This window comes from Acutalibacter sp. JLR.KK004 (genome assembly GCF_036941085.1).
Classification (GTDB): Bacteria; Bacillota; Clostridia; order Oscillospirales; family Acutalibacteraceae; genus Acutalibacter.
In genome coordinates this window covers 336492-451834 of the sequence record NZ_JAYMNQ010000001.1, presented here as the reverse complement: position 1 = coordinate 451834, position 115343 = coordinate 336492, and the positions used below count along the sequence as shown (strand labels likewise).

Sequence of the window (115343 nt, the reverse complement as noted above, 5' to 3'; positions counted from 1 at the left end):
CTATAATAATCCTTGAAGTACAATTTGGAATTACACCCTGTTCAATGACACTATGTCATTCCATTTTCCTGATGCTTAGGAATAAAGACAGGTCGCCCGTGTTTTTCCGAATTCTATTCCCATTCCACTATTTTAACGATGAGGAGGTGTTATTAAAATTATGCCAAAGCGCCCCAGTTCCTCCGTTACGTCTTCCGAACTGGCTCTCCTGCAAATCCTGTGGAACTCTCCACGTCCTCTTAATAAGCAGGAGATTCTGGAAAAAGCGATGGAGGATGAAGAAAATCCACTGTTTGCAAAAAACTCTTTTCATATCCTTATAAATGAGTTGATTGCAAAAGAGTACCTTGTCCCTGTTGACAACATGGGCATGGGGCGGAAAAACGCGCGACGCTATGCGCCTACCGTGTCCCGCAATGAGTTCCTTGCCCTACAGGTACACACCACGCAAGACTATAAGCTTACGGACATCCCTGAAATTCTCTCTGCCCTGCTTGATCTTTCCAATACCGCTGATGCGGAAACTGTATTTGTCGGTATCGAGAAGCTCATCAAAAAGAGAAGAGAAGAAAACAAGGGGAGTGAGGAAGAGTGAGTTTTTCCATTTACTCTTTTCTTATGGCGGTGCTGTGGAGCAGTGTTTTTGTTTTATTGCTTTGCCTGTGCCGTCGAAGCCGGAACCTGATTGTTTGTCTTGGCGTGTGGCCATTGCTTGGTGTAATTGTCTGCACTCTGGCACGTTGCTTTTTCCCTCTTGAGATGCTGTCATTCACGCACGTTGTTATGGGCAGTGAACTTGTTACCCGCGTGGATGACTTCCTTACATCGCCTGTCCCCGGTCTGGCAGTTACGCCTTTGCAGTTTGGAGGCGTAGTTTGGATTCTCGGCTCGGTGTTCTTCTTCGTCCGATTCCTCTGGTCTTACGGCAAATTCAGAAAACTTCTGTACTCGTTTGTACCACTGGAAGAAGATGACGGTTCTCCGTATGGAGAAGCGCAGGCTCTGGCTGAACAGATGGGCCTGCCCGGGTTCACCATCTACATGACAGGCATTGTCCGTTCACCAACCGTGACTGGCTTTTTTCGTCCCATCGTCTTATTCCCGCTTTACCCTTATTCCAGTGAGGATTATCAGAACGCGCTGGAGCATGAGTTTACGCATTGGATAAACCGTGACATCTGGGTGAAGCTGCTGGTCGAACTGCTCCGCGATATATTCTGGTGGAACCCTCTGGTTTACCTGCTCAAGTATGACTTGAACCAGACACTGGAGTTAAAGTGTGATTTGGCTATTGCGAAGAAACGTGATTTGGACGGGCGGGTTCAATATGTACGGACACTGGAGAGTACAGCTTTCTACGCGAAGAACAAGGAAGGCAATTTCTTTGAAATGTTCGCGATTGCCGAACTTTCACTGGATGGCGGGAAAAGATTGATGCAGCGGGCAGATGCCATACTGAACTATGAGCACCGGCCCAGGCGTATTGCTTTGGCGATGGCTTTTACCTCTCTCATCATGGCTGTGCTGATGATTTTTTCTTATTCTTTTGTTATTCAGCCGTGCTATGAACCGCCGAGAGAGGAAATTGAAGAACCCATTGGTGACGGATTCTATACGGGACTTTCAAACAAAGACTCCTATCTTCAAAAAAATGAAGATGGAAGTTATTCTGTAATACATGAGGGAAACGTTGTGGCTTCTGTTTCCGAAGATTTTGCACAGTTTTTACATGAATATGACTATAAGATAATAGATAACTAAATTTAAGGCAGGTGAATATTTATGGGTATAATGCCATTGGCTGATGTAATTGAGGTGAGAACGCGTGTTTATAACGGGAAAATGCAGTATCGGCGTTGGAACGTCACGCGAAATCGCTGGGAAGACCCCTATTGGATGGATGCATTTTAACATGAAAAAAGTGTGAGCGGCGCAGGAACACAAAGGTTTCTACGCCGCTTTTACATGAATATGACATAATTCTACTTTTTGTGAAGCCGTCTTATAAAGCCTATCAGCATCTCCAAGTCCTCTTCGTCAAGGTCATGCATTTCCTTCAGAGCCTGATGAACTAAGCCCGGATTGCGGTTTTCGGCATCAAAGAACATCATGGGGGTGATGTCAAAATACTCGCAGATATTTATGAAAGCCTCCATAGAGGGCAAGGATTTGCCAGAGGAAATCCCCTGGATATAGTTCCGATTCATGCCAATATCTAGGCTCATCTGATATTCCGACACATCTTTTTTCAGACGCAGTTCTGTAATCCTGTTTCGAATAAAGGTTGCATATTTTTCCATCTAATCACCCATACATAAACATACCCTTATTTTTTACCCGGATATACATAATTAAAACCTTTTTATTCTTGATTTTTACAGTTTACGCATTATTAAAAATGGAACCTGGTTTTTTCGGCTTGAGGTGCCAATATGAAATTTACACTTACTTTTACTCAAAACAGAATTTTACGGGCGTACTGGAGAACGCATCAACCCTTTAATGTAGATACTCTGATGAAGGATAAATTTTTCATCTTCAGATTCACAAGCTGCCTTTGTTTACGTCAAATGGAAAGGAAAGGCCAGATTATCCGGGATCCCATTGATTCCCCGTGGTATGTAGGTACAACAGAATCACGGGATGAATGGAAACATCTCAAGTATATGCGGTCTATCAGTTCTTTCACATGCGATGCACTTTATTTGAATCGTTACGAGCGGAAAGAAGTCAGCAAGGCCATAAGGGAAGCCATAAAGGAGTTAAGCCAAAATAGCCCGGACTCTCAAGAATAATAGAGCGCTGAGATTGCTTCGGCTTTGACAAATGGATTCAGCCAAAAGCGCGAATCCCAGGATGCATCCCGGTTATCCCCCACCACATATAAGCATCCCTCTGGAACAACAATCTCCTTTTCCTTGTGCATAACCATATCACCGCCGACCGCCGCGACTCGTTTTACCAGCAGCTTACCTTCATGCCGGAACACAATGATGTCGCCCACCTTCAACTCGCCAAAAATGCGGCTGCCGATAATTATACTCCCTTTATGCAAGGTGGGTTCCATGGATTCAGTAGGCACATACCCAATAAACAGCACAAATCGGAACAACACAAACACGGCTGTCATTACAGCCACAGGAACAATCCATCTTAACCTTTTTCTCATACCAATTCCTCCAAAACAAAAAAGAGGGATGCTGAAACCTTCCAGTCTCAGCATCCCTCTTGATTTTTACGCCGCGTAAGCCTCCATCACCGCTGCAGATTGCGGCCGGTCCTTCAAGAACTTTCGGGCCTTCGACACCCATGCGGTCACCAGATTATCACTTGCCCCCAGCTTTTCACCAATCTCCTTACAGGTGTAGCCTTCCGCCATCAGCAGCATGGCGTCCAATCCCCGGACAGTAGACGGAGGTGCTGCTTGCCGAGCCCTCCCGATTACGGAGAACATATCCAGCCGCAGTTCAGCCAGCTTGTCCACGGACTCCGCCGGTTTCTCCGCATACGGCTCCTCCTGCACGATTTCCACCCGCCGACAGTTGGCGTAGTTCAGGGCGTCGCAGATCTCATGCCAGATGAGTTTATAAGCATATGTAGAAAATGTGCCGCCTTTGTCAGTAGCCACAGCTTTGCACAGGCCGATACATCCAATCTGAAACAAATCCTCCCGAGTATGGCAGCCCACAGCAGCCTGCCCGCCCAGCTTGTCCCCCAGCACCTTGTAGACCAGGCCCAGGTTCTCTTCAACGCGTGCCTGCTGTTCCTTTGTCAATTTCATGACGCACCCCTCCTCTCCGGCTTCTCTTTGACACGCGTGCCCAAGACCCGCCTGCTCTCCTCGATCACCTGTTTGCAGTAATACTCCCCACAATGCCCAATGTGCGCCTCCGACAGTGGCGTGCGCATCTTATCCGCCAACCAGCGGTAAGCATCCTCGCGGCTCATGCGGCCGGATTTATAAAGCTGGTCGAAGTAATAATGGGCCGTGCGCCGCAGGGTTCGCAGCTCGTGGTTGGCCAGGCTCCCCATGGGGGCACCCGACCCGGGGTGGGCCCGGACGTAAGAATCGCACTCCGGGTACCGGCTGCACACATAGAGCATGGCTCCGCTGCTGTTTTCTTTATAAATACCGTCTGCGCTGCGGAATACCACCGGGCTGCCGCAATAGGGGCAGCGCATCTGCTGTTTCCTTTTATGTTTTTTCATGGCCAAAACTCCTTTATGAAAATAAAAAAGCCGGAAGCCCGCAAAGAACACAGAGCTATCTGGATAGCAAATAACCCATCATGTTCTATGCAGCCTTCCGGCCATGTCTATAAATAGCGGGATACTCCCGCTGCTGCCTACGCTATTGGGGGCCACTCCCTCGGAGGGCCCGTCCCGGTACGCTATCCATCCGGGAGCCTGAACGTAAAGCTATTTATACAAATAGTATAACACGTCAGGTGGGATTTGTCAAGCTAAATAGAAATATAATTTTGTATATCTCATCGACTTTATTTCTATTCGCTGTCTATCTCATCCTCAAAATCAGTCTGAGGGATTCCTCTGCGCTTACGCCGAACCAGCCCCAGTACAGCAAGCCCGGCGATAGCTGCACCCAGAGTAATCAGGGGCAGAAGGACACTGCGGTCATCGCCTGTCTTGGGCACGTCGGGGGTGTCACTGGGCGGGACAATAGTCACAGTCTGGTCTTTATCCTCCAGGTCGGCATGGGTACAGATTTCTTTGTCGCCTAAGTAGAGGGTTTCAAAGACAACCAGTTCGGTTTTCCTGGTGATGGCGCTACCATCAAAGTGGAAAGTGACCGTGACCTCGCCGTCAGCCGTTTCCGGGGTAAAGACGGCTTCTGCCGCAACTTCCTTATCACCTACCAGGAACTTCTCGCCTGTGGCCTTGTTCATCAGGACGCCCTTCACGCTGTATTCCTTACCAGGGGTGAGGCCAGTATAGGCCACCACATCCTCCAACACGATGTCTTTGGAGGGGGCAGCCTCCTTTTTGCCGCCGATAGTCGCGGTAGTCTTGAGTTCCGGCGCGCCAAAGGAGACTGTCTGAGCTTCGTCCTCAATGTCTGCGTGAACTGCCAATTCTATATCCCGGTAGTACAGCGTCTCGAACACCACAATACTCTTGCCCTGCAGGCCGGAGGCGTCAAACTTGAAGGGCACCTGTACAGTGCCAGAGGACTCATCCGGGACGAATTCCGTGGTGGCGGTAATTTCCTTGCCATCCACCAGCAGCTTCTCGCCTGTAGACCTATCCATCAGCACGCCCTTGATCTGATAGGTCTTGCCGGGCGTCAGGCCGGAGTAGGCTACCTCATCAATGAGCGTGATTTCGCCCGTGGGTTCCGCCTGCTTTTCGCCGTCAACAGTAGCCGTGGTACCGATTTCAGGGTCATGAATCTGCACAGTCTGGCCTTCATCGTTGATGTCGGTATGGGAAGCAACTTCCACATCTTCCCGGTACAGAGTTTCAAAGACGACCACGTCTTTCCCACGAAGGGCACTGGCGTCAAAAGAAAAAAGCACCTCAACGGTGCCTTCGGGTTCCGCTGCTACAAACTGTGTTCCGGCAGTGATTTGTTTGTCATCAATAAGAAGGGGCTCGCCTGTGGCCTTGTCCATCAGGACACCCTTCACCGTGTACGCCTTGCCGACGGTCAGCCCCGTATAAGCAACCGCATCGGTCAGGGTGACCTCGCCCAGCGGGTCAACTTCTTTTTTGCCATCCACCGTGGCTGTGGTGCCGATTTCCGGCCCGATGATTTTCACTGTCTGGTCCTCATCGTTGATATCTGCGTGAACAGCCAGCTCCACGCCGTCTTTATACAGCGTTTCAAAAGCCACGATGCTCTTGCCCTTCAGGCCCGTGATGTCAAAGGTGAACTCGATATCCACACTGCCATCAGCGCTCTCCGGGGTGAACTCCGCTTCAGCCGTAACCTCTTTGTCATCTACCAGCAGCTTCTCGTCTGTAGACTTATCCATCAGCACGCCCTTAACCTGATAGGTCTTGCCGGGGGTCAAGCCGGTGTACAGCACGGTGTCGGTCAGCGTGACTTCACCCTGCCAGTCCACCTCTTTTTCGCCGTTGATGGTGGCAGTGGTCTTGAGCTGGGGTTCTTCGATGGTCACGGTCTGACCAATATCCTCGATATTGGCGTGGCCGGTGACAAGCTGGGAATCCAGGTACAATTCTTCAAATACTACCACATCATGGCCGCCAAGCTGCCTGGCATCGAAGGTGAAGGTCATATCCTCCACGCCACCGGACTCTTTGGGTGTGAACTCCTTCTCCGCCGTGACTTCCTTGCCGTCTACCAACAGCTTTTCGCCTGTGGGCTTGTCCATCAGCCAACCCTTGAGGGTGAACTTTTTGCCGGGTGTCAGGCCGGAATAAGAGACAGAATCTATAATAGCAGCCGCCTGCTCTGCACTGACCAGCTTGCCGCCATCAGTCCCAGCAGCGGTAGTGGAGATAGCGGGCTGCTCCTCGTAAGCATCGTCAATGGTGCCCAGATTTATAGTCACCATATTGCGCATGATGGCGATATCCTCGATGTGCACCAACGCATAGTTTTCGTTGGCCGGGCAGCGCAGCTCGTCCAAGGTATAGCTGTCATAGGGAAGCGCGCCCAGTTCATCGTCCACATCCACCATGGTGCCCTCAGTGGTCAAGCCGAACCACACACCTGCCAAATCATCATAAGTGCCGGGCTCGGCAGTATCGTTGTAATTGGTTTTCTCACTATGGGCGTTCCACCCGTTTGCCGTGCTGACCTGTCCGTTCTTGTCTGTCACCAGGATGTGGCTCTCACCGGTGGTCTGGCTGGTGAGCTTAAACGGCACGCCTGCCAGCCGGTGCATATCGTCCTCCGCCACCTTCACAAACTCCAGGTCGCCGCGCTTGACCTGGTTGTACCAGGCATCGCCCTCTTTGTACTCCACCAACTGGCCCTCCTCGGTGATATCAAACTTCCGGGGCTCGCCGTCCGTGAGCAGATAACCTTCGCCAACTTTAACCTCCTGGATGGAGTAGCTGCCAAAGGGCAGGGCATTGGGCTCGCTCTGGGCTGCGCCGTCTTTGATGATAAGTGTCAGCGCCACCTCGCCGGGGGCAAACTCACCTTCGCCTACCTTCACCGGATTGGTGCTCAGGTTGGTGATGGCAAACTCCGTGCCGTCCAGGCTGGCCCCACCCAAAGGTGTCAGCAAGCCAGACTCCAAATCCCGCTTCTCAATGGCAATGCCGCCGCGTTTTACCTGTTCGGTGACGGCCATATCAATGGGGTTGTGTTCCTCTGTGAAGTTATCAGGCTCTGCGGGGATGTGGTGGGGTTCCTCGTCCAGCAGATAACCCTCGGAGGGGTCAATCTCCCGCAGTTCCCAGTTATAGCCGCAGATGTACTCCTTGGTGGTGAACTTGCCCTCTGCGTCGGTCTGGTAGCGGTCTACCAGCTCGCCATCCAGAAAAACGCCGTACCAGGCACCGGCCAGCGTGCCGTTGCCCTGGGGGCCGCCTATCTCGCGGTCATCCTTGTCCACGCTCAACGTAAATTTCTTCAGAATGTTGTGGAAAGACACCTGCGCCGTGCTGCCCTCCGTGAGCGTCACCGTCTGGCTTTCCGGGATCACATAACGGATGGGCGTCTCCACCTCTTCAATGGTATACTCAAACAGCTTCGTACCCGCAATGTCCTCATAGATGGGCAGCTTTTCCGTCAGGATAGTACCGTTGCTGTCGGTGGTGTAGATTTGGGAGTAGCCGTCCGCCAGCCGCGTCACCCTGAACTGCAGGCCCTCTACGATGCCGTCCTCTGAGGTCTTAACGATTTTGAACTGCCCATACTTCATGGGGTTGGTCTTGCTGTAGCTGTAGGTCTCGCCGTCCTCGGTAATCTGCACCTCGAAATCGTCGATGTGCTCCCGGCCCTTGCCGCCGCTGCGCTGATGGACAATATAAGTGCCATAGGGCAGCAGCTTGGTGGTGGCTTTGCCGTCCGTGCCGGAGGTAAGAAGGTCGCGTTCCGCAGCCTTGGCGGCAGCATAGCTGCCGGCAGATTTCAGGTACACTTCAAACACAGCGCCCGTCTCGGGCACATCTGCGGCATTGAGCATTTCCGCCATCTTCTGCAGGCTGATGCGGCCTTTATAGACCTCATCGGTGATATCCGTGGGGGTCAATTCGTAGACCGCCGTGGTGGTCTTATCGCCAGTGACGGTGTAGGTGTGTACGGTCGGATCCAGCTTGTACCCAGGAGGCGGCGTAATTTCCTGCACCGTAACGGTACCCAGCGGGATATGGCTGAACCGCACGATGCCGCTGGCATTGGTGGTGCCACGCTCGGTAATGGTCTGCCCGTTCTTTGTGTAGGTGACTTCATACACAGCCCCAGCCAAAGACGCGTCGCCATCCGGGACGGCATTGCCGCTGCCAGCGCTGCGTTTCTGCACGGTCAGTTGAATACGGCTGGGGTCATCCTGCACGTCCAGGGACGTATCCGCACCGTTTATGGTGAAGGTGTAGACCTTGCTGTCCAGCGCGTAGCCCATGGGAGCTTTGGTCTCCTTCACGGAATAAGTGCCGTTACCCAGGGGCTTTGACAGCTCGGCATGGCCGTTGGCGTCCGTTGTGAAAGTAGCTACAACCGTGCCGCTGGCAGACGTGCCCTTATATACATTATAGGTGGCGCCCGCCAAAGAATAGTTGTTATTACCCGCCACGCACTCCGCGTCTGCCGAGGTCTTGGTCAGGGTGACATTGTAGTCGCTGGGCTCAATCTTGATAACGATATAAATACAGTTTGCGGCTTTGGGCGTAATAGCGCTGATCTGGTTGCCGCTGCCGGGTTCTGTACTGCTGTGCCAGAGGATATCGTCCCCACTGCTCCAATGCCATTAAGTTAAGCGCCCCCAAAGAGCCCCGCTATCGTGCCGGAAGATAAAACCAAGAAATCCGATTACCCGAGGAAACAGGTCTCTGGAAAGCCCGTCCCCGCCTTACCGGAAAGCGTTTTCTGTAAAGCAACCCTTCCAGTTCTCGAAAAGGTTTCCGTAAGAAAGCACAGCAGGCAAAGACAGCGTCGGAAAAATTGAGGCGCTGTTTTTGTTTTGTGTTGTGGCAGGAAAGCTTCACGTTCCAGGCTGCTGCCTGTGCAAAGTTAAAAATCAGGAAAGCAGCAAAAACCTCCTGTAAAATAAGTTCTGGAATTTTGGAGTGGAGATGAATGAGCGCCACTGAATATTTCAGGCTGCGGAAAGATGTTTCGATGCCCCAGCGTTTGGCGTAAAGAGCTTTCAAAGTTTCGGGCGGAAATTGATTTTTATTCAGATTTGTCAGGAAGGTTTCCGTTTTTCCATTGCAGAAATTTACGCGTACGATACGGAAAGAAAGCCGGTAAAAGCCAACGCTTTCTACAGGCAGGAAATCGAAAACACGCTGACTTGTAAGCTTATAATAATCTGCCGGAACAGGGATATTTCTTGTTTCCAGTTTTCGTTTTGTGAGGCGCCCCAAAGTGAGGCTTGCGGGTATATCAAATTCGGGAAAACAAGGAAGTTTTACACCAAAAACCGAATCCCTTTCCTTCAGGCGGATGACATATTTCCATCCCCGGTTTTCCAGATGCGCCAAGTTGTTCAGGGACGCATAGTTCCGGTCAGCTAAAAGGATAACCGGCTCTGAAATCCGCGAACGGTCTGTCATTTCACACAGAGCTTTGCCTTCATTTTTCTCGTGTTCCTTTTGGACAATTAAGTCTGTATAAATGCCGTTTTCCAAGTCAAAAAGAGCGTTTATCAGGTGCTTGTTCCAACCGTGCTGGCGGTCTGTTCCGGGCAGATAAGAAAGCAAATCTGCAGGGTATGCTGATGATTTCAAGGACGTTCCATCCACTGCCAGCAGCCGATATCCCCGGTACTTCTTTTCGGGGGTAAGTGAATTTGAAAAGCTGTGAAATAAGTCCTCCAAGGCTTTAGGCAAAAGCTTTTTCCGCTGCTGCACAAAGGCGGAGGCAGAAGGTGTTTTTTCTTGAAAACGGAAAGCTTTCATGAGATTTTTGCCCACGCTTTCACAGCTCATGGTGAGCAAGAAGAAAATGATATTTTCAAAATCCAGCGCCCTGCGGCGGGTGAAATCCCGTCCCGGCCGGCTGGCGTAAATTTGGGGATTCTTTCCCATTTTCCTTACCTGAGACAGCAGCTTTTTTCGTAAGTTTTTTGCGGTTTGTTTCATTTTATAAGCCCCTTGAAGTTTTTATTTTTCAAGGGGCTTCGCCGCATATTTTTCTCATTTTGTCAAGGGCTTTTTGCCGGTTTCTTTATCTTTTTACAAAATGCTTAACTTAATGGCATTGCCCCACTGCTCTCGCCCCAGTAAAAGCCGATGTGGTTGTCCGCACCATCGTTAAAGGGCTGCAGGCTCCAGTACATGAGGATGATGTCGCCTTTTTCCAGCTTGCCGTCCGCCAGCATTTCGGCTTTTGTGTTGTAGACATAGCAGGTAAGCCCTGCCGCCTTTGCCAGCTGATAATAGTTGGAAGCACCTGCCAACAGGTCATAAGGCTTGCCCGACCCAAACCACAGGTCATCACCAGTGCTTTTGATGAGGTCGATGGCGGCAGAGCAGTTGAGCCCCACCTTGCGCAGCACATACCCCACAAAACCGCCGCAGTTCATGCCAGCGGTGCCGTTGTAGGAGGTGTCGCCGTTGGGGGACTGCACGTCGCCGCCAGCATAGGTGGTTCCCAGATAGTAGTTGTCATGCTCGTGGGCACTCAGCTCGTTGACGATGGCATCCCGGGTCACGCCGTAGTCTGTGAGGTACCGGCTGCCGCCCTCCAGGTCGGCCTTCACGCTGGAGATGGAGTCACGGGCATACAGCTCAATGCCGGTCAGATAGGGGTAGGGATCCACTTTGCCGCTGGGGGTCAGCACTTCAAAATGCAGGTGCGCCCCGGTGGCATTGCCGGTAGAACCCACCCGGCCGATCTGCTGGCCCCGCTGTACGGTCTGGCCCTGTCGAACATTGATTTCAGACAGATGGGCGTACAGGGTAGAATTACCGTCCGGGTGCTGGATCTGCACCATGTGGCCGTAGCTTTGGTTATCGTCGGTAGACTTCGAGCCGTCCCACACCTGCACGGTGGTAACAGTGCCCTCATCTGCCGCCAGGACAGGGGAGCCCTCGGGTGCGGCCATATCCAGCGCCTGGTGTTCTCGGCCGAAGCTAACGGTAACGTCCACTGCTTCCGGGGCGACCATCACATACTGCCCGCCAAACTCTGCGTCCATGACCTCGAAGTATTCTACATAGGGGTCAGGCACCGGGGCTGGGGCGGGTGCGGGTTCCTCCGAGGGCTCAGGCGTTGCCGAGGGCTCCGGGGTGATTTCCGGTTCTGAAGAAGAAATATCTTCCTCCGGGGGCGTGCTTTCCATGCTGCTTTCCACTGCGCTCTCCAACTGGGAAGACATTTCTGCCGCCCAGACTGTAGGGATACAGGAGAAAACCAGCAGCATGGCCAACAGGATCGATAAGGCTTTTTGCGTTGTTTTCATGGCTTTTGTTCCTTTCTGAATAAATTTGTATATGAAAAAAGGCGATGCACGAATGCACCGCCTTGGATTGTCTGTTTGCTTGCAAATGCTTGCAATCTCTGTATAAATGGGATATAATATTCTCCAGTGAAAGGAGGCCGCACTTATGGCAAACACATCTGCAGTTTACGCCCGCATCGACACCGGGCTAAAAGAAAACGCGGAGGGGATTCTGGCGCAGCTGGGCATTACTCCATCCAGTGCAATTCAAATGTTATACAGTCAGATCGTCCTTCAAAGGGGGCTGCCTTTCGACCTTCACCTGCCTCCCATGAAGCCAACCGCCCTGGATGGGCTGACCCGGGAAGAGTTGGACGCTGAACTCATGAAAGGTATGGACTCGCTAAAGGGCGGCATAACGTACAGCGCAGATGAGGTGCATGCTGAACTTGCGAAGGAATTCGGCATATGATGGTTGATTGGGAGCCATGGGCCTCCATGGGGATGCGCAAACTGCCCGTGGACAATTTCCTGGTGTTTTATCTGGTCAATCAGGAAGAATGCCTGGTCACGGTTGTCCGTATTTTTTATGGAGGCCGGGATATTGAAAACATCATCCAAAACGAGGAGCAATAAGTTAGGAACAAAAAAGTGCATCACCAGGTGGACACACCTAATGATGCACTTGCTTTTTGCTCTATTAAATTATGAGGGAATTACCGTTCTTCCCAATGCCCCTGCTCCGGGGTAGTTACCGTTTCATAGTGTCCCTCCACGTCCACTACCCAGACCCGCTCGCTGACCTCATACATAGGCCCGGAGGTCATAGTGTAGCCACCGTGGTCTTCACCGTTATCAAAGGCAGCCCACTGATGGGCGTCCACATCGCCGGTGGTGGGGAATGTCTGGCCGCAGCCGTTGCAGCGGTATACCCAGTCGCTGGTGAGGTAGGGCCGGTCCTCCCAGTGGCCCTGCTCGTCCACCCAAATTTGCTGTGTGGAGGCAGGAACATCCACCACCCACACCTTTTCTTTCGGCTTGGGGGTGACTGTAGGCGCAGGCTGGGGAGTAGATTCCACTACTATAGCAGCAGGTGTTGCCGTAGCTGCAGGAGCTTTACTGCTGGAGGGTGCCGCCTGTTCCGGGCTGCTTTTAGCCGCTAAAACAGGCTCCTGCTCCTCTTTCTCTACAGATTCTGCCAGTTCCACCTTTGGAGTTGATTTCGCTTTCGGGGAAGGAGATGCCTTTGCCGAAGGCTTGGGTGAAGGTGTTGCTTCCGCCTGACTACTCGACAAAACAATCTTCGGCGAAGCACTGGGCAGCGGTTCCTCTGCCACATCCGGCTTGCTGCCAAAACCTACCAGCATCACAAGCACTACTGCCAGAACCAGCCCGACTATTACCGAACCCCCAATTTTCTTACCGTACTCTTTTTTCATCTGGTGCTCCTCTCTGCCCCTACTCAGGGGCACTATTCGTATTCGTCGTCTTCCTCATCCACTTCTTCTCCCCGCCGCCTTTTCAAGACCGACAGGATGATCAGCGCAGCCACGGCCACAATCATCCCGCCGCCAAACACGCACAACTGCCAGATAGGGATGCCCGCCAGTACAGGCTGGGCTTCCGGTTCAGGCTCCGGCTCATGGCTGTGGGATTCAATGACAGGCTCATTCTGGCTTTCGGGTTCCGAATCAACAGGTGTTGGCGCAGAAACTTTAGAACCCAGGCAGGTCAGCGTATAGCTTTTACTGCCGCCAATCTCCAGTCGCAGTACGCCGTCCTCCCCCACGGGAATCGTGCCGGGGTACAGGCCGGAGTCCGTCTTTAACTGGAACTCCACCCCAGCCCATTCCGGGCCCAACTGAATAACAAGCTGTTCCGGGCTGGCGATTTGAAGCTCGGTTCCATCGGTGCCGTCCCTGGCACTGGCGGGGATGAACAGGCAGAACAGGAAAAAGAAACTGGTTGCAAGAGCCACCATGGCTCTGTTTATTTTTGAAAGCATATTGTACCTCCTGGAATTGGGCCGTGGAAGGATTTGCTTTCATCCTTATCACACGGTTGGTTGTCGGAATTTACAACGGATTTTTGAAATTTTTCTTTTCTTTTATCTCCCCATGATGTATACTGAAAAAAATAGAAAGGGGGCCTGCCGGATGGCTATGCACACAAGCGATATTCAAGCGCTGCTATCACCCATTTTTGCTGATTACGGCATCACAAAGGCGGTGCTTTTCGGCTCGTTCGCCAAGGGCACGGCTACCGATAAAAGCGACATTGACCTTTTAGTGGAAAGCGGGCTTCACGGGCTGCGCTTTGTTGGGTTTATGGAAACAATCCGGCAAAAGGTTGACCGGCCTGTGGATGTTTTCGATATATCTCATATTGAAAAAGGTTCTCAACTGGAACGGGAAATCCAGGCTACTGGGGTGACGATTTATGAAGCTTCTCCCCAGAATATAGGACTGCGCGCTATGAAAGCTGCGAGCCAGATTGCTGCGGAAAACGGACTGGCCGATATGACGTTAGAACAAATCAATGCAGAAATCATGGAAGTCAGGAACAGTCAAAAGTAAGGCACCCGCCAGTCATGGCAGGTGCCTTTCTCTTACCTCGCCGCCGCAATATGTGTGATAGCTCCCCAGATGCGGTTGGACTCCCGGTTGATGCCCAGAATCCGCACCGTGACCCGCGCCCCCCTGGGCGGCCTGCCGCGCTTAGGATAACTGCACAGACAATCCACGCCTTCATCCAGCGCCACAAACACGCCGTTGATGTCCACCATGCTCACCGTGCCCACATAGCAGCTCCCCACCGAGTACCGCCATAAAGCCTTTTCATAGGGGTTCTCTCCGGCCTGCTTCACAGAAGCCGTCACCCGGACATTCTCCCGGTCGGCACGGTCAACCTCCAGCACCTTCACCAGCACCCGCTGGCCAGCCTGGAAGTAGAGCCCCGCGTCCATCCACCGCTGGTAACTCAGCTCCCGCAGGGGGATGTACGTCTCCAGGCCGAATAAATCCACGAAAATGCCTGCCCGGATGACCGACACGATGCGCGCCTCCGCGCACACGCCCTCATGGATAGGCGGGTTCCCGGCTCTCCCAGAACCGAAATAGTATTCACGACGCTTAGTGGCCATGGCTTCCAACCGGCTGCCTGCCGCCAGACTGGTCTGCGGCTCCACACCTTTTATGATGTAATCCACCTCTGCACCCAGACGCTTGGTGAGCATATAATTGTAAAGCTCCGCTTCCGAACGGCCCCGGCGATCCTGCGGCAACTCTACCGCTTCTTCTGCAGGGATAATGATTTTGAACGCCCCATGGTAGATGACTGCCAGGGATGTTTCGGGCTTGGGACGCTCCACCCCCTGGATAGTTCCCGTGAGGATGCGGCCCGTCTTTTGCGACTCCACCAGGTCGAGCAGGTCACTGCGGGCTTTGTCTGCGTCGGTTTCAACGGTGGGCCCATCGCCAATGGCCAGGACGGGACTGAGTCTGGCAGCGCGCCGGCGGCGGGGGAAGATTCTGTCAGACTGGTTTTGATCGTGCACCGGAACTGCAGATCCACGGTCCTCCTCTGCGATTTCTGTCCCAGTCTGGGGAAACAGCGCATCATGAGGCGCCTTTAGGTCCACGTCCGCCCGATTTCCTTCCATTTCAGAACCGGTCTGGGGCGGCTGGCCTTCCTGCAATAATACATCATCCATAAACATAAATTTTACCTCCTAAAAATCTGTGGGTGGTTTGGCTGAGCTGTACAAGCCTGGCTTTGCTTTCTTTTTATCCGGGTCTGGGGGCGGCGGTGGAACTGCTATTGGAGTAACCACCTGTGCAGGCCGGTAATCCATAATGGAGCAATTTTTCAACTCCCTTGCCATGGGGTGCAGCGTGTAATCCAACTTTTTGAGTTTCAGCACATTGCACCCCCGGATAACGCACAGCAGTTCCTCATTGGGCAAGCGCAGCACCTCATCGGGAGTAAGCAACTTACGGCGGCCCTGGCCCTCGGTCTGGCGGTACTGGGGGATGAACTGGGCCACCGCCATGGTCTGGCGCGTGGTCGAGGTGGAGTCTACCCGGATGCTCATATCGCCGCTGCGGGAAGAAAAGTATTGGGCGGTCATGTCATCGGTGCAGCCCAGCATCAACTGGATGTCCGCATTGCCGATAATTTCTGACCACAGGTTGTTGGGGTAGCGGTTCTGTAGCTGCCCCAAACTCTGCACCGCCAGCATGACCCGGATATCCCGGGAACGAATGACGGAAAGCGAACGGGCAAAGTCCGAGCCATCTGCCGCGCCGCCGATTCGGCCAACATTATTGAATTCGTCGAGTATCAAGTTGACTGGCACCGGACATCTCCTCCCCGGCTGGCTGTCCGCAAACCGGGTCAGGCGGATGAACAGGAACGAGAAAAACAGCGATGACAGAAACGCCATGGTGGCATCTTGGTCACTGAGGATAATAAAATAGGCGCACTTCTTCCGGGCCGGGGCTGTCAGGCTGATATCCGACCGGCTAATGATTTTTGCCACCGCCTGGTTCTGCAAGACCTGCAGCCTCGTACCCAAGCCCAGTATGATTCCAGACCGCACCGTGTCGCTGGACTGGGAGAACAGATTAAAGGGCGCTCTCGCCGGGTGTCCCAGAGGCAGCTTCTCAAAAAGAGTCATCAACTGGCGCTCGCTGTTCTGGGTCAAAAGCCGGTATACGGCAGGCAGGTGCTTTTCCGTTTTGTCTAAGCTGGCATCCTGGTCGATGAACAGAATCAGTGCTTTCAAGAGGTTTCCCTCGCCGCTGTCCCAGAACTTGTCGCCCTTCCCGGCACTGGTATTGCCGATGATGACATCTGTTAACACCTGGGCCATGAGGGTATCACCGTCCAGGTCTGCCATGCAGTTCCAGGAGTCCCCATGGGCCGGGTCTACCAGATTGAACACTTTCACTTCGTAGCCATACTTCTTGAAAAGCCCGACGGTATCGCTGTAGAGCTCGGCCTTGGGGTCTGTGATGACCACTGACTCCTCACGCTTGATGCACTGGAACAGCGCATTGCGTATGACGGCCCGGGATTTCATGGTACCGGACGCTCCAAAAATGGCAATATGGCGGTTCAGCCGGGTATCTTCGGGCATACAAACAGCCTTGCCGTGGTACTCGCCCAGAACCGTACCCTTTGCCCTGCTGATGGGCGCGGTCTCCAGCATCTGCTGCATCTCCTTCTCGGTCATCCAACTGGCTGTGCCGTAGGTGCCGGATTTGCTAAGGCCGAAACCCCGAGGGTCAGTGCCGCCAGACCGGCCTTGAACTTTCCAGTAGACCAACAAACCGCCGATGACCAGGAGAACCAAGCCTACCCCCTGCAATCCGCTGAAAGTAAAGGCGCTGGAGAAACAGGTGATTGGGTTCCAGTCTACCGGGGGCAACCGCGCATTACCAGTTAATCCATCCTGGGCCAGCCATTCCCGGTAATCTGCCAATAGCTGCCCCATCAGGCCGCCTATGTACAGCAAGGCTGCCAATCCCAGAATGGCGGCAACCATGATGACAGTTTTCCGTTTACTCAAAGGCATCCCTCTTTTCTATTCCCAGCGCAGCTTCCACTGCATCCATCTCAATGGTTTTTATGACTGCCCGGCCTGCAAGGTATTCCCGGAGGAAGTCCACCTGGTGAGGGAAACACAAAACCTCAAAGGGCCCGGTTCGCCCCTCTATCCCCTCTTTGAAACGGATGAGCCGGGCCAGGTCGCCGTCCAAGTGGGAAAGGACAAACGTACCGTCCACCTGCGCATCGTACTCAAAGGAACTACGGTTAAAAGAACGGGTCTCCGGGTCAAAGAGTAGGCTTAACAGGCGCTCTTTCCAGTCCGGGATCGTGAAAAACTGAAGCTGGCGGACGCCATTCTCATCCAAGGGGACAAAGTGTATATGGCTGAATACTACATCTGGCCGCAGATCTTTCTTTTGTTCCTTGCTTTTCTCTGAGAAGGACTGCAAGGCAACTCCCTCAGAAGCCCCAAACAGAATTGCAGAGTCCACATTGCCAATACCTGCGTTTAGCCGGCTGATTTCTGCCAGGCTGTGGACGGTCTTGAACTCGCCCATGCCGTTCCATTTCATAGCCGCCTTGCGGGTGTTGTACACCGCATAGCAGTTTCCGGCACAGTAGGCAGCCCCTACCATGCGCGTAAACGATGTCTTGTTCAACTCGGCATCGGAAATACGTTTGATATCCCTGGAGAGATACAAGGACGGCTCTTCGGGAACCAAAGGGAGAATTCTTTCCCTTTGCAGCCCTGGAAGCGCATACGGCCTTACTTCCCATCCTGCCCGCCAGCACATCGCAGCAGCCTCAGCTATTCGGTGATGCCGGTCAAGATGCAGGCCGTCCCCAGGGAAATGATGGTTCCAGAAAGAATGCATATAATATGGATAAGCACCGGGATGCACCCATTTCAAGATAGGTAAGGCTTGCTTATATAGGCGGACCGTTTTTGTCCTTCCGCCGCCATTGAGGGTGAACAGCCTGCAGGCCATCTCCTCACCTGTCTGGGAATTGCGGAATTGCTCTGAATCTGTCAGCTTAACGATAAGAGCCTTATACACCCGCTTACTCCCAAGCAGGTCTAAATGCTGAAAAGGGAACTCTCCTACAAAAGACAGCAATGTGACCAGTTCTGACACATGACTGCCGGGACGAAACTGAATCATTTTCACACCTCTCGATTGGAAGCATTTCTCGACCTGGCTACCTCTCCCTCGGTCGAAAGGCGGCCCATATTCAAGAGAAGGAACCCGCATAAACACGGGGTTCCCTCCCTTTTTCGAGTTATGTAATTTTTGAAACCTCAAAAAACGGCTTTTCTTACATACCGTTTTCAAGTGTGTTTGGGGAGATTATCATATAACCCCACCCCCTCATCCGGCATGGATTTCTCGACCTCCAGCCAGTAAGGGAAATCTTCCCGGGGGACAACATATATTTCTGTACGGTCATCCTCTGACGCAGCCGTACAATAGTGATGGTCGCATATGGCAGGACTATCATCCGGCATGGTGTAAAGGGCCACAATATCTGTGACAATATTCGCTTCGATGTTATCGTGGTCCCTGTGCTGGCGTTCCGGGCGGCTGCGGCTGTAGACGTGTCGAAAAATCAACACGCAGTCGGTATATTGCACCGGCTCCTTATCACGAAAGAAGTCCTGCATAGCCGGATACAGGAAGTCCCGTATATAATCTACCGAACCGTGCTTTTTCCTCGGCAGGAGTGCCGGGATCCGAAGCCCAAACCATCCCTGCTCCGTAAAACCAATCTCTACAGGGATTCTCTTTGCAAGGATCCTCCTTATATCGTCTCTTGCAGACGGCCTGCCCGTATAAGCCGGCAGCACCCGAGTCAGCAATGTGGCTCTCTCTGCCGTATCCTCCAACTGAAAAGCGTGCTCAAAAGCCGCCTCAAAGTGGCCCGCGTTCCAAAGCCAGCGGGCCATTTCCACCTGCTCGGTCATGCGTTTGAGCTTGCGGTCTATCTTGTCAAGCACTTCCAGAAATACGCTCATGGATGTTCTCCTCCGAGTAAAATAGTATTTGAGGCTCCTCGCCGCCCTGAAAATCCACCGTGGCAAACAGGCAGGGGACATTGGGCAGCCGCAAGTTCTCTGCCATGGAGATATGGGGCAGCACGATGATGTACTTCAAGTCGTCCTGGGGCTGCAAAAGGCGCAGCTGGCTCTGCTCGCCCTCGTACAGCACCACGATTTCATAGCCGACATTTTCCTTCAAAAAGAAGATCTGTGAAGGGTACACCGCTGGGTAATGGGCCATGGGCTCTACTTGCTTGATAAATTTCAGCAGCACCCACACAGCCAGAATCGTCCGCTGGTCGGGCTTGCACATGGCGTCCAGCCCCACATAGTACCCGCCGGATATGTCCTCTATCTTCCCCTGGCGGAGCAGGTTCCGCAAAATCTTCTCCGCTGTCCTTACGGGCTTTTGCAGCATCCGCACCACCTGGGCGCGGGGCAGCGCCCCGTACTGGGACAGCCAGTTTACCACATACTGTTCTTCCTGCAGCAGCATGGGCAGCACCTCCTTTGTGCGCATAACGCGCTGAATACTTATTTCCTGTAAAATACGCATATACCCTACTCATTCGCCGATTTATACGCATTTTGATGTTTTTCCTTCTGCATGGCTTTTTTTGTACGCATAAAAAGCACGGAATACGTTTTACTCATTTGCAGGTTTATGCGTATTCCGCTGCTTTTCTTTCAAAATCGCCTCCAGTTCGGCCCGGTCGGTGGTGATCATCTCCTGCTCCTCCCGGGATGCCTTGATGACCACCGGCACCTTATTGTTGTTGGAGTACACCAGTGCCTCCCCCCGCTCGAAACGAGTGATGGAACGGGTCTCCGTCTTGGTAAGCTTCAGAACCTCCTGCACATACCGGGCCTCGTCCGGCTCCAGATTCAAAATAATCTTGTTCTTGGAGTTGTTAATGATGGCCCGACCATACTTCCCATCCTCCAGGCCGAAGAAATCCGAAAGGTCTTGGGTGGCCGAGATAGCCGCGCCGCCAAATCCACGGATGGTCTTGAAGATGGTCAGGCAGAAGTCAGCGGCCTGCTTGTTGGAGGACGCGCCCACCAACTGCCATATCTCGTCTATCATGATGGCTTTCTTCTTGGTACGGTCGGCCTTCACGTTGTCCCAAACGTAATCCAGGGCGATCATCATGCCCACGGGAAGCAGCTTGCCTTTCAGTTCCGAAAGGTCAAGGACGATATATTTGTTGTTGAGGTCCACATTGGTCTGCTGGTTAAAGGATTGGGCCGAGCCCGTGACAAACCGGCTGACGATAATTGCCACCCTCTTAGTCATGGGGTTCTCCAGCAAATTCTTGTGAAGGTCACCCAGAATCGGCATTTTCTTCATCCTGGGCGGGTTAGATCTGGCATCCAGATAGAGCGAATCGTTATCGTGCGTGATACCAAAATCCGCATAGGTCTTAATGAGCGTTTCATCCAGCATCTGCTCCTCTTCGTTGGTCATGTCGGGGATGAGCAGGGAGAAGAAAATCATCAGCTGCTGGATTTTCCGGGCCAGCATGGAATCCTCCTCGCCGCTGTCACCGTCGATCAGCTCCATCTCCGGGGATACCGTGTGCCGGATCTCCATGACATTGATGCAGTGGGGCGAACCCGGCGCTATCTTCACATACTGCCCGCCGATACGGTTGCAGGCCCGGCGGAACTCATGTCCCTTGATAGGGGCCAAAATGTAGCACTGGATGCCCCGCATCCTCATGCGCAGGGCCAGGAGTTGAAGTGTGAAGGTCTTGCCCGCACCGCTGGTGCCCAGCAGGTTCAGGTTTGCGTTCTTGTTCTTCCGGGTATCGAATAAGTCTACGATGCACAGGGAATTATTGTGCCGGTTGACTCCCAGCAGCACCCCCGTATCATCGGACATCTCAAAGCTGGTGAACATATAAGTGGATGCCGCCCCGCTGGTCAGCACATTCCGCTGGGACTTGCGTTCCAGGGAGGTGTCCAGATGCAGGAAGGGCATTACAGATTTCAGCGCGGCTTCCTGCTGGAAACGGCAGTCTGAAACCTGCATATCCATGGACTTGAGCATATCCACCATCTGCTGCTTGCGCCAGACCAGCTCCTCGTACCCACGGGCCGAGATGGTGATGAACACGGACATATAAAACAAATCCTCGTTGTTGTTGGCAATGCCCTGCTTGATGAAATAGCCCGCCTGGATGGAGTTGGTCAGCTCCTCGTAGTCCGTACTGGTGTCCTGCATACTCTTGAGCTTGGTACGGTTGAGACGGATACGTTGAGCCACCTTGTCAATGGTACGGCTGCGGTTTTCTCGCCGCAGATGCACGTCCACATCGATACCCTCACCCGCGTTTATCAGGGCAGACATCCACCCGGCCCGCACCATGCTGGGGTAACCATCGGCTTTTATATAAAGGAAAGCGTAGTACAGACCGTCCATGACGGTGTAGTTAAAGTGGGTTAGATCAATGCCTCTAGGCGCTAAGAAGTTTGTCATATTGATTTTAGGCACCGGGTCTACACCAATGACTTTCCCCTTCGCCGCCATGGTGTCCAGCACCACGCGGTCTACCCGGTCTGCAAAAGGCTCGTCCACGCAGGACTGTCGGTTAAAGAACATATAGAGCACCTCAGCTGTAGCCTCGTCCGGGTCGCGGGGCTGCAAAATGGAATTGCCGCACTGGAGGAAATACGCCCGGGCGTTCTGCTCCGCTGTCTGCAAGGCACTGTAGACCTGCCCCGCGTCTGCGCTGTCCCCCCGGCGCTGCTCCTCGTACTGAAAGATGAGAAAGAAACGGCGGGTCAGGGCCTCCCGGCTGCCTACGTCCTTGATGAGCCGGATGTACCCCTCCCCCAGAGACTTGCACTGGTCGTTTTCTTCCTTTTCCAACTCCCTGCGAACCATTGCGACATGCTTGTCCGAGTCTGCCTTTCGCGTGATACTCTTGAACTGCAGCCGCATGGGCGAAATCTTCAGCCAGCTTGCGAAGGAGGAAATAATGTTGAACTGCTCCTCGTCTGACCGCAGCATGAAGTTGATGGGCTCAATCTCCAGTATCTTCAGGAATCGCCCGTCCGTGGTTTCCACCACGCCGTGCTGAATCCTTCTCACCGGCAGGAACCCCTGCGCGGTTTGCTTTTTTCCTTTTTTCTTTTTTCGGGTCATATTGATAACCAACTCTTCTCATATGTATTTTCCGCCGGTTTCCGGCAAAGGCCAGCACATGGCACAGGCACTGGAACAGGGAATCCCCGTCAATACCCATAACCGCCAGCACACCCAGGGGCAGCAGCGTCACCGTCATGATGACGATTTTGATGGTGCCCGACACGGGCAGCCACATGAGCTCCGGATAGCCTGCCAGAATGAGCAGGAGCCCCGCTTCAATAGCATTGCGAAGCTCCAGCATCCCGCCCAGTATCTTGCCCGAATCCGTATAGTTCGCCGGAATGGCGTACACATTGTTATAGCTTTTCTCATCCATAATTATCGCCCCATCCTGTAGATTTGCGCCGTGGTCTGATATCTCCCCAACCGCAACGCTTCGTTATGGTCAGGAATAAAAATATCAACCCGGCTCCTGTTGTTTTCTATCCCCGAGCCGCCCCGGTCCTCCACAGTGTACATGGTGCCGTTTATCATAATCTGCGTACCGAACGGATAGTAACTGGACATAGCCACCATACCCCGGGCCGCTCTTTTCCCACTGGCCGTGAAGCCATCGGCGTTGCTGCCACAGCAGAGGGAACAGGCGCAATAATGGGTCACGTCCACCTGTATGGTTTCAATGGGCATGCCCTGCTGCACGTTGTTGGGCGGGGCGGCATCGAAGTCCACATATTTGGGCCTGCGAAGATTGAGCGTCCCCTCGTAGCTGGGCGTATTGAAAATAACGCCCTCGCCGCCAGAGGAATGCACCCACATCCGCTGGCCACCCTCACCGTAACCAGCAAACACCAGGACGTGCGTCCAGTCTGCCCGGCCGCCAAGGAATCCCAAATCGCCGGGCTGCAGTTCTGCCGCCGTGACCGTCTCGGAATTGTCCCACTGGCTCCAGTTTGTGCCGTACAGGCTCACGCCCACCGCTGTCTTATAGACCCAATCGCTGAACCCGGAGCAGTCCAGTCCATAAGGTTGAATCGTGCCGCTGGTGGGCGACCCTGCCGCCGTCACCAGACGGGGCGTATTCCACTCGTCATTCCATCCTGGGGCGGATTTGCCGCCCCAAAAGTAAGGCACCTTGCCCACCAGGGACAGCGCCGTGGAGAGGATGTATTTCCTCATGGCGCTGCAATTCTGGCGGTTCACAAAGGCAATAAGCTCTGCATCCGTCAGGGGCACAGCCTGCCCGTTTGCCACCGAGCCATACAACGTGCGCTTGAGCGCCGCCGCCATCTTCTCGATGGCTTCCTTATAAGTGATTTTGAACAGGCCATACTCCGCGTCCAGATCAATGCCAAAGGCCGTGGCAATGACCGAATCGTCAAAGGGGTGGATGGTGCATTTTACAAACTCGACAGTCTCCGTGGTAGGCTCCTCATCGTCCTCACCTTCTACTTCCACTTCGGTTTCTCCCGTGCCGTCCTGGGTCACCGGGAACATGAAGCCGACCACGTTATTCAGCTTAGCGGTCAGGTCGGCCTTGCTGGTATTTTTCTGCTCCAGCGAGGCCGAGTATGCCGCCAATATGTAGCAGACATCGTACCCGGCAGAACTGTAAGCGTAATTTGCCAGGGCATCCATGGATAGGCGGTAATCGTAGCCGCCGCCCGTAATGATACCCTCGACCTGCGTCAGTGCCTGGTCATATCCGCTTTCCACGGCCTGATCGACTATTTCAGCTAATTCTGTGTATGTGCTGAGAAGCGTAGCGTCATCTGCTGGTTTGTTCCCATCCAAACCCAACACCGGGTTGGTAACGATAGTGGGCAGGGACACGATAAGCACAATGAAAAACAGCAGGCACAGGCACATGGTCACCAGCACCTTAAAAAGTGTGTGGCGCATGGCCCATGCTGCTGCCAGCACGGCTCCCCAGGGGCCAGCCGCCGAACCTGCCGCAACCTCTGCCGCCGCGCCACCGGAGCCTGCCTGCACCGTAGCCGCAGCGGCGTGGGCGGTCTGGCTGGCAGCGGCTTCACTGGCCTGCTTTGCCGCCTGAGCCAGCTTCCCAGCCGCCTGCCCGAAATTATCCTGCCCATCCCCTACCTGTTGCTTGACCGGTTCCATGGGCTCACCTCTTTCTCCTGGGCGCTTTGATTTCCAGCGATGTGCGTGCTTTCGGCTCGGCGTACCGCGCGGGCTGGCTCTTATAGCGCACGCTCTCCACCGAGACAGTTTTCACGCTGTTGCCGTCATAGACGGGCTTGCCATTTTCATACACCGGTTTGCGCTCCACAGCGGCTTCCCCACGGATAGCAAACCACTGTCCGCCCTTGGAATCCTCATAGACCTGATAATCCCCACGGGGCGGGGCGTACTGGGCTGTGTCAAAGAACATGGTGCCGCTGCCGTCCTGGTGCCGGACTTCCACCCGGCCTTCCTCCCTGGCGGAGCCGTCCACGCCGAACACCTTCTGCCCATAGCCGGGCATGAACGCCTGGAACTGCGCCTGATTGTAAGCCTGGGCAGGCTCGCCTTCCTCGAAATCCGGGGCAACGCTGTGGGCCTGCATGGCATACCAGTCCACGCCATTTCCCGCCTGCATGATGGAGTGAGGCGCGTCCGGCTCGTCAAAGTAGGCGCTGTTGTACCACATGGTGTTGCCGCTGTCGGTGCTGGCTTCCATGACGCCATCCGACACCGTGCGAAGGGACGTGCCCTCTGCCGCGCTGGGGAACGCTTCCGCCACCTGTGCGGCTTCGCTTGCGCTGCCGCTGAACAGGGGCGAATCGTAGAAACTACCTGCCCCGGCCCCAGACGCCATCTGATACCACTGGCTGCCGTCTGAAGCTGTCACCACACCGTGAGGGCTACTGGGCCGTTCATACTGGGCGGCGCTGAACATGGCCACCTCGGCCGACTGCCCGTCTGCCCTCACCGCCGTGGTACTAATCTGTCCACCCGAAATGCTGGTGCCTTGAAGCTGGTATCCGCCCAGCTGCGGCATATAATTGCCCAGGCTGCGGTCGGCAATCTCGCCGCCGATGGATCCGGACACCGAAGGCTGGCGTGTGGCAACCGAAGCGATAGATTCTCCCGTAAGGGTCGCGCCATTCCGGGCTGCCATGCCGCCAAAGGCACGCCCTACAAAGCCCAGGCCGCCTCCTGCGCCCATAGGGGTGCCGCCTGCTACAACAGAATCCCGCACATAAGAATTCCCCTTGAACTTGCTGGCGAACCCGGCAAATCCCCCAGACGCACCGGAAGCCGCCGCACCGCTACCCTTGAATACAGACCCGGCACTCTTGGGGGCACCCGCTATACCGCTGATGACCTTTGCCGCCATCATCATTTCCATAGCCATGCTGGAGCCGGTCTGGGCCACGTTCAGACCCAGGCTGGCAAGGTAGCTGTCAAACCGCTGGGCGGTCTTGAGGAACGCAAGCGCACAGAACAGCCACAAGAACACGCTGCCCTGTCCGTTGGACAAGGCCCCGCCGCTGCCGATGTACTGCCCCATGGCCGAGCTGAAGCCCCGCAAAAACCACACGTTCATCACAAGCAAAAGAAGCTGGGAACCGACCATGCGGCACCAGCTTCTGAATACTTGCGAGGTGGCTTTGGAGGCCCCCATAGAGAAGGCCAGCGGCGAGGTGTAGCAGAGCACGCCCACCACGATATACCGCTCCACGGTTTCCAGCAGGAGTTTGAAATAATTCCAGCCCAGGGCAATTTCCAGAATCACTATGAGCAACAGCCCAATGATGGACGTGACTGCCACAAACGTAGTCAGCCCGTTTGACAGCGCCTGCTCCACCCCGGCAAAGGTGAAGTCCTCCGCCGACATGGTGATGTCCATCAGGGCCGTGTAAGGCGCCCGGGCAATGTCCAGGGTGAGTTCAAAGATGGGCTTTGCGTACCCAATGAGCGCCGCGAACAGGGCGCTTCTGGCTACCAGTGTCCACGGGTTCTCCGCGTCCGTGATGGGCCCGCCGAACACCCGGAAAAGCTGCCACACAGTGATGAGGAACAGCACCGCCCAGGCCGTGTATTGTAGCACGGTGAAAGCACTGCTGACGAAGGGGAAGTATTCCTCCATGGCGGTCATGTCGGTGCCCAGGGCATCTAAAAACAGGCCGGACACTGTGTCCATCAGCTCGGCCACAATGCTGCTCACCCAGTTGACTATGCCCTCGAAAATCCAATCAAGCATAAGCCGTCAACCTCCTTACCCGGCGTAGTTGCCTCCGGCAATCAGCGGCTGCAGGTACGCCACGATGAACCCCAGGGAGTTCAGGGTGATCCACGTCACCACGATGCGTTTGAGCCAGCTTGTCGCTTCGTCCACAGCACGCTGGTTCCGGGAAATCATGCGCACCAGCAGGGCAATGGCTGCGGCCGTGACCGCCACGATGGTGCTGATGGCCACCAGTTGTCCGTACACGTCCTTCATGATGTTGGAGAAACGATTCCAGATGGTGTCAGCGAACACAGGCTGCAAGGACACTATCACTGCCGCTCCGGCCCCTACCAGTGACCAGTAGGTCGTTGCCAGCCGCTGGCCTTTCTTCTTTTTTGGGTTTGTCATAAATTGCCTCCTTGTTAAATTTGGGCAGCAAAAAAGCCACTTTAAGCAATCTCGCTCAAAGTGGCTTTAGGGCTACCCCCAATTTGGTACGATATCATCTTACCATATTTCCATTTTCGTGTCAACCACTTGGGGTCGGCAAAATATCATCCCATTATAGGCAAAATGTTTTCACTGAATACTTTCTAAAAAAGTCAGCATATCAAGCCAGAAATCAACGTCTGTAGCAGGGGCTGACCACAATCGAAGGGAAAGAATCGTAATGGCCTGCTCACGATAACGGTAATACTGCCGGGATGACAGCGAGAGCCGGTAAAGCAGCTCCTTGTGAGTCAGCATATCCGGGCCTATGTAGGTAAGATAGATCAGTTTGTAGAGCACGGCCCCATTCCCAGGCTTTTGGCGCAGGACCGTGAGGGCTTCATTTACCCGGTCCAGCAGCAACCGGGATTTTTTCGTCCCTTCCATCCTGCTTTCCAGTTTCCGGTTCCCCATGGCCAGTTGAAGGTCCATCTGCTCCAGCAGAACGTCCACGTCCTCAAACGGCACATCTAGTTCCTCCGCCACCGTCTCCGGGAAACATTCCATCACCCAGACCAGTGTGCGGTAGTTCTGAAGGAGCTGCATGGTGTTGTGATAGCTGTTGCGGTCCTTCTGCTGCCTGATCGCCCGGATTCTCTCGTTGGTAATACTTTGGTTGGCCAAAATCCCTCTCTTTGTCAAAATGTCGATGAATGCCTGGGATTTTTCGGCCATATTTGCTTCTTCCTTGCTGTATGTCAAATTTTCGTCCTGGTTCTTCATAGTCAAAGAGCTCCTTTCCAATCTGCGTAAGGTCAATCGGGGTAGAGCTATAGCATCTACCCTTGCAGTCATCAATACCATTCTTCCAACTCTTAGGAGGAGAAATATACGCGCGTATTATGGGGGTCAAAAGTGCAACGCGGCTTATTTTTCGGCTGAACCACGCCACTAATTTCCCGAACCGGGTTTTTCCCACGTTTCCCTTGAGCGTATTTGCTCCCAGAAAACGTATTTCCTTAAAAATACGCACGACGTCCTCCTGAGCCGGCAGTGAAACCTCTGCACCTGTTGGGTACAGCTTATTAAAAATGAGACATCCGTAAGAGCCGGGCAGGCGGTACAGAGCGAAGGCATCCCCATGCTTCTTCAGAAATCTCCATACCTTTGTCTTTTCCCAGCCCCAGCGTTGCCCCAGGGTTTCCAAGGTTAAATTTGCCCCGTACTTGCCATACTGGATAACAGGCGCAAAAAAAGAGAACCCGTTGTCCGGGTCCTCCCATACTGTGTGACACCATAAGTCCAGCCAGGCGTCCGCTTCTTCAAATTTGTAGTGCTGCTGTGCCAATCGTTCTGTAATGCTCCGGGGTAGGCACAGGAAGCCGTAGCCATCTGTGGTGTAGACTGCGCCTTTCGTGCAGGCCGCGCCAGAGCATTTTACCACCCAATCGGTGATTTGATAGGTCAGTTTTTTCGTTTCTTTATCTAAGTCATATTCCAGATATCCGAGTGTAGAGAGCTTTTCCAGCGTCCCCAGAGCCTTGGATCGGCTCTTAACGCCCAGGATACTCTTCAGCCCTACAATTCCTCCGGCCCACATACCGGGCTCAACGGGGTTCTTATAGCCACAATAAGAGGAGAGTCCTTTGCGAAACGCCGCACGGCTGGCCAGTTTCATCCACGCACCCATGATGCCTTTGGCATCGGGTAGGTCTTTCCTGGGCAGCTTGACCCATTGGTATTTTTGCAGACATTTCATGTGAAATTTCTCCCTATTATTGGCGGTTAAATTCTTTATTTGCAGGCGTTCAACAAAAGTATCCTATTTCCAGCCACGAAAAAAAGCCTAACAGAGATTCCCTCTCCATCAGACCTTCATTCAGATAGTCGTGTTATATCATTTCCCATTATCAAGATAAGCTCATTTCAAGGTACAAAAGAGCATACAAAAAGCAAAAGCAAACTCTATGCAAAAAAGATTAAATGGTTAAATACGCATATCAGTTATTTGTCTGACTTTTCCTCGCATATAAATCGTCTCCTTTCAGAATAATTGTCCTCTTCGTCTTTGAAGAGATTTTTTTGGATACTTTTCGCCCCCTAATATAATAATTTTTTTACTGTGATTTTGGAAGCAGTGCCAAAACCCATGTTTTTTTTTATGATTCATTATAGCGCTTATTCCTTTTACTGTCAATGTCCACAGAAGAGAATGTCGATTTTTGTAGAAATATGCAGACGAAGAGATGACTTTGTATTCATTTTTTCTAGCCGTATAACATTTAGAATCAGCTTTAAACATGTATTTATTTTGCGATTTTTGAATTATGGCCCACCGCACAAAAAACTTGCAGCGGAATAATAGAAGGAATAAAATAAGCACATGAACAAACAACTGAGCCTTTCAGGCCTGATGGACGAACTGTCACAGGCGCGGACGAAGAAAAAAAGAATTTTTACAGCAGATGGATCGGCTGATTCCGTGGGATAAATGTGTGGAAGAAATCAGACCGTGCTACTACAAAGGAGAGCGCGGGAACAAGCCCTATGGGATCGAGCTGATGCTGCGTCCGTATGTGCTGCAGAACCTGTATAGTTTGTCGGATGAAGGAACCGTAGCAGAAGCAATCGACAGCCGCGCGGCTTCTAATTTTTGCGGGGTGGATTTCAGCAATCAGGTGCCGGATGGGGACACGCTGGGGCGGTTCCGGAATCTGCTGACCCGAAACGGCCTGCAGGAAAAACTTTTCAACCAGGTTGTGGAAATGCTGGAAGAACGCGGGCTGATTCTGAAGAAGGGGACGATTGTGGATTCTACCATCATTTCCGCGCCGTCAAGCACCAAAAACGCAGAGAAGAAGCGGGATCCGGAGGCGCATTCCACGAAAAAGGGGAAGAATTATTACTTCGGTTATAAGGCGCACATCGGCGTGGACAAGGACACCGGGCTGGTACACACCCTGAAGGCCACCGCCGCAAACGTCCATGACGTGACCATGATGGCGGAACTGCTTACCGGCGAAGAAACTGCCGTCTATGGGGACAGCGGGTATCTTGGCGCGGAGAAGCGAAAAAATGCGGTACTACGAAACAAAAATGGCAAGAAAATTCGGTATAAAATCAATCGTCGGCCCTCTCAATCCAAAAATTCTCCCACCCGTTCCAAAGCACAGATAAAGCGCCGTGAGCACGAAAAATCATCTGTCAGAGCAAAAGTAGAGCACGTTTTCGCCGTAGTCAAAAACAGATTCCGGTACCGAAAAACCCGGTACCGAGGTCTGTTGAAGCAGACTGCAAAATTGAATATGGTGTTTGCACTGGCAAACCTGATTCTGGCTGACAGGCCCTGCCTGGCGGTTTGATTCAGTGTGCCTTGCGACATCTTCCGCTGCATTGCTTCTACCTCTGGCCGCCCTTGATGGGTCCTATTGGGTTTTGTGTGGTGTGCCTTATGCATCTGAAAAAGGTGATTTTTTCTATTCTCAGAGCTTGTGTTTATGAAGAAATTCATAGTTTGTTGTACATAATTGACTCTTCTTTTTCTGCTTTGAAGATAACCGCAGTCTCATAAACAGGTTTCCTCTTTCTTCAATTTTATCCCTTTCCATTCCTTCCAAAATGATTGTAAACCTACTCAGGCTGCTAGCCTACTCTTTCAAAAAATTAGATTCTTGCCCTTTCGGTTTTATAATCCTAATTCTTGAAAAGGTTTTCAATTTACACGGTCATATTCTATTGTGAAAAATAAGCAAAGGCCGTTCGACAAAAAATTGTCAAACAGCCTACTGAGTAATTTTTTACTTGTCGCCAATTATCCCCTTCCTTCTTCACCTTTTGGATTCGATGTCAAACCCCATGTATCTAGGCATTCCCAATTCGGACAAAATCAGCGCAACCCCAGTATTCATGCGGGTTTTCGGGTTTTGTCCTATTATAACACAAGCGTCTATCCTTCTAACAATGCCAGTTGCTTTCATATCAATAGCTCCCTTTCGCGCAAATTTATCAGGCCTGGCAGGGCGGCGCTTCCCATTCCAAAATGCCCGCCGCCCTGTCGGCTTTTTCCGTCTTAGTATTTGCCGGATTTTGCGCGTTATCCTTTTTTTTGGATGGGAAGATTAGGGCTTGCCCATTCCCCAAAGCCGCAGAAACAGATGCGGTTTTCAGGGCGTGTTCACATAAGATGAGCATGTGGATTTTTGAGCAGGTTTTTGGCAGAATCAAGTCAAAAATTCGCAGATGTACTTTGCGTACCTCAAGAATTTTTGGCAAAGAAGATGGCAAAAAACCGCCAAAAAGACGCTTGCAAGCGCTTATGTGAACAGGCCCTAGGAAAAAGCCCTTGACTTTAGTATGAAATCGTACTATACTGGCATAGTACGATTTCATACTCAGAGAATCCAGGACGCCGGATTTTGCAAAGGAGGCCAGGAATCTATGGACGGGATGCGGGAGCAGGTAAGGCGCTTTAACCTGCTGGCTACAGAAATCGACGCGGCCTACCACGAGGCCACTTTAAAGCTGGGCCTTTCCGACAGCGCCATGATTATTTTATACACCATCTGCCTTTTTGAGGGGGCCTGCCCCTTAGGGGACATTGTGGCATTGTCCGGCCTGCCCAAGCAGACAGTAAACTCCGCTCTGCGCAAGCTGGAGGGGGAGGATGTGGTATACCTGGAGGCAGAAGGCCGGAAAAAGCGGGTATGCCTGACAGAGAAGGGCAGGGGGCTGGCAGAAAAAACAGCCCTGCGGATTATGGAAATAGAGAACGGGATATTCGCCTCCTGGACGCCGGAGGAGCGGGAAACCTATCTCCGGCTGACCCGGCGGTATCTTGCCATGCTGCGGGAAGAGATACAGGCTCTGAAATAGGAGGAAATATGCAAATTCAGCTTTCAGACCATTTCGATTTTAAAAAATTATTCCGGTTTACCCTGCCCTCTGTGGTGATGATGGTGTTCACCTCTATATACGGGGTGGTAGACGGGTTTTTCGTGTCCAACTTTGTAGGGAAAACGCCTTTTGCGGCAGTGAACTTCATCATGCCCTTCCTGATGATCCTGGGGGCTGTGGGCTTTATGTTCGGCACAGGAGGCAGCGCCCTCATCGCCAAAACCCTGGGAGAGGGGGACGAGGGGAAGGCGCGGCAGATGTTTTCCCTTTTCATATACGCGGGCGCGGGGGCCGGCGTGGCAATAGGGGCGCTGGGGTTTGTGCTTGTCCGGCCTGTGGCGGCCTGGCTGGGCGCGGAAGGATCCATGCTGGAGGACTGCGTGCTGTATGGCAGGATTACCCTGCTGGCCCTGCCTGCCCTGATGCTGCAATATGAGTTTCAAAGCTTCTTTATCACAGCCGCAAAGCCCGGCCTGGGGCTGGCTGTCACCGTGGCGGCAGGCTGCACCAACATGGTGCTGGACTCGCTTTTTACCGCCATATTCCCCTGGGGGCTGGCAGGCGCGGCAGCGGCCACGGCGGTAAGCCAGTTGGTGGGCGGCATTGTGCCTTTGTTCTACTTTGGGCGGAAAAACAAAAGCCTCCTGCGGCTGTGCGGGACAGGGTTTGACGGCAAGGTCCTTTTAAAGGCCTGCGCCAACGGATCTTCCGAGCTGATGAGCAATATTTCCATGTCCATTGTCAGTATGCTCTACAATGCCCAGCTTATCCGCTATGCCGGGGAAGACGGCATAGCGGCCTACGGCGTGCTGATGTATGTGAGCTTCGTGTTTTCAGCTATATTTATAGGCTATTCTACAGGCGTGGCCCCTGTGGTGGGATTCCACTATGGGGCAGGCAGCCATACAGAGCTGCGCAGCCTGTACCGCAAGAGCCTGGCAATCACCCTCACGGCTTCCGCTGTCATGCTGGCCCTGGCGGAAGCCCTGGCCCGGCCTTTTTCCGCCGTTTTCGTCAGCTATGATCCCGGCCTTTTCCAAATGACTGTACATGCCTTTGCCGTCTATTCCTTCTCCTTCCTTTTTTCCGGGCTGGCCATTTTCGGCTCCGCTTTTTTCACAGCCCTCAACGACGGCCTGACCTCCGCCCTTATCTCCTTCCTGCGCACATTGGTGTTCCAGGTGGGCGCTGTGCTGGCGCTCCCCCTGATTTGGGGCATAGACGGCGTCTGGCTGTCCATTGTGGCGGCTGAGGTTATGGCGGCCCTCACCACTGGGGCGTTCCTTCTGGGGAAGCGGAAAAAGTTCCATTACTAGGGCTTGTTTGAAAAATTGCAAACACCGTCTTTTTGCCCCAAACGGGCGGCTTCTGCGTCAAAAACCCTCGTCAACCGGCAGGTTGGCCTGCGGTTTTTCCTGGAATCTGACCACTTCTGACCCCAAATTCGTCATTTCCTCTATTTTCCAACAAGCCCTAAAAATTGCACGAAAACCCATCCCCGGTTCTGCCGGGGATTTTGCTTTGTGCATAGGCAGGCAGGGCCTCACAAAAAGAGCCTTTCCGGTTCTCTATATCTATTTGACGGCGGGACGCAAATTTGCTATAATAGTTGCCAGGTTTTAAGGCCGATACCAGCGCAAGCTGTACACATAATAATTGAGAGACAAGGAAAGGAATGTGAAGGAATTAAAATGGGAAGCATCAGCGAGAGAGAAAATCTGCGGAACGTGGCGATTATCGCCCATGTAGACCATGGCAAAACCACCCTGGTGGATCAGCTTCTGCGGCAAAGCGGTATTTTCCGGCAAAATGAAGCGGTGGCAGAGCGGGTGATGGACTCCGGCGACCTGGAGCGGGAGCGGGGCATCACCATTCTCAGCAAAAACACGGCAGTGCTGTATAACGATGTTAAAATCAATATTGTAGACACCCCCGGCCACGCGGACTTCGGCGGGGAGGTGGAGCGGGTGCTGCTGATGGTGGACGGCGTGCTGCTTTTGGTGGACGCCTTTGAGGGCTGTATGCCCCAAACCCGCTTTGTGCTGAAAAAGGCGCTGGCTTTGGGGAAAAAGCCTGTGGTGGTTTTGAACAAGGTAGACCGCCCTGGCGCCCGGCCCGCCCAGGTAGTGGACGAGGTGCTGGATCTGTTCATCGAGCTGGGGGCCAATGACGACCAGCTTGATTTCCCCGTAGTATACGCCTCTGCCCGGGACGGCTATGCCAGCCTGGATCCTTCAGCGCCCGGCACAGACATGACCCCCCTGTTTGAGATGATTATCAATGAAGTGCCCGCGCCCAGGGGAGATTTGGACGGTCCCACCCAGGTGCTGTTTTCCAACATCGACTATGATGACTACGTAGGCCGCATTGGCATAGGCCGGGTGGAACGAGGCTCCCTGCGGGTGGGCCAGACTGTCACCATCTGCGGCGGCGGGGAAGAAACCCGGAAAAACGCCCGGGTGACAAAGCTCTACCAGTTCGAGGGCTTAAAGCGGGTGGAGGCGGAAGCGGCAGGGCTGGGGGACATTATCGCTGTGTCCGGTATTGCGGATCTGAACATCGGCCAGACCGCCTGCGATACCGAGCATGTGGAGCCTCTGCCCTTTGTGAAAATCGACGAGCCTACTGTGTCCATGATGTTCATGGCCAACAATTCCCCCTTTGCCGGGCGGGAAGGCAAATATGTCACCTCCCGGAACCTGCGGGACAGGCTTTTTAAAGAAGTGGAGACAAATGTGGCCATGAAGGTGGAGGAGACAGATTCCACAGACACCTTCAAGGTGTCCGGGCGGGGGGAGCTGCACCTGTCCATCCTTATCGAACAGATGCGCCGCCAGGGGTACGAGTTCCAGGTATCGCCCCCCAGCGTAATATATAAGGAAAAGGACGGCAAGCGCCTGGAGCCAATGGAGCTTTTGATGATCGAGGTGCCGGACAACTATGTGGGGGCGGTGATGGAGAAAATCGGCGCCCGCAAGGCAGAGCTGCTCAACATGGGTTCCCGGGAAACCGGCTCCACCCACATGGAGTTTAAAATCCCTGCCCGGGGCCTTATGGGCTACCGCTCGGAATTTTTAACCGACACCAATGGCAATGGCATTATGAACCATGTTTTTGACGGCTATGAGCCTTATAAAGGGGACATCCAGCAGCGGCAGCAGGGATCCATCATTGCCCATGAGACAGGGGCTTCCACAGCCTACGGCCTGTTCTATGCCCAGGACAGGGGCAGGCTCTTTATCGGCCCGGGGGTAGAGGTATACGAGGGCATGGTAGTGGGGGCAAACCCCAAAAACGAGGACATTGTGGTAAACGTGTGCAAGAAAAAGCACGCCACCAACACCCGTTCCTCTGGGGCAGACGAGGCCCTGAAGCTGACGCCCCATTCGGTTTTAAGCCTGGAGCAGTGCCTGGAGTTTATTGCCCCCGACGAGCTGGTGGAAGTGACCCCCCAGAGCATCCGGATGCGCAAAACCATCCTCTCCAAGGAGCTGCGGATGAAGAAGGCCAGCAAGAGCAAGGGGTGAGATCCGGCCGGCAGGTTTTGCGGGAAAGGAGGTGGAAGCCCTGTGGATACCGTCATATTGGATCTGGAGTGGAACGCGGCCTACAGCCGCAGGCTCCGGGGGTATATCAACGAAATTATCGAGTTTGGCGCTGTGAAATGCGGGCCGGATCTAAAGGCCCGGTCTGTGTTTTCCTGCTTTGTGAAGCCCCAGGTGGGCAAACACATCAGCAGCACCATTTCCAGCCTCACCAGCATCACAGACGAAAACCTGAAGGAGGGCCTTTCCTTCATGCAGGCAGCGGCCCGCTTTAAGCGCTGGGCTGGAGACTGCGTGCTGATGACCTGGGGCACCTCGGACATCCTCACCCTCATTGAAAACTGCCGCTATTTCAGCGGCAGGGAGGAAGTGCCCTTTTTGTCCCGCTATGTGGATCTGCAGCGGTATGCGCAGGTGCAAATGGGCTGGGGCGCCAGCACCCAGGTGGGGCTTTCCAGGGCGGCAGAGCTTTTAGAGCTGGATGTAAGCGGCATGGAGCACCACAGGGCAAAGGACGACAGCCTGATGACCCTGGAAATTTTAAAGCAGGTGTATGACGAAAAAGCCATAGCGCCTTTTGTGGACATATGCGACCGGGAGTTCTACCGGCGCATGACCTTTAAAACCAGCTATGTCTGCGACCTGGGCAGCCCGCTGATTGAGGCCGGGCACCTGCGCTTTTCCTGCCCCAAATGCGGCGGGGAGGCAAAGCGGGTTACCCGCTGGAACCTGAAAAACAAAAGCTTCCGGGCGGAGTTTGCCTGCAAAAGCTGCGGGCATCCCTTTGGGGGCAGGCTGATTATCAAACAGAAATATGAGGGTTTATCTGTGAATAAGAAAACATTTCCCCTGCCAGAGATACAGGAGCCTAGAAAGGCTGTCCCCGGCCTTTTGGGCAATATGCGGCTGGAAATGCCGGAGGGCGTGGGCCTTCTGCGCTTCCCCGCCTTTGACAGCCTTCCTATGGTAAACCACTGTTTTTCCACCCGGGTGGGCGGGGTGAGCAAGGGGGAGTTTGCCTCTATGAACCTGGGCACCAACCGGGGCGACCCGAATGAAAACGTAGCGGAAAATTTCCGGATTTTCTGCCGCGCCGCCGGGTTTGAGGCCGAGTCACTCGTTGCCGGGGCGCAGGATCACCATGTGAACATCCGGCAGGTGGGGCTTCCCGAGCGGGGCATCGGCATCTGGCGGGAAAAGGATATGGAAAGCATAGACGGCCTGTGTACAGACGTGCCTGGGGTTACCCTGGTGATTTACACAGCAGACTGCGTGCCCCTCTATTTTGTGGATCCGGAGCACCATGCCATCGGCCTGGCCCACGCCGGGTGGCGGGGTACGGCGGCAGGCATGGCAAAGGTAATGGCGGAGCGGATGCAGGCGGCCTTTGGCACGGATCCCCGGAAGCTGATAACCGCCATCGGCCCATCTATCTGCAAGGCCTGCTTTGAGGTGGACGAACCAGTGGCAGCGGAATTTCTCAAGCTGGAGAATGCGGAGAAGTTTGTCTCCCTGCCCACAGAGGCAGACGTAAAATACCATGTGGACTTGTGGGAATGCAACCGCCAGTTCCTGCTGCAGGCAGGGGTGCGGGAGGAAAACATCACCGTAGGCGGCATCTGTACCATGTGCGAAAGCGACCTCATCTTCTCCCACCGCCGCACCCGGGGGCACAGGGGATCAAACTGCGCCATGCTGGCTCTGCAATAAGCTGGGAGCAAGGGGCAGGGCCGGCCCCGCCTCCCTTTGGGGAGGCGGGCGCGGCCTTTCAGGCCGCGCAAAAGGGGAGCGCCGCTCCCCTTGGCCGGGGCGCCCTGCCGCCGGCATCCAGCGGAGAAAAGGGAGGAAACCTATGGAAACAGGCTGCACCCTGTGCCCCCGGGCCTGCGGGGTAGATCGCGGCAGGCAAACGGGCCGCTGCAAAAGCGGCAGCGCCATGCGCATTGCCCGGGCAGCCCTGCACCACTGGGAAGAGCCGCCTCTCAGCGGGGAAAGGGGTTCCGGCGCCATCTTCTTCACAGGATGCCCTTTGGGCTGCGCTTATTGCCAGAACGGGGAGATAAGCCGCCTGGAAAATCCTGGCAGGGAAATAAGCCCAAAGGCGCTTTGCGGTATCATGCAGGCCCTTGTGGAGCAGGGGGCGCACAACATAAACCTGGTAACCCCCACCCACTTTGTCCCGCAAATCCGGGAGGCCCTCATGCTGTACAAGCCCCCGGTGCCTGTGGTTTACAACTCCTCCGGCTATGAGCGGGTGGAAACCCTGCGCAGCCTTTCCGGCTTAGTGGATATCTACCTGCCAGATTTCAAATATGCGGAAAGCGCCCTTGCCAAGGTTCTTTCCCGTGCAGAGGATTATCCGCAGGCCGCCCTTGCCGCCATCAAAGAGATGGTGGAGCAGGCAGGCGCCCCTGTCTGCGACGAAAAAGGCATCATGCAGAAGGGCGTGCTCATCCGCCACCTGATTCTGCCGGGCCACACAAAAAATTCCCTGGAAGCATTAAAGCTTATCAAGGAAAACTTCCCCGGCATCCCTGTAAGCCTCATGGCCCAGTACACCCCCCAGCGCCCCGTGCCCGGCTGCCCGGAGCTTTCCCGGCCCATCACCCGCCGGGAGCTGCAAAAGGTGCAGGATTTCCTGTTCAGCCTGGATCTTCCAGGCTTTGTGCAGTCCCGAAGCGCCAAGGGGGAAGCATACATCCCGGACTTCCACCAGTTTGAAACAGAAGGCCCAGCCCTTCTATAACGAAAATCCAAAAGGAGGCGTTTTGGCGTGATACACATCCATAGCAGATCGGCCCTGGAAAAAATCTTCCCGGACGCGGAGGATTTCCGCACGGAGTATGGCAGGGGGAGCAGCCTCAGAGGGGAAAGCTTTGCCTGGCAGGCTGCCATCAAATGGGACGGCTGGGGCACAAAACCCCTGCGCGTCCAGGTGGATTCCCCTTTAAAGGAGCATATCCGGCTCTACCGGGTGGGGAATGTCCCCTGCGAGCTGCCTGCCTATCCCGCCCGCCACGACAGCGATTACCTTTCCGTAAAGCCCGGCCTGTTCCCGGATCCCCTGTTCCCTCTTTCCGGGGCGCTGGAGGCAAACGGCTTCACCCAAACTGTGGTGTGGGTGGACATCCTGGTGCCGGAGGACTGCTCCCCAGGGGAATACCCTGTCACCCTGCTGGCAGAAGGCGAGGGGGAAAGCGCCCAGTGTACCTTTACCCTGGAGGTTATAGGGGCTTCCCTGCCCAAGCAAAAGCTGATCTATACCCAATGGCTTCATGGGGACTGCCTGGCCCAGTGGTACGGGGTGCCTGTATATAGCGAGGAATACTGGTCTTTGCTTGGCCGCTATCTGCGGGCCGCGGCAGAGGAGGGCATGAACATGGTGCTCACCCCTGTGCTCACCCCTGCCCTGGACACAGAGGTGGGGGCCGAGCGGCCCCGCACCCAGCTTGCAAACATCCGGAAAACGAAAAATACCTATACCTTTGATTTTTCCAATCTGGGCCGTTTCATCCGTGTGGCCCAGGAGGCAGGCATGGAATACTTTGAGGTTTCCCACCTGTTCACCCAGTGGGGCGCGGGCTTTGCCCCCGCCATTTATGTGGTGGAAAACGGGTCCACCCTCCGGCTGTTCGGCTGGGATACCCCGGCATCCTCCCCGGCCTACCGGGAATTCCTTGCCCAGTTCCTTCCTGCCCTCACAGGATATTTCCGCCGGACAGGCTTAGAGGGCAAGGTGGTTTTCCACATCTCCGACGAACCGGAGGAAAAAGACCTGGAGGCTTACAAAAAGGCCCGGGAATCGGTTCTGCCTTACTTGGACGGCTTCCCTCTGTATGACGCACTTTCCGACACAGCCTTCTTTGACAAAGGTTTGGTCAGCAACCCCATTGCCGCCACCAATCACATAGAGGGCTTCCTCCAGCGGGAGGCGCCGGGGCTGTGGGCCTACACCTGCTGTTCCCAGAACGTAGACGTGGCGAACCGCTTCCTGGCTATGCCTTCCTACCGGAACCGCATTTTAGGCTGGCAGCTTTATAAATTCAAAATCGCGGGATTCCTCCACTGGGGCTTGAACTTCTGGAACAGCCAGAACTCCCGCAGCCGGATAGATCCTTATACTGTAACAGACGCAGGCCGGGCCTTCCCCGGGGGCGACCCCTTCTCTGTGTATCCCGGCCCCGACGGCCCCATTAAATCCCTGCGGATGAAGGTGTTCCACCACGCCCTCCAGGATATGCGGGCCTTAGAGCTGCTGGAATCCCTCCGAGGCCCGGAGGCCGTGCAGGCCCTTCCCGGCTTTAGCGGCATGACCTTCTCCACCTATCCCCGATCCCCCGGAAGCCTTCTGGCCTGGCGGGAGACGGTGAACGGGGAAATTGCCAAGCACATGGCGGAAAAGGAGCAGGCAGATGGATAAGGTAATCCTTAGGGGCCTGGAGATTTTTGCCTATCATGGGGTGAACCCGGAGGAAAAGCGGGACGGGCAGCTTTTTGTGCTGGACATCACCCTTTTTGCCGACCTCTCCCAAGCCCGGAAAAGCGACAGCCTGGAAGATACGGTAAACTATGCCGCTGTGCGCAAAACCGTACAGCGGGCCTTCACCGAAACGAAATACAACCTGATAGAGCGGGCGGCCCAGGCTGTGTGCGACGCGGTGTTCGCAGGCTTCCCCCAGGTGGAGGAAATCACCCTCCGGCTTAAAAAGCCGGAGGCCCCCATGAACGCCGTATTTGACTATGCGGCAGTGGAAATCACCCAAAAGAGGGAGGAAAATCCATGAAAACCGTACTGGGCCTGGGCGGCAACCTGGGGAACCGGGAGGAAAACCTGGCAATGGCTGTGGAAGAACTGGAAAAGCTGCCCCGCACGCGGCTTCTTGCCATGTCAAACCTTTATGAGACGGCTCCCTTTGACGTGGCGTCAGAGCAGCCGGACTATCTCAACTGCTGCGTGCTGGCGGAGACAAGGCTTTCCCCGGAAGAGCTTTTAGAGCAGTGCCTTGCCATTGAGAACAGGCTCGGCCGGGTGCGCACAGAATACCATGGCGCCCGCACTGTGGACATTGATTTGCTGCTGTTTGAGGGCTGCCGGAAGGACACAGAGCGCCTCACCCTGCCCCACCCCCGGATGCTGGAGCGGGCCTTCGTGCTGGCGCCCCTGTCCGATTTGTTCCCCGGGCGCATTGCCCCGCCTTTTCAATTCGATTTTTCCGAAGCGTACCAAGCGGTGGACAAAACCGGGGTGCGGCTATATAAATAGGGGCCATATGGCTCCAGCCCGTCGAAAAGGGTCCTGTCTGGGGAAGTTCCAAACAGGACCCAAAACAGGAAGATAGAAACGGCGGAAATACCGTCTATCTTTCCATCTGACGCATCCACCTGCCGCAATAGATGTCCGGACGGCACCAGGCTTTCCGTGTCCACCATTTCTATGCCCCCGCACATTTTCCCTCGTTCTAACATCTTGCTTACCACCCTATCCTGTTTTACTGCATTTATTTGAAAAAGTCTGCCCGGAGGCAGACTTTTTCGACAAGCTGTGGAACGCCAGCCCTTAAAAAGCTGGCGTTCCTTTTCTTTTACAGGCGCGAAAACAGCAGTTCAAAAAAGCTGCTGCTTCTTTGAACTGCGTTCGCTATAAGCAGGCAGGGAGGGCAGTCAGGCCGTTAGCCCAGCCGGTAGATTTTCACCCCGTAAGGCGGCAGCTCAATGCAGCCGTTTAAGTCCCGCTTCTCCCCGCTCAGCAGCTCCACAGCCGGGCCATGATAGCCGCAGTTCACATTGAATCCGCTGCCCTCGGCATTGACGGCCACCAGCACTGTCTCCTCCTGGCAGGAGCGCCGGATGACCCACTGCTTGTTGAGAAGCGTCTCGTTCTTAAAATCCCCATAGCACAAAGCAGGGCTTTCCGCCTTCACTCTGCCCAGCTTGGATAAAAATTCCGTCAGGTCATTTTCCACCGGGGCGTCGAAGCAGGGCCGCAGGGCAGGATCCCCGTCCTTTTTGTCCCCTTCCGCGCCCCACTCGCTGCCATAATACAGGCAGGGGATGCCCGGCATCCCGTACAAAGCGGCGTACAGGGGCTTAATCTGGTTTTTGTCCGTCAAAATGCTGTGAATACGGCTCACATCGTGGTTATCCGCAAAGCACACCAGGTGCTCCCCCTTGTAGAGCGTCCAGCCCTCAGGGCCAAACTGCCGGTTCAGGGAATGGGCAATCTCAAACATATTCAGGGAGTTGAAGGCAGAGTAAAGGCCCTTATAGCACTCGTAATTTGTCACGCTGTCCAGCATCTCCGGGTTCATAATCCGCCGGTAGTCCCCGTGGATCATCTCCCCCAGCAGGAAGAAATCGGGCCGCCTTTCCCGGCAGTATCCATGGAGCCTGCGCATGAAGTTCTGGTCCACCATATAGGCCACGTCCAGCCGCAGGCCGTCAATGCCAAATTCCTCCATCCAGCCCCCCACGCAGGACAGCAGGTGCTCCACCACCTGGGGGTTCTGCAGGTTCAGCTTCACCAGTTCAAAGTGCCCTTCCCAGCCCTCATACCACAGGCCGTCGTTATAGCCAGAGTTCCCGCCAAAATTGATGTGGAACCAGTCTTTATAAGGGGAACGCTCCCGGTTTTTCAGCACGTCCTGGAAGGCCCAGAAGCCCCGGCCCACGTGGTTGAACACCCCGTCCAGCACCACCCGGATGCCCGCTTCATGGAGGGCCTGGCACACCTCTTTGAAATCCTCGTTTGTGCCCAGGCGGCAGTCGATTTTCCGGTAATCCCGGGTGTCATAGCCATGGGAGTCCGATTCAAACACCGGGGAGAAATACACCGCCCCCACGTTCAGCTTCTGCAAATGGGGCACCCAGTCCTTCACCTTACCAATGCGGCTCACCGGTTTGCCGTCGTTCTCATAGGGCGCGCCGCAGAAGCCCATGGGGTAAATCTGGTAAAACACGGTTTCATTCTGCCATCCGGGCTTGTTCTCGATTTTCTTGTGTACCACCGGCTTTATGTCCATCTTCTTTTCCTCCTGTACGCGGGCGCTGGGCGCAGGAGAGCCTTGCCTTGCAGAAGGCGAACCCGCGCTTTCCTCCGCTTTCTCGGCATCCCGCCCAGGCTCGCCTGTTTTAAGGGCAGGCTCGCCTGGGCCTCTGCCCTCCTCCGGCGCGGAAGCCTTTTCAGGCTCTTTTACAGCCTCTTCCTCTGGCTCTGCCGGTGCTTCCTCCGCAGGCCGCAGGGTGTACAGGCCGTCCCCTCCGCAGATAATGGCGCTGCTGAAAAACACCTCCATAGCCTTCACCATGTGGGCCAGATCCTCTGCCCCTGCTGTCTCACAGGGGGAATGCATGGCAAGCTGCGCCAGGCCTATGTCCACTGTGGGCACAGATATGTGGGAGCCGGAAATGTTCCCCAGGGTTCCTCCGGCAGGGATGGAGGAGTGGTTGTAATATTCCTGCACAGGCACCTGCGCGTCCACGCACAGCTTTTTAAACACCCCGGCGGAAACAGGATCTGTGGCATAGCGCACCCCATGCTTTACCACCACGCCGCCGTTTAAATAGCACCGGTTGGTGGGGTCGGACTTCTCCGGGCTGCCAGGGTGCACGGCGTGGGCGTTGTCTGCGGAAACCATAAAGCTGGAGGACAGGGCTAGAAGCTTTTCCTCCTCCGTTTTTCCCGCCGCCAGGCAGATGCGGCTGATAAGCCCGGAAAGCAGGTCAGAGTCTGCCCCCTGGCGGGTCTGGCTGCCTGTCTCCTCGTTGTCGAAAATGGCGCACACCAGGCAGTTTTCCCCGTTTTCCGCCTGCAAAAAGCCCTGCAGGGAGGAGAAGGCGCACTCTAAATCGTCCAGCCGGGGGGCGCAGATAAACTCTCCCCCTGCCCCAAAAACAGTCCCGCCGGCCCGGTTGTACAGATACAGATCATGGGACAGGATATCCTCTTTCTGCACCCCTGCCGCTTCCGCCGCCAGGGCCAGCACATCTGCCTCCCTGCCTCCTAAAAGGGGCAGAGTGTCCTTCTGGGCATCCAGCTTCTGGCCCTTATTCACCTCCCGGTTCAGGTGGATGGCCAGGCTGGGAATCAGCAGCAGCGCCCGGGGAATATCGGTCAGGACGGTTTTCACCCCGCCTTCTGTGCGCACTGTCAGCCGCCCCGCCACAGAGAGGGTCCTGTCGGCCCACAGGTGCAGGGTGGTGACGCCGTAAACCTCGGTGTTCAGCTTGGTATAGCGGCCTTCCACCTCCATTTCCGGGGCGGCTTTCACCCGGAAGCAGGGGGAATCGCTGTGGGAGGCGGCAATGGAAAAGCCCCGAAAGCCCCTGCCGGGATACCGGAAGGCCAGCAGGGAGGTAAGCCCCCTGGTGACGTAATACTTCCCGCCGGGGGACAAGGCCCAGGGCTGGGATTCCCGCAGCTCTGCGAACCCTGCTTCCTCCAGCATGGCCCGGGCAGCCTGCACGGCGTGGGCGGAGGTGGGGCTTTTGCCGATAAAGCTGAAAAGTTCAGGGATATAGGTTTTCATAGCGAATTACCATGCGATACAGGATGCGATAAAAACTCTAAATTTTTATCTTGTACCGCTCCTTTCTTTATCTATTTTCTACAAAAATAAATTGTGAACAAACTGTTAAAAGTGGTAAAACAGAGGGGGTTTTGGGTAAAAAACGGCGTTCTGTAACCCATTTGTTACCAGAAAAGCGGCGGAAAATTTCCTGCCCGCGCACATTTGCCGGGGCGGGGCTGATGGGGCTGGTGAAAATTTTATGCGGTTCCCGCTTCCGGGCGCACAGGGTTTTACCGCTCCAGTTCCCGCCCCTCCCAAGCGCCCCGCAAGGCCGCCGCCATCTGCGCCGCCTGGAGGGAGGGGGCCACGTCGTGTACCCGGATGAAATCCGCGCCCCCTAAAAGGGCGGCGGTGTGTGCCGCCAGGGTTGCGGGCAGGCGCTTTTCAAAGGGCGGGCTGCCGCAGGGCTGGCCTGTCACCCGCTTGCGGGAGGCCGCCATCAGGCAGGCCGCCCCAGGGACGCGGGTTTTGCCCACCTGGGCGATGAGGCTGAGGTTTTCCTCATAGGTTTTCCCAAAGCCAACGCCGGGGTCAAAGCACAGGCGCTCTTTCGGGACGCCCAGGCGCTCTGCCGCCCTGAGGCGTTCCAGGAAAAAGCCCTTTACATGGGCGAGGATGTCCGGCACGCCGCCTGTGGGGCACATGACCACGCAGCCGCAGCCGGAATCTGCCACAGCCCGGAGCATTTCCTCCGGGAAGCCGGAAACATCGTTAATGATATGCGCCCCCAGGGCCAGGGCCTTTTTTGCCACCCAGGGATAAAAGGTGTCGATGGACAGGGGCACATGGGTTTTTTCCAGAATGGCGGGCAGCACCGCTTCCAGCCGCTCCCACTCCTCCTCCTGGGAGATGGGGGTGTATCCCGGCCGGGTGGACTGGCCCCCAATATCCAGCACGTCCGCCCCCTCCGCCTCCATTTCCATGGCCCGGGTTAGGGCGGCGGCAGGGTCAAGATAGCGCCCGCCGTCGGAGAAGGAATCGGGGGTTATATTGAGGATGCCCATAATATAGGGCCGGGTGAGGGGGAAGCTGTGGCCCCGGGCTGTGAAAACACCTGTCATAAGCCCCTCCCAATCCGCATTTCCTGCCGCCAAAGGGGCGGCGGGCCGTCATCCCCCCAGTATTCATCCAGTTGGAGGATTTTTCCATTTTGCATTTTAAAAAAAGACACCGCGTGGAAGGAAAGGGATTTGTCCCGGGCATACACGCGGGTGGCTGTTACCAGCGTGTCCCCCAGCTCCTCCGCGCGCTCTACCTGGCATACCCACTCCCCGGGATATTCGCAGTTGGCCTGCAAAAACTCCTGTACGGAAAAGCTTTCGTTTGTGCAGTGCCAGTTGATCCGGGCGCTTTCCCAGAACCAGGCGGCAAGGGCCTTCCTGTCCTGGCTGGCAATGTCCTGCCAGTATCTTTCTATGTCAAAGCCGCGCATTTCCATGCCAGCCCTCCTTTTACTTCCCGCCCAGCAGAGACATGACTTCGGCCCGGGTTTTGGCGTCTGACCGCATACAGCCCCTAAGGGCGGAGGTCTGGGTCATGGCCCCGGCGGCCCGGGCGCCCCGCATGGTCATGCATAAGTGCTCGGCCCGGATGAACACTGCCACCCCCAGCGGCTCCATATGCGCATAGAGGAAATCGGCTATCTGCCCGGTGAGCCGCTCCTGCACCTGGGGCCTGCGGGCAAAGCAGTCCACTATCCGGGCGAATTTGGAAAGGCCGATAATCTTCCCGTCCTTGGGGATATAGGCGATGTCCGCCCGCCCGATAAAGGGCAGCAGGTGGTGCTCGCATACGGAATACAGGGGGATGTCCTGCACCAGCACCAGCTCCCCATGCCGCCCGCCTTCGTGGAACAGCTTCAAATGCGCCGCGGGATCCGCCCCCAGGCCGGAGAAAATCTCCTCGTACATCCGGGCCACCCTGGCGGGAGTTTCCCGCAGGCCTTCCCGCTGGGGGTCTTCCCCCACTGCCTCCAGGATTTCCCGCACAGCCCGTTCGATCCGTTCCCTGTCCATTGGCACGCCCCCTTTTCTATCTTCTTTTATTATAGAGCAAACCACTCTCCAGGTCAAGGCGGGGCGTGGGGAGTAATCCATTGCAAAGAGTTTATGCCGACAGTGTAAGGTCGTGGGGTTCCACCCCACACCCCGCAAACCCTTTTGAGAAAAGGGTTTGATCCTAAAACTAATTTCCTGTATTTTGATTTTCTTTATTAAACTTTGCGTTTTAGACATTCTCGGGGTGTGGAGATGGGCAGATAAGGGGGAAACGGCACAGCCCCACGCCATGCCGTTTCCCAGAATTGCTATAAAATTGTGTTTGGTTCTAAGAAGTTGTACCGATAGGAGTGGCCCTATTGGTACGGCTTCTAAATCCCCAGAAGGCCGGGCACTGCGTCCTTCATCTTCTGGATGACTGCCTCGCTGCCCTCGCGGGTTGCGCCCTTGCCGGAAAGGTAAATCTTGATTTTCGGCTCGGTGCCGGAGGGGCGCACAATCAGCTTGCAGCCGTCCTCCAGGCGGTATTCCAGGACGTTGGACTTGGGCAGGTCGATGGCGCCTTCCTTGTCCCCATAGGACTGGGAGGCCTGGTAATCGCTGCGGCCCGCAACCTTTGTGCCGGCGATTTCGGCGGGGGGCGCGCTGCGCAGGCGGTCCATAATGCCGTTCATGGTCTTCATGCCGTCCTCGCCCTCAAAGCCGAAGTTCATCAGGTCGTTCTTATAATAACCGTATTTTTCATACAGGGCGTTCATGGCGTCTACCAGGGTCATGCCCTTGCCCTTATAATAGGAGGCCATTTCGCAGATGAGCATGCTGCCGTCTACGGCGTCCTTATCCCGGACATAGCCGCCGGACAGGTAGCCATAGCTTTCCTCAAAGCCTAAGAGGTAGCTGTCGGCATTGCCTTCCTTCTCCTCCAGCTCGGCAATGATGTCGCCGATATACTTAAAGCCTGTGAGGCACCGGCGCAGCTCTATGCCGTACTCTTTGGCGATGGGGTCTACCATGTCGGTGCTGACGATGGTGGTGACAGCCACAGGATGGGCGGGAAGCTTCCCCTGCTCCTTCTTTACCCGGGCGATGAAGTCTAAAAGCATAATGCCCACTTCGTTGCCCGTCATCAGCACATACTGGCCTTTCTGGTTTACGGCAATGCCTACCCGGTCGCAGTCCGGGTCTGTGGCCAGGAGCAGGTCGGGCTGCACCTTTTCGCACAGCTCCAGGCCCTTTTGCAGGGCTTCCCGGATTTCGGGGTTGGGATAGGGGCAGGTGGGGAAGTTGCCGTCAGGCTCGCTTTGCTCGGGCACAATGGTGATATCCTTTACGCCGATTTTGTCCAGGATGCGGGTGACGCACATTTTGCCCGAGCCGTTTAAGGGGGTGTAAACCAGCTTCAGGTTGCTGGCGTCCCCGATAAGGCTTTCCTTATACACGTCGTTGATAAAGGCTTCCACTGTCTCCTCGCCGATATACTCGATGAGGCCCTTATTAAGGCCCTCCTGGAAATCCATCTTCTTTACGCCTGCGAAGATGTCCAGGGAATTGATTTCATTCATAATGCCGTCTGCCATGTCTGCTGTGACCTGGCAGCCGTCAGAGCCATATGCCTTGTAGCCGTTATACTTGGCGGGGTTATGGCTGGCGGTGACGCAGATGCCCGCGTCGCACTTCAAGTGCCGCACCGCATAGGAAAGGGCGGGGGTGGGCATAAGCTGGGGATAGAGATATGCCTTAATGCCGTTTGCCGCCAGCACTGCCGCGGACTGCTGGGCAAAAGCCACGCCTTTGTTGCGGCTGTCGTGGGCGATGGCCACGCTTTGGGGCTTGCCGTCAGCGTGCTTTAAAAGGTAATTTGCCATGCCCTGGGTGGCCTTGCGCACAGTGTACACGTTCATGCGGTTGGTGCCCGCGCCTAAAACGCCCCGCAGGCCCCCTGTGCCGAACTCCAGATCCCGGTAGAACCGGTCGTTGATTTCCTCGGGCTTATCCTTCACGGACAAAAGCTCTTCCGCAAGGTCTTTGTCGTCCAGCTCCTGCTGGAGCCATCTCTCATATTCAGACATGTTTTCTCGTCCCTTTCTTGCCTTTGCAGCCGCCCGGATGCGCAGGGCAATCTGCTAAAGTTTCTACTATTAAGATTACCATTTTTTGTATTGCTTGTCAACTCGAAATACAGGGCTTGTTGGAAAAAAACCAGGCGCGCGCTTTGGCCTGCCAGGCCTTTTCCCTGCAAAAGAGGCATGGTTCTGCCGGAAGCGGGGAAATGTTCAGGAAAGTGTCTGCCCGCCGTCACATGATTTTCACAAAGGCGGGGGATAATAGAACCACAGCAAGAGGAAAGCCAAAAACATGCATCTGCAAACAGCGTCCATAATACAATTCTTTGAAAGGAGCATTGGTTTATGTATTCCCCTTATGACGATCAAAATAAAAACAATCTTTCGGAAGCCGCCTCTGAGGCAGGGCAGGAAAAGGGCCAGGGCGCTTCCCCGCCCGCTGCCGGCTATGGCACAGGCAGCTATCCCTATACAGCCCAGACAGGGGGCCAGGGGTATTACTCCCAGCCTTCCCAGCAGCCCCGGCCCGCCCAGTATACCTGGGGGACAGCCCAGCAGCCCGGCGGCTTTTATCAGGGAGGCGGGCAGCCCCCCAAGCCCCCTAAAGAGAAAAAGCGGGGCGGGAAATTCGGCCTGAAGCTTTTAGCGGCAGTGCTGTGCTGCGCGGTGGTTTCCCTTGGCTCTGTAGGCGTTTTCGCGGCCCTGATCCAAAACGGGGTGGTGGCGGTGCAAAGCCCGGAGGGGGCGGAGTCTACAGCGGCTTTTACCTTATATAAGCTGGAGGGCGCGGGCAAAAACACCACCCCAACTGCCACAGCAGGGGAAATGACCTCCCAGAAGGTGGCCCAGAAGCTGATCCCCTCTGTGGTGTGCGTGCAGAACTACCAGATAAGCCAGCAGAGCATTATGTTCGGCGGCATTGAGTATGCCCCTGCCGAGGGCGGGGAGGTTTCCCCCGCCGGGGAAGGCTCTGGCATTATCTTCTCCAAAGATGGGTACATTGTCACAAACCAGCATGTGATAGACGGGGCTACCAAAATCAAGGTGGTTACCCATGACGGCATGTCTTATGAGGCAGAACTTATCGGCGAGGACACCCAGACCGACCTGGCTGTGCTGAAGATTGAGGCGGATCAGGAGCTGACCCCGGCGGAGTTTGGCTCTTCCGAGGACTTGCAGGTGACGGACACAGTGATGGCTATCGGCAACCCCGGAGGCATCCAGTTTAATTCCAGCGTGACCATGGGCTATGTGTCCGCTTTGAACCGGCAGATTACAAACGGCGACACAGGCTTTACCCTGAACTGCATCCAGACCGACGCGGCTATCAACCCCGGCAACTCCGGCGGCGCGCTGGTGGACATGATGGGCCATGTGGTGGGTATCAATTCCTCTAAGATTGTGGCGACAGGCTATGAAGGGCTTGGGTTTGCCATTCCTTCCGACACAGTGCAGCCTATTGTGTCCGACCTGATTGAATATGGTTATGTGAAGGACAGGGCGGCTTTGGGCATTTCTGTCCGCTATATAGACAAGATGAACGCCATGTGGTACGGCCTGACTCCCGGCTGCCATGTATACGAACTCCTTACGGAAAACGCCAGCAAGTCCGGCTTGCAGCAGGGGGACGTGATTACTGCCATTGACGACACCCAGATTACCTCCGGCACTACGGTTTCTGCTTTCCTGGCCACCAAGAAGCCCGGGGAAACGGTGACCCTGACAGTGGACAGGGCTATGACGGGGGAGTCCGGGCTGCAGATTGAGCTGGTTTTGTCAGAAAACTCCGGCGTGTCCGCCAAGCGCCAGGAAAATTAAGCGTACAAGTTTCTTTTTCATAAATCTCCTTTTTCAAGCAGGACGCCCCATGCAGAGATGCATGGGGCGTTTTGCTATGGCTCTCCTGCCGGGAAGCGCGTCAAAATATGACAAATTTCGTGACGAAGTTTCACGAAAAGGCAGTGTTTTCCAAAACCGGAGGTGCCCCTCCTGGAATTTTGCCTCCATAAAAGATAATATTCTCCTACAACAATTATCTATTCAGGAGGTTCAAATGCATACAAACACATTATTTACGAGAAAATTTTTAAGTGGCCAGATACGCAGCCTGCGCCTTGCCCGCCGGGCCACCAAGCAGGCTATGTCGGAGATACTCCACATGGACGTCCGGTCTTACTCTGATTTGGAAAAGGGGAAATACTGCCCCTCCGGCCCGTCCCTGCTGCTGTTTTTGAAGTATGCGGGCGGCCCCGCGGCTTTAGATCTCATCCACACCTTTTACGAGGCTGTGCAGCCGGAAAAGCCGGCCCGCAGGCAGGCCCTCAGCCTGCCGGAGCTGCGGAACCGGATAAAGGACTGGCTGGACGGCGGGAATGTCCCGGAAAGCCTGTTTGAGCATCCCCTGGCAAATTTTGACATAGCGGAGACAAGGGGGAAGGTGATAAACCGGGTTTACTATGCTGTCCCCCGGTATTCCCCTGTCCGCCGCCATCTGGACTGCTTCGTTTTCTATGAGGAGAACACCTTCCAAAAGGACGACGCGGGGGACTTGGTGCTTTCCAGCTCCCGGTTCTATTCCCAGAAGGGGTGATGGGCGGGCCGGGCAACCAGGAAGGCCCCGCCTCCTTTCCCAGAGGCGGGGCCTTCTGCGCGGGGGTATGCCTGTTTTACCGGGCGTTCATCCACACCAGCATTTCCCCCGCGCCCCGGTTGTTCCACAGGAAATAGGGCACCAGGGTGAGGGAGGCGGGACGGGTGGGGGCCGGCGCCGGGGCGTACAGGGCGTTTGCGGGCCACTTTTCCCAATCTATCTGGGAGCCTGCCGCTTTTACCACTGTGACGCCGCCGAAAAGGGGGCTTGTTTCTAAAACGGGGGGCTGGGAGAGATCAGCGGTGAAGCTGTTTAACAGGGGGCCGTTGTCCGCCTCCTCGGCGCAGTATACCAGCGGCCCCCGCTGGACGCAGGCTTTGCCGCAGTCTTCCAGCACCTGGGGGTTGGCCTGGAGGTATTGGGCCTTCATGTCAAAGGACAGGGTGTATGCGTCCCCGTCCTGGGGGCACAGCCGGGCATACCCCTGGGAGAGGGTGAAGCTTACGGGAGCGCCTGCCTTTGTGATGCGGAAATTTTCCCCATAGCCGGGCACGCGGAGGTACACCTCCACCCCGGCGGGGCCGCTGTAGGCTATCTCCGCTTTGCCCTCCCAGGGCATGGAGGAAACGCACCGCAGCCGGGCCTTGCCCTTTTCCGTTTCAAATTCCCCTGTGTTGCCAATATACAGGTGCTGGTAAATGGCGTCCCCTTTCCGGGTGTAGATATAGCCCCCCAGGCCGCAGAGGGTGCGGGTGATGTTGGGCGGGCAGCAGGCGCAGCCAAACCACTTTACCCTGTCCGGCTCTACGTCCTGGTGATCCCGGCGGAACCGGGCCACCTCCGGCTTTACCAGCAGGGGGTTCACGTAGAAATAGTGCTCCCCGTCCTGGGAGATGCCGCTGAGCACGTTGTTGTAAAGGGCGCGCTCCATAATGGCGGCATACTCCTCCTTTGGCTCCAGCCGCAGCATCCGCAGCGCCCACATGGCAAGGCCGATGGCGGCGCAGGTTTCCGTATAGCAGGTGTCGTTGGGCAGGTCGTAGTCGATGGTGAAGCACTCCCCCTCCCCCTGGGAGCCTACGCCGCCGGTGACGTACATCCGCCGCCTTGTCACGTTTTCCCACAGCTTTTCCAGGGCGGCCTTCAGGGTGGGATCCCCTGTTTCCAGGGCCGCGTCCGCCGCCCCTGTGAAGAAATACATGGCACGCACCGCGTGGCCCTCGGCGGTTTCCTGCTCCCGGATCCTGGCGTGGGCCTGGTGGTAGGACGCCTGGAACCACCTGTTTTTGCTGGCGTTTTGGAAGCCTGGCTCCTCTAAGAAGCCGGGCTTTGCGCCCCGGTTTTCAATAAAATACAGGGCCAATTCCTTATACGCCTCCTGGCCTGTGGCCCGGTATGCCTTCATCAGGGCCAGCTCGATTTCCTCGTGGCCGGGGCAGGAGGAAATCTGCCCCTCCCCTTCCCCGAACACCTGGCGGATAAGGTTCACCGTTTTTTCCATCACCGTTAAAAGCCTGCTGCTGCCCGTCACCTGGAACAGGGCCACAGCGGCTTCCAGCATGTGGCCCGCGCAGTACAGCTCATGGCCATGGGCAATGTCCCGCCAGCGCTCCTCCGGCTTTTCCAGGATGAAATAGGTGTCCAGATACCCGTCCGGCTGCTGGGCCTTTTCAATGACGCTTACAGCCTCCTCCAAGGCGGCCCGGATTTCCGGGCTGTCTTTATACAGCAGGCTGTAGGCCGCCGCCTCTATCCACTTGGCAAGGTCGCTGTCCTGGAACCGGAAGCCCCCGAATTCCCCTTCCGCCAGCCCCGCGCAGATTTTGAAATTCATTACCGCGTGGCTGGGCACTGCCCCAGGCTCCTGGTCGTTGAGCACCCGCCACTGGTAGGGCACCGCCTTTTCCACGGCGTTGCCTATCCGCCCGTTCCAGAAGCTGTCGTCCACCTTTACGTCTTTTATGCTGATTTCCCGCTTTGGCGCCATGCTCTTGTCCTCCTTTGTTTTTTTGATGTTCTGCTCTTTTCGCCTGTTACACGGCCGAGGCCCCGGAAAATGCCCGGAGGGTCCGGCTATAGTTGCGGATCAGCACCTCTTCTACGGCGCCGCGCTTGCGGGCGTTGGCGTTGATGGCGCGCTTGGCCTTGACAACGGTGACGTCATATGCCTGGTACAGCTCCCGGATGAAATCTGTGGCGGAATTGGAAAGCATGAACTTGACGCCGCGCTTTGTCAGCCCGTCGCAGGCCTCCTTCAGCCGGATCTGCTCCGCCCTGCCAAAGCCGCCCTGGTTATACCCGGTGAAATTGGCTGTGCCGGAAAGGGGATCGTAAGGGGGATCCAGGTAAACAAAGGCGCCTTTCCCTACCCGCTCCAGGGTTTGGGAAAAGTCTTCGCTGCAAAAGGTGATGCTGCTGGCGGAAAAATACTGGCTTACGGCCCGCAGGACAGGCTCGTTTACAATATTGGGGTTTTTATAGTGCCCAAAGGGGGTGTTGAACTCCCCGGAGGAGTTTACCCGGAACAGGCCGTTGAAGCAGGTTTTGTTTAAATAAAGCAGGCGGGAGGCCTTCTCCACCCGGGACAGGGCGCTGTATGCCTTCTTGTCCCTGTCCATGTCCCGCATCATGTAATAGTAGTCCGCTGTGTTTTCATGGGTTTGCAGGGACGAAATTAAAGCGTCCACGTCGTCCCGGATGGTTTCATACACCAGCATTAAATCCTGGTTTAAATCATTTACAACCGCCTTTTTGGGCTGGATGGAGAAAAAGACCGCCCCGCCGCCTAAAAAAGGCTCGCAGTAAGAGGAAATCCGCTTGGGAAGCAGCGGCGTGATGGACTCCATTAGCTGGCGCTTGCCGCCTGCCCATTTTACAAAAGGAACTGCCCGTTTATCTTTAGCCATTGCGCGCACCACCTCTTTTATGCAGAATACTATACCATAATTTGCCCGGACATGCAAGCCGGGGGGGGGATGGGGAGTGTCCAAGCGAGTCGTGGTTTTCTGCTCACCATTGTCATGATATGGATGTTTTCCCGGATCGGGGTGCGAGGCTTGCGGTTAATAAACCAGTACAGCTCGTCAAGCTCTGCCGTCTCCTGGCAGCCAGAGGTCCTCGCCTTTTAAGATCCATGCTGTTCGTCAGGAAAGCAGCAGACGAGTAAAGAAAGGATATATTTGTACGCTCCAACGGGCAAAGCCTTTGCCGCCTGCAGTGCGTTCACATGGGAGGCAGCGCCACAAGGGGCGGCGCGGGAGAAGCCCCGCTTCCCTGCATTTGCTCGCGCTTTTTAGGCAGAAGCTGAAAAAAAGCACCTGGAAGGCCTTCCCAGGTGCTTTGCACGCGTTCATCCCTGCTGGGATTTTGTCTGCCCAGTGGTTTTAGTGAGGAGGGCCAGCAGGGTGGCTTTTTCCTCCTCCTGCAGGCTGGCAGTAATTTCCTTGCCCCACTGGCCCAGATAGGAACGGATTTCCGGGGCCAGGGCTTTGCCTTTTTCGGTGAGGTACAGGTTGTTCTGGCGGCGGTCCGCCTGATCCGTTTCCCGGCGCAAATATCCTAAAAGCTCCAGCTTTTTTGTGTGGCGGGCTACATTGCATTTATTGATGTACATATGGTTGGCAATGCAGTCCTGGCTGGCGCCAGGATGCCGGTCTACATGAAGCAAAATCATGTACATGGCCCCGGAAAAGCCATAGTCCCGCAGGCGCTCCCCCATGAACTTGCTGCGGCTGCGCTGCAAAAAGGTAAGGGCACGGCCGAATTCCCGGACAAATGTATCCTGGCGTGCCGTTCTTTTCCCTGCTTCGTCCATGCCACCCCTCCTCAGCACTTGATAAACTCATATGTACATTATAATCCCCCCAGAATGAAAAAGTCAAAGAATTTTCTGTAAAGATTTTATGACGCAAAGCCAGAAAAAGAAGCGCTATTCGCTCACCAGCTCCTTGACAGACACCTTGCCAATGGGTTTTATAACCGCGGCGCCTCCAAAAACATACAGGCCGGCAGCAAAACAAGGCAGAACGCCATTCCGGCAGGCGGATGCCCGTTTCCCATTTAAGCCGATGTACATACGGTTGGCGCGGATGTTGCAAACTGTCACACGCATGCGACCCGCCGTCACGCATTTGCTGGTATAATTTCTACTAAACAGCAAGGTGGTACTGAACATGATATTTCTTTTCCCTTCCAGGCTCAAAGAGCTTCGCCAGTCCATGAATCTCCACCAGGAAGCGCTGGCCAGTTTGTTAAGCGTAGACAGAAGCACCATCTCCTCTTACGAAAGCGATATGCGGCAGCCTCCGTTAGGCACGCTTATGCGGATCGCAGACGTATTTGGCGTAAGTACAGATTATCTGCTGGGAAGGACAAAGCAGCTTTCCTTTGATGAATTTGACCTGGACGGGGAAGACATTGCGGCTCTCCGCAGGATGGCCTTCGCGCTTTCCGAAAAAAACAAGCGGATTCATCAGATGCAGGAACACTAAGGAGGTTATATAATGCCCCAGGATAACAGGGAACCATTCGGAAAGATGTATCAAAGCGCGGAAGATGGCGGGACGGTATTCATCCCGGCCAGGCCGAGGGCCGGCTTGGGCGATCAGGCCAGGATATTAAGGGTATGTGCTTATTGCCGCGTATCTACAGGCAACGACGAGCAGCTTTCTTCCTTTGAGCTCCAGCAGGCGCACTATAAGCAGCTAGCCAAGGACAAGCCTAACTGGGATTTAAAGCATATTTATGCAGACGCGGGCATTTCGGGCACTTCCCTGAAAAACCGCGACGCCTTCAACGCCATGATTGCCGCCTGCGAAAACGGGGAATATGATCTGATTGTGACAAAGCAGGTTTCCCGCTTTGCCAGGAACCTGGTAGACTGCATCTCCCTCATCCGGAAGCTCAAGAACCTTGAACCGCCTGTTGGCGTGCTTTTTGAAACAGACAACCTGAACACGCTGGACAAAGACTCAGAATTCATACTGGCCTTTCTCGCCTCTTTCGCACAGGAAGAATCGATTAAAAAGCGGGAAGCCATGATCTGGTCGCTGGCACAGCGCTTCAAGGACCGCAGGCTGCTGACGCCCCCCTTGCTTGGATATGACCGGCAAAGGGATGCTGCCGGCAGCTATATCAAATACGCCCCCCTGATAGTCAATGAGGACGAGGCCAGGGTCGTCCGCTTTATTTTCGATGCGTATTTATACGGCTGGACGCAGGCAGATATCGCGGCCTTCCTGACAGGCATTGACTGCCGGACAAAAACCGGAAGCACGAAATGGAACAGCAGCTCCATCGGGTATATCCTTTCAAATGCTTCTGCTAAAATAGGACTAAGACAGAAATCCTTACAGCAAGAGGGCACTGGCTTAGTCCTGTTTGATTTTAGTGCAAGGAGACTTCAGATGAAAAAAACAACAAAAGTCATTGCGGTCTGCAACCAAAAGGGCGGCGTGGGCAAGACCGTCACAACCGTGAATTTAGGCATTGGCCTGGCCCGCCAGGGCAAGCGCGTCCTGCTGGTAGACGTTGACCCGCAAGGCTCTTTAACTGCCAGCTTGGGCTATCACCAGCCCGACCGCATAGAAACCACCCTTTCCACTGTGCTGGGGAAAATTGTCCAGCAAAAGCCCTTTGACCCCGCCGGGTACATCCTGCATCAAGAGGAAGGGGTTGACCTGCTGCCTGCCAACATCGACCTTGCCATGGTGGAAATGAACCTGGTTGGCGTCATGGGCCGGGAAACGGTTTTGCGGGAATTTCTGGAAACCGTCCGCAGACAGTATGACTACATCCTGCTGGACTGCTGCCCGTCCCTGGGAACCCTAACAGCCAACGCACTGACAGCCGCTGACGAGGTAATCATCCCCATGCTGGCCCACTATCTGTCCATTAAGGGCCTGGAGCAGCTTCTAGCCACCATCGGGCTGGTGCGGCGCAAATTCAACCCCAGCCTGCAAATCTCCGGTATCCTCATCACCATGGCGAATATGCGCACAGCCTACTCGCGGGACATTGTGGCCCTGCTGCGAGGGAATTACGGAAACAAGCTGCGCATTTTCGACACTATCATTCCCGAATCCATCCGGGCCGCTGAAACCAGCGCAGAGGGTAAGAGTATATATTTGCACGATCCCAGCGGTAAAGTATCTACAGCCTACAATGCGTTTACTCTGGAGGTAGCGTCATGAGGGGCAGCGCGGGGAAAATTCAGCTTGCCAGCCTGGACGATTTCTTTGGGGTCAGCCAGGGCCAGACCGCCGGGGAACCATTTCAAGAAATCCCGCTGTCAGACCTGCACCCGTTCAAAAACCACCCCTTCCACGTTACGGACGATGAGAAGATGCAGGAATTAGCCGATAGCGTGGCCCAACACGGAGTGCTTGTCCCTGGCATCGTGCGGCCCAGGCCGGAGGGCGGCTATGAGCTGGTTTCCGGACACCGGCGTAAAAGGGCCTGCGAACTGGCGGGGCTTGCCACCATGCCCGTGCTTGTGCGAGAGTTGGACGATGACGAAGCCGTACTAATCATGGTGGACAGCAATCTCCAGCGGGAGAAGATTTTGCCCAGTGAGAAAGCATTTGCGTACAGGATGAAGTTGGGAGCTATGAAGCGTAAGGCTGGCAGGCCGAGCAAGAAAAATTGTGTGCCAGTGGCACACAATTTTAGCGGGCAAAAATCACGGAGTATCCTGGCCCAACAGGTAGGCGAAAGCCAAGACCAGATACGCCGATATATCCGTCTGACCTACCTTCTACCTGCCCTGCTCCAGATGGTAGACGAAAACAAACTGGTGTTGCGGCCTGCCGTGGAAATTTCCTATCTAACATTGGAGGAGCAAGGTTTGCTGCTTGCCATAATGGGCAGGCTGGATGTTGTTCCCACTTTGGAGCAGGCCCAGCAGCTAAAAATGTACAGCCAGGATAGGCAGTTGACCGAAACAAAAATGAAGGTCGTGCTGGCGCGCAAAAAGCCTGCGGCGATGCAAGTCACGCTGAAAAAAGACCGCTTGAAGCAGTATTTCCCGCAAACCTACACACAAAAGCAGATGGAGGATGTTATTTTCTCCCTTTTGAAAGGTTGGAAATCCCAACAGGAAGGAGTGGGCGCAGGTGACGAAAATGAGTGAGAAAACCGCCGCTATAAAAGGCTCGCCTTTGGGCCAGGACTTGCTGGACGCCCTTTGCGCAAGGCAGCTTTTCAGCGCTTTGGATGTTTCCCAATCTATTATAACCCTGAAAGAGTATCTTGTCAAAGACCTTTCCCCCACTGATTTGAAATACTTCTACCCCGTCTACTTTGACGCGGCCCGTGTGCTGCTGGCAGAGTGCGCAGCCGAGTTTTTCCAAACTGGACGTATTTGTATCACGGCCCTTGACCCTGTGCGCATGAGGTATGGGTCGCACGAAATCAGGCAGATAATCATAATGCCGAAGGACGTTTCCCGGCTTCTGCGGGTACTGCGCCGGGTGAAAGAACCAGCACACGGATTGTGCCACAAGCATGGAGGGAATGGCTGGGCGGAACACATAGAAACGCTTTGTCAAACCCTTGCAAAATTACAATAGAATAGCACTGTTTTGCCCCGATTACTTCGTGTGATTGGGGCTTTCTTTATACCAAAAAACAGGAGTGATGAAGAATGTCAGAGCATAACAACGAAATTTGCAACTGCCCGGACTGCCCGTTTTTCAGCGTCCACTATCCCCATTACTGCGGCCTGCCAGGGAGGCGGCGCATTACGAAGGGCAACGTGCGGGCGGCTGTCAAGGAGTGCCATTGCACCCGGCCCAGGCTGCTGGAGCTGTATGTCAAGCTGGGGGTGGGCGCATGAACGGGCATATTGGACCCCTGGATTTTACCGCCATGGGCCGGGAATACCTGGCCCAAGCGGATACCATAGGCGGGAAGGTTGCCCAGCTAAGGCGGGAGTATAGGGAAAGCCATGACAGGATGCTGAAAGAGCAAATAGAAAACTGGAAAGAAATAGAAGCCAGCCTGCGCCATCAAGGGCTGGATTTCCTGCGGCGCGGGGAAAGAAGAAAAAATCAGATGGAGGTGCTTTAGCTATGAGTATAAGGATAAACGCGGGTTATATCCTTACAGATTCTGTCCACGTTGGTGAGATGGAATTTGTAATGGGGGTACACAGCAAGGCCCCCTCACAGTTTGTGACCTGGGCCTGCAAAAACGGCACCGACTATTTCTGGGGGCACTATTTCTCCGATCCGCTTTTAGCTATGAAGGACTTGCTAAGCCGGGCAAATCAAGAACTGGTATTTTGCATGAAGAAGCAGGAAAATGCCCGGAGAAGGAGGGAAAAACCAGATGACCCCTGCTTGTAATGAAAACATATGCGGCTTCGAGGTACTCCCCTTCCCGGAGAAGCCGGGCTACCTGCCCATATCGGATGAGGAATTCCGGCGGGATACCCTTGCCGCCTGGTGCCGGGGTGGGTACAGGGAGAAAATAGCCGCCGCCCTTTACGGCGGGGAGCGGGAGTGGGCCGCGCTCTATAAGGACAGGGATATGTCTGTCCGGGTGGCAGTTGCCTGCCGGGCCAATGAAGCCACACAGTTAAAAATGCTTACAGACCCGGAGCCAGTGGTGCGCAAATTCCTGGCCCGGTATGGCACGGACAAGGTCCGCACAGCCGCTGTAAAGAGCTGGGAAACGGACACAGATGTGCTTATGGAGATTGCGAAATGGGGCGGCGCAGCCACAAAAAGGAAGGTGATGGAGCTTGCGTGGCATTTGCCGGAAACGCTGAAACAAGTAATCCCTTATCTCAGCCCCGGCTGCATAAAAAAACTGGAAATATACCCGGACAGGGAGGTGCAGTTTCAAGCCGCCATGCACGGGGGCATGGCACAGTGCCAGCGGTTTTTGGACGCTATCAGAAAGGACAGGGACGCGGGCAGTTGGCTCATGAGTTGGAATATACAAGCCAGGGTCGAGGAATTGAGCCAGGTAAAAAAGACCCTGCTTGGCGGGCTGTCCCGGTCAAGAAAACATACGGAAATGGAGCGTTAAAAATGGAGATGAAAAAACTTGACCTGACCCCCCTCCAGCCCCAGGCGGCGCGGGGGTTCCGGTACTTGGAGGTGCCCAAGCTGCTGCTGGAAAACAGCAGTTATGCCCCTCTGGATGAGGGGGCGAAACTCCTTTACTGCTTTATGCTGGAGCGGGCGGGCTTGTCGGCCCGGAACGCCGATAAATTCACAGACCAAAATGGACGGTTCTTCATCATCTACACTGTGGAGCAGATGCAGAAGCAGATGCAGCGTTCGCGCCCCACCATCATCAAATGGACGAAGCAGTTGGAAGAAATCGGGCTTATCAAAAAGGTGCGGCAGGGCCAGGGCAAGCCGTCAAAAATCTACATAAACGATTTTGCCTCGGTGAAGTGTCCACAGGGGCCGGACAGCCAGGGGGGCAAGACCCATGAGGTTAAAAAAGTTGATTTCCAGAAAACAAAAAATTTGACTTCTGGAAGTCAAGGGCCTTTACCTCTTGAGGTTAAAAATGTTGACCCTATAGAACTTGAACATAAAGACCTTGAAAATATTGACCTTCCTTCCCTCCGGGAAGAAGCGGAGGACGTGGAAGAAGCAGCCGCCAATGTGCGTGACCAGGTGGAGTACCCCATCCTGCGGCAAGAGTATGGGCAGGATTTGGCCGATGAGGTGGCGTCCCTCATCACGGAGGTGCTTTGCCGCAGCGGGCCGGTTGTCCGCATAGGGCAGGACAGTTACCCGGCAGGCTTTGCCAAGGCCCGTATGCGGTCGGTGGGGTATGAACACGCCGCCTACGCCCTGGACAGCCTGGGGCGGGCAGGACCAGTCCGCAACGCCCACAACTACCTGCTGGCGCTGCTGTTCAACGCCCCTGCCGGATACAATGCCGCCGTAAAGGCGCAGTATTGCGCCGATTTTGCAAATTAACACAAGGAGAATGTCTATGAAAAACAAGTATGCTGCCCTGGAAAAAGAGTACCTGGATACCATCGCGCGTTTGTCGAAAATTACCGGCTGGCCTGCTGAACAGGCGGAATCTGTAGTGGAGCTGGTGGTGCGGGCCGCTGAGAAAAAGGCCCATGCTGTGACGGAAAAGAAATATCAGGATATGAAAAACGCTAAATACCTTGCCACCAAAAGGCTGCTGCAAAACTACCGCCGCCTGCGGGAAGCCATCAACCTGGGCACGGAACATGCGTTGAAGCTGCTGGAGGATACGGAGTACCAGCGGCTGATGGAAGGGGAGGAAAGCCTGCAAAACCAGAGGGTGCAGTCTGTGGCATTCGCTGCTGCTGGGAACCGTGTGATATGGTCATGGGTAAACACGGCGCTGGACTGCCTCAAGGGGATAAGTGACAATGCGAAAACCGACAGGGAAAAACGGCAGTACAGCTTGATCTACAAGCGCTATATCGCCCCCCACGAGTACCCCGTGGGAGAGATAGCCGCGTCCCTGCGCATTGAACAGGCGGAATATTATAGGGGCATCAACAGTGCCTTGGAAAACCTCAGTATTCTGCTTTTTGGGTTGGGAAATGCAGAGGAATTTATACTTTGTCGCGAGAAAGGATGATGTGATTGATCAGTAAAGTCCAGACATTAACACAGTTAGCCACCGACACCACCAGCCGCCTGACAGCCAGTTTTGCAGAGTGGACGGCCTTTTTGCAGACGGCGGCCCGTCTTTACAAATATCCCTACAGCGAGCAGGTTTTCATCTACGCCCAGCGGCCCGAAGCCACCGCCTGCGCCGGGTTTGACGTGTGGAACCAGCGCATGGGCCGCGCCGTGCGCCGGGGTTCAAAGGGCATTGCCATCGTGGACACCAGCCGGGGCACGCCCCAGGTTCGCTATGTGTTTGATATCGCAGATACTGTGGAGCGGCAGAACGCCAGAAAGCCCTATCTTTGGGAATTGACCGGGGATAATCAAGAGGCTGTTATGGAATCGTTGGCCGATCATTATGACGTTTCCGCCGACATCGGCCTAGCGTGGCAGTTGGAAGAAGCCGCCCGCCAGTTGGCGGAGGAAAGCTGGCAGGAAAACCGGGCCGACATTTTAGCCAGCGCGGAGGGTTCCTTTTTAGAGGAGCTGGACGAGGAAAACATTCACGCCAGCTTCTGCGACGCCTGCACCACCAGCACCCTCTACGTGCTTTTAGCCCGCTGCGGACTTGACCCGGACAGCCACTTACAGCACGAGGATTTTTTGAGTGTGTTCGATTTCAACACCCCTATCGCCGCCACGGCCCTGGGTACGGCGGTCAGCCGGAGCAGCGAGAAAGTGCTGCGGCAAATTGAAGTCACCATCAAGAATTTTGAGCGCGAAAGGAGAAAAGAGCATGGCAGAATTGGCATACCGGCAGGAGGGGGAATTTCTCTTGCCGGAATTGGAGGTGGAGAAACCCGTGAATCTGGGCAAGTACGGCTTGCTGCGGCTGGCATACCTGAAGGAGCATCGTCCGATATTTTACAACCGGCTGATTCTGGAGGGGACATTGGGCCGTCATCTGGCAGAGATAGACCAGGCGGCGAACCAGCGTCTGGCGCTTTTGATGCCACAGATGCAGAAATCTATGGGAATCACGGAGAGCATGAAAGCCCGCGATCCCATGAAGTGGGCGGGCTTGATGAACAACGCGAAGCACCAAGTGGAGGAGACGATATTGGTGGAGTTAGTGTACAGCTAGAGGACGGGTTTGGGCAGTTTTCGCTTTTTGGCGGGGCAGACTTTACGCCGCTGGTGAACACGCCCCAGGCTGGCGGCAGCAGTTTGGCCCAGGCAGTTATTGATGAGGCCCTACGCATCGGCGCGAATGACCCCAGCAGCAGGCTGCGCATTATCGCAGAGTTTATGAAGGATAAGCCCTTGGAGGAAAACGCCCGCTTTTTGCAGGCCCATTACAAGGAGAACGGCGCGGGCTTCTATGTGGGCGAGCGCAAATATGCCCTTTGGTATGACGATGCTGGGATGCTGATTGCCCCCGGCGAAAGCGTCCACAGGGATTTCGCCACAGCCCTTTCCTGGGAGCAGGCGGCTGGGCGTATCCGGGAGCTGCTGGAAGCGGGGGAATATGCCAGCCAGCTTATGCTTTACCGGGCCTGGCCCTTTGAGCGGGGCCGGGTGGCGGAAGCCCTGATTTATCTGCAACAGGATATTGCGGACGAGGCTCGTGACAGATATTTTCCCACGCTTCGTACTGCGTTTCAAGATATTTTCGGACATCCAGACCGGCTGAACAAGGTGAAGGAATTAACGCAGGAACCGGAAAGCCTGCAAAAGCTGGTGGACGAGTGCGGCACTTTTTTGGCGGATTATACCCACGACCGGGACTTGCTACGGTTCCGCTATCACAGGACAGATAAAATTTTGCAGGGCTTAAAAGATTTACAGCTTACACCAGTAAAATTTACCGCCGCCGAGGATTTCACCCCCCAGCGGCGGCTTTTTATCTCCCAGGATGAGATTGACAAACTGCTGCGGGAAGATGCCGACCGGCACGATTACAGGCTGGGTATTGTCCAATTCTTTGAAACCCACCCGGACAAGAAGGAGCGGGAAAAGTATCTGCGGGATTTGCATGGGGTATATTCCGGCTTTCATGGCGGTAATGACAATATTGTCTATACATCTAAGGGGATAGATTTCAGCCATGGTGGCGTCATGGAGCCATACGCCACAGTTGAATTAAAGTGGAACGCGGTGCGAAAACGTATAGAGGAACTGATTGCGAAAGATGCTTTTCTCTCTGCGGAGGATAAGGAAATCTTGGAGAGCCGGTATTTGGAGCAACCAGCAGATGAGCTGGAGGTTGCTCCTACTGTCCAGGATTTGTACGGGCAGTACAAGTCCATGGTAGTGACCGCTGCCATGCAGGATGAAGCCTACTGCAACGCCTGCCGCAATTCGGATGAGGGAAGCGCCCACCTGGAGTGCGACGCCGCCATAAAACGGTTTGCGGCAACGGCCAGCGATTTGCAGTTTACAAAGCTCTACTATGACATAGCAGAGTTTCATACCCGCCTGCACCGGGAGGTGTGGGAGGAAACGTACCCCGCGCTTTATGCTCGCGAACAGGAAGCACAGCCCCGCTATCAGGTGGTAGTCTATCACCATCTTGAAAATGGATTTGACGAAAAATTGGAGTACCCTACCATGGCGGAAGCTGAGAGCGTGGCGCAAGCCTACATCAACGGCAAACTGGATGATGGGTTCCAGTACGATGGCGCTGCTGTCTATGACCTCCGGGAGAAAACATGGCTGCGGGCTTTTGGGGATTTCCCTGATGAAGGTGCGCAGAAACAGGCCGGGCAGGCACTCTATGCAGAGGAAATTACACCGCCTGTCCAGATGGAAATAGGGGCAGGAGCTGTGCAAGAACCTTTGCATAAGGAACCGGGCTTTATTCCAGACTACCCGGATGAAGCCCCGCCCTGGGGTGCACAGGAGGGGGAGCACTCCCCCTGGGGCGAGGTGCAGGCTAGCAGGGAATTGACGGGTGGGGTATATAAAATCAGCACAGCAGGCCATGGGGGCATCCTGATAAGGGAACAGGATGCCGCCGGTTTGCTTTCCCCGGAAACCCTTGCCCGTGGCGGGTGTGACTTTGGTTGGTACTACTTTGAGGAAGATGAGCTGGCGCCCATTGTCACACGAGAATTAGAGGAGAAAGGGGTTATCACCTACCCTTCGTCTCGTGACCCGCAGACCCCCGCCTATAAGACGGGCGACACCGTTTACCTGGATGATACCGCCTTTGTCATTGAAGATGTCGGCCTATTTGATGTGCACCTGCAAGACCCCGCGCTGGCCTACCCCATCCTACGGGCTGAACCCAAGGAACGCTTTTTGCAGCTATTGTGCCGGGACGAGCGCAACACCTTCATCACAGACTACCTCCCCTCTGCGGATATGGCCGACATGGACGATCTGCGGGACGCGCTTGCAGGCCAGGAGGGGATGCTGTCTCCACAGAATAAAGATGCCCTCTCCGGCTGGTTCCAGTCTGGGCAGGGCAACAAGAAAATTGCGGAAAACCTTGCCGGTATCTATGCTGGCTCGGCAGAGACGGTTACCCTGGCTACTGGGGAGGAAGCCGATTATTTCGCTGCTAAAGATGGCTTTGAAATCAACATCCATGACAAATTTGACACAAAGCATACCTATAGCTGGGAGACAGTTACATCCGTACTCCGGGGCCTGTGGCAGCGGGGGTTAGATGGTTTTGGGCAGGAGGCCGCTGCCCGGGAAACTGCCCTGCCCAATCCCATTGTTCTAGAAACTGCCCCTCCGGCAAAGGAGCCACCGAAATATACCAGCACTATCGCAGCGGTTTACCCGGCAGAAAAGAACAACATGCCCTATGAAATTATCTTGGAAAAGCTGCACATCCCAGGGCAGGAGAAGCCCATCCCCGCACCCAATTTCCGCATTACAGACGATGCCCTAGGCGTGGGCGGCGCAAAGGCGCATTATAAAATGAATATAGATGCCATCCGTCTATTGCGCCAGTTGCAAACTGAAAACCGGCAGGCCACGCCGGCGGAGCAGGGCATACTATCTAAATATGTGGGCTGGGGTGGCCTCTCCGATGCCTTTGACGAAAACAAGCCCGCCTGGGCAGGCGAATATAAGGAACTGCAAGAGCTGCTGACACCAGAGGAATATGCTTCGGCCCGTGGCTCAACACTGAATGCCCACTACACCATCCCCACCGTGATCCGCGCCATGTATCAGGCGCTGGAAAACATGGGCTTTCAGGGCGGCAACATCCTGGAACCCTCCATGGGCGTGGGCAATTTCTTCGGCTGTCTGCCAGAGGACATGTCCAAAAGCAGGCTTTATGGCGTGGAGCTGGACAGCATCACCGGGCAGATAGCAAAGCAGCTTTACCCCCAGGCCGACATCACCGTGGCTGGTTTTGAGACTACAAACCGCCACAATTTCTACGACTTAGCCATCGGCAACGTGCCCTTCGGCAACTATAAGGTTCATGACCCGGCTTACAACAAGCTGGGTTTTTCCATCCACAATTACTTTTTCGCCAAGGCTTTAGACCAGGTGCGGCCCGGCGGTATTGTCGCATTTTTGACCTCCCGCTACACCCTGGACAGCCGGGATACCAAAGTCAGGGAATACCTGGCCCAGCGAGCCGATCTGCTGGGGGCTGTCCGCCTGCCAAACAATACCTTCCAGGCCAACGCAGGCACGGAAGTCATAGAAGATATCCTTTTCCTGCAAAAGCGGGAGGCCCCCGCCATAGAAACCCCGTCCTGGGTGGATACCGGGGAGACCCCGCTGGGCTTTCGTATCAACCAATATTTTCTCGATAACCCCCACATGGTGCTGGGCACGGAGCAGGCCACAAGCAGCCAGTACGGCGGGCAGGAATACTCTGTGGTGCCCTTCCCCGAGGGTGATTTGGCTCAGCAGCTTGCCACCGCCATCACCCATGTTCAAGGTAAATATAAAGAGGCAGAGCCGCCTGATTTGGACTTGGAGGATGGCGAAGCAACAACAGAAACCCTGCCCGCGGACCCTGACGTGAAGAACTTTTCCTATACCATTAAAAATGGGGACATCTACTACCGGCAGGATTCCATCATGGTAAAGCAGGTGCTGGGCAAGACCGCCGCCCAGCGCGTCAAGGGGCTGTTGGGCCTGCGGGACTGTGTGCAAAAGCTCATTGGCCAGCAGTTAGACGGCTTTATTTCTGATGGAGGCATCCGGGAAACACAGGCTGAACTTGACCGCCTTTACAATGATTTCTCCAGGAAATTCGGCCTGATCAATGAACGTGGCAACCGCCTGGCTTTCTCCCAGGATTCCAGCTATTACCTGCTCTGCGCCCTGGAAGTGCTGGACGATGAGGGGCATTTCCTGCGAAAAGCGGATATGTTTACAAAGCGCACTATCCAGCCACATATTGAAATCACCCACGTTGATACCGCCACCGAGGCCCTGGCTGTATCTATCGGCGAGCGGGCCAAGGTGGATTTGCCTTTCATGGCGCAGCTTACGGGCAAGGCAAAGGAGGAAATTATCCGGGAATTGCAGGGGCAGATTTTCCGTGTGCCGCTGCTTGAACCACCCCAATATGTAACGGCGGATGAATATTTGTCTGGCAATGTGCGGGTGAAATTAGCAAAAGCCCAGGCGGCGGCTGTTGCCCATCCAGAATACCACGCCAACGTGGATGCCCTTGCCGCTGCCCAGCCCCGAGACTTGGACGCCTCCGAAATCGACGTGCGATTAGGCGCTACCTGGATCGGCCCGGAATACTATGAGCAATTCATGCTGGAACTGCTGGATACGCCTCAATATGTACGGGAGTATATCCACGTCAGGCATTCACACACAGCAGAAACGTGGAATATCAGCGGGAAAACCAGTGTCCCGTTGACAGATATCCCGGCCTATGTCACTTATGGCACCAGCCGCGCCAACGCCTATAGGCTTCTGGAGGATGCCTTGAACCTGCGCACCACCCGTATTTTTGACACCGTGGAGGACGCAGGCGGCAAGGAAAAACGGGTACTCAACGCCAAGGAAACCATGCTGGCCCAGGAAAAGCAGCAGATGATTAAACTAGCGTTTGGGGATTGGATTTTCCGTGACCAAGACCGCCGCCAGACGCTGGTGCGCAAATATAACGAAGAAATGAACAGCATCCGGCCCCGTGAGTATAACGGGGACTATCTGGTTTTGGCGGGTATGAACCCGGCAATAACCTTGGAAAAGCACCAGAAAGATGCCATTGCAAGGGCGGTTTACGGCGGAAATACCCTCTTTGCCCACTGTGTGGGGGCTGGGAAAACCTTTGAAATGACCGCCTCCGCTATGGAGATGAAGCGCCTGGGGCTGTGCCATAAATCCATGATTGTGGTGCCCAACCATCTGACCCAGCAATGGGCCAGTGAGTTTCTGTCCCTCTACCCCAACGCCAACATTTTGGTGACCACCAAGCGCGACTTTGAAACCAGCAGGCGCAAAAAATTCTGCGCCCGCATCGCCACAGGAGACTATGACGCCGTGATCATCGGCTACTCCCAATTTGAGAAAATACCCATCAGCACAGAACGGCAAGAAGCGCTCATAAGGAGGGAGATCAGGGGAATCGTAAACAGCATTGAGGAGTTAAAAGCCAATAATGGCGAAAAATTTTCCGTGAAAGCAAAGGAGCGCGCCCGGAAAAGCCTGGAAGTGAAGCTGGAAAAGCTGCGGGCAAATAAGCGCAAAGACAGCGTGATATCCTTTGAGGAATTGGGCGTGGACAGGCTGTTTGTAGACGAAAGTGATACCTTTAAGAACCTGTTTTTTGTAACGAAAATGCAGAATGTGGCGGGGCTTTCCGCCTCTGAGTCCCAGCGGGCCAGCGATATGTTTGCCAAGACCCGCTACCTGGACGAGCTTACGGGGAGCAAGGGCGTTATCTTTGCCACGGGCACGCCCATCTCCAATTCCATCGCGGAAATGTACACCGTGCAGCGGTATTTGCAGTACGAAACCCTCAAGAAAATGGGCATGGCCCACTTCGATTCCTGGGCCAGCCGGTTCGGGGAGACAGTCACCAGTATGGAACTTGCCCCGGAGGGCACAGGCTACCGCCAACGCACACGGTTTGCAAAATTCTACAACCTGCCGGAGCTGATGAAACTTTTCCATGAAGTGGCGGACATCAAGACGGCTGACCAGTTAAACCTTCCTACTCCAGAGGCAGTCTACCATAACGAAGTGGCAAAACCCACGGAATTTCAGCTTGCCTACCTGCAAAAGCTGTCAGAGCGGGCTGCCGCTATACACAATCATTTGGTGGACGCCGACAAGGACAACATGCTTGTAGTCACAAATGACGGTAGGAAATTGGGCTTAGACCAGCGGCTCATTGACCCCGCCGCCGGGGACGCGGCAGGCTCTAAACTCAATATGTGCGTGGAAAATATCGTGAAAATCTGGCAAGACGGTATGGAAAATCGACTTACACAAATGGTGTTCTGTGATTCCTCCACGCCAAAAAAGGGCGGTGGTTTTAACGTTTACGACGATATAAAGGCCAAGCTGGTAGCCCGTGGGATACCCGAAAATGAGATTGCTTTTATCCATGATGCTAACTCTGACGTGCAGAAAAAAGCCCTCTTTGCCAAGGTGAGGAGCGGTACAATCCGAATATTATTAGGGAGTACAGAGAAGATGGGGGCCGGGACGAATTGCCAGGATAGACTCATCGCATTACACAACTTGGATTGTCCATGGCGTCCCCGTGATGTAGGACGGATTTTGCGGACATTCAAAATAAAAAAGAATGTGGAGGTAACAGACAATGGCAAAATCATTATTTGAGGAACTGGGCGGCAAATATGAAAGGCAAGGTGATTACTTAATACCATGCTTAACTGTACCCGCCGAAGAAGAACAGCCAATAGGCATATGGGGACAGCGACATCTGGACTATCTGAAGCAGTACCGCAAGGTTACATACACCAATCTTCTTACAAGCGGCAAGCTGAATACATACCTTGCCGACATTGACAGACAGGCGCAGGAACGCTTTGAAAGGCTCATAGAGGGCATGAAACAGGCGCAGGGCATAACGGAACGCCTAAAGGAAGAAAACGCCTTAGAATGGACAGGGCGGCTCAATAACATAAGGGCGTATGCGAGAGAGATTGTGAATAGGGAAATTATCTACGCATAATAGAATGGCGATGGAGTATAAGAAGCTCTATCGCCTTTTTATAACAAGGTTATAGTAAATGGTGTAGCATGAGATAGTCCTTGACTTAACTAATCTAATTTGTTAAAATATAAATCTGATTAAGTATGTGGGAGGTGCTATTTTGCCTAAAACAAAAATAGATAAAGAATTGGTTATCAAAGAAGCTGCATATATAGCGAATAAAATGGGCATAGAAAATCTTTCGTTGAAAACACTCGCAGCACAATTAGGTGTTAAGTCACCATCACTTTATAATCATGTTGATGGACTTGATGACCTAAAACAGCAGATTATGCTTTATGGGTGGAAGGAAATGGAAGATAGAATTATCCAAGCTGTAATAGGACTTACTGGATATGATGCAATTAGAGCTATGTGCCATGCTTTTCATAAGTATGCAACAGAAAACCAAGGAGTTTTCAGTGCTATGCTTTGGTACAACCAATTTGAAAATGAACAGACCAGAGAAGTAACTTCAAAGATGTTTTCGGTATTCTTCAAAATAACTAAATCACTGAATATTTCGCAAGATAATTGCTCTCACTTAGTTAGAATGTTTAGAGGGTTTTTAGAGGGATTTGCATTACTTGAAAATCATCGTGCCTTTGGAAATGTACAGTCAATAGAAGATAGTTTTAATTTGTCAATAGATATTTTGATTGAAGGGATGAAAAAAATAGAGGAGAAATGGTAGCATAATGGCATATCAGCAAAAAATATGAAAAGAAAAATTAAAAAAGCTATTTGCGTAATGATATTATTGGCTTATGCCATCACATTTGGAAATAATACAGCTTTGGCAAACACAAATGTAAAATATGATAATATTGACAACCAATTAAAGAGGGAACTGGATGAATTACATATCCCGGGAATGGCAGTTGCCATTGTAGATTCAAAAGAAGTTCTGCTTGCTGAAACTTATGGAAATTGTAAAAGCATAGATACACCTTTTATTATAGGGTCTGTAAGCAAATCATTTACTGCGTTAGCCATTATGCGGCTTGTGGAAGAAGATAAAATTGATTTAGACGAAAAAATTTCGGCTTATATTGCCCCCTCAGCTTATTTTATAAATGAATCAGATGGAAATAAAATCACGGTAAGACAGCTTTTGAACCAGACAGGCGGCTTAGGCACATATCAGCGTTTTGGCAATGCAAAAATAACAGAGAGTTACGGTCAGCACCAATATGCAAATATCAATTATGGCTTGTTGGGTGAGATTATAGAAGCAGTCAGTGGAGTTAGTTATTCTGAGTATATGAATAAAAAAATTTTTCTGCCGCTACATATGGAACACACGGCGGCGACATTTGAACAAAGTAAAGAAAATGGATTAATCAGAGGGTATCGAAATTATTTTGGGTTTCCGATTGCAGGGGAGCCAGACTATCCCGATGAACATTCGTGGTCTACCGTTCCAGCAGGTTATTTGAGTTCCAGCGTATCAGATATGGCAAAGTATTTGCAGATGTATCTAAACGGGGGAATGGGGATTATCAGTCAAGACAGCTTAAACACTATGTTTTATGAGAATGTATATGTAGATGATAATACGCCCTATTATTACGGAATGGGATGGACTTTGACAGAAGAATATACAGAGCCTGTATTGGGGCATTCTGGATTGGTTGAGAATTATATTTCAAATATGTTGTTGCTACCAGAAAGCGGATTAGGAATCGTCATTCTTATTAATATGAATGACTATCTGGTTACCAATCAGTTAGCAGATATTATAAGCAAAAATGTGATATTTGCTATTTTGGGTAAAGAGCAATATAAAATATCTGGCAACCCATATATTGTAAGGCATTTGTTGCTGAATGTGGCATATTTTGCGTTATTAACAACAGCAGTATATCCAATAGCAACAATAAAAAAATGGAAGAAAAAGAAACGGACAAAACCGTTGACCGCTTTTGATATTATAAGACATGGTATATTACCGCTACTTTTACTTTGCTTGCCCGAAATGATTGGTGTTCCAATATGGGTGATATGGTATTTTGTAAAAGACGTATGTGTTGTTTTGTTGGTAAGTTCAAGTTTGCTTTTTTCAGTAGGATTATACAAGATATTTTATAGGATACATTGGAGGATGAAAATGGAAAAATTTGAATGGATACGTTGTCCCGTATGTGGAAATAAAACTCGAAACAGGATAAAAGAAGATACAGAACTGAAGAATTTCCCCCTTTACTGCCCGAAATGTAAACATGAAAGTTTGATAGAAGTAAAGGATTTGCAAATAACCGTTATCAAGTAATTGGATACTAAGTGAAGCTGAAGAATGAAATCAAAAACAGAAAGGTTAGAAAATGATATGGAAAGTAATATTCTTGAATTTGAATGTGTAGGGTTAAATGATGGTGGAAAATTCCCTATTGAGAATACAGGCAGAGGGCAAGATATTTCACCAGAATTTATCATTCGGAATCTAAATACAAATGCAGTTACTTTGATGATTACGCTTGAGGACTTGAGCCATCCGATAAAAGGATTTACGCATTGGATTATTTGGAATATTCCTGCAACAGATAAAATTATAAAAGCAATTCCGTCAGGGAAATCAATATCTTCATTACAAGGTGCGATACAAGGAATTGGGTATGGCTTTCATTGTTATGCAGGACCGAAACCGCCTAAAGGAAAATCTCACAAGTATTGCTTTACTGTTTATGTATTAGATTGTAAACTTGATTTGTCCCCCTTTTCTTTCAAACGAAAAGTTTTGAGTAAGGCTAATCGCCATATTATTCAGAAAGGAAGAATTTATGGGTATTTTGAATAAATAAGCATGGAATACGTTGATAAAAGAGCCAGACGCAAAGACGCAGAGCCGATGAACAAGTGAGTAGTCACAGTTCATTGGCTCTACTTTATTTCATAAGGTTTTAAGGCAAACGCCCACCATATAAAAAAACGGCGTGTGGTGGGCGGTATTGCTATGCCCGAAAAGACTTAACAGACACTCTCCAAACCTGTTTTAAAGTTTGGAGGTTTTTTTATGTCCTTTTTTCGGGCAGTAATCTATCTGCTTATGAAAGGCAGAGTTGACTTATACATAGCATGTCGGGAAATGGCAGGAAGCCAGTTAAAAAAATCCCTGCCCATGCAACGCTACTTCTCACCATGAAACCAGAAGTAGAATCTCCACTTAACAGAATATGTATCTCCTATAACCGTAGAGGTCACAGAACCTTTGCGGTTTTTCTTTTGTCGTTTTTTATCGGAATATGCCGCAGGGCTGTTTCCGCTGTTAGCTGTCGTTCGCCACCTCTCCATCTGGATTTTACATTTTCAAAATTCAGATTGGAGGAAATAAGAAATGGCATATAACCACGGACGAGAGGACAGGAAGTGGCGTATCTGGAAAGAAGCCGAGGAAAAGGTGCTGCGGGAGTGCGGCGTTGATGAAGCGGTCATTGAGCAAATCCGCATTGCGGACAGGGCAGATTTTAATTCTAACAGGCGGTTTTACCGATGGACGAGCGACTTCGGGGAATACCTTGAGGGAATGGCAGATACAGAACCGCAGGCAGAGCCAGATACCGTTGCGGACTTACTGGACGAGATTGAGGACGAGAAACTGTATCAGGTATTGCTTACGGTGGACAAGCATACCCTGCTCATTCTCCTGCTGAAAATGCAGGGGTATTCCACAAGGGAGATTGCGGCGGTGGCAGGGCTTACCGAAAGAGCGGTCTATAAACGCCTTGAAAGGCTCCGTAAAAAATTAAAGCCTATTTTATATCCTTTCGGGGAAATTTAAGCGTCCCCACGGGCTATTGGGTGAGAGGGCAATCCTCTCACTCAATTTTTTTTTCGGGAGGAAAGGAAATGGCATACGGGGCAAAGACATATACGCTAAAAGAAGAAGCCGCCGAGGGCGGCACAAGGTATTCTATCAGCTTTAAGGACGGGCAGGGGGAATCTCACGAGTTGGAAGTATCAGAACAGCTCTTTCTTGAATTTCGGCAGATGGAACGGAGGAACAGGAATCTTCAGCAATGGAATCAGCGGCACAGGGAGTTTAACGAGGTATGGGACGAAACGCTTTACAGACGTGCTTTGCGGGTGCCTAAGACACTTGATGAAAGAATGATTGAAAAAGAGAGGAATGAAATATTTGCTAAAGCGGTTGCCCGACTGCCAGAGATACAGAGGCGGCGTTTCCTGCTGTACTACGAGTATGATTTCAACTTTTACCAAATCGCCGAGATGGAGCATTGCACCGCTTCCGCCATCCAGAAGTCCGTTTCAGTTGCAAGGGAGAAAGTTAAGTCAGAAATGAGGAAGTATCTCCAACCTTAACTGTTACTGCCCGAAAAAGAAATCCGCTTTTTATCGGCGTGGACTGGCGGCATTACATACTCTCACTTCTTTTTGTGGGAGTAAATCTATTTTAAGGAGGTCATGCCTATGTGCAACAAAACCAAAGACACCGCCCGAAAGGAGAAATCTCATGCAGAAGTTACAGACAGTCAACGCCGACACGCTCCTTTATGAGCCGCTTGAAAAACCGTCCTTTGTGGTGGACGGTCTGATACCCACAGGCTTAATCCTGTTTTGCGGTTCACAGAAAATCGGCAAGAGCTGGCTCATGTTAAAACTCTGCCTCTGCGTGTCGCAGGGAATCCCCTTATGGGATATGCCGACACGGGAGGGCGATGTGCTTTACCTTTGTCTGGAGGACACGTTCTGCCGCATACAAGACAGGCTGTTCCGTTTGACGGACGAAGCAAGCGGGCGGCTTCACTTTGCGGTGGCAAGCGATAAGCTGTCAGACGGTCTTATCGTGCAGCTAGAGGATTATTTAAAAGAATATCCAGACAGCAGTCTCATTGTCATTGACACCTTGCAGAAAGTCCGCACCGCTTCCAAAGACAACGCCTATGCAAGCGATTACGGGGACATCTCCCTTATCAAAGACTTTGCAGACAGGCATTCTCTGGCGGTGGTAGTTGTCCACCACATCCGAAAGCAGAATGACAGCGACGTGTTCAACAAGGTGTCTGGCACGACGGGATTGACGGGGAGTGCGGACGCAACCTTTGTCCTGGAACAGGAAAGCCGTGCGTCCAATGCCGCCAAGCTGTATGTGACGGGCAGGGACACGCCCTATCAGGAGTTTAAGCTCCGTTTCCGTGATTGCAGTTGGGAACTGGTGGAACGTAAGGAGCAGGAACAGCTTGCCAAAGAAACGATACCAGATATTCTTTTTCGGTTAGTGGATTTCATGCAGGGCAGGGAGGAATGGACTGGCACAGCTACCGAGTTACTGGACGCTCTGGGGGAAACAGGGACAGCGGCGAATGTTTTGACAAAGTGGATGAACGAGTACCGCCTTGATTTCCTGCTTGAAAACCATATCCGCTATGATTTCAGCCGCAGGAGCAGCGGGCGGATGATTTTCCTTGCTGTTATCAACGACATTTAGACTTAAGCAGAACCGGCGGCTCTGCCCACTGCGTGACGGTCATGACGATGATGACGGTGTTTTTGGGATACCCCCGCCGCTGTCATCCCTACGGGAGAACACCCCGTAAACGCAAAATGCAGGCGTGGGCATTACTCGCCCTTTTCGGCTCGTAATGCCACCCCTGCGGTCAGAAAAATCTTCTGATTTTTCCGACTGCGTTTACAGGGTGTAACACACTACACTTTGCCCTGCAAAGTCGTGTGCCAGACGTTCCCTCTGGACTCCCTTATGGCAGGGCTTTGCCCTGCTTATCCTACGCTTTCCGCTTCGGATAAAAGAATGTCGGCGTGACGGTTACGGCTCTTATGAGGGGGTATCCCAAAATCACCGTCATCATCGTCATGACCGTCACGCATACAGATTACCCGCCGAAAGAAAGGAGGAATCCTGCCATGCCTTATGCAATCCTGCGTTTCCAGAAACGCAAGGCAGGCGGCGTTGCGGCTTGCGAACGCCACAACGAGCGGAAGAAAGAAGCCTATAAAAGCAACCCAGATATTGATATGGAACGCTCCAAAGATAACTACCATCTTGTGAAGCCGCCCCGTTACACCTACAAAAAAGAGATAAACCGAATGGTAGCCGAAGCAGGGTGCAGGACGAGGAAAGACAGCGTGATGATGGTGGAAACGCTCATCACCGCTTCGCCCGAATTTATGAACAGCCTGCCGCCCGAAGAACAAAAAGCGTATTTCCAGACGGCTCTTGACTTCATTTCGGAGCGTGTGGGGAAGAAAAATATCCTCTCCGCAGTTGTCCACATGGATGAGAGGACACCCCATATGCACCTATGCTTTGTGCCGCTTACGCCCGACAACAAGCTGTCAGCAAAGTCAATTTTAGGCAACCAAAAGAGCCTTTCCGAGTGGCAGACCGCCTACCATGAGCGGATGTCCGCACGGTGGAATCAGCTTGAACGGGGGCAATCCTCAATGGAAACGAAGCGCAAGCATATTCCCACATGGCTCTATAAACTGGGCGGCAGACTGGATAAACAGTATGAAGAAATCGTATCTGCCCTCTCCGACATCAACGCTTTTAACGCTGGCAAGAAAAGGGATAAGGCGTTAGAACTGCTCTCCGCATGGCTTCCAGACGTGGAGAAATTCTCTAAGGAAATCGGCAAACAGCAGGCGTATATCGACAGCTTGAAAGAGAGAATCGGGCAGGAATCCGATTATGCGGGGCGTATGCGTGATGAAAAGTACGAGCAGGAACTAAAGGTACAGAAAGCCAACCAGAGGATATTTGAGTTGCAGAGAACCAACGAGCAGATGGGGCGGCTGCTCTCCAAAATCCCGCCAGAGGTATTGGAAGAATTGCAGAAAAGTAATCGGAACAGAGCGAAAGAAAGGTAGGAATGTGAATGAAGAAACAGGATTTTAAGGTATTAAAGACCGCAGATTTATACCCATTTCCCGACAACCCTTTCCATGTGGTGGAGGATGAAATGCTGTCAGAGTTAGCGGAAAGCATTAAGGAATTTGGAATCGTAACGCCAATCATCACACGCCCGAAAGAGGACGGGAACGGTTATGAGGTCATTGCAGGACAGCGGCGTGTGCGTGCTTCGGAGCTTGCAGGGTTAAACACAATCCCCACTTTTGTCCTGCCCTTAGACCGTGACCGAGCCATCATCACCCTTGTGGACAGCAATTTGCAACGAGAAAATATCCTGCCGAGCGAGCGGGCGTTTGCCTACAAGATGAAATCCGAAGCCATGAAGCGGCAGGGATTCCGCACGGATTTAACCTCGTCACAAGTTGGGACGAAGTTGCGGACGGACGATAAGGTGGCGCAGGGCTTCGGCGTTGGCAGGATGACCGTACAGCGTTTTATCAGATTGACGGAGCTGATACCGCCGATTTTGCAGATGGTGGACGAGGGGAAAATCGCCCTCACGCCTGCGGTGGAGCTGTCTTTTTTGAAGAAAGACGAGCAGGAAAATTTATTCGCCACAATGGAGAGCGAGGAAGCAACACCCTCACTCTCACAGGCACAGCGGATGAAAACCTTAAGCCAGAGCGGGCGGCTTGACATGGATATGATATTTTCCATTATGACCGAGGAAAAGGGAAACCAGAAAGAAACCGTGAAAATCGGCATGGAGAGGTTAAAGAAATACTTCCCGAAAGGCACAACGCCGAAGCAGATGGAGGACACCATCATCAAACTTTTGGAGCGTGAATTGCAGAGGAAACGGAACAGGGACAGCCGCTAACCTTCTCTTTTCGGGAGGTAAATACAGAAAGTTGAGGTAGGGAATGAAAGAAATCCAGTATGAGATTGTAAAGGAAATCGCCGTGCTGTCGGCAAGCGACAGCGGCTACACAAAGGAAATCAATTTGATTTCATGGAATGGGAAAGAGCCGAAGTATGACATCCGCAGCTTTTCCCCCAACCGTGAGAAGTGCGGAAAGGGAATCACGTTGACCGCCGATGAAGCGGCGGCACTCCTTAAAGCATTGCAGAAAGAATTGAACAGCGGCGATTGATGGTGTCTGATTGGCAGAGCAGGGGGATTTTATATACTCCCTCTGCCCTGTCTGGAAAGGGAGATTTGAATATGGGCGAGGATAAGACAGCGAACAAAAAGAGGAAACGTATTGTACCAAAAGCAAAAGTGCAGGTAATTATCAGTCGGGAATATGTCGGCACACAGACCGTTGCCGAAGCATTTATCCCGATTATCTCCGAGGATATACGGAGGGGGATTGCCAAAGATGACACCTTCGACAATGACGGGTTATCCGCTTAGAATGTACGCAATGGAAGATGAAATTGAGTAGAGCAAAGACGGAGGTTTAACAGTATGGCAGGGATAAGAACGGGAAATATGATTTATAATGTCGGCGATTATTGCCGCTTGTCAAAGGACGATGGCACGGAGAACGAGAGCGCGAGCATTGCCACACAGAAATCTATTCTTGCTGATTATGTGAAAAAGCAGGGATGGAATCTGGTAAAAACGTATGTGGACGACGGTTATTCTGGTACAAATTTCCAAAGACCAGCCTTTCAGGAAATGCTTAAAGACATTGAAAACGGGCTGATAAACTGCGTGATTACAAAAGATTTATCAAGATTGGGGAGGAATTACCTTGACTGCGGCTTATATCTGGAAGTCTTTTTCCCAGAGCATAACGTGAGGTATATAGCGGTCAATGACGGCGTGGACACGCTCAATAAATCGGCGATGGACATTACCCCATTCCGCAATATCCTAAACGAAATGTATTCCGCCGATGTGTCGGTCAAGATAAAATCGGCGTACCGTGCGAGGTTTCAGCAGGGGAAATTCATGGGGACGTATGCACCTTACGGATATGTCAAAGACCCCGCCGACCACAACCATCTGCTGATTGATGATAAGGTTGCTCATGTGGTAAGGGAGATATTTGACCTTGCACTTGCAGGAAACGGAATCTCTAAAATCCGTAAGCACATCAATAAACAGCACATCCTACGCCCTGCCGCTTATGCAGCGGAGCAGGGGGCAACAGGTTATGAACGGTACTTTGAGGATAAGGAAGAAAACCGTTATATCTGGAGCGAGAACAGCGTAAGGGGCATTTTAAGAAGCCCTATCTATGCGGGAAACCTTGCAGGCTATAAGCGGATTGCCGCCAACATGAAAAGCAAGAAACGCCCCTCTAAGCTGCCCGAAGAATGGGAAGTGATACCCGACACCCATGAGGGGATAGTCACGCAGGAGGAATTTGATACCGTCCAACAGCTTATGACGAGCCGCAGGCGGGAACAGAACGCAGGGGGATTTGAGAATATCTTTGCAGGCGTAATCAAATGTGCAGACTGCGGCTATGCGTTGCGAGCGATGAACGCCAACAGGAGGAAACGCCCAGATGTCATTGACTGCGTACAATATTCCTGTAATAATTACGCCAGATACGGCAATACGATGTGTACCGCACACTCCATTGAAGCGAGGGACTTATTCAACGCTGTCCTTGCCGACATCAACCGTTTTGCGGATATGGCGGTAAATGACGAACGGGCGGTAAGGGCGATTGAGAAGCGGCTCACGGAAACAGACCAGAGCAAGGCAAAGGCAATGGAGAAAGAACAAAAGAAGCTGAACAAACGCCTTGCGGAGCTTGACAGGCTGTTTTCCTCTCTCTATGAGGATAAGGTCATGGAGCGAATCACCGAACGGAATTTTGAGATGATGTCGGGAAAATACCAGAAAGAACAGCTTGAAATCGAAGCACGGTTGAGGGAAGTAACGGAAACGCTCAACGAAAGCTATGAGAAATCGCAGGGAATCCGTGACTTCCTCTCCCTTATCCGTAATTATCAAGGCTTAAAAGAACTGGACGCAACAGTCATAAATGCACTGATAGACAAGATACTTGTTTCGGAGCGTGAGAAGTCAGCAGACGGAACAGTGAAGCAGGAAATCAAGATTTACTATAAATTCATCGGCTTTGTCGGTGAATTACATATCACACCCACAAAACGGTGGACAGTATTAAAGCCTAAGAATTGTACAGTGTGCGGTGTTGAATACGTCCCCCGCTCCGCAATATCGAAGTATTGTCCAGAGTGCAGGGAAAAGATAAGAAAGGCTCAAGGGACAGAAACGAAACGTAGGAGCAGAGAACGAAGCAGACAGGATTGTATTGAACTGTCCGCAAAAAATGACCGACTGACCTGACCCAAAGGGAGGGCCGCATCAAAAGAAGGGGCAACCAGAACCCCACAGTACACATATATCGCTATGTTACAGAAAATACGTTCGACTCTTACCTCTGGCAAACTGTACAGAAAAAGCAGGAATTTATTGGGCAGATCATGACCTCCAAATCCCCTGTGCGCTCCTGCGAGGACGTGGACAGTACGGCTCTGGACTTCGCGGAAGTCAAGGCTTTGTGCGCGGGAGACCCCCGTATCAAGGAACGCATGGAGCTGGACGTGGACGTGGCAAAGCTGAAAATTTTGCAGGCCAGCCACCGCAGCCAGCAGTACCGTTTGGAGGACAGGGTGCGGCTGTCTCTGCCCAAGGAGCAGTCGGACGCCGAGTGGCGCATAGAATGTTTGCAGGAGGACATGGCCACAGCGGATGCCCATCCCCAGCCTGCGGAGGGCTTTGTGGGCATGGAAATCTGCGGCAAAACCTATACAGAGCGCAAGGATGCCGGGGCCGCGCTGATGGAAGCCGCTGCCGGGTTTGAGATAGGTTCGGCGGAAAAAATCGGCCAATACCGGGGCTTTTCGCTGTGCATCCGCAGGCGTACTTTCCTTGATGAAAAGGAATTTCTGTTAAAGGGCAAGCTCACCTATGTCATAGAACCGGGTGATTCTGGCATGGGGAATATCATGAAAATCGAAAATGCACTGACGCGGTTGCCCACTGAATTGGAAAAAGCCCGGGGCGAACTCGCTAATATCAAGCAGCAAATCATCCTTGCCCAAGCGGAATTAGGCAAGCCTTTCACCCAAGAGCAGGAGCTGAAAGACAAGCTGGCCCGCATGGCGGAGCTTGACCGGGTGCTGCAGTTGGAAGAAAAGATCAGGAAGGAATCAACTGTTTCCCCGCAAAAAAGCGAACGGGAGGAAGTGATTGTCCTGTAGTTTTTTGCGAGAAAAAAGCCAAAGGATAATTTTCCAAGTAATAAAAAATGAAAAATGGCTCTGGAAAGCCATTTGTGGCACTTATACACCTCTGAAAAGAGGATAAGACAAGGATAACTTTTTCTGCTATAATAGGTACTGTAGAAAAGTGTAGAGGGAGCAGGGCCATATTTGAGTCCTGCTTTTTCTATGCGTATTTTAGAAAGGAGTGATGCTGTGGAAGAACAGATTCGGAAAGAACTGTACGAGGAAATGAAAGCGGAACAGGATGTCTATCAGGCCGAACTGCTGGCCATTGAGGAAGCCGCAAAGCTCTACATGGAGCCGCCCATCTACCGCCAGAGCGCCCAATATGCCATAGAACATGGCGAGAGGGACGCTTATTTCGCGTCCCGGCAATCCTTTGAAGCTTGCGGTAGGGCCATTGATGAGAGCATTGGCAAGCACTTTGACGGGATGCACTTGCCGCAGGAGGCTGTGCGGGAGGTGCTGGAAGAATTCAGCACGGAGCGGGTAAAGCTGGTACTGGCCTGCACTGTCAAGCACAAGGAATGGGACTTGCGGTTTTCGCCCCGTAACCGGGAGTGGGCAAGGACGGTTGACACGTCCTGCATAGGAAAAGAGCCTTACTATTGCATGGCAACCGCCCACCCTGCCATACTGGACGGGTTTATTTCCCTTTTCCGCAAACAGGTTTTGGAGAAGGATAAAGCCCCCCAAGCCCATAAAAAGCCTGCCAAGCATCCACAGGAAAGGGGGGATGGTTTTGAACTTTGAACACATCCTACCCCTTGTACGGCCACCCCCTGGGTGGTTTTTTTCATGCCAATTTTGAGGGGGGAGGTGAATTTTATAGCAAAACGGGAAAATATCTTGAACCTTGCCCTGCCCTTCCCAGATGAAAAATCCCAGGCCCTTACTCTCTATCTGGAGCAAAACGGCGAGGATTTGGAGCGCTGTATGGTGGAATCTGTAGAGCAGTTATACCGCAAAACAGTCCCCATTGCCATACGGAAATACATTGACGCTACGCTGAGAAAGCAACAGCCGGAGCCGGGAAAAGCGCCCCTTGAGGACGAAAGCAGGCCCGAAGGGCCGACAGGTCTTTGATACCGGGGGCCCCCCGGTTCAAAGACGAGCCAGCATCGCATTTGTATACACGCTCGTATACACAAACGTCTACACAAATGCAGTTGGTTAGGGGCGCTGCCCCTAAGACCCTGGGAAGGAGGATTAAATGTGGTTTAATTTCCGTTTGACGGAAAAGGAGCACCGGCGGTTACAGAAGCGGGCGAAATCCTGCGGGCTTACCATGTCGGCCTATGTCCGGCAAATCATCAATGGGTATAAGCCCAGAGAATCACCCCCAGCCGATTACCATTCCATGACGCGGGAGATAAAAGCAATCGGCAACAACTTGAACCAGCTTGCTTTTGTGGCAAACGCTACCGGGCTGATTGACGAGGCGGCTTACTTTGAGAACGCGGCACAGCTGCGGGATGCGCTGAAGCGCATTGAGAACGCCGTTGTGGGGACAGCGGATGGCACAGACGAAGATATGGCCGGTGACTGACCATCTGGCCCGCTGCGTCCGTTATGTGATGAACCCGGACAAGACCCAGGGTGGCAGGCTGGTTTCGGGGGTGAACCTGTTTATACCCTTCTGCGATTGGCAGTCTCCCACCAGCCAAATGCGCAAGACCAAAGAGCGTTTTGGTAAACCGGGTGGGCGGCTGGCGTATCACCTAGAACAGAGTTTCAAAGAGGGGGAGGTCACGCCGGAATTGGCGCACAAAATCGGCGTGGAACTGGCGCGGGAATTGTTTGGGGGCAGGTATGAGGTTGTGGTTGCCACCCACGTTGACAAAGTACACATCCACAACCACATACTATTAAATTCTGTTTCCTTTGCGGATGGTAAGAAATTCCACCAGCCTAACAGTTTCTATGAAAACCATATCCGCAAAGTGTCTGATGCCCTCTGCCAGAAGTACGGCCTTTCTATTATAAAGGAGGCAGAGCCGTCCCGCTATGAAAGTTATCCGGCCCAGCACCACCGGGAACCGCAGGCGTCCCCCACCGTCCACTCTGCCATGTATGAGGACATCGACCGGGCCGTGGGCGCTGCCCGTGACATGGAGGGTTTTTATCATATCTTAACGGAAATGGGGTACCGTGTCAAGCGGGACACAGCCCACCCAGCTATTGCACCAGAGGGGCACGGCTTTTTCCGGCTCTACAAATTTAAGAGGGGGTACACAGAGGAAGATATCCGGCGCAGGATAGAGGAAAAGAGCAAGGCTCACGCACCCAGCAAAGTTTATGGTGCATGGAACAATCAAAAAGAATTTCACTTTTATCAGGTGCGGTTCACCCGGTACTTTGCCCGTAGGCTCACCATGCGGAGCCTACGGGCTACTTATCTCCACTACCGCTATCTTTTGCGGAGCGTCCAGCGGCAGACGTACCCACGCTATCCAAGTATTGATTTGCGCAAAGAGGCTGCCAAACTGAACCGCTACTCGGCGCAGGCGAGGCTGCTGGCGCGGGAGAAAATCGACACCCAGGAAGATTTGCAGTCCTTTCAAAAATTACTGGATGAGAAAATCCATACGCTCAATAAAAAGAAATGGTATTTGAAACGGACGCTAAAAAAGGATATCACAGATGAAGAAAGGCAGGCGTTGAAAAAGCAAATTGAAGAATTGGAAAAACAGGTGCGGCCCCTGTACCGTGAACGCTTCCTCTGCGCGGATATCAGGAAGCGCAGCGGTGTGGTGGATGCGGAAACCCGCCGGGAAAAAGTGGCGGCGCGGGAGCGGCTGGCACAGGAAAGGGGGCACACATGGACACAACGGCAGAAGCAGTAGATGAATTATTCCGGGTGACGTACAAGGGCATCACCTACACCTTCCGTCTGGCAGAGGAACTGCTGGCGGGCGGCGGCAAGCTGGTGGCGGGCGCGGCCCACGGCGGCGCGGCGCTGGCAGGTATCTTCGCCGCGCTCAAGCACCAGGAGTACCGCACAAAGGGCGCTGTGAAATTTGAAAATTTGTTGCAGCGGGGCAAGGGCTTCGCGCAGTTTGACATCATGGAAAAGGACTACGGCAAATTTCAACAGGCTGCTAAGGATTGCGGCGTTCTATACGCCTGCGTGACTATGGACAAAGTGAACGCCCCCGGCGAGAGGGTGTTCACTATTTTTTGCGGGCGCGACCAGGCGGAAATCGTCAACCACATTATAGAGGTAAACCATCTGACCGTGGTGCAGTCAAAGGACTACAGGCAGGAATCGGCCAGGGAGGCCACGCCCCAGGAGATACACAGCATGACAGAGGATGAGATACGCAGCCGCAACCGCGCCGGGAACGCTGATTTTATGGCTGAATTTATGGACAGGCAGCAGGGCCGGGAGGAAGCTGTAAACCCTACTGTGCTGCCCGTGAACGTCGTTCCGTCCGTGAGCGTGTCAGCGAATACCGATGGCAGGCGGGAATCCGTGCGGGCGCGGATCAAGCGGATTAGGCTCCAGCAGGGGCATGTCGCCCTGCCTTTGCCGGAACACGCCAGCCCCACGAAGGACGATATGCTGCTCACTTTCCGGCCCCAGACTGTCACCATCAGCGAAAACAAAAAGGTGTACCCCGCGACCGCCGAGGATGACGTGGTGCGGGGCGGCTTATCTGTGGAAAAGCGGGACACCATCACAGGCGCAACCCCACAGGGCGACGCGGATTTTTCCGGCATACAGTTTGAAATCATCAATAAGAGCCGCAACCCCGTCATAGTAAATGACAAGAGCTTTGCGCCTGACGAGGTAGTGCTCACCTTGACTACCGACAGCCAGGGAAAGGCCAGCACGGCCAACGATGCCCTGCCCTTCGGCGAATACCTTCTGCATGAATCCGCCACCAATGAATCCATGCTGAACACGGCCCCCGACCAGCCGGTGATTGTTTCTGAACACCATGAAGTCTATAGCTTTGTAGCGGAGAATGAGGTAGTCCGGGGCGGCGTCCTCATTGAAAAGCGTGACCTGGAATCCGGGCTGTTGACGCCTTTGGGCGGCGCGTCCTTGGACGGCACCCTGTTTGAAATCACCAACAAGAGCCGTAACGCCGTCTATGTGGACGGCGCTTTGTATGAGCCGGAGTCTGTGTGTTTGACTATCGAGGTCAAGGACGGTATTGCGCAGAGTGACGCACGGGCGCTGCCCTATGGGACATACACGTTAGTGGAATCCAAGCCGGGAACCGGCTACCTCTGGACGGACAAAAAGGTGCGTGATTTTACCGTCCGCAAAGATGGTGAAGTTACCGAGTTCCGGGAGGGCGACGCCGCTTACAACCAGGTCAAGCGCGGCGACCTGCGCTTTGTGAAGGTGGGCGAGGACAATATGCACAGGTTCGCAAATGTGCTGTTCAAGCTCACCAGCCAGACCACCGGCGAGAGCCATATTCTTGTCACCGACGAAAATGGAGAGGTCAGGACAGAGACGGCCTGGAACCCCCACAGCCAGAATACCAACGGAAACGATGATACCGAGGAAACCGATAACCTGGCAGGCACCTGGTTCGGCCTCACCACCGAGGACTGGATGGTGGAGACGCAAGACGGCCTTTGCGCCCTGCCCTTTGACCACTATACGCTTGAAGAACTCCGCTGCCCCGGCAACGAGGGGTATGAACTGGTGACTGTGCCCGATATCTCCATCACCCGCGACAGCACCGTAATCGAGCTGGGCACTATTGACGATAAGTTTGAGGGCAATCCGGAGATTGGCACGACTGCTACCATCGGCGGCGAGAAAGTGGCTGACCCGCTGGCCGAAGTGACGTTGGTGGATACTGTGTCTTACACTGGCTTGACTGTGGGCAAAACCTACAAATTATCCGGCGTACTTATAGACAAATCGACAGGTGAACCGCTGGAAATCGGCGGGCAGCAGGTGACGGCAGAAAAAGAGTTTACGCCGAAATCTGAAGCTGGCACTGTCGATTTGGAATACACTTTCGATGCCAGCGCCTTGGCAGGCCGGGCTGTGGTGGTGTTCGAGACGCTGTATCAGGACGGCAGCGAGGTTGCCAGCCATGCCGACATAGAGGACGAGGGGCAGACCATCACTTTCCGTAACCCCAAAATCGGCACTACTGCTACAGTCGATGGTGAAAAGACCGCCGACCCGCTGGGCAAAGTCACCATCGTGGACATAGTAACGTACACTGGCCTTACCCCTGGCAAAACCTACAAATTGTCCGGCACCCTCATGGACAAATCCACCAAGGAAAAACTGTTGGTAGATGGGAAGGAGATCACCGCCGAAGCCACCTTCACAGCGTCCAAGGCAGAGGGCAGCATCGACATCCCCTTTACCTTCGACGCCTCCAGTCTGGCCGGGAAATCCGTGGTGGTGTTTGAAACGCTTTACCGGGATGATATGGAACTGGCTGTTCACGCCGATATTGACGATGAAGGCCAGACTGTTGATTTTGGCAAGCCCGACATCAAGACTACCGCCACCATCGACGGGAACAAGGTCACAGACCCGCTGGGCGAAGTGACCATCATAGACACTGTGGAGTACACAGGTTTAACCGTTGGCAAAACCTACAATGTCACGGGCGTTTTGATGGACAAGTCTACCAATGAGAAACTGCTGGTGGACGGTAAGGAAATCACCTCCTCCGCAGAGTTTACGGCAGAAAAAGAAAATGGTACTGTTGAAGTATCGTTTACTTTTGACTGTTCCGGGCTGGCGGGCAAGAGCATCGTGGTCTTTGAGACGCTATACCAAGATGGCCTTGAATTGGCTGTTCATGCGGATATCGAGGACGAGGCACAGACTGTCACCGTCAACGCAAAGGGCGGGCTTCTCATCAAGAAAACCGCCGAGGACAACATGGTGGAGGGCATTTCCTTCCTGGTGACGGGCAAAGATTATGCGGAAACCTTCAAAACGGACGCCCAGGGCGAAATCTACATTCAGGATTTGCCCCTCGGTGAGTACACCATCACAGAAGTGGAAAACGATACCACCTCCCGCTATGTGATAGAGAACGGCAAGACTGTCACCGTAGAAAACGGCAGCGAACCCGCCGTGGTTGAGTTTCACAACAAGCTCAAGCGCGGCTCCCTGCGCATTGTCAAGGTGGAAACCGGGACGGACACCCGCCTGGAAGGGGCCTCCTTCTGCCTGAAGGACGCAGACGGTCAGGTGGTAGCAGACGGCAAAACCGACAAGAACGGCGAACTGGTTTTTGACAATCTGCCCTGGGGCAAGTACTTTTTGGAGGAAATCTATGCCCCGGAGGGGTATATCCTGGATAATAAAGAAACAGAAATCGAAATCGGGGAGGATAGCATCGAGGCAAAAATCACCGTGGAGAACAAGAAGAAAACTCCGGATATCCCCACCACCAGCGTCCCCAAGACTGGTGATACCCGCGCAAACCCCTGGTTCGTGGGCCTTGCCATGGCGGGTATGCTGGCAGGAGCGGGCGGTTTGACTGCCTACCTTGTCAAAAAGCGCAGAAAGTAAGCAGGAGGTTAAATTCAATATGAATAAAAGAAAACTGGCCTCTGCCCTTTTGGCAGGGGCCTTGCTTTTTACCAGTACCATCCCGGCCAGCGCCGCGAAAGCTACAGGTACGCCCACACCCCACCAGGTTTTCTACAGGGAAGAAGCGGGCCAGACCTTCGCAGGTAAAATTGACATGGAAAAGGATGTTACAGAAGTGGAGGCGGGGCAACCCGCCTTTTCCCTTTCCGTCCAGGACGGGGCGGTTTTGTTTGATTCCCTCTATACCAGCACCCGCCAGTCAATCCGGGCCACCTGTGACGGGGAAAGCGTCAGCCAGGAGGTAAACCTGGCAGTCTATGACACGCTGGACATAGCCCCGGCCACCGGCAGCGCCGTCCTGGCCGTAAAGGATGCCCGCACCTTGAAGCCGGTCCCTGGCGCAAAGTATACGCTGTACTGCGGCGGGCGTATTGTAAACCCCAGCGTGGAAAGCAACGCAAAGGGTATGGTTTCCCTTGATTCGCTTACCCCCGGCTCCTACGAATTGCGCCAAACGGCTGTTCCCAAAGGCTTCCGGCCTGCCAGCGCCAGTGTGAAATTCACGGTTACGGGCCTTACTGTTTCCGGCGGCGATAAGGAGATACGCACCAGCGGGGGCAGGGAAATCGCGGCAAGGGAAAACGGGGCTTTGATTGCCGGCCCTTTTTCCCCCGGCATTGTGCTGGCCGCTGAAAATGAAAAGCAGATTGCGGGCGTTACCGTAACCTATGAGAATTTTGGGGCTTCCCTGGGTAAACCGGGCACGGAAAAATCCTTCGATTATGTGACCCTGCGGGCCGCGCAGGAAGAAATCAACCACCTAAAAGACGAAGAGGAAATCTGCGGCGCGGTACATATCGCCTACACTTTGAAAGAGCCTGCCTGTAACCTCACGCAGTATCTGGCAGAGAAGCCCGTGCCGAAACCCACGCCCACTCCCCCGGCCCCCAGCCAGGGCGGGGCTTCCGGCAGCGCGGGCACAACAGCGGCCCCCGCCGCCACGCCTGCTCCCACGCCAGCGGCTACACAAGCCCCTCCCAGCGTGAACCCCATTGCCACCCCGGCCCCTACAGTCGAACCCAGCGCAGAACCCGAAGAAGTCAAAGCTGATAAGCGGAATTTGGCTATTATTGTACTGGACACGGACGGCAAGCCTGTACCCGGCGTGACCGTAGGCCTGTTTGAGCCTATGGAGGATATGCCCGTGCCTGCAAGCACAGCCGACCCCGCCGACATCAGCCAGTCGCTCTCTAACCTCCATAATCAGCGGGAGACAGAGAAAATCAGCCAGGACCCCTATAAGAGAAGCGCCGCTTTGCAGGCCGCACGGACGGATGAACAGGGGCGGGCCAGCTTCCCAAAAGCGCCTGCCACCGAGCTTATAGCTGTACCTGTCAAAGTGCCGGACGGCTACTCTACAGAAAAAATACCCACCGAAATCCCGGCGGGCATGGAGGAGGATTTCACCGTCACCTGCCCGTATATTGCCGTGGATTTGTCCGTCTACAGCAACGCCACAGACAGCCCCGTTGCAGGTGCCGATGCGGTTCTTTGCAGCGAGGACGGGGACGAATTAGCAAGCTGGGTTACAGCGGAAAGCCCCCGCCGCTTTATCCGGGTTCCCAAAGGGGAATATACTTTACGGATAAAATCAAAGGACGGGGAGGACAAAATATCTTTTTCTGTGGGCGGCGATACGCCGTTGCAGAAGGTGCGGGCGGAAACCTATCTGCCTGGAATCCGGGAGGAAAGCGGCACAAAACTTGACTTTACCGGGACACTACCTCTACTGCCCTATGTGGGCGGGGCCGCGCTGGTACTGGCTGGCGCGGCTGCGGGCATCGCTGCTTTCCTCCGTAAGCGCAAGCGCGGCAGGGGGCTGAAATGAGAAAGGCCCTGGCGGCAATTTTTGCCGTGGCCTTATTGGGGGGTTCCGTTTGTGCGGGGTTGTGGCTGGCAGGGTTCTACTGGCAGGGGCAGGAACAGGATTTGAAAATGGATGCCCTGCGCAGGCTGGCGGCAAGCCCCATTGTTACGGATATGGGGCAAGGGCCGCAGGAAACCTCTTTGCCGGAAAACCATATAGAAGCGCAGGAGCCGCCAGCCGTATTACGCGATTTCACAGCGTTGCAGGAAGAAAACCCGGACTGCATCGGCTGGGTGTCTATCCCCGGTACGCCTATAGATTTCCCCGTTATGCAGAGCCAGGATAAACCCGAATTCTACTTAGACCATGACTTTTCCCGCGAGTATGACATTTATGGCCTGCCTTTCCTGGATACCAGGTGCAGCCTGGACAGCGGCAATCTGCTGGTATACGGCCACCACATGAACGACGGCAGTATGTTTTCCTGCCTGCATAAGTACCAGGACAAGGCGTATTGGCAGGCCCACAAGGAAGTGGTTTTTGAAACTCCGTCAGGGGTGGAAAGCTACCGCATAGCGGCTGTGCTGCGCGTGAAGGGCAGCTACAGGGCTGGTGAGTGGAGTATCTTTCAGCCTATGGACGTTGACAGCCAGACCGTGGAGGAAATAACGACGCATCGGCTCTACGACACAGCCGTGGGAATCGGGCCGGGGGATAAGCTGCTTACGCTGGTGACGTGCGAATATTCACAGAAAAACGGAAGGTTGGCGGTGATAGCAGTTAAAGAATAGCTTTAGGGCTGTGGGAAACCGCAGCCCTTCCCTGTGCCCCCAGGGTTGGGGGTAGAGGGAAGGGCTTGGCTCTCCAAATTCTTACAGGAAAGAGGATGATTTTATCGAGGACTTTTTTGATATGTGCAGGAAGATCTGGGAATGGGAAAACCGGCACAATATCCCTTATGCAAAACGCTTGACCGAATGGTACGGCGACCTGGGTATGCATGTACCGCTGCCGGGTATTACAGATGAGCAGATACGGCGGCGGTACAAAAATATATCCATGGAGGCAACGGCACGGACCAGCCCTGTGCGGGGGGTGGAACCCTCTTTGTAGCTATGGAACCGCCTAACCGGGGTTGTGCAGGCCTGCTTCAATCAATTCATCCCACTCGGGCAGGATAGCGTTTATCATAGGCTCGCCATAGGCCACACGGTATTTCTTTTTTGTAAGCCATCCCCTGTCCAGCATTTCACCCAGAGCCATTTCCACCTGCTCCCTGGGGATTCTGTTGCTGGCCGATACGCGGGAAACCAGGCTTTGATAGGTGGCAAAGGCATTGCCATGGTTTTGTGCGATCCTGTCAAAATCCGCCACAATGTACCGGAAACAGGCCGTAAGCTGATCGTCTTCGCTGGGAATTTCAAAGGAAGCGGACGCGGCGTCCCGCAGGGCGCGGCTCATGGTGGTGCGCACACCATAGACCTCCACATTCTTCCGCAAGTCCTGCACCAGATAGCGCACAACAGGCTGGAAATGCCCGTCCCCTGTGAACAGAATGAAATTAGGTGGGGATTTCTTTTTTGCCGCCAGCCTGTATATGGCGTCCAGCATGATAACGTCGGACATGTCTTTGACCGCCTGCCCGTGGCTTTCCCATTTTGTTTCAATGATGTCATTGCTGACCGCACGGATACGGGCTACCTCGCCGGAAAAGCTGGGATGCTGGAAATCACCAAAAAAGGAAAGGCGCTCCACCTGGTACTTTTCCCGTATCTGCCGGCACCAGCTATCCAAGTCGGGCCTTACCCTATAGCGGTCTTTCATGGACACATACCAATATTCGTAATCAATAAAAACGGCTGCCCGGTTGTCGGCGCGAAAAAACATCTATATTCCCCCTATAAAGGGATTATACAACAAAATTCACGGGCCGTAAAGCCCGCGAGATTGGAGTGATAGCAGACGAAACTTGAGATTATCCCCATGACGTTAAAAGAAGCCAATGCCTTTGTGGCAGAGCGCCATCGCCACCACGGCCCGGTCACGGGCCACAAATTTTCCATCGGACTGTCCAACGGCGAGAAGGTGGTGGGAGTGGTGATTGTAGGCCGTCCCGTATCCCGCTATCTGGACGATGGCTGGACGCTGGAAGTGAACCGCCTTTGCACGGACGGCACCCGTAACGCCTGTTCCATGTTATACGCGGCAGCATGGAGGGCCGCACGGGCCATGGGCTATAAGCGGCTTATCACTTATACTTTGGAAACCGAAAGCGGCGGGAGCCTGCGGGCGGCTGGATGGAAGTGCGTTGGGCAGGCAGGTGGTCTGCGCTGGACGGGCCGACGCAGGCCGCAGGTGGATTTGTACCCGGCGCAGATGAAGGTGCGGTATCAGGTGGAGGCTGCACCATGAACAGCCTTAAAATCGGCCTGCATGACGCAGAAATGGAGCATTTTAAAGGCAAAAAGCACTTCCCAAATTATGCCTTGATGAAAATCTCTGCATGGCATAAGGCCCAGGGCGACCTTGTAGAATGGTGGGAGCCTTTAAACTCTTACGACAAGGTATACAGCAGCAAGGTATTTGACTTTACACCGGAAAACCCGTATCTGCCTCCGGATGCTGTCAAGGGCGGCACAGGATATGGGCTGTTTACGGAGCTGGCCCCAGAAGTGGAAGCCACGTTCCCGGACTACAGCATTTACCCCTCGTGCGATTACGCTATCGGCTGCATAACACGGGGATGTCCCAATCATTGCCGCTGGTGCATCGTGCCGAAGAAGGAGGGGGATATCCGCCCCTACTGCACATGGCGGCAGCTAGTGCGGCCCGATACGGACAGGCTGGTACTTATGGACAATAACATTTTAGCTTGTGACTATGGCATAGAACAGTTGGCGGGCATGATTGAAAGCGGGTATAAAATCGACTTGAACCAGGGCATGGACGCCCGGCTGGTAACGCCGGAAATTGCGGACATTTTGGCGCGGCTCACCTGGATACGGTATCTGCGCTTCTCCTGCGACCAGGAAAGCCAGATTGAACATATCCTGCGTACCTGCCAGCTTTTAGAGGAGCGTGGCGTGAAGCCGTACCGGGTGTTCGTGTACCTCCTGGTTACAAAGGACATAGGCAGCGCGTCCCGCCGGGTGGAAGCCTTGAAAAAGCAGCGGGGCATAAGCCTTTACGCCCAGGCAGAGCACAACGAGGGCATGGGCATAACGCCCAATAAAATGCAGTTGGAGTTTGCCCATCGGTATGTGTACAGCGGGTGTTTCCGCAAAGAGACATGGAAGGAATATTGCAAAAGGAAAGGATTTGATGCCGATGGATTTACAAGATAAGATTACGGCCCCATTGGGTTTAGCCACGCTGGATAAATCCAGCGCAGAAGCCCAAAGCCCGGAGCAGTATGCCATTAACACAATAGGCGGCAGGGCGCTGCAAACAGCAAATACGATTGCCCAGAAAAGCGGGCAGGCCATCAAGGCTGCTTTGGCAGAACCGGTTGCGCCCAGGGCTGTGCCGGTTGGAGATTGGCCCACGTACAGGAAAGCATCAGGGGCACCACCCTATACTCCCGTAACAGGGGATAGTTTTTCTGAACCTGTCCCCGCGCAAAACCCGCCCATGCAGGCAGATGGCCCCCCAGCGCGGGGCATAGATATGCCCTGCCCCTTGCCGGACAGGCCGCAGGCCCCGTCGGCAAAACAGGGCAAGCGTACCACCCGGAGCATGGAACGCAGGCGCATCCCCACAGAGGAAAGGGGGAAGCCCCCTGCCCATGCAGCCCCTCCAACTGCTAAGGAGGGCAGTAATGAACCCAGCCGCTTACAGCTTTACGAAAGGCCCGCCCTTGCTACATACCAAAACACCCCGCTTGTTTCCGGCCTGCAAAACCAGGGTCCAGGGCTGGCGCTGGCTGGGGAATCCAGCGCAGGCTTGCAAAGCGTCCAGGCGGCAGGGCAGGCCGCAGAGGGGGGCGCGTCTGCGGCTGCATCTTCCAGCGCGGGGCCGGTTGCCATTGCCTATCAGGTGACGGAAAAGGCTGTCACGAAAATGAAAGAAACGGTAGAAAATATCGCCGTCAGGGCACAATCCAGCAAGCAGACGCTGGGTGCCCTGGCGGCGCTTTTCCTTGTTCCGCTCCTAATTATGTTCGGTATTGCTGGGGTGCTGCGGGGCGGCGGGTTTGCCAGCAATGTCAACCTTTCTGCGGATGTACTGGCCCTTATGCCCCAGATAAATACCGCTTGCCAAACCCATGGCATCCCCGAATACGCACCTCTGGCAGCGGCTGTGATGATGCAGGAATCCGGCGGCAACGTGGCCCTTACGAATGGGGACGTAATGCAATGCGCGGAATCGCTGGGCTACCCTGCGGGTACGCCTGTGCCGGTAGAGGAATCCATCAACCATGGCGTGGGGGTGCTGGCCCACAAGCTGGCACGGGCTGGCTCCACTGGGCCAACGGATATTCCCGCTATCAGCCTTGCCCTGCAAGCCTATAACTACGGCGACGGCTACTTTGATTGGGCCGCGTCCCACGGCGGGGGCTACAGCAAGGAAAATGCCCTGAGTTTCCAGCAGTACCAGATGAGCCACGGCTACCCCGGCGGCTACGGCGACGCCAGCTATGTTGAGCACGTCCTACGCTATTACCAAACCGGCGGGGGCGGCATGGGCGCGGCAAGCGCCATCGCAAACGGGGCTTTCGCATACCCCTGCGAGGGCCACGGCTGGAACACCTACCCCGGCCATGAGGGCATAGACATCCCCTTGGAGACGGGCACCCCTGTTTACGCCTGTGCCGCTGGTACTGTCACCTATGCGCAAGCTGGCTGGCACAGCGGCATGGGGGTTGACGGCATTGCCTCCTATGGCAACTGCGTTTTCGTTGACCATGGAAGCGGCTGGCAATCCCGGTACGCCCATATGTCCTCTATCGTGGTGGCTTCGGGGACAACAGTACAGCAAGGCCAGCTTATCGGCTATGTGGGCAGTACAGGCAACAGCAGCGGGCCGCACTTGCATTTGGCGCTCTACTATAATGGCAGCCCATCTTCGGGCGGGGTGATCTACGCCGAACAGGCGTGGCCGCAGTATAAGAATTAACAGGCGAAAATGTGAAAAACTACAGAACAGGCAGCAGCTTTTAAGAGGGCTGCTGCCTGTTCTAATTGTTAGGAGGGATGTATATTGACATATGGCTATATCCGCGTTTCCAGCACAGACCAGAACGAGGACAGGCAGAAAATCGCAATGGACACTAAAAATGTCCCAAGGAAAAACATTTTTATGGACAAGCAGTCCGGCAAGGACTTTGAGCGCCCCCAGTACAGGCGGCTGGTCAGAAAGCTGAAACGGGGTGACCTTCTCTACCTGTTGAGCATCGACCGCCTGGGCCGCAACTACAAGGAGGTACAGGAGCAATGGAGAATCCTAACAAAAGATAAGGGCGTGGATATCTGCGTCATTGATATGCCGCTACTGGATACCCGTACCGCAAAAGACCTCATGGGCACCTTTATTGCCGACTTGGTGCTGCAAATCCTCTCTTTTGTAGCAGAAAACGAGAGGGCCAACATCAAGAAGCGGCAGGCCCAGGGCATAGCGGCGGCAAAGGCCCGGGGTGTCCGCTTTGGCAGACCGGAAAAGCCTGTCCCAAAAAACTTTGTGGATATCGTGCGGCAATGGGAACGGCATGAAATCTCCACACCGGAAGCCCTGCGGCTTTGTGATATGAGCAGGCCCACATTCTACCGGAAAATCCGCGAAAACGAAGAAACAAAGCTTATACGGTGTAAGATTATATCGTCTTAAAAGGTAAACTTTTAGATACAAAATCACTTTCGTATAATTTTACCATACTCCTTCCCTGATTGCAAGATAGTACATATAATTTTGTTTAACCTTACAAAAAAAGAAACCCATAATGTGGCAAAAAGAGGGGTTTATCAATTAGTTTGCTTTATTTCTTTTACGGGGGGAGGAATGTGATAGTAATTGCTTTTATAGACAGCCGCAACGGCGTGGCATTCAATCACCGCAGGCAGTCCCAGGATAGGGAGGCGTTGCAGAAAATCATTGGCATGACGGCTGGCTCTGTGCTTTGGGTAAACGCGTATACGGCACAGCTTTTTGCAGGCTATGACGCGCCGCAGGTGCAGGAGGACGAACATTTCCTCGATAAAGCTGGGCCTGGGGAGTTCTGCTTGGTGGAGGGGGCCGACATCCTGCCATTCAGCTTTTTCATTGAGGAAATCATCCTTTTCAACTGGAACCGGGCATACCCAGCCGACCGGCATTTCCCTATCGACATCCATAATGGGAAGTGGCGCTGTGTTTCCCAGGAGGATTTCACTGGCAGTTCCCATGAAAAAATTACCATGGAGGTTTACGGAAGATGAAAAAGCAGGCTAAGGTTTTCTCTTTGATTCTGGCCCTGGCGCTGGTTTTCAGCGGCTGTTCCCTGGATGCTCTGGACACAGGTCCCACCTCCAACAGCACACCCACCAGCACGGTTGAGACAGCGACGCCCAGCCCCGTCCCAACAGCAACGCCCACGCCGTCGCCTTCCCCAACTGCCACGCCTACCCCTACACCTTCGCCCACGCCCGTCCCCACGCCTGCCCCTGTTTCCGTTGACTTGGCAGGCATACCCGCCTATGATGGCGCGGCCTATGTAGAGGTAAACGGCAATGCGCCTTACTTCACGGAGGACAACTATACAGAGGTTTCCTTTGAAAGCTACTCCGAGCTGGACAGCCTGGGCCGCTGCGGCACAGCCTTTGCCTGTATTGGCGAGGACATTATGCCAACGGAAGAACGGGGGGAAATCGGCCAGGTAAAGCCCAGCGGCTGGCATACTGTGCGCTATGACAGCATAGTGGACGGCAACTACCTTTACAACCGCTGCCACCTGATAGGCTACCAGCTTTCCGGCGAAAACGCCAACACGCAGAACCTTATCACCGGCACCCGGTATCTCAATATAGAAGGTATGCTTCCCTTTGAGAATATGGTAGCCGACTATGTAAAAGAGACGAAAAACCATGTGCTGTACCGGGTTACGCCTGTCTTTGACGGGGATAACCTGCTGGCAAACGGCGTGTTGCTGGAGGGCCGCTCCATGGAGGACGGGGGCGCGGGCATATCCTTCTGCGTGTTCGCCTATAACGTGCAACCCAGCATCCGCATTGATTACACAGATGGGGAAAGCACCTACATCGAACCGGCACCTGCCCCGGAACCCGAGCAGGCCCAGCCTGTCGGTATGGACTATATCCTAAACACCAACACAGGCAAATTCCACCGCCCCGGCTGTTCCAGTGTGGATAAAATGAAAGAAGCCAATAAGCAGCATTTCACGGGAACACGCGACGAAGTGGCTGGCATGGGGTATGAACCTTGTAAGAGATGCAATCCATAAGAGCCTTATAAATAAAGCATTTACTTGATTTCCTGTTCCAGCCCATCAAACTCTGGGGTTGAAAAAAATACACCCAGCGTAATGTTTAACCCATCGCACAATTTCTTGATTGTGACTGTACCGGGGTTCTGGCTCTCCCCATTCAAAATACTCTTGATGGTGGCCTGTGGGACAGCCGATATGTTAGCCAGCCCATTTGGTGTGATTTCCCTTTCCTGGCATAGCTGCCGTATCCTTTTGGCTATCGCCTCCTGTGTGTTCATGTAAAAACGCCCCCTCTCGTATCAAATAAATGATACGGGATAGGAATTTCTTATGTTAGTGATATTTCACTATTTCGGGATATATGCTATGCTTTTTTTGAGGGGCAAGATTAACCCCCCGCTATTTCACCCCTCAAATGGGATGAAAAGGCTGCTTACAACAATTTTACCTAGAGAATGGAGGGACTGCCATGCCCGCATTCAGAGAAAACTTTGGCACGATGCTGCACAGCAGGCGCTTAAAACGGAAGTTAAGCCAGCAACAGGCAGCGGAAGCCCTGGGGATACGCATGTCCACGTATGCCTATTTTGAGGCAGGGAAATTCATGCCGGAAATGAAAATGCTTCCTGCCCTTAAAAAACTCCTGCGCATACCAGCAAAGGCTTTCCTTCACCCCGAGCGGTATATCTGCAAAAAAGCCCTTCGGAAATGGGAAAAGAAAAACAAAAAAGAAGAAGGATAGAATAATATCCAGGGAGGCACTACATGGCTACTTGCTGCTTTTTATGCCAAGACCCCGTGTATGATAACGATATAGAAGAACGGCTGGACAACGCTATCGCCAAGGTCGCACAGGAAAACGATACAGTCAGGTTCCTGCTATACGGTTGTTGGGATATTTCCTCCAGGCGCTTCCATGACCTGTTTGCCACCGCCGCCTACCGGGCCAAGCTGGCAAACCCGCACAAGGAAATTAGTTTATCCCTTGTTGTCCATGATACGGAAAAGGGGCAGGTACTAAGCGCCCTGCAAGAATGGCGGTATCCCCTGCCGGCCTTTATGCTTGATGAAATCCTCTCGCCGCCTGCGCCCCAGGGCATTAAGGATGGCGTGGCCATAGAAAAACGGATGCAGCGTTGGATGACAGGGCAGGCGGACTATGTTTTTACCTATCTCTATGACTGCCTGCATGAAGCCGACAGCCATGCCCTGGATTATGCGCTTAAAATCGGGAAGGCCATTGTGGACTTGACCTCCCCCGCAACCTATGCCCTTATCCGGGAAAAGTATTCCATCCTTCCGGAAAGGAAAAGAGAGGCGATGGAACTCCGGCTGGAGGGGAAAACGGCCTTGGAGATAGCGGATGCGCTGGGGACGGGAAAGAGCAGGCCCCAGCAGTTAATATACGAAGGGGCGAGGGCCATACGCGAAAAATTGCGGGGCAGGGAATACCGGCCAGTTGAAGAGGCTTGTACGGTTTTCATGCTAGGCCCCGCTACCTATAAATCCTTAAACGCTTTTGATAAAACGGTCAATTATCTTGTCCGCGAAAAAAATGTCCAAACCTTTTTTGTCGCCCCCAATTTTTCCATGTCCCCCTTTAGGTTCGTTTTAGAAAAACACATACCCGCAAGCAATGTGCAGATGTTATGTCTCGGGGATTGCCCCGGCTCCTTGGATACAGGGCATTTTGACCTTGAAACTTTTCTCACAGAAGAAGCCGCGCCTTGTTTGCTGGATGAAGCCGCCCTTGCTCAAGTTGCTGCCCCTTACCGTATTAGCAATCTGCGCTTCTGCCCACCAGAGCTTGCCAAACAAATCCGGGAGGCATTCATGGCAACAGGGCAGGTGCCGTTTTTCTGTGACTTAGGGAAACCGTTTCCTGAAAGCCTTGTTTAGTTGGTTGTTGCCTAAAACCCAGGTGAAGATTATAATAAAAATATAGAGCTTGTAGAGCAACATAGCGGCTTTTGTTTTTATCCTTTTGAGTTGGGGGCAGCTACATGAAAATCGTAAGCTGGAACGTTAACGGCCTGCTGGCCTGCATGGGGAAAGGCGACTTTTTCCCCATTGCCCGTATACAGCCGGATGTCGTATGTTGCCAAGAGGTCAAGACGCACCAGCAGCCGGAGGTGCTGCCCGGATACCGCCATATGAAAATATGAAAGGGGAAGCTACTTTGCGGCGATTTACAACCCCCACCCAGTGGAAGATTTTAAAATACTTTTGGAGAAGGCAGTCCGCTTTTTCAGTGGACGATTTGATAGATGCAGGAATCATCCATTTCCCAGCCCTGGGCAGGTTTACCTTGCGCATAATGGAAGCGCGAGGCCAGGTGATCTCACTTCTTACGAGAAAGAGCGGTACGTTATATTTTGCTACAACAAGGACGATAGAAGAATGGAAAAGAATATGGGCCCCCAGGACCTTTCTGGAAAAGTGGGGTGATCCCGGCTTCAATATGCGTGGTGTAAACAGATATGAAAAAGAAGAAATAATTGCAGAAATAGACAAAATGCTGGCGGATTTTTGTGGAGGGATTGAAACAGAGGGTCAGCCGGGCTGCGAAAATAGTTTGGCATCCAAAAATTGACTTGACGGCATCTTTCCTATGAGATAAAATTAAAACAAAAAAGAAAGGCGGGTTATGTATGGCAGCCAAAACAGTAGAAGAACGCATACAGTCAATTGATGCCAAAATTGAGAAAAAGAGGGCCGAAATTGAAGCTTTGGAAGCGCAAAAGCAAAAACTTTTGCACCCTGTGACCATGCGGTCAGTTATGTCAAAACTTAAAGAGCAGGGGATTACCCCCGAAGAAGTTGCAAAAAAGATGGGCATTGAAATCTAGCAGAGTAACCGAAAGGGCCGTTGCGGGAATACCGCAGCGGCCCTCTTTCTATTTAGCTTTTCATCAGCACAAACCATCTGCCGCTGTCCTCGAATAAATGCGTCTCCTTGCCTTTTACCACAACCGTGTACTGCTTGGCGATTTCATGGGTTGTATGGTCTTTTGTCAGCCCTACCCGCTTTACTTCCTCAATGTCGAATTCGCCCACCAAGGGGATGTGGATTGACCGGGGCCGCACTTCCCCGTCCACATAATGGGTGGCTAAAACCTCAACATACTGTTTCCGTCTGCTCTCCGTCAGCATGGCTGAAATCCCCCTGCAAATCGTAAATGTCCGTAAAAGGGATGAACGTGCCCGACAGCACCAGGGCCTGGGCCAGCTCGTCCACTTCCTCTACTATGTCCGTTTCCGTCACATACTCGCCTATCTCATAGTCCCCGATGGCTTTCCGCAGGCAGAAGTAGGTGACTGTCACCCTGTCCCCCGCGCTGATCTGGCACAGCCTGCGTTCCAAGACCTCCTGCATATCCTCCGACAGCCACGCCCTCTCTATGAGGGCGTTTTCTTTTTGCTTCGTCAGCACGGCTATGTCGAAACCTCGCAGGGCTGAAAATGGGCTGAACAATTTCGCCCGATTGGTCAAGTCCATCTTTGGATGCTTGGAGGCGGGCCGCTCCATATGCAAAATATCATCATATTTACCCATTTGCTTTGTGTCCCCCGATCTGCTCGTTCCGCTTCAATGTTGTAGCCCCGTCCAGCAAATCATAGCATTTGAAAACCGCGCTTTTGCCGAACCGGTCCTGCACCCGGAGCATGGCTTTCACCAGCGCAATTTCCCTGTCCTCTGCCGACGTGTCCACGAAAAAGCCAAGCTGGGGCGGTACATCCTCCCGGTTGGACAGCCGGATGGCCGTGACGTACAGCTTGCGGCTGGACAACTTCGGGTCAATGATTTTCTCAAAAAGCTCCAGGGTGGCCTTCATAATGCGCGACGGGCAGGCAGTCGGCCCGCCCAGCTTGGTGGTGCCCCGCGCCGATACGGGCGCTTTCCTGCCATAATAATTGACCTGCGTCGGCCCGGAGTAGGTGCCGTCCGCCGTGCTTTTCCAGTCATAGCTGATATGCAGGTGGATGCCCTCGGCCACCATGTCCGTGGCGATTAGGCGGCGGATAACCTCCTCCGTCATTTCCTTAATCACAATTTTCGTTTTATCATAATCATACCCGCACTTGAGGGCTTGCCCGCTGCTGAAGGATTTTGTGTCGCTTTTGTAGTTTTTAATGTGCTCCATCCGGCAAGGCTCATGGCCCCATGCATGATCCACAAGTATTTCCGCATCCACGCCAAACTCATGGAAAAGCAAGTCCTCATGGGTGAGGCTCAGTTTGGCAAGGTCGCCCATGGTGTGTACGCCGAATTTCTCCAGCCGTTTTGTGGTGCCCTCCGCTATCATCCAAAAATCTGTAAGGGGCTTATGCCCCCATAGCTTTTCCCGGAAAGACATCTCGTCCAGTTCCGCGATACGCACACCGTCCTTGTCGGCGGGGACGTGCTTCGCTTCAATATCCATAGCGATTTTTGCCAGGTACAAATTGGTGCCGATGCCTGCCGTAGCCGTAATGCCGGTAGTGGCAAGCACGTCCCTTACAATAGCTATAGCCAGCTCATGGGCGGTCATTTCGTATAATGATAGGTATTCTGCTACATCAATAAAAATTTCATCTATCGAGTAGACATGGCAGCTTTCCGGCGCAACGTATTTCAGATACACGCCGTAAATGTCCGCAGACACATCCAAGTACCGCTGCATCCGGGGCGGCGCGATAATATACTGGATTTCTTTGCCTGTACTCTCCTTAATGCCCTGCACCCTTTGTTTGACCTCAAACAACCGGGCGCGGCCGGAGATGCCATAGGCTTTCATGGAAGGGGACACGGCAAGGCAGATGGTGCCGTCCGAGCGTGTTTCGTCCGCCACGACCAAGTTTGTGGTGAGGGGGTCTAGGCCCCTATCCACACACTCTACGCTGGCGTAGAAGCTATTTCAGGTCAATGCAGATGTATTGACCCATGAGTACCGCCCCCTTCAGTCGAACGCAGGTTCTTATTTGCTTTAATTATAGAACAGTTGTTCCCAAAAGTCAACTGAGATTTTATGGAAAGGCAGGCCGGGGCCTGCCTTAGCAGGGCTGTACTTTTCCCTCCCGCCATGCTATACTTTCAGCGGGATGGCCGTTTCGTTGATTAAATTGCTGCTATGGGCTATTTTTATGAAAGGAGGGGTAAAGCGTGACCAACAAACAACGGATTGTCCGCATGCTGCGGCTTTTCCAAACCCAGACGGACGAGGAGCATCCTATTTCCACTTTTGAAATCATCGAATATTTTAAAGGGCTGGGGACTGTCATAGACCGGAATACGATCCGGGACGACGTGGATACTCTGAATGCTTGCGGGATAGAAATTATTATACTAGAGGGCAGGCCCAACCGGTACTACTTTACTGACAGCAAATTTCAACTCCCAGAGCTGAAGCTGCTGGTTGACGCTGTAGAGGGTTCTAAATTTATTACCGCGAAAAAAAGCGGGGAGCTGGTGGCAAAAATCATATCCATGGCCAGCACAGGCTATGCGGACCAGTTAAACCGCCACTTGTACACAGTTGGCCGTATCAAACCCGAAAATGAAAACATCTATTATGTGATAGACGCTATCTTCCGCGCCATCCAGACAGGGCAGAGGATTTCCTTCCAGTATTTCCGCTATGACGCCAACCGCGAGCGCGTCCCCCGGCACGGCGGGGACCCGTTCGTCCTCTCGCCCTATGCTATGCTCTACAACGAGGACAAATATTATGTCCTGGGGTACTATAGCCTTTTTGATAAAATCACCACGTTCCGTGTAGACCGCATGGGCATCCCGGAGATACTGGCCGAGCCAGCCCATCCGAAACCGGAAGGATTTGATCCTGTTGATTATACAGTAGATGTTTTCAGTATGTATGAGGGCAGTCTGGAAACCGTGGAGCTGCTATGTGAAAATGACATGATGGATTCTATTGTTGACCGTTTTGGGGAAGAAGCGGACACCCAGACAGCGGACACCGGGCATTTTCTGGTAAGGGCGCAGGTTTCTGTCAGCCGGACTTTCTTTGCCTGGGTATTCCAGTTTGCCGGAAAAATACAAATCATGGGGCCTGCTTCCGTAAAGATGCAATATCAGGAAATGTTGGGGAAGGCCCTTGGGGCAGATGCTGAACAAGAAGCCTAAACGGCGGGAGCAGTAATTTTCTTAATATTTTACAAATAGTGCGGCAAAATTGCCGCACTATAATTTTACCCTATTGACTCCACTTCTTCCATATGCTACAATACCCCTATCAAGAGCAGTCGCTCGTGATAGGAGGAATAAAATGCGAAGCAAAAGCCCTGAGTTGATGGAAAAGATAAAAGAATTTGCAGAGGGCTATTTCCGGGAGAACGGGGAAACACCCTCCAATAAAACCATTGCCGGCGCAATGGGCATGGGCAGGTCAACCGTGTATTACTATCTGGTGGACATGGCACAGCGGGGCATGATTTCCTACGAAAACGGCGTAATCTCCACAGAGAAGATACGCAAGCTGATGCCGGAGGTCAACCAGGCGGCGCTGGTGGGTTCTATCCCTTGCGGCGAGCCGGACGAGCGGGAAGCCATGGTGGAAGAATATATCCCCCTCCCGGTTTCGGTATTTGGCAGCGGGGATTTCTATGTCCTGCGCGCTTCCGGCGATTCCATGGTGGATGCGCAGATCAACTCCGGCGACCTGGTTGTGATTGAAAAAACAAGCATCGCAAATGTGGGGGATATCGTTGTAGCCTTGACAGACGACCGCCTGAGTACCTTAAAACGCCTTTGCTTTGACGGACAGAAGGGCCGTTATTACCTCCACCCTGAGAATGCGGGTTATGAGGATATTTATGTAAGCAGCCTTGTTGTCCAGGGCGTAGCCCGCCACATTATTAAGGCGCTGTAATGACGGGCGGCAGTATAACAGAGGGAATTTCGCAGGGCACACAAAACGGCTCGTGCGGTTATTATCATATGCAGGAACCGGTTTTGCCTATGTGCAGGGCTGGCCCCGCAGGAGGTGTATAACTTGAATTCTTGTTTTACAGACATGGAAATCGAGGAATTGGCAGAGGGGATGATACGCCAGTATCTCGGAAACCTGGAAAATGCCCCGTTAAAGGTGGACATAGAGGGCTTCCTTACCAGGTATCTGAAACTCCCCCTGAAATTCCGCAGCTTTGCGGAGGAAGATTCCGGCAAAATCGGGTTTATATCCGATGGGATTACCCCTCTCCGGGTTTTCGCGGGTCGCCGGCCCATACGGGAGGTCTTTCCAAAGGGGACGGTAGTATTGGAAAAGGGCCTGCAGCGCCGGGGCGAGGAGGGCCGGAGACGGTTCACCCTGGCCCATGAAGCGGGGCACTACATCATGGACAGGACGGTAACACGGGCCTGCTTCCATCGTGAGTATGACAAAGGACGCGCCTACAGCCCCCGGGAATTGAAAGAACTGCTGAATATCCAGGAAACCAGGGTGGACAGGCTGGCGGCTGCTCTGCTCATGCCCCGGTTTATGGTGAGAGAGGTGCTGGGGAGGTTTGGCGTTTCCTGGCTAATCCCAATCTATGGGGATAATCTTTTGCGCCTGGGGGACAAGCTGCTGGTGCAGAAGATGGCCCGTGCCATGGGCGTTTCTTACACGGCTTTCCTCATCCGGTTAAAAGAGCTGTCCCTTATGGAAAGGCATGATATTTCCGAGTACATTACCGGTGAAATTGGGCTTGGGGATGGGGTGATGGCCCTGTGAATACCGTGAAAATGCACCGCCAGACCTCCGTGAGCAAGGATAATTTGTATAAGCTCCGGCTTTCCCGCCACGAAACGGAAGGGCTTTCCCTGCGGGATATCCGCTGCCCCTATTGCGGCTATCTTGTAGAACGGGTGTTTTCCGATGTTACCGGCCACAAGATGGTGCATTGCAGGAAATGCAAGGAGGAATACCCGGTCAACCTGGGTTATTTCCGGCGGGCCAGCTATCAGAAAAAGTACGATGGATTTCACTTCCATCGTCAGCACAGATAAACAAATAGAGAAACCTACAACTTATAATCGAGCAAGCGGAGAGAAACCGGCGTGAGCCGGTGGAGACTGCCAAGCGCCGTACAAGGTTGGAGTGGTTATGGATAATAGTAAATACGTTTACTATATCATAACCGCCCTGATTTGTACGGCGCTTTTTGCTTGCCCGATTTTGCCTTGTGCGGTGTTATAAGTCCTTCCCGCTGTGTTCGGGGAAGGACTTTTTATGTACTATGACGTTATTGAAACAGGAAGAAGGATTCAGAAACTGCGGAAGGGAAAAGGTTTGACGCAAGAACAACTGGCAAGCCTGCTTAAAGTTACAGACAGGCATATTCGGAGTGTTGAGTCTGGAGAGCGGAACGCTTCTATAGATTTGCTGGTGTCACTTTCAGACATTTTTAATGTTTCGTTGGATTATCTCATTTTAGGCAAGCAAACCTGGAAACAGATGAAAGAAGAAATTCACGCCATGCTTGAAAACCTTTCCGCTATGGTGGAAAGGTTATAACCGGAACTAATTGCTCCGGTTATCCGCATGAAAGCGGAACTGCAAGAGCCTAAAAAAAATCAAGTTATCATGTTAAAATTACCTTGTCAGAAAAAACATTTCTTGGACATTGAAAACTGAACAGGCACCCATCAGGCACGTTCCTGTGTGTACGCCAGAAGCAAAGCCGGACAGCTTGGAGCGCCATGACCCCAAAACGGGCGAGCGAAAAATCCATCTGCAAAAGGCAGGCTGCTCCTGCCTGGGCGACGACAGCGCACAGGGATAATGATACTTCCGTAACTCGCGGCCCGGCCACAAAGAAGGCGGGGAGGTTCAATTCCTATGGAGCGGCTTCGCAAGCCGCCGCCTGATGGTTTCCGCAGATTCCCGGGTGCCGATAGGAATCGACAAACCATAAAAAGGAGCAAGCAAAATGGAACAGAAATATCTTGAGTTTTATCGCGGCGAAATTTACTATGCCGATATGAACACTGTTTTTTCGCAGAGGATGACAAGTTTGCAGCCCGTCCTTGTCCTGTTGACCGACCAGGGCCTTTACAGTTGTCCGACCGTCCTTGTTGCAGAAGCGCGGCACACCGCTCATAAACCTTCTCAGGCAACCCATGTTATGGTGGAAGATGCTGGGGGATTGCCTGGAAATGTGGTATTCCGGTTGGAGAAGCCCTATCCCATTGACAAGCGCCGCCTGCGGGGAAGGGCCGGAAAGCTCACCCCCCGGCAGATGGAGGAGGTCGATGCCGCGCTGCGGTCACACTTTTACCTGGAGGATGGAGGCTGCCTCCCCATGGAGGTGGAAGCGCCGTGACAAGCGTATCGCGCAGTTGTAGGCTGTGTCCTATAAACCTTGGAAGGAGTGGAACCGATGCTTATCCCCATCAAAGATATCAAACTGAACCCCGGCAGGCGGGACGCCGAACCGGAGGACATAAAAAAATTAGCTGACAGTATAGCCGAGTTGGGCCTGCTAAATCCCATCACCATCGACCAGGGCCACACCTTGATAGCGGGCCGTCACCGCCTTGAAGCCGCCAAGCTGCTAGGCTGGACGGAGATAGAATGTACTGTCACGGATTTACAGGGCTTGCAGGCAGAGCTTGCCGAGATTGATGAGAATTTTGTACGCAAAAATCTGTCTATTATTGATTTTGGCAACTTGCTCCTGCGCCGCAAGGAGATTTACGAAATGCTTCATCCAGAGACAAAAGCCACATACGAGGGTGGCGCATATCGAGGAAATCAGCACAGCGAGGTGGGCGAAAAAATTTCGCCCACCTCAAAAGGCTTCGTTCAAGATACCGCTGAAAAATTAGGTGTATCACCAAGAACGGTGGAAACACAGATACAGACAGCTAAAAATCTTACCCCCGCTGCAAAAGAAATCATTCGTGGTTCAGATGCAAAAGTCACCAAAACAAACGCTCTCAAATTGTCCCGCCTGGAGCCAGAGCAGCAGGAGGATGCCGCCACTCAGCTAGTGGCAGGCGAGATAGATTCAGTGGACGATTACAAGCCCTATTCTGTTGGAAACAAGGTATATGCGACCTTTGAGGAATCCGTTGCCGACCTCAAAAACCCCGACAAAGATGGCACCTGCACCCCGGATATGTTTTTGATTGCCCTGGACGGCCTGATTGACAATTTTCATAGGGATTTCGCTTGGTACGGCGACCCGGAATGTGTGGCGGTTTTTCCGCAAATTTCGCAAGAACAATTTGAATTTGTGAAAAAAAGAGTTGCCACCGTGACCACCGCATTGGAGGGCCTGGTGGCCGAAATGGAAAGGAGCAAGCAGTATGAAGCATAATGAAAAATTAGTGCAGTATTCCAACCCCGGTGAGAAAAAGCAGCTTTCCACCGCCGTTTTGACCTCGGGCCTTCCCTACCAGCGGCCTGTGAAGCAGACGGTAGTAAACCGGCTCATAAAATGCTGGAACAACAAATACCTCACACCCATCGTGGTGAGCTGCCGCGACGGGAAATACTATCTGCTGGACGGGCAGCACCGTGTCAGCGCCATGCGCAGGATGAACGGCGGCAAGGACGTAATTGTACCCTGCCTGGTTTACACTGGCCTTACATATGCCCAGGAGGCTGAAATGTATGTAAGGCTGGATAAATCCAAAGGCCACTTGAAGCTGCCCCACGAGATCAAGGCCAGCCTGGAATCCGGCGCGGATGCCGTAGTGCTGGATATTGACAAGCGCATTTCGGAGGGCGGCTTTACCTGGGCGCTGGACAGGCCCACCGGCGCGGCCTACGAAATTCAGCCCGCCAGGGCCATTAAGAGCGCCTACAAGCTGTTGGGCGGGCCTGCCTTTTCCCGTATGCTGGAGCTGCTGGCCGGGGCGTGGCATGGCTCCCCATCTTCCTTAAAATCCTGCATGATTGCAGGTATGGCGTTGTTCCTCAAGACTTACGAAACAGAAATCGACGATTACACCTTTGTGGCCCGGTTGTCCCAGGTTGACCCCTTTGACATCGCCCAGCTTGCAAAAGTTGACTTCACCACAGACAGGCGCAATCTGCGATATGCTCGTGTACTCCGTAAAAAGTACAACGCGTACCCCGGCGGGAAGAAGCTGCGGTATCGGTTCAAGGACTAATTTCCAGAACACAGACTTACACAAGGGAGAAAAATAAATGGAACATATCACACAAGAAACTCTGGAAGCCATGCAAAATGTGGATGTGCGCACCGTTGACCCCGCCACCCTGCGGGATATCCGGGACGTGAAGATCAACACAGACTTGCCCAAAGCGGAGCGGATGCTGGATTATCTTGAGCAGATAGGCAACCCGTACTGCTACAGGCACGGCAAATATGTGGTGAAAATTTCCCACGCAGACACGGGTTTGACATTGGAAGAATGCCTGGTGCATTACATTCAGTCAAAATGCCAATGAAAATTTATGAAAACCCTGGACAAAGCAAAGAAGTTATGTTAAGATGGCCTTAACAGGACAGCCAGTGCTCTCCGCTGTTAAGGTTTTTTGCTGACTTTTAGCCTTAACAGATTGGAGAGAATATCATGAAAAACCTTAAAACACAGGTATGGAACGCCTGTGGTTACGTTCGCCTGTCCCGGGAGGACGGCGACAAGGAGGAAAGCAACAGCGTCACGGGGCAAAAGGACTTGATCCGTGACTATTTGTCGCGCCACGAGGACTTGCATGAGCGCGGCATGAAAGTGGACGACGGTTTTACGGGTTCCAATTTCCAGCGCCCCGCCTTTCAGGAGATGATGGGCGAGGTCAAGGCCGGGAAAATCAACTGCATAGTGGTGAAAGACCTTTCCCGCTTCGGGCGCAACCACCTGGAAGCGGGGGAGTACATCGAGCGCATTTTCCCCTTTTTGGGGGTACGCTTTATCGCCATCAATGACCACTATGACAGCCTGCACAGCCAAGCGGAATCCGATGAAATACTTGTCCCCTTCAAGAATCTAATAAACGAGGCTTACTGCCGGGACACCTCTATTAAAATTCGGAGCCAGCTTGAAATCAAACGCCAGCGCGGGGATTTCATCGGCTCCTTTACTGTTTTTGGATACCAAAAAGACCCGGCTGACCGCCACAAGCTGGTGATTGACGAGTACGCCGCTGACGTGGTGCGGGACATTTTCAACTGGAAGCTGGACGGCATCAGCGCCCTGGACATCGCCGCAAAACTCACTGCCAGCGGCATCCCCACACCCATGGACTACAAGCAATCTTTGGGGATGCGATACAACACGTCTTTCCGTATCAAAGAGAAATCCGTATGGGATGCGGCCATGGTGCTGCGTATTCTGAAAAACCCGGTCTATATCGGCGTTTTGGAGCAGGGCCGTATCACCACCCCCAGCTATAAAGTCAAAAGGATTGTACAAAAACCGCGGGACGAATGGGCGGTAATCGAGAATAACCACGAACCCATCATTGACAAATTTGACTTCGAGACCACACAGCGCGTTTTGGCCATGGATACCCGCACAGCCCAGGCAGGCCAGCCCGTGGAGTTGTTTTCCGGCATAACATACTGTGGTGAGTGCGGCGGGGCTATGATCCGGAAAACGGTGCCCTATGGCAAGAAAAAGTACGTCTATTATGTCTGCGCCAATCACAAAGAACGCAGAGCTTGTTACCCGCACAGCCTGCGAACGGAAGCCTTGGAAAACATCGTTCTGGAAGCTCTGCAAGCGCATATCCAAGAGGTTTGCGACTTGGAGGATTTATCAAAGCTGGCGGATTCGGCCCAACTCCAGCAGGCTAAAATGCGGAAATTACAGGCGCGATTGGACAAAAAGCAGGAAGAAATTGACCGGATGCACACGCTGCTACGCTCACTTTACGAGAACCTGGCAGACGGTATTCTCGACCAGGACGAGTACAAGGACTTAAAAAAGACCTACACCCAGCGCAGGGAGGAAGCTGAGCAACGGGCCGAGCTTCTGCGGGAAGAGATGGACCGGGAATCGGCTTCTATGGATACAAGCTGGATGGAGCAATTTCGCCATTGTCGGAACATCATAGCCTTGGACAGAAGGCTGGTGGTGTCGCTGATTGTGCGAGTGATAATTTTCCGAGACAAGCGGGTGGAGATCGTCTACCGCTGGCAAAACGAATTTGACTTGCAGCGGGATTTGCTGCGCATGGCCCAGGCCGAAAGGCAGGTGGGCTGACGTGGCGAGGACAAAACGCAAGGTAAACCCACTGGCCCCGGCCCCTGTGGAACCAACAACCCAGCAGAAGATTTACAAGGCTGGCGGCTATGTGCGTCTTTCTGTTGAGGACAGCGGCGAGCCCGGAGCGGATACCATTGAAGCGCAAAAAAATCTGGTACTGGAGTACATAGAAGCTCAGGCGGATATGGAATTTTGCGGCCTGTACTGTGACAACGGACGCACGGGGACGAACTTCCAAAGACCGGAGTTTGAGCGCCTGATGGATGATGTGCGGGCCGGGAAAATCGACTGCATTGTGGTGAAAGACTTATCCCGGTTTGGACGCAATTACAAGGAAACAGGCCAGTACTTGGAGCAAATCTTTCCCTTTTTAGACGTGCGTTTTGTTGCCGTCAACGACAGCTTTGACACTCTCATCGCCGAGCGTTCCCAGGATGGCTACATTGTGCCGCTGAAAAATATCATCAACGAAGTGTACAGCCGTGATATTTCAAAAAAGTCCAGCTCTGCGTTGGCAATCAAGCAGCAGCGCGGGGAATTCATCGGTTCCTGGGCGCCTTATGGATACCGCAAAAGTGCGGAGGACAAGCACCGTTTAGAGCCAGACCCGGAGACAGCACCTGTACTACAAGAAATTTTCCAGTGTCGGCTTTCCGGGATGGGCTATTTGCCTATTGCACGGTGTTTAAACGAGCAGGGCATCCCCTGCCCCTCCCGTCTCCACTACCTTCGCGGGGAACTAAAATCGGCGCGCTTTGCCAATACAATTTGGCACGTCCCGATTCTCAAGCTCATTCTGCGCAACGAGGTGTATTTGGGCCACTCGATTCAGGGCCGCACAAAAAACAACCTGCCCGCTGGTAGAAAAATGTGCCCGGTTCCCAGGGAAGATTGGGCCGTTGTGCGCAATACCCATGAGCCGCTTGTGGACGAAGAAACTTTCCGCAAGGTGCAGGAAATTGGCGAAGCCCGCCGTGCCGAACACCATAAAAGGTGCGGAAAATTTGACGATTTAGGGACTACGCCCAACATCTTAGCCGGGCTGGTTTATTGCGCGGAGTGCGGGCAAAAAATGACACGCTACAAGTCTGTTTCCGAACGCTGCGGCCATCGCTATTACACCTACATTTGCCGCAGCCATGCGGAAAACCCGGATTCCTGCCCTAAACGGAACCTGCACGAAACCGCTTTGATGGAGATACTGTGGGGCTGCTTGCAGCGGGAAATTACACTGGCCGGAGATATGGCTAAATTAGCAAAAGGACATGATGGTTCTGCTGAGCTTATTGCAAAAAAAGACGCGCTGAAGCGCAGCATCTCCTCCGCAAAACAAGCCCTTTCCCGCTATAAGCGTCTGCATGACAGCCTGTATCAGAACTATGTGGACAAGCTCATGGACGAGCGGGAATATACTGAAATGAAAGGGCAATACCGCGCAGAAATGGAGCGGGCGCAGGCCCAGGTTGAGCAACTGGAAGAGCAATTATCCAACTTGTCGGCGCAAACAAAAGCAAACCCGTGGCTGCAAACTTTCACACAGTTTGCGGGTGAAAAACAGTTGACTGAAAGCATGGCCCATGCGCTGATCCAGAGAATAGAGGTTGACGCCCAGGAGAACATTGCCGTCCATCTAAAATATCGGGATGAGTACGCAGATTTGGCAAGCCTGCTTGGTTTGGAGGCGGGCCTATGACAGTGGCAAAATACCTCCGTCTGTCCGCAGAGGACGCGGATTTGCGGCAATCCGGTAAACAGGAATCCAACAGCATTGGAAACCAAAGAAATCTTCTGGACAGTTTTATCCAGCAAAAAGAGGATTTTGCCGATGCTGAAATCGTAGAATTTTGTGATGACGGGTGGAGCGGAAAAAACTTTGACCGCCCCGCTGTAAAGGAACTTTTGGAGCAGACAAAGCACGGGAAAATCCAATGCATTATCGTAAAAGATATGTCCCGGTTTGGCCGAGACTACCTCACAGTCGGCAACTATATTTCTAAGGTTTTCCCCTTTTTGGGGGTACGGTTTATTGCCGTGAACGATGGAATTGACAGCATCCGGCCCCAAGACGTTGACAGCCTGGACACATCTTTTAAGGCCCTACTCTATGATCTTTATAGCCGTGATTTATCCCGGAAAGTCCGCAACGCAAAACGCGCCCGCGCCCAAAAAGGTGAGTATCTGGCGGCACATCCGTTGTATGGCTATGTAAAAGACCCGGCGCGGAAGAATCACCTGGTGATAGACCCGCCCGCAGCGGAAACCGTGCGCCGTATCTTTGTCATGGTCGGCGGTGGAGTATCCATCGCGCAGACTGCAAAGATGCTCAACAGCCAGGGGGTTCCCACCCCCATGCGGCATAAAACGGCCAAGGGGATGTACGCCTCATGGAATTGCATCGGTGAGGAAAATCTTTGGACAGAAGCATCGGTCTTAAAAGTCATCCGAAATGAGGAATATACCGGTTCGACGGTTTATGGCAGGCGTTTTCATGACAGGATTGGTCGGGGGCACAGTGTAAAGGTCAGCAAAAAGGACTGGATCATCGTGCCAGATGTCCATGAGCCTATTGTTTCCATGGAGGAATTTGACCGGGCACAAGCTGCTTTGAAGGAGTACAAAGAGCGGCATGTGCCGGTCGGTAGCAAAACGAGAATCCGGTGCGGCATTTGCGGCCATGCCATGTCACGCAGGAATACAAAAGAGCCGTACTATTTTTGCAGGACTCCCAACGTTACCGACGTGTGTTCCTGCCCGCAAGAGCGGATACGGGAACAGGAAATCCACACGGCCTTGCTGGTGACTCTGCGCGCTATGGCTCAGACGGCGGTTGAAATGGACAAGCTGCTGAGAGAGCACCAGAAGGAAAAAGGGCTGGATGTTGCCGGTATGCGGCGAAATCTCATCGTCTTGCAGGAGCAGCTTTCGGGGCTAAAGCGGCAAATGAAAGGCCAGTACGAAGCGTTTGCGCTGGATAAAATCAGCAAGACAGAATACTTAGCATCAAAAGCTGCCGCTCGGCAAAAAGAGCTAGCCTTATCCGAGCAAATCGCAAAGTTGGAATTAGCTATGGAACAGGCGCATTTGTCTGATGGCGAAGAAGATGGGATTATCAATAAACTCCGGCAATACACCGAAATGGAGGCAGTCACCAAGGACGTTTGGGATGATCTGCTGATGCAAGTTCTGGTGTTCCCTGGCAACAGGATTGAGATTCAATGGAGATTTCAAGATGAGTTTGATAAGCTAAAGCAGCTTGCAATAGGAATTTTTGCAGGCTGATTTCAAAAAAATGCCCAAATTTTTAGTCTGGGCTTGACATTGGCAAACGAACGCTATTGCGGGGATGTCCTGACCTGGAAAACCTTCACCTCAGACTTGTTCGAGCACAGGCGCAAAAAGAACAGGCAGGACATGGATCAATACTGCTATAAGGGGCAGCATGAAGCCATCATACCCCGGGAAAAGTTTGAGATGGTGCAGGCGCTCCTTCAAAACAGGAAACACCATATCCGGGGCGCCTTCCCCTGCCTTCACGTTATTGACGGCGGGGTATTCCGCGGCTTTGTCCCTATCAACCACCATTGGATCAATGAAGATCCAAGGCTTTACTATGATTCGTCCAACAGCGTGGATCAGAAGGCCGGGAAGATGCGGTTTGCGAAAAGTTCCTTCTCCGCGTTTGACCTGAAGGGCTACCAGGTGGTGCGGAACCAGTTTACGCAGGCCCGCTATGAAGGCCCGGCGGTGACAATATCCAACAACCGGATCACATTCAACCTGTTTTGCATGCGGAAATTTGCAGACGCGGGCTATGCCCAGCTGCTTTTGCACCCTTCGGAACGGAAGCTGGCCATAAGGCCCTGCCAGGAAAGCGCCATGCACAGCATCCCTTGGCGTTCCGGCGCGGCAAAATCCTTGTACGCTAAAACCTTGTGCTGCCGGCACTTTGGCGCCGCCCTCTTCCGCATTATGGAGTGGGATCCGGATTTCCTTTACAGGGTGCGCGGGACATGGATACAGCGCGGGGAGGAGCAGATTATCATTTATAATCTGGAACATGCCGTATCTGCCGTCCTCCTGCCGCAAATGCGCGAAGCCCCTGGCCGGGAAACGCGGGCGGAGTGCTTCCCGGAACCATGGGAGGACAGCTTCGGGGAGGAGTTTTACGACCACATTATGGGAAACGAAGCCTTTTACATGGCGCGGGGCACGGCCTGGCAGGCGGGCAGGCCCAGCGTCCTGGCTCCAGGGATTGGGCAGTATGTCCCGCAAACCGGCGGGGAGTTTCAGAAAATGATGGAAACATTGAGAAGAAAGGCGGCTTCCGGCGATGGCGGATAAGCAACTGGAGGATATTTTCTCAAAGGCAAAGCCCATTGAGGAAGGAACGGAAACGGTAGCAGACCTGGCTGGGTACCAGGTCACAAAGGCAGAGCTTTTTTCCCATACCCGCGAGCCTGCCATCACGATTTGGCCTGCCCGCATCCGGTTCAATATGGCCTGCCTGAGGCGGTTCCCCGGCATCACCCACATACAGATTTTGATACATCCGGGGCAAAAAAGGCTGATCATCCGCCCCTGCCTTCCGGATGCGCCGGACTCCCTGCGATGGGCCAAAGGGAGTGAGAAGGAACGCGCAAGCCGCGACATGCTGTGCAGGATATTCGCGGCAAAGGTTTTCGATCTGATGGGCTGGGACGGGGAATACCGCTATAAAGTGATGGGGAACCCGGCCGTCTATCAGAATGAAATGCTGTTCCTGTTCAAGCTAACAGATTTTGAATTATTTGCAGGCGGCAGCCAAAGGCATTCCTACCTTCCGGGGGAATGGAGGGATTATTTCGGGGTTCCGGCAGAACGCCATGAGGACAGCTATAAAATTGATTTGGCAGACGGCTATATTACAACAGAAAGCGTATAGGAGGGAAGGGTTTTGAAAAATACAACGAGAGGAGCGGTGCCAGACGCACAAGGGCGGATATTGCCCGCCTTTATGCGCAAATTCCGTACCGCATGGCGATTGATATGCCCATGAATCCATTCAGCACCGAGGTAGAGGCAATTTCAATGGACGGCTTCCAGGTTGTCAGCGGGGAGTATTTCTCCCATTTCAACCGTTCTGTCACCCCTTCCTGCACGATTTGGAACGGCGGCATAACCTTTAACAAGGCATCGCTGACAGCGCTGAATAACTGCGAGCGGATACGCGTCGAGATAAACGCCCGGAAAATGTGCCTCCTGGCTGTCCCGGTCACCGCCAAAGACCGGGACGCCATCGTATGGAGGAAAAATGTGAAGGAATACGTGCCCAGGCGGATGGAATCCATCCGGTTTTCCTCCAGGATCTATGAAATGTGGGGCTGGGATCCGGATTTTACCTATCGGGCGCCGGGGCGCTTGGTAACAGTGGACAGCAAGGTGATGCTCCTCTATGATTTCAGCAGCCCGGAGCAGTGGGAGTCGAAAGGAAAAACGCGGTAAAATGAGCGGTATCCATATTTCTTTTTATTTAAAAGCAGGCCGCATCCATGTCTTTTCCCAGTCTCTCCGATGCCTGGGAAACCCCGGGCGGATATGCTTTTTGATTGCCCGGGACGGGCAGACCTTGATGATGCGGCCCCACAAAAGCAGGGACTTCATTTCCCATAAGGTTCCCCGGGAGGTATACGGGGGCGGGCGCCCCTTTGAAGTCTCCAGCCGCAGGCTGTGCCGGGTTTTGGCCGGCATCCATGGCTGGGACTGCAACTGTTCCTACCGCGCGCCCGGCAAAGCCGCAGAAGGTTCAAAGGAAATCTTGTTCTTTCTGGATAAAGCGGATATGCTTTGCGTATAGTTTTGCCCATCTTTGGCCTTTGCCGATGATGCGGAAGGGAAAACGCCTGTCTAAAAGAAGAGTTTTTAATAGAATTTCGCGTAAGAAAAGCAGCGGAAAAGCCACCGGCAAGGTGTCCATTTCCGCTGCTTTTTCTCAATCCGCTCTGCTGCATACTGATACCGTATACCCGCCTGCCTGCCGTCTGGTAAGCCGCGAAAGAAAATG

At 53.4% G+C, this 115343-nt stretch carries 110 protein-coding genes and 5 pseudogenes; 79 read left to right on the top strand and 36 right to left on the bottom strand.

Annotated features, from left to right (window positions below):
• The first annotated feature begins 160 nt into the window (after positions 1-160).
• On the top strand, positions 161-595 hold the full coding sequence (locus VSQ30_RS02555) for a BlaI/MecI/CopY family transcriptional regulator (protein WP_334461768.1): 435 nt from the start codon (positions 161-163) through the stop codon (positions 593-595).
• Positions 592-1761 carry a M56 family metallopeptidase gene (locus tag VSQ30_RS02550; RefSeq protein WP_334461766.1) on the top strand — a complete coding sequence of 390 codons (1170 nt, stop codon included), beginning with the start codon at positions 592-594 and terminating at the stop codon, positions 1759-1761. The genes VSQ30_RS02555 and VSQ30_RS02550 overlap by 4 nt, the downstream gene beginning before the upstream one ends.
• A 221-nt stretch (positions 1762-1982) precedes the next feature.
• Here VSQ30_RS02550 and VSQ30_RS02545 read toward each other — a convergent pair whose 3' ends face one another.
• The 7 genes from VSQ30_RS02545 to VSQ30_RS02515 all read right to left on the bottom strand — a co-directional run bounded on the left by VSQ30_RS02545 (position 1983) and on the right by VSQ30_RS02515 (position 11564).
• Entirely contained in the window at positions 1983-2300 is a 318-nt protein-coding gene (locus VSQ30_RS02545; protein ID WP_334461764.1) for a helix-turn-helix domain-containing protein, read from the bottom strand.
• 485 nt (positions 2301-2785) lie between these two features.
• Complete coding sequence (gene lepB, locus VSQ30_RS02540; RefSeq protein ID WP_334461761.1) at positions 2786-3223, bottom strand: signal peptidase I; 438 nt, start codon at positions 3221-3223, stop codon at positions 2786-2788.
• A 12-nt stretch (positions 3224-3235) separates the two neighbouring features.
• Positions 3236-3781: a sigma-70 family RNA polymerase sigma factor gene (locus VSQ30_RS02535; RefSeq protein WP_334461759.1), complete on the bottom strand. Its 546-nt coding sequence runs from the start codon at positions 3779-3781 to the stop codon at positions 3236-3238.
• Positions 3778-4209 (bottom strand): DUF3268 family zinc-finger domain-containing protein, encoded by a 432-nt coding sequence (locus VSQ30_RS02530; protein WP_334461757.1) that lies wholly within the window; start codon positions 4207-4209, stop codon positions 3778-3780. The genes VSQ30_RS02535 and VSQ30_RS02530 overlap by 4 nt, the downstream gene beginning before the upstream one ends.
• 296 nt (positions 4210-4505) lie before the next feature.
• Positions 4506-8732 (bottom strand): VaFE repeat-containing surface-anchored protein, encoded by a 4227-nt coding sequence (locus VSQ30_RS02525; RefSeq protein ID WP_334461756.1) that lies wholly within the window; start codon positions 8730-8732, stop codon positions 4506-4508.
• Between the two features lie 202 nt (positions 8733-8934).
• Complete coding sequence (locus tag VSQ30_RS02520) at positions 8935-10242, bottom strand: IS4 family transposase (protein WP_334461212.1); 1308 nt, start codon at positions 10240-10242, stop codon at positions 8935-8937.
• A gap of 104 nt (positions 10243-10346) precedes the next feature.
• Complete coding sequence (locus VSQ30_RS02515; protein WP_334461753.1) at positions 10347-11564, bottom strand: M23 family metallopeptidase; 1218 nt, start codon at positions 11562-11564, stop codon at positions 10347-10349.
• Positions 11565-11709: 145 nt separating this feature from the next.
• On the opposite strand from VSQ30_RS02515, the gene VSQ30_RS02510 reads away from it, so the two are divergent.
• Positions 11710-12015: a type II toxin-antitoxin system RelB/DinJ family antitoxin gene (locus tag VSQ30_RS02510; protein ID WP_305117555.1), complete on the top strand. Its 306-nt coding sequence runs from the start codon at positions 11710-11712 to the stop codon at positions 12013-12015.
• Positions 12012-12179 carry a type II toxin-antitoxin system RelE/ParE family toxin gene (locus VSQ30_RS02505; RefSeq protein WP_305117556.1) on the top strand — a complete coding sequence of 56 codons (168 nt, stop codon included), beginning with the start codon at positions 12012-12014 and terminating at the stop codon, positions 12177-12179. Before VSQ30_RS02510 ends, VSQ30_RS02505 begins: the two co-directional genes overlap by 4 nt.
• Positions 12180-12259: 80 nt before the next feature.
• Here the strand turns inward: VSQ30_RS02505 and VSQ30_RS02500 are convergent, their stop codons facing one another.
• Both VSQ30_RS02500 and VSQ30_RS02495 read right to left on the bottom strand, forming a co-directional pair.
• Entirely contained in the window at positions 12260-12982 is a 723-nt protein-coding gene (locus tag VSQ30_RS02500) for a hypothetical protein (RefSeq protein ID WP_305117557.1), read from the bottom strand.
• A gap of 32 nt (positions 12983-13014) precedes the next feature.
• Positions 13015-13548, bottom strand: coding sequence for a hypothetical protein (locus tag VSQ30_RS02495; RefSeq protein ID WP_305117558.1), 534 nt, complete (start codon positions 13546-13548; stop codon positions 13015-13017).
• Between the two features lie 151 nt (positions 13549-13699).
• Here VSQ30_RS02495 and VSQ30_RS02490 point away from each other — a divergent pair, with 151 nt between their 5' ends.
• Positions 13700-14119 (top strand): nucleotidyltransferase family protein, encoded by a 420-nt coding sequence (locus VSQ30_RS02490; RefSeq protein ID WP_334461752.1) that lies wholly within the window; start codon positions 13700-13702, stop codon positions 14117-14119.
• A 32-nt stretch (positions 14120-14151) separates the two neighbouring features.
• Here VSQ30_RS02490 and VSQ30_RS02485 read toward each other — a convergent pair whose 3' ends face one another.
• The 12 genes from VSQ30_RS02485 to VSQ30_RS02430 form a co-directional block, all read right to left on the bottom strand.
• On the bottom strand, positions 14152-15261 hold the full coding sequence (locus tag VSQ30_RS02485) for a S1 RNA-binding domain-containing protein (protein ID WP_334461750.1): 1110 nt from the start codon (positions 15259-15261) through the stop codon (positions 14152-14154).
• A 12-nt stretch (positions 15262-15273) separates the two neighbouring features.
• Positions 15274-17115, bottom strand: coding sequence for a VirD4-like conjugal transfer protein, CD1115 family (locus VSQ30_RS02480; RefSeq protein ID WP_502876174.1), 1842 nt, complete (start codon positions 17113-17115; stop codon positions 15274-15276).
• Entirely contained in the window at positions 17108-17818 is a 711-nt protein-coding gene (locus VSQ30_RS02475; RefSeq protein ID WP_334461748.1) for a hypothetical protein, read from the bottom strand. Before VSQ30_RS02475 ends, VSQ30_RS02480 begins: the two co-directional genes overlap by 8 nt.
• 608 nt (positions 17819-18426) lie before the next feature.
• The gene (locus VSQ30_RS02470) at positions 18427-19110 is read right to left on the bottom strand and encodes a DUF6100 family protein (RefSeq protein ID WP_334461747.1); all 684 of its coding nucleotides are present in this window, start codon (positions 19108-19110) and stop codon (positions 18427-18429) included.
• Positions 19085-19630 carry a DUF5697 family protein gene (locus VSQ30_RS02465; protein ID WP_334461746.1) on the bottom strand — a complete coding sequence of 182 codons (546 nt, stop codon included), beginning with the start codon at positions 19628-19630 and terminating at the stop codon, positions 19085-19087. Before VSQ30_RS02465 ends, VSQ30_RS02470 begins: the two co-directional genes overlap by 26 nt.
• Positions 19631-19780: 150 nt before the next feature.
• Positions 19781-22231, bottom strand: a complete 2451-nt coding sequence (locus tag VSQ30_RS02460) for a VirB4 family type IV secretion system protein (RefSeq protein ID WP_334461743.1) — start codon at positions 22229-22231, stop codon at positions 19781-19783.
• Positions 22164-22604 carry a hypothetical protein gene (locus VSQ30_RS02455; protein ID WP_334461742.1) on the bottom strand — a complete coding sequence of 147 codons (441 nt, stop codon included), beginning with the start codon at positions 22602-22604 and terminating at the stop codon, positions 22164-22166. Before VSQ30_RS02455 ends, VSQ30_RS02460 begins: the two co-directional genes overlap by 68 nt.
• A gap of 2 nt (positions 22605-22606) precedes the next feature.
• The gene (locus VSQ30_RS02450) at positions 22607-24349 is read right to left on the bottom strand and encodes a C40 family peptidase (RefSeq protein WP_334461741.1); all 1743 of its coding nucleotides are present in this window, start codon (positions 24347-24349) and stop codon (positions 22607-22609) included.
• Between the two features lie 4 nt (positions 24350-24353).
• Positions 24354-26435: a hypothetical protein gene (locus VSQ30_RS02445; protein WP_334461740.1), complete on the bottom strand. Its 2082-nt coding sequence runs from the start codon at positions 26433-26435 to the stop codon at positions 24354-24356.
• A 15-nt stretch (positions 26436-26450) separates the two neighbouring features.
• Positions 26451-26810, bottom strand: a complete 360-nt coding sequence (locus VSQ30_RS02440) for a hypothetical protein (RefSeq protein ID WP_334461738.1) — start codon at positions 26808-26810, stop codon at positions 26451-26453.
• A gap of 171 nt (positions 26811-26981) precedes the next feature.
• Entirely contained in the window at positions 26982-27359 is a 378-nt protein-coding gene (locus VSQ30_RS02435) for a hypothetical protein (protein WP_334461735.1), read from the bottom strand.
• A complete protein-coding gene (locus VSQ30_RS02430) occupies positions 27349-28590 on the bottom strand; it encodes a hypothetical protein (RefSeq protein ID WP_334461734.1) in 1242 nt (413 codons plus the stop codon). The genes VSQ30_RS02435 and VSQ30_RS02430 overlap by 11 nt, the downstream gene beginning before the upstream one ends.
• A gap of 636 nt (positions 28591-29226) precedes the next feature.
• On the opposite strand from VSQ30_RS02430, the pseudogene VSQ30_RS02425 reads away from it, so the two are divergent.
• A pseudogene (locus VSQ30_RS02425) lies at positions 29227-30193 on the top strand (IS5 family transposase).
• 643 nt (positions 30194-30836) lie between these two features.
• On the opposite strand, the gene VSQ30_RS02420 reads toward VSQ30_RS02425, so the two are convergent.
• A complete protein-coding gene (locus tag VSQ30_RS02420) occupies positions 30837-31220 on the bottom strand; it encodes a hypothetical protein (protein WP_334461733.1) in 384 nt (127 codons plus the stop codon).
• A gap of 48 nt (positions 31221-31268) precedes the next feature.
• Here VSQ30_RS02420 and VSQ30_RS02415 point away from each other — a divergent pair, with 48 nt between their 5' ends.
• From VSQ30_RS02415 to folK, 8 genes are all read left to right on the top strand, one after another.
• Positions 31269-31703, top strand: coding sequence for a MarR family winged helix-turn-helix transcriptional regulator (locus tag VSQ30_RS02415; protein ID WP_334461732.1), 435 nt, complete (start codon positions 31269-31271; stop codon positions 31701-31703).
• Between the two features lie 8 nt (positions 31704-31711).
• Positions 31712-33040, top strand: a complete 1329-nt coding sequence (locus VSQ30_RS02410) for an MATE family efflux transporter (RefSeq protein WP_334461731.1) — start codon at positions 31712-31714, stop codon at positions 33038-33040.
• Positions 33041-33415: 375 nt separating this feature from the next.
• A complete protein-coding gene (typA, locus tag VSQ30_RS02405; protein WP_502876173.1) occupies positions 33416-35251 on the top strand; it encodes a translational GTPase TypA in 1836 nt (611 codons plus the stop codon).
• A 42-nt stretch (positions 35252-35293) separates the two neighbouring features.
• Positions 35294-36979, top strand: coding sequence for a peptidoglycan editing factor PgeF (gene pgeF, locus VSQ30_RS02400; RefSeq protein ID WP_334461730.1), 1686 nt, complete (start codon positions 35294-35296; stop codon positions 36977-36979).
• A 142-nt stretch (positions 36980-37121) separates the two neighbouring features.
• Entirely contained in the window at positions 37122-38015 is an 894-nt protein-coding gene (locus VSQ30_RS02395) for a radical SAM protein (RefSeq protein ID WP_334461728.1), read from the top strand.
• Positions 38016-38042: 27 nt separating this feature from the next.
• Positions 38043-39689, top strand: coding sequence for a DUF4091 domain-containing protein (locus VSQ30_RS02390; RefSeq protein WP_334461726.1), 1647 nt, complete (start codon positions 38043-38045; stop codon positions 39687-39689).
• Positions 39682-40053 (top strand): dihydroneopterin aldolase, encoded by a 372-nt coding sequence (gene folB / locus VSQ30_RS02385; protein ID WP_334461725.1) that lies wholly within the window; start codon positions 39682-39684, stop codon positions 40051-40053. Before VSQ30_RS02390 ends, folB begins: the two co-directional genes overlap by 8 nt.
• Positions 40050-40532 carry a 2-amino-4-hydroxy-6-hydroxymethyldihydropteridine diphosphokinase gene (gene folK / locus VSQ30_RS02380; protein ID WP_334461724.1) on the top strand — a complete coding sequence of 161 codons (483 nt, stop codon included), beginning with the start codon at positions 40050-40052 and terminating at the stop codon, positions 40530-40532. Before folB ends, folK begins: the two co-directional genes overlap by 4 nt.
• 406 nt (positions 40533-40938) lie before the next feature.
• On the opposite strand, the gene VSQ30_RS02375 is transcribed toward folK, so the two are convergent.
• The 5 genes from VSQ30_RS02375 to VSQ30_RS02355 form a co-directional block, all read right to left on the bottom strand.
• Entirely contained in the window at positions 40939-43794 is a 2856-nt protein-coding gene (locus tag VSQ30_RS02375; RefSeq protein WP_334461722.1) for a M18 family aminopeptidase, read from the bottom strand.
• Positions 43795-44066: 272 nt separating this feature from the next.
• Positions 44067-44897, bottom strand: coding sequence for a dihydropteroate synthase (gene folP, locus VSQ30_RS02370; RefSeq protein WP_160641761.1), 831 nt, complete (start codon positions 44895-44897; stop codon positions 44067-44069).
• Complete coding sequence (locus VSQ30_RS02365; protein ID WP_334461720.1) at positions 44894-45274, bottom strand: nuclear transport factor 2-like protein; 381 nt, start codon at positions 45272-45274, stop codon at positions 44894-44896. Before VSQ30_RS02365 ends, folP begins: the two co-directional genes overlap by 4 nt.
• A 13-nt stretch (positions 45275-45287) precedes the next feature.
• Positions 45288-45851, bottom strand: a complete 564-nt coding sequence (folE, locus tag VSQ30_RS02360; protein ID WP_160641759.1) for a GTP cyclohydrolase I FolE — start codon at positions 45849-45851, stop codon at positions 45288-45290.
• Between the two features lie 353 nt (positions 45852-46204).
• The gene (locus VSQ30_RS02355; RefSeq protein ID WP_334461717.1) at positions 46205-47902 is read right to left on the bottom strand and encodes a phospho-sugar mutase; all 1698 of its coding nucleotides are present in this window, start codon (positions 47900-47902) and stop codon (positions 46205-46207) included.
• A 339-nt stretch (positions 47903-48241) separates the two neighbouring features.
• Here VSQ30_RS02355 and VSQ30_RS02350 point away from each other — a divergent pair, with 339 nt between their 5' ends.
• Positions 48242-49714 (top strand): trypsin-like peptidase domain-containing protein, encoded by a 1473-nt coding sequence (locus tag VSQ30_RS02350; RefSeq protein WP_334461715.1) that lies wholly within the window; start codon positions 48242-48244, stop codon positions 49712-49714.
• Between the two features lie 235 nt (positions 49715-49949).
• Complete coding sequence (locus tag VSQ30_RS02345) at positions 49950-50486, top strand: helix-turn-helix domain-containing protein (RefSeq protein ID WP_160641756.1); 537 nt, start codon at positions 49950-49952, stop codon at positions 50484-50486.
• 76 nt (positions 50487-50562) lie between these two features.
• Here the strand turns inward: VSQ30_RS02345 and VSQ30_RS02340 are convergent, their stop codons facing one another.
• The 4 genes from VSQ30_RS02340 to VSQ30_RS02325 all read right to left on the bottom strand — a co-directional run bounded on the left by VSQ30_RS02340 (position 50563) and on the right by VSQ30_RS02325 (position 54597).
• Positions 50563-52473, bottom strand: coding sequence for a glycoside hydrolase family 127 protein (locus VSQ30_RS02340; RefSeq protein WP_334461712.1), 1911 nt, complete (start codon positions 52471-52473; stop codon positions 50563-50565).
• Positions 52474-52519: 46 nt separating this feature from the next.
• Positions 52520-53392: a DNA adenine methylase gene (locus tag VSQ30_RS02335; RefSeq protein WP_160641754.1), complete on the bottom strand. Its 873-nt coding sequence runs from the start codon at positions 53390-53392 to the stop codon at positions 52520-52522.
• A 443-nt stretch (positions 53393-53835) separates the two neighbouring features.
• Positions 53836-54300 (bottom strand): MarR family winged helix-turn-helix transcriptional regulator, encoded by a 465-nt coding sequence (locus tag VSQ30_RS02330; protein ID WP_334461709.1) that lies wholly within the window; start codon positions 54298-54300, stop codon positions 53836-53838.
• A gap of 114 nt (positions 54301-54414) precedes the next feature.
• The gene (locus VSQ30_RS02325; protein ID WP_334461706.1) at positions 54415-54597 is read right to left on the bottom strand and encodes a hypothetical protein; all 183 of its coding nucleotides are present in this window, start codon (positions 54595-54597) and stop codon (positions 54415-54417) included.
• A 61-nt stretch (positions 54598-54658) separates the two neighbouring features.
• On the opposite strand from VSQ30_RS02325, the gene VSQ30_RS02320 reads away from it, so the two are divergent.
• The 35 genes and pseudogenes from VSQ30_RS02320 to VSQ30_RS02155 all read left to right on the top strand — a co-directional run bounded on the left by VSQ30_RS02320 (position 54659) and on the right by VSQ30_RS02155 (position 89837).
• Positions 54659-54976 (top strand): helix-turn-helix domain-containing protein, encoded by a 318-nt coding sequence (locus VSQ30_RS02320; RefSeq protein WP_160642896.1) that lies wholly within the window; start codon positions 54659-54661, stop codon positions 54974-54976.
• 12 nt (positions 54977-54988) lie between these two features.
• Positions 54989-55795 (top strand): annotated as a pseudogene (locus VSQ30_RS20740) (recombinase family protein); the annotation flags it as partial.
• Positions 55796-55891: 96 nt separating this feature from the next.
• Complete coding sequence (locus tag VSQ30_RS20735; RefSeq protein WP_502876266.1) at positions 55892-56677, top strand: ParA family protein; 786 nt, start codon at positions 55892-55894, stop codon at positions 56675-56677.
• Positions 56674-57615: a ParB/RepB/Spo0J family partition protein gene (locus VSQ30_RS02310; RefSeq protein WP_334461703.1), complete on the top strand. Its 942-nt coding sequence runs from the start codon at positions 56674-56676 to the stop codon at positions 57613-57615. Before VSQ30_RS20735 ends, VSQ30_RS02310 begins: the two co-directional genes overlap by 4 nt.
• Positions 57599-58054, top strand: a complete 456-nt coding sequence (locus VSQ30_RS02305; RefSeq protein WP_334461701.1) for a hypothetical protein — start codon at positions 57599-57601, stop codon at positions 58052-58054. Before VSQ30_RS02310 ends, VSQ30_RS02305 begins: the two co-directional genes overlap by 17 nt.
• Before the next feature lie 74 nt (positions 58055-58128).
• Positions 58129-58320, top strand: coding sequence for a hypothetical protein (locus tag VSQ30_RS02300; protein WP_160580257.1), 192 nt, complete (start codon positions 58129-58131; stop codon positions 58318-58320).
• Positions 58317-58553: a hypothetical protein gene (locus tag VSQ30_RS02295; protein WP_161930796.1), complete on the top strand. Its 237-nt coding sequence runs from the start codon at positions 58317-58319 to the stop codon at positions 58551-58553. Before VSQ30_RS02300 ends, VSQ30_RS02295 begins: the two co-directional genes overlap by 4 nt.
• A gap of 2 nt (positions 58554-58555) precedes the next feature.
• Entirely contained in the window at positions 58556-58831 is a 276-nt protein-coding gene (locus VSQ30_RS02290; RefSeq protein ID WP_161930797.1) for a hypothetical protein, read from the top strand.
• Positions 58815-59519: a hypothetical protein gene (locus VSQ30_RS02285; protein WP_334461697.1), complete on the top strand. Its 705-nt coding sequence runs from the start codon at positions 58815-58817 to the stop codon at positions 59517-59519. The genes VSQ30_RS02290 and VSQ30_RS02285 overlap by 17 nt, the downstream gene beginning before the upstream one ends.
• Positions 59520-59521: 2 nt before the next feature.
• The gene (locus tag VSQ30_RS02280) at positions 59522-60430 is read left to right on the top strand and encodes a replication initiator protein A (RefSeq protein ID WP_334461695.1); all 909 of its coding nucleotides are present in this window, start codon (positions 59522-59524) and stop codon (positions 60428-60430) included.
• A 16-nt stretch (positions 60431-60446) separates the two neighbouring features.
• Positions 60447-61076 carry a hypothetical protein gene (locus VSQ30_RS02275; RefSeq protein WP_334461694.1) on the top strand — a complete coding sequence of 210 codons (630 nt, stop codon included), beginning with the start codon at positions 60447-60449 and terminating at the stop codon, positions 61074-61076.
• Between the two features lie 768 nt (positions 61077-61844).
• Positions 61845-62192 carry a TnpV protein gene (locus tag VSQ30_RS02270; protein WP_334461693.1) on the top strand — a complete coding sequence of 116 codons (348 nt, stop codon included), beginning with the start codon at positions 61845-61847 and terminating at the stop codon, positions 62190-62192.
• Positions 62193-63577: 1385 nt separating this feature from the next.
• Positions 63578-68842: pseudogene (locus VSQ30_RS02265) on the top strand (helicase-like domain-containing protein); the annotation flags it as partial.
• A complete protein-coding gene (locus tag VSQ30_RS02260) occupies positions 68823-69197 on the top strand; it encodes a TnpV protein (protein WP_334461692.1) in 375 nt (124 codons plus the stop codon). The pseudogene VSQ30_RS02265 and the gene VSQ30_RS02260, both read left to right, overlap by 20 nt.
• 142 nt (positions 69198-69339) lie before the next feature.
• Positions 69340-69912, top strand: a complete 573-nt coding sequence (locus VSQ30_RS02255) for a TetR/AcrR family transcriptional regulator (RefSeq protein ID WP_334461690.1) — start codon at positions 69340-69342, stop codon at positions 69910-69912.
• Between the two features lie 24 nt (positions 69913-69936).
• Positions 69937-70917, top strand: a pseudogene (locus VSQ30_RS02250) (serine hydrolase domain-containing protein); the annotation flags it as partial.
• Between the two features lie 411 nt (positions 70918-71328).
• Positions 71329-71490: a cysteine-rich KTR domain-containing protein gene (locus VSQ30_RS02245; protein ID WP_168356794.1), complete on the top strand. Its 162-nt coding sequence runs from the start codon at positions 71329-71331 to the stop codon at positions 71488-71490.
• A gap of 24 nt (positions 71491-71514) precedes the next feature.
• Entirely contained in the window at positions 71515-72015 is a 501-nt protein-coding gene (locus tag VSQ30_RS02240; RefSeq protein WP_304973044.1) for a YbhB/YbcL family Raf kinase inhibitor-like protein, read from the top strand.
• Between the two features lie 537 nt (positions 72016-72552).
• Complete coding sequence (locus VSQ30_RS02235; protein ID WP_334461689.1) at positions 72553-72996, top strand: RNA polymerase sigma factor; 444 nt, start codon at positions 72553-72555, stop codon at positions 72994-72996.
• A 68-nt stretch (positions 72997-73064) separates the two neighbouring features.
• Positions 73065-73538, top strand: coding sequence for an RNA polymerase sigma factor (locus VSQ30_RS02230; RefSeq protein ID WP_334461687.1), 474 nt, complete (start codon positions 73065-73067; stop codon positions 73536-73538).
• Between the two features lie 151 nt (positions 73539-73689).
• Complete coding sequence (locus VSQ30_RS02225) at positions 73690-74664, top strand: AAA family ATPase (RefSeq protein ID WP_334461685.1); 975 nt, start codon at positions 73690-73692, stop codon at positions 74662-74664.
• A gap of 434 nt (positions 74665-75098) precedes the next feature.
• Positions 75099-76064 (top strand): MobV family relaxase, encoded by a 966-nt coding sequence (gene mobV / locus VSQ30_RS02220; protein WP_334464776.1) that lies wholly within the window; start codon positions 75099-75101, stop codon positions 76062-76064.
• Between the two features lie 8 nt (positions 76065-76072).
• Complete coding sequence (locus VSQ30_RS02215; protein WP_334461683.1) at positions 76073-76927, top strand: ParB/RepB/Spo0J family partition protein; 855 nt, start codon at positions 76073-76075, stop codon at positions 76925-76927.
• A gap of 43 nt (positions 76928-76970) precedes the next feature.
• Positions 76971-77201 carry a YdbC family protein gene (locus tag VSQ30_RS02210; RefSeq protein ID WP_334461681.1) on the top strand — a complete coding sequence of 77 codons (231 nt, stop codon included), beginning with the start codon at positions 76971-76973 and terminating at the stop codon, positions 77199-77201.
• Positions 77202-77272: 71 nt separating this feature from the next.
• Positions 77273-77464 (top strand): stage II sporulation protein R, encoded by a 192-nt coding sequence (locus VSQ30_RS02205; protein WP_334461679.1) that lies wholly within the window; start codon positions 77273-77275, stop codon positions 77462-77464.
• A gap of 54 nt (positions 77465-77518) precedes the next feature.
• Entirely contained in the window at positions 77519-79381 is a 1863-nt protein-coding gene (locus VSQ30_RS02200) for a recombinase family protein (protein WP_502876171.1), read from the top strand.
• A 137-nt stretch (positions 79382-79518) separates the two neighbouring features.
• On the top strand, positions 79519-80298 hold the full coding sequence (locus VSQ30_RS02195) for a helicase (RefSeq protein ID WP_334461677.1): 780 nt from the start codon (positions 79519-79521) through the stop codon (positions 80296-80298).
• A 216-nt stretch (positions 80299-80514) separates the two neighbouring features.
• Entirely contained in the window at positions 80515-81075 is a 561-nt protein-coding gene (locus VSQ30_RS02190) for a DUF3849 domain-containing protein (protein WP_334461675.1), read from the top strand.
• A gap of 45 nt (positions 81076-81120) precedes the next feature.
• Entirely contained in the window at positions 81121-81408 is a 288-nt protein-coding gene (locus VSQ30_RS02185; protein WP_334461674.1) for a hypothetical protein, read from the top strand.
• Positions 81409-81535: 127 nt separating this feature from the next.
• On the top strand, positions 81536-81871 hold the full coding sequence (locus VSQ30_RS02180; protein ID WP_334461672.1) for a plasmid mobilization protein: 336 nt from the start codon (positions 81536-81538) through the stop codon (positions 81869-81871).
• Complete coding sequence (locus tag VSQ30_RS02175) at positions 81840-83168, top strand: relaxase/mobilization nuclease domain-containing protein (RefSeq protein ID WP_334461670.1); 1329 nt, start codon at positions 81840-81842, stop codon at positions 83166-83168. The genes VSQ30_RS02180 and VSQ30_RS02175 overlap by 32 nt, the downstream gene beginning before the upstream one ends.
• The gene (locus VSQ30_RS02170; protein WP_334461668.1) at positions 83144-86836 is read left to right on the top strand and encodes a VaFE repeat-containing surface-anchored protein; all 3693 of its coding nucleotides are present in this window, start codon (positions 83144-83146) and stop codon (positions 86834-86836) included. Before VSQ30_RS02175 ends, VSQ30_RS02170 begins: the two co-directional genes overlap by 25 nt.
• A 19-nt stretch (positions 86837-86855) precedes the next feature.
• Entirely contained in the window at positions 86856-88745 is a 1890-nt protein-coding gene (locus VSQ30_RS02165; protein ID WP_334461667.1) for a SpaA isopeptide-forming pilin-related protein, read from the top strand.
• Positions 88742-89515: a class B sortase gene (locus tag VSQ30_RS02160; protein WP_334461666.1), complete on the top strand. Its 774-nt coding sequence runs from the start codon at positions 88742-88744 to the stop codon at positions 89513-89515. Before VSQ30_RS02165 ends, VSQ30_RS02160 begins: the two co-directional genes overlap by 4 nt.
• Positions 89516-89636: 121 nt before the next feature.
• The gene (locus VSQ30_RS02155) at positions 89637-89837 is read left to right on the top strand and encodes a hypothetical protein (RefSeq protein ID WP_160579452.1); all 201 of its coding nucleotides are present in this window, start codon (positions 89637-89639) and stop codon (positions 89835-89837) included.
• Positions 89838-89849: 12 nt separating this feature from the next.
• Here VSQ30_RS02155 and VSQ30_RS02150 read toward each other — a convergent pair whose 3' ends face one another.
• Positions 89850-90611: an NYN domain-containing protein gene (locus VSQ30_RS02150; protein ID WP_160643419.1), complete on the bottom strand. Its 762-nt coding sequence runs from the start codon at positions 90609-90611 to the stop codon at positions 89850-89852.
• A gap of 90 nt (positions 90612-90701) precedes the next feature.
• Here VSQ30_RS02150 and VSQ30_RS02145 point away from each other — a divergent pair, with 90 nt between their 5' ends.
• From VSQ30_RS02145 to VSQ30_RS02120, 6 genes are all read left to right on the top strand, one after another.
• Positions 90702-91136 (top strand): XF1762 family protein, encoded by a 435-nt coding sequence (locus VSQ30_RS02145; protein ID WP_502876264.1) that lies wholly within the window; start codon positions 90702-90704, stop codon positions 91134-91136.
• The gene (locus VSQ30_RS02140; RefSeq protein ID WP_334461663.1) at positions 91133-92068 is read left to right on the top strand and encodes a radical SAM protein; all 936 of its coding nucleotides are present in this window, start codon (positions 91133-91135) and stop codon (positions 92066-92068) included. The genes VSQ30_RS02145 and VSQ30_RS02140 overlap by 4 nt, the downstream gene beginning before the upstream one ends.
• Positions 92052-93839, top strand: coding sequence for a peptidoglycan DD-metalloendopeptidase family protein (locus tag VSQ30_RS02135; RefSeq protein ID WP_334461661.1), 1788 nt, complete (start codon positions 92052-92054; stop codon positions 93837-93839). The genes VSQ30_RS02140 and VSQ30_RS02135 overlap by 17 nt, the downstream gene beginning before the upstream one ends.
• A gap of 84 nt (positions 93840-93923) precedes the next feature.
• Positions 93924-94547, top strand: a complete 624-nt coding sequence (locus VSQ30_RS02130) for a recombinase family protein (protein ID WP_502876169.1) — start codon at positions 93924-93926, stop codon at positions 94545-94547.
• 173 nt (positions 94548-94720) lie between these two features.
• Positions 94721-95134, top strand: a complete 414-nt coding sequence (locus tag VSQ30_RS02125) for a ribonuclease Z (protein WP_334461660.1) — start codon at positions 94721-94723, stop codon at positions 95132-95134.
• Positions 95131-96156, top strand: coding sequence for a DNA/RNA non-specific endonuclease (locus VSQ30_RS02120; RefSeq protein ID WP_334461659.1), 1026 nt, complete (start codon positions 95131-95133; stop codon positions 96154-96156). Before VSQ30_RS02125 ends, VSQ30_RS02120 begins: the two co-directional genes overlap by 4 nt.
• 20 nt (positions 96157-96176) lie before the next feature.
• Here the strand turns inward: VSQ30_RS02120 and VSQ30_RS02115 are convergent, their stop codons facing one another.
• Positions 96177-96419, bottom strand: coding sequence for a helix-turn-helix domain-containing protein (locus VSQ30_RS02115; protein WP_334461657.1), 243 nt, complete (start codon positions 96417-96419; stop codon positions 96177-96179).
• 191 nt (positions 96420-96610) lie between these two features.
• Between VSQ30_RS02115 and VSQ30_RS02110 the strand changes: the two genes are divergently transcribed.
• From VSQ30_RS02110 to VSQ30_RS02090, 5 genes are all read left to right on the top strand, one after another.
• On the top strand, positions 96611-96883 hold the full coding sequence (locus VSQ30_RS02110) for a helix-turn-helix domain-containing protein (protein ID WP_334461655.1): 273 nt from the start codon (positions 96611-96613) through the stop codon (positions 96881-96883).
• Between the two features lie 23 nt (positions 96884-96906).
• Positions 96907-98040 (top strand): RNA polymerase sigma factor sigma-70 region 4 domain-containing protein, encoded by a 1134-nt coding sequence (locus VSQ30_RS02105; protein WP_334461654.1) that lies wholly within the window; start codon positions 96907-96909, stop codon positions 98038-98040.
• 104 nt (positions 98041-98144) lie between these two features.
• On the top strand, positions 98145-98306 hold the full coding sequence (locus VSQ30_RS02100; RefSeq protein WP_334461652.1) for a hypothetical protein: 162 nt from the start codon (positions 98145-98147) through the stop codon (positions 98304-98306).
• Positions 98307-98320: 14 nt separating this feature from the next.
• Entirely contained in the window at positions 98321-98734 is a 414-nt protein-coding gene (locus VSQ30_RS02095) for a hypothetical protein (RefSeq protein WP_160643437.1), read from the top strand.
• Between the two features lie 58 nt (positions 98735-98792).
• A complete protein-coding gene (locus VSQ30_RS02090) occupies positions 98793-98990 on the top strand; it encodes a hypothetical protein (protein WP_160643439.1) in 198 nt (65 codons plus the stop codon).
• A gap of 52 nt (positions 98991-99042) precedes the next feature.
• Here the strand turns inward: VSQ30_RS02090 and VSQ30_RS02085 are convergent, their stop codons facing one another.
• The 3 genes and pseudogenes from VSQ30_RS02085 to VSQ30_RS02075 all read right to left on the bottom strand — a co-directional run bounded on the left by VSQ30_RS02085 (position 99043) and on the right by VSQ30_RS02075 (position 101067).
• Positions 99043-99294: a hypothetical protein gene (locus VSQ30_RS02085; protein ID WP_334461646.1), complete on the bottom strand. Its 252-nt coding sequence runs from the start codon at positions 99292-99294 to the stop codon at positions 99043-99045.
• Positions 99260-99697 (bottom strand): hypothetical protein, encoded by a 438-nt coding sequence (locus tag VSQ30_RS02080; protein WP_334461643.1) that lies wholly within the window; start codon positions 99695-99697, stop codon positions 99260-99262. The genes VSQ30_RS02085 and VSQ30_RS02080 overlap by 35 nt, the downstream gene beginning before the upstream one ends.
• Positions 99690-101067 (bottom strand): annotated as a pseudogene (locus VSQ30_RS02075) (Y-family DNA polymerase). The gene VSQ30_RS02080 and the pseudogene VSQ30_RS02075 overlap by 8 nt, the downstream one beginning before the upstream one ends.
• Positions 101068-101284: 217 nt before the next feature.
• Between VSQ30_RS02075 and VSQ30_RS02070 the strand changes: the two are divergent.
• From VSQ30_RS02070 to VSQ30_RS01990, 17 genes are all read left to right on the top strand, one after another.
• Entirely contained in the window at positions 101285-102265 is a 981-nt protein-coding gene (locus VSQ30_RS02070; RefSeq protein ID WP_160643444.1) for a helix-turn-helix transcriptional regulator, read from the top strand.
• A 142-nt stretch (positions 102266-102407) separates the two neighbouring features.
• The gene (locus tag VSQ30_RS02065) at positions 102408-103010 is read left to right on the top strand and encodes a LexA family protein (RefSeq protein WP_160643446.1); all 603 of its coding nucleotides are present in this window, start codon (positions 102408-102410) and stop codon (positions 103008-103010) included.
• A gap of 123 nt (positions 103011-103133) precedes the next feature.
• A complete protein-coding gene (locus VSQ30_RS02060) occupies positions 103134-103853 on the top strand; it encodes an ImmA/IrrE family metallo-endopeptidase (RefSeq protein WP_334461637.1) in 720 nt (239 codons plus the stop codon).
• Complete coding sequence (locus VSQ30_RS02055; protein WP_334461635.1) at positions 103850-104128, top strand: hypothetical protein; 279 nt, start codon at positions 103850-103852, stop codon at positions 104126-104128. The genes VSQ30_RS02060 and VSQ30_RS02055 overlap by 4 nt, the downstream gene beginning before the upstream one ends.
• A gap of 223 nt (positions 104129-104351) precedes the next feature.
• Entirely contained in the window at positions 104352-104636 is a 285-nt protein-coding gene (locus VSQ30_RS02050; protein ID WP_334461633.1) for a helix-turn-helix domain-containing protein, read from the top strand.
• A gap of 145 nt (positions 104637-104781) precedes the next feature.
• On the top strand, positions 104782-104904 hold the full coding sequence (locus tag VSQ30_RS02045) for a hypothetical protein (protein ID WP_334461631.1): 123 nt from the start codon (positions 104782-104784) through the stop codon (positions 104902-104904).
• A 147-nt stretch (positions 104905-105051) separates the two neighbouring features.
• The gene (locus VSQ30_RS02040; protein ID WP_207710191.1) at positions 105052-105444 is read left to right on the top strand and encodes a type II toxin-antitoxin system PemK/MazF family toxin; all 393 of its coding nucleotides are present in this window, start codon (positions 105052-105054) and stop codon (positions 105442-105444) included.
• A 57-nt stretch (positions 105445-105501) separates the two neighbouring features.
• Positions 105502-106443: a ParB/RepB/Spo0J family partition protein gene (locus VSQ30_RS02035; RefSeq protein WP_160643451.1), complete on the top strand. Its 942-nt coding sequence runs from the start codon at positions 105502-105504 to the stop codon at positions 106441-106443.
• Positions 106433-107242, top strand: a complete 810-nt coding sequence (locus VSQ30_RS02030; RefSeq protein ID WP_160643453.1) for a DUF6551 family protein — start codon at positions 106433-106435, stop codon at positions 107240-107242. Before VSQ30_RS02035 ends, VSQ30_RS02030 begins: the two co-directional genes overlap by 11 nt.
• 37 nt (positions 107243-107279) lie before the next feature.
• The gene (locus VSQ30_RS02025; RefSeq protein WP_160643455.1) at positions 107280-107543 is read left to right on the top strand and encodes a DUF6870 family protein; all 264 of its coding nucleotides are present in this window, start codon (positions 107280-107282) and stop codon (positions 107541-107543) included.
• Positions 107544-107668: 125 nt separating this feature from the next.
• Entirely contained in the window at positions 107669-109300 is a 1632-nt protein-coding gene (locus VSQ30_RS02020) for a recombinase family protein (RefSeq protein ID WP_160643457.1), read from the top strand.
• 1 nt (position 109301) lies between these two features.
• Positions 109302-110996: a recombinase family protein gene (locus VSQ30_RS02015; RefSeq protein WP_334461625.1), complete on the top strand. Its 1695-nt coding sequence runs from the start codon at positions 109302-109304 to the stop codon at positions 110994-110996.
• Positions 110993-112582, top strand: a complete 1590-nt coding sequence (locus VSQ30_RS02010; protein ID WP_334461624.1) for a recombinase family protein — start codon at positions 110993-110995, stop codon at positions 112580-112582. The genes VSQ30_RS02015 and VSQ30_RS02010 overlap by 4 nt, the downstream gene beginning before the upstream one ends.
• A 39-nt stretch (positions 112583-112621) precedes the next feature.
• Positions 112622-113644 (top strand): recombinase family protein, encoded by a 1023-nt coding sequence (locus tag VSQ30_RS02005; protein WP_334461623.1) that lies wholly within the window; start codon positions 112622-112624, stop codon positions 113642-113644.
• Positions 113634-114224 carry a hypothetical protein gene (locus VSQ30_RS02000; protein WP_160642898.1) on the top strand — a complete coding sequence of 197 codons (591 nt, stop codon included), beginning with the start codon at positions 113634-113636 and terminating at the stop codon, positions 114222-114224. Before VSQ30_RS02005 ends, VSQ30_RS02000 begins: the two co-directional genes overlap by 11 nt.
• Before the next feature lie 146 nt (positions 114225-114370).
• Complete coding sequence (locus VSQ30_RS01995) at positions 114371-114784, top strand: hypothetical protein (protein WP_334461622.1); 414 nt, start codon at positions 114371-114373, stop codon at positions 114782-114784.
• Position 114785: 1 nt separating this feature from the next.
• A complete protein-coding gene (locus VSQ30_RS01990) occupies positions 114786-115136 on the top strand; it encodes a hypothetical protein (RefSeq protein WP_334461619.1) in 351 nt (116 codons plus the stop codon).
• Positions 115137-115343: the final 207 nt, after the last annotated feature.

Coding starts and splice junctions, on each gene's coding strand:
- VSQ30_RS02495 (WP_305117558.1), bottom strand. CDS start 13,548: ATGCTTTCAAAAATAAACAGAGCCATGGTGGCTCTTGCAACCAGTTTC.
- VSQ30_RS02200 (WP_502876171.1), top strand. CDS start 77,519: ATGGCAGGGATAAGAACGGGAAATATGATTTATAATGTCGGCGATTAT.
- VSQ30_RS02520 (WP_334461212.1), bottom strand. CDS start 10,242: ATGAAACAAACCGCAAAAAACTTACGAAAAAAGCTGCTGTCTCAGGTA.
- VSQ30_RS02345 (WP_160641756.1), top strand. CDS start 49,950: ATGCATACAAACACATTATTTACGAGAAAATTTTTAAGTGGCCAGATA.
- VSQ30_RS02530 (WP_334461757.1), bottom strand. CDS start 4,209: ATGAAAAAACATAAAAGGAAACAGCAGATGCGCTGCCCCTATTGCGGC.
- VSQ30_RS02180 (WP_334461672.1), top strand. CDS start 81,536: ATGTGGTTTAATTTCCGTTTGACGGAAAAGGAGCACCGGCGGTTACAG.
- VSQ30_RS01995 (WP_334461622.1), top strand. CDS start 114,371: ATGGACGGCTTCCAGGTTGTCAGCGGGGAGTATTTCTCCCATTTCAAC.
- VSQ30_RS02355 (WP_334461717.1), bottom strand. CDS start 47,902: ATGTCTGAATATGAGAGATGGCTCCAGCAGGAGCTGGACGACAAAGAC.
- VSQ30_RS02290 (WP_161930797.1), top strand. CDS start 58,556: ATGAGTATAAGGATAAACGCGGGTTATATCCTTACAGATTCTGTCCAC.
- VSQ30_RS02440 (WP_334461738.1), bottom strand. CDS start 26,810: ATGACAAACCCAAAAAAGAAGAAAGGCCAGCGGCTGGCAACGACCTAC.
- VSQ30_RS02065 (WP_160643446.1), top strand. CDS start 102,408: ATGCGAAGCAAAAGCCCTGAGTTGATGGAAAAGATAAAAGAATTTGCA.
- folP (WP_160641761.1), bottom strand. CDS start 44,897: ATGACAGGTGTTTTCACAGCCCGGGGCCACAGCTTCCCCCTCACCCGG.
- VSQ30_RS02340 (WP_334461712.1), bottom strand. CDS start 52,473: ATGGCGCCAAAGCGGGAAATCAGCATAAAAGACGTAAAGGTGGACGAC.
- VSQ30_RS02040 (WP_207710191.1), top strand. CDS start 105,052: ATGGAACAGAAATATCTTGAGTTTTATCGCGGCGAAATTTACTATGCC.
- lepB (WP_334461761.1), bottom strand. CDS start 3,223: ATGCTGAGACTGGAAGGTTTCAGCATCCCTCTTTTTTGTTTTGGAGGA.
- VSQ30_RS02185 (WP_334461674.1), top strand. CDS start 81,121: ATGCCAATTTTGAGGGGGGAGGTGAATTTTATAGCAAAACGGGAAAAT.
- folK (WP_334461724.1), top strand. CDS start 40,050: ATGAAAACCGTACTGGGCCTGGGCGGCAACCTGGGGAACCGGGAGGAA.
- VSQ30_RS02330 (WP_334461709.1), bottom strand. CDS start 54,300: ATGGACGAAGCAGGGAAAAGAACGGCACGCCAGGATACATTTGTCCGG.
- VSQ30_RS02205 (WP_334461679.1), top strand. CDS start 77,273: ATGGGCGAGGATAAGACAGCGAACAAAAAGAGGAAACGTATTGTACCA.
- VSQ30_RS02285 (WP_334461697.1), top strand. CDS start 58,815: ATGACCCCTGCTTGTAATGAAAACATATGCGGCTTCGAGGTACTCCCC.
- VSQ30_RS02150 (WP_160643419.1), bottom strand. CDS start 90,611: ATGTTTTTTCGCGCCGACAACCGGGCAGCCGTTTTTATTGATTACGAA.
- VSQ30_RS02090 (WP_160643439.1), top strand. CDS start 98,793: ATGGCAGCCAAAACAGTAGAAGAACGCATACAGTCAATTGATGCCAAA.
- VSQ30_RS02280 (WP_334461695.1), top strand. CDS start 59,522: ATGGAGATGAAAAAACTTGACCTGACCCCCCTCCAGCCCCAGGCGGCG.
- mobV (WP_334464776.1), top strand. CDS start 75,099: ATGCCTTATGCAATCCTGCGTTTCCAGAAACGCAAGGCAGGCGGCGTT.
- VSQ30_RS02135 (WP_334461661.1), top strand. CDS start 92,052: ATGGATTTACAAGATAAGATTACGGCCCCATTGGGTTTAGCCACGCTG.
- VSQ30_RS02470 (WP_334461747.1), bottom strand. CDS start 19,110: ATGAGCGTATTTCTGGAAGTGCTTGACAAGATAGACCGCAAGCTCAAA.
- VSQ30_RS02350 (WP_334461715.1), top strand. CDS start 48,242: ATGTATTCCCCTTATGACGATCAAAATAAAAACAATCTTTCGGAAGCC.
- VSQ30_RS02160 (WP_334461666.1), top strand. CDS start 88,742: ATGAGAAAGGCCCTGGCGGCAATTTTTGCCGTGGCCTTATTGGGGGGT.
- VSQ30_RS02235 (WP_334461689.1), top strand. CDS start 72,553: ATGGCATATAACCACGGACGAGAGGACAGGAAGTGGCGTATCTGGAAA.
- VSQ30_RS02545 (WP_334461764.1), bottom strand. CDS start 2,300: ATGGAAAAATATGCAACCTTTATTCGAAACAGGATTACAGAACTGCGT.
- VSQ30_RS02225 (WP_334461685.1), top strand. CDS start 73,690: ATGCAGAAGTTACAGACAGTCAACGCCGACACGCTCCTTTATGAGCCG.
- VSQ30_RS02490 (WP_334461752.1), top strand. CDS start 13,700: ATGGCTATGCACACAAGCGATATTCAAGCGCTGCTATCACCCATTTTT.
- VSQ30_RS02170 (WP_334461668.1), top strand. CDS start 83,144: ATGGACACAACGGCAGAAGCAGTAGATGAATTATTCCGGGTGACGTAC.
- VSQ30_RS02080 (WP_334461643.1), bottom strand. CDS start 99,697: ATGGGTAAATATGATGATATTTTGCATATGGAGCGGCCCGCCTCCAAG.
- VSQ30_RS02085 (WP_334461646.1), bottom strand. CDS start 99,294: ATGCTGACGGAGAGCAGACGGAAACAGTATGTTGAGGTTTTAGCCACC.
- VSQ30_RS02210 (WP_334461681.1), top strand. CDS start 76,971: ATGAAAGAAATCCAGTATGAGATTGTAAAGGAAATCGCCGTGCTGTCG.
- VSQ30_RS02195 (WP_334461677.1), top strand. CDS start 79,519: ATGACCTCCAAATCCCCTGTGCGCTCCTGCGAGGACGTGGACAGTACG.
- VSQ30_RS02215 (WP_334461683.1), top strand. CDS start 76,073: ATGAAGAAACAGGATTTTAAGGTATTAAAGACCGCAGATTTATACCCA.
- VSQ30_RS02555 (WP_334461768.1), top strand. CDS start 161: ATGCCAAAGCGCCCCAGTTCCTCCGTTACGTCTTCCGAACTGGCTCTC.
- VSQ30_RS02020 (WP_160643457.1), top strand. CDS start 107,669: ATGAAAAACCTTAAAACACAGGTATGGAACGCCTGTGGTTACGTTCGC.
- VSQ30_RS02240 (WP_304973044.1), top strand. CDS start 71,515: ATGAAATCAAAAACAGAAAGGTTAGAAAATGATATGGAAAGTAATATT.
- VSQ30_RS02485 (WP_334461750.1), bottom strand. CDS start 15,261: ATGTTTATGGATGATGTATTATTGCAGGAAGGCCAGCCGCCCCAGACC.
- VSQ30_RS02140 (WP_334461663.1), top strand. CDS start 91,133: ATGAACAGCCTTAAAATCGGCCTGCATGACGCAGAAATGGAGCATTTT.
- VSQ30_RS02510 (WP_305117555.1), top strand. CDS start 11,710: ATGGCAAACACATCTGCAGTTTACGCCCGCATCGACACCGGGCTAAAA.
- VSQ30_RS02375 (WP_334461722.1), bottom strand. CDS start 43,794: ATGAAAACCTATATCCCTGAACTTTTCAGCTTTATCGGCAAAAGCCCC.
- VSQ30_RS02050 (WP_334461633.1), top strand. CDS start 104,352: ATGTACTATGACGTTATTGAAACAGGAAGAAGGATTCAGAAACTGCGG.
- VSQ30_RS02415 (WP_334461732.1), top strand. CDS start 31,269: ATGGACGGGATGCGGGAGCAGGTAAGGCGCTTTAACCTGCTGGCTACA.
- VSQ30_RS02105 (WP_334461654.1), top strand. CDS start 96,907: ATGGCTACTTGCTGCTTTTTATGCCAAGACCCCGTGTATGATAACGAT.
- VSQ30_RS02365 (WP_334461720.1), bottom strand. CDS start 45,274: ATGGAAATGCGCGGCTTTGACATAGAAAGATACTGGCAGGACATTGCC.
- VSQ30_RS02450 (WP_334461741.1), bottom strand. CDS start 24,349: ATGGAACCGGTCAAGCAACAGGTAGGGGATGGGCAGGATAATTTCGGG.
- VSQ30_RS02175 (WP_334461670.1), top strand. CDS start 81,840: ATGGCACAGACGAAGATATGGCCGGTGACTGACCATCTGGCCCGCTGC.
- VSQ30_RS02030 (WP_160643453.1), top strand. CDS start 106,433: ATGAAGCATAATGAAAAATTAGTGCAGTATTCCAACCCCGGTGAGAAA.
- VSQ30_RS02420 (WP_334461733.1), bottom strand. CDS start 31,220: ATGAAATCGTACTATGCCAGTATAGTACGATTTCATACTAAAGTCAAG.
- VSQ30_RS02275 (WP_334461694.1), top strand. CDS start 60,447: ATGAAAAACAAGTATGCTGCCCTGGAAAAAGAGTACCTGGATACCATC.
- VSQ30_RS01990 (WP_334461619.1), top strand. CDS start 114,786: ATGAGCGGTATCCATATTTCTTTTTATTTAAAAGCAGGCCGCATCCAT.
- VSQ30_RS02410 (WP_334461731.1), top strand. CDS start 31,712: ATGCAAATTCAGCTTTCAGACCATTTCGATTTTAAAAAATTATTCCGG.
- VSQ30_RS02335 (WP_160641754.1), bottom strand. CDS start 53,392: ATGGCTAAAGATAAACGGGCAGTTCCTTTTGTAAAATGGGCAGGCGGC.
- VSQ30_RS02270 (WP_334461693.1), top strand. CDS start 61,845: ATGGCAGAATTGGCATACCGGCAGGAGGGGGAATTTCTCTTGCCGGAA.
- VSQ30_RS02120 (WP_334461659.1), top strand. CDS start 95,131: ATGAAAAAGCAGGCTAAGGTTTTCTCTTTGATTCTGGCCCTGGCGCTG.
- VSQ30_RS02465 (WP_334461746.1), bottom strand. CDS start 19,630: ATGCTGCTGCAGGAAGAACAGTATGTGGTAAACTGGCTGTCCCAGTAC.
- VSQ30_RS02100 (WP_334461652.1), top strand. CDS start 98,145: ATGAAAATCGTAAGCTGGAACGTTAACGGCCTGCTGGCCTGCATGGGG.
- folB (WP_334461725.1), top strand. CDS start 39,682: ATGGATAAGGTAATCCTTAGGGGCCTGGAGATTTTTGCCTATCATGGG.
- VSQ30_RS02320 (WP_160642896.1), top strand. CDS start 54,659: ATGATATTTCTTTTCCCTTCCAGGCTCAAAGAGCTTCGCCAGTCCATG.
- VSQ30_RS02245 (WP_168356794.1), top strand. CDS start 71,329: ATGGAAAAATTTGAATGGATACGTTGTCCCGTATGTGGAAATAAAACT.
- VSQ30_RS02505 (WP_305117556.1), top strand. CDS start 12,012: ATGATGGTTGATTGGGAGCCATGGGCCTCCATGGGGATGCGCAAACTG.
- VSQ30_RS20735 (WP_502876266.1), top strand. CDS start 55,892: ATGAAAAAAACAACAAAAGTCATTGCGGTCTGCAACCAAAAGGGCGGC.
- VSQ30_RS02295 (WP_161930796.1), top strand. CDS start 58,317: ATGAACGGGCATATTGGACCCCTGGATTTTACCGCCATGGGCCGGGAA.
- folE (WP_160641759.1), bottom strand. CDS start 45,851: ATGGACAGGGAACGGATCGAACGGGCTGTGCGGGAAATCCTGGAGGCA.
- VSQ30_RS02010 (WP_334461624.1), top strand. CDS start 110,993: ATGACAGTGGCAAAATACCTCCGTCTGTCCGCAGAGGACGCGGATTTG.
- VSQ30_RS02500 (WP_305117557.1), bottom strand. CDS start 12,982: ATGAAAAAAGAGTACGGTAAGAAAATTGGGGGTTCGGTAATAGTCGGG.
- VSQ30_RS02515 (WP_334461753.1), bottom strand. CDS start 11,564: ATGAAAACAACGCAAAAAGCCTTATCGATCCTGTTGGCCATGCTGCTG.
- VSQ30_RS02115 (WP_334461657.1), bottom strand. CDS start 96,419: ATGAACACACAGGAGGCGATAGCCAAAAGGATACGGCAGCTATGCCAG.
- VSQ30_RS02155 (WP_160579452.1), top strand. CDS start 89,637: ATGTGCAGGAAGATCTGGGAATGGGAAAACCGGCACAATATCCCTTAT.
- VSQ30_RS02455 (WP_334461742.1), bottom strand. CDS start 22,604: ATGGATGAGAAAAGCTATAACAATGTGTACGCCATTCCGGCGAACTAT.
- VSQ30_RS02260 (WP_334461692.1), top strand. CDS start 68,823: ATGGCAAAATCATTATTTGAGGAACTGGGCGGCAAATATGAAAGGCAA.
- VSQ30_RS02110 (WP_334461655.1), top strand. CDS start 96,611: ATGCCCGCATTCAGAGAAAACTTTGGCACGATGCTGCACAGCAGGCGC.
- VSQ30_RS02445 (WP_334461740.1), bottom strand. CDS start 26,435: ATGCTTGATTGGATTTTCGAGGGCATAGTCAACTGGGTGAGCAGCATT.
- VSQ30_RS02000 (WP_160642898.1), top strand. CDS start 113,634: ATGGCGGATAAGCAACTGGAGGATATTTTCTCAAAGGCAAAGCCCATT.
- VSQ30_RS02025 (WP_160643455.1), top strand. CDS start 107,280: ATGGAACATATCACACAAGAAACTCTGGAAGCCATGCAAAATGTGGAT.
- VSQ30_RS02325 (WP_334461706.1), bottom strand. CDS start 54,597: ATGCGTGTGACAGTTTGCAACATCCGCGCCAACCGTATGTACATCGGC.
- VSQ30_RS02395 (WP_334461728.1), top strand. CDS start 37,122: ATGGAAACAGGCTGCACCCTGTGCCCCCGGGCCTGCGGGGTAGATCGC.
- VSQ30_RS02430 (WP_334461734.1), bottom strand. CDS start 28,590: ATGAAATGTCTGCAAAAATACCAATGGGTCAAGCTGCCCAGGAAAGAC.
- VSQ30_RS02035 (WP_160643451.1), top strand. CDS start 105,502: ATGCTTATCCCCATCAAAGATATCAAACTGAACCCCGGCAGGCGGGAC.
- VSQ30_RS02165 (WP_334461667.1), top strand. CDS start 86,856: ATGAATAAAAGAAAACTGGCCTCTGCCCTTTTGGCAGGGGCCTTGCTT.
- VSQ30_RS02535 (WP_334461759.1), bottom strand. CDS start 3,781: ATGAAATTGACAAAGGAACAGCAGGCACGCGTTGAAGAGAACCTGGGC.
- VSQ30_RS02300 (WP_160580257.1), top strand. CDS start 58,129: ATGTCAGAGCATAACAACGAAATTTGCAACTGCCCGGACTGCCCGTTT.
- typA (WP_502876173.1), top strand. CDS start 33,416: ATGGGAAGCATCAGCGAGAGAGAAAATCTGCGGAACGTGGCGATTATC.
- VSQ30_RS02310 (WP_334461703.1), top strand. CDS start 56,674: ATGAGGGGCAGCGCGGGGAAAATTCAGCTTGCCAGCCTGGACGATTTC.
- VSQ30_RS02230 (WP_334461687.1), top strand. CDS start 73,065: ATGGCATACGGGGCAAAGACATATACGCTAAAAGAAGAAGCCGCCGAG.